Below are 115,343 nucleotides of genomic sequence, written 5' to 3' on the forward strand. Positions count from 1 at the left end.
CCGGCCCGTGCCCACCGCCGCCACCCCATGGGCGATCCGATTCTCGAACTGCGTGGTGTCCGGCACACCTACAACCGCGGCACACCGTGGGAAGCGCAGGCCCTGCACGGGATCGACCTGACCGTCCGCCGCGGGGAAGCGCTGCTGGTGGTCGGCGGAAACGGCTCCGGGAAATCGACCCTGGCCTGGATCATGGCCGGCCTCATCGCACCCAGTACCGGGCGTTGCGAACTCGCCGGGAAACCGATCAGCAAACAGATCGGCCGGGTGGAACTGGCCTTCCAGCATTCCCGGCTGCAACTGCAACGGCATACCGTCGGCGAGGAGATCGCCGACTGGGGCGGCGACGGCACCGGATCGGGCACCGTCGGCAAGGCGCTCGACGCCGTCGGCCTGGACCGCTCACTGACCACCCGCTCCATCGAAGAACTCAGCGGCGGGCAGGCGAAACGAGTGGTGCTGGCCGCCATCGTCGCCAGTCAACCCCAGGTGGTGGTGCTGGACGAACCGCTGGCGGGCCTGGACCCCGAGGGCCGCGCCGATATCGTCGACCTGCTGGCCCGGCTCCGCGATTCGGGACTCACCCTGATCGTCATCTCGCACGATGTCGAGGACGTGGCGGCCATCTGCGACCGCACCGTCCACCTGCAGGCCGGGCGTATCCCGGAAACCGAGGCCGCGCATATTCCGGTCCCGGAACCGGACGCCGACACCGTCCCCATCCCACCGGTCCCCCCACCCGGACAGGTCCACCATCCGGTGCCGGGTGCGGCCTGGCCGGTACCCGGCGACGCCCACGGAGGTGCCCGATGAGTACGGTACTGCTGCGCCAGGTTCCGGTCGCCAGCCCGATCCACCGGCTCTGGGCCGGCACCAAGATGATCGGTGTCTTCCTGATCAGCCTGCTGCTGATGTTCCTGCCCAGCTGGCCGATCCTCGGCGTAACAATCGTCTTCCTGATCGCGGTCGGGGCCCTCGCACGACTCCCCCTCGGCGTCGTCCCACGGCTTCCGTGGGTGTTCTGGCTGCTGATCGCACTAGGTGCAGTGATCAGCGCACCGGTCGGCGGGGTCGCGCTGCTGCGCTACGCGCAGGTCGTGGTCTTCGGTCTCATCCTGCTGTCGGCATCCATGCTGATCGCCTGGACCACTCCGATGAGCGAAATCGCCCCCGCCCTGGCAACCCTCGGCCGCCCACTGCGCAAACTACGGGTCCCGGTCGACGAACTCGCCGTCGTAGTGGCACTTACCCTGCGCGGACTACCACTGCTGCTGGAGGAGATCCGAATCCTGCGCGCCGCACGCCGGCTACGCCCCAAACCCGATCTACTGCACCGCACCACCGACCCACTGATCGATATCCTCACCGCGGCCATGGCGGTGTCGACTCGCCGCGCCGGCGAACTCGGTGAAGCCATCACCGCCCGCGGCGGGACGGGCCGGCTCACCGCCCGTCCCGCCGGCCCCGGCCGCAACGATGCGGTCGCCCTGGCCGCCGTGGTGGCAGTCTGCGCCGGAGCTCTCGTCCTCGACCTGCTGACCTGAATCGCCCGTAGTTCAGCTTTTCCGGGGCGACAGCGCGCCACGCCGGTATCCGAGGTACAACAGCAGCACGGTCGCCGCCGAGCAGACCAGTACCGAGACAATGCTCGCTTCCGGGCCGAAACTTCCCCCGGACAGCCAATCGGGGCCCGTCGTGACCGCAGTGACCAGAGATTCGCGCGCCTCGCTCCCCGAGACGACGGTGCCGAAGATGCCCGAAGTTGCGGCGTTCCAGCCGAAATGCAGGCCGATCGCCAGCCATAGCGAACCTGTCGCGAGGTATGCCGCGCCGAGCAGCAAACCTGCCTCGACGGCAATCGCGATCGCGCCCCACACCGAAGCTTCGGGATTGAGCAGATGCACCAGGCCGAAGACAAGAGCGGATACGACGAGCGCGACCGCGGTCCCCCAGCGACCCCAGAGGAGCCGGAAGACGACACCGCGGAAGAACACTTCTTCCGCGGTGGCAACGGCACACATGGCGCCGGCCACCGCGAGGGCACCGGAAACCGACCCCCACCCAGTGATTCGGTACACGTCGAACAGGGCAAGGATACCGATGGCGACCGCCGCAAGACCCGCCCCGGATACCACGCCGGCCACGAGCTGGAGCCCGCCACCGCGACGGGGGAACTCGGCCACGCGCCGCTTCTCGATCCGGTGCCCGGCCCAGATGTAGAGCCGGACCACCGCGCACGCCAGCACGGGACCGGCGACGAGTGCAACCACCGGATTGCCGATCGCCGAGGCAAGGGAATTCGATACCAGCATCACCACGGCGAAACCGACGACCACAACCGCCGTCCGGCCTATCCCCAGACGGTCCGGCTCGCTCGCGCCACCCCGCACCCGGAACTCGTCCCGGGCGGAGCTCACCACCTACTTCTGCTGGTCACGTACGGCTTTACGGGCGGCGTCCTGCGCCTTGTCGACCTGCGACGCGTACTTCCCGCCGGTCTTCTTGTCCACCGCATCGCCGACCTTCTCGATCAGCGGGTCGACCTTGTCGGCGTTCTTGCGCGCCAGCCCCAGCGCTTTGTTCGCCAGCCCTTTGAAATCCATGGTGTGCTCCTCGCTCCAACTCGCTTCAGCGCTAACGATACCCAGCGAGTTCACGAGGAGCGGAGGAACCGGGCCGGCGACGGCTGTCACACCTCGCCGAGCCAGGCAGGGTGCCAGAAGCGACCGTTGTCGGTCCAATCCATATAGCGAACAGTGCCTTTGATCTTCGGTGTCACCCAGATGACGTCCCGGAGTTCGTCGGCCGACATCTCGTTGCCGAACGGGGAGGTCTTACGTTCCGACCGGCGCAGCCGGGCCGCCAGATCGTTCATCCCCGCCTCGTCGAATCCGGTGCCCACCCGTCCCGCGTACACCAGGCCGTCCGCACCGGGTATCCCGACCAGCAGCGAGGCGAACGGCCGAGCCTTACTGCGGCGCATCCCCCCGATCACCACTTCCTGGGTGCGCCAGTTCCGGTGCTTCACCCACGAATGCCCGCGAGTACCCGGCAGATACACCGAATCCAGCCGTTTGGCGATCACGCCCTCCGCACCTTCGTCCTCGCTGCGCCGCAGGGCCTCGGTGCCGTCGCCTGCGTAGCGCGGCGGCACCCGGAGTTCCGTGGTCGTCGCGGCCAGCGCTTCCAGTACCTGCCGCCGATCGCGGTAGCGTTTGCGCAGCAGTGAGGTGCCATCGAGGAACAGCAGATCGAAGGCCAGGAATTCGGCGCGCCGCGGATTCGCCTTCAACAGGGCGATATTCACCGCGCCGTCGGGCCCGCGAACGATGAGTTCGCCGTCGAGGATCACTTGATGATCGGCCAGTTCCTCGGCCAGCACCGACAACTGTGGGTAGCGCGCGGTGACATCGTTACCGGCTCGGCTGCGCAACCTTAGCTCACCGGCGTCGATTTCCACGAGCAGCCGGTACCCGTCCCATTTCCGTTCGAACGCCCATTCCGAATCCGGCAGCCCGGCCACCTCACCACTGGTCGCCAGCATGGGGGTGAGTCCACGGGGCAGTTCCGCGGTCGCCGGCTGGTCCTTCATGAGATGCATCAACCACTGGTCGCCCTCCGTCCGGATCAGGGCGTACCGGCCGTTGAGTCGTTCGCCGCGGAACACCACGATCACCTCGTCGTCGCGCCATTTCTCGGCGCGGTAGGTGCCGGTGTCCCAGACCGACATCTCCCCCGCCCCGTATTCACCCGCCGGGATCGTGCCGTGGAAGTCCAGGTATTCCAGCGGATGGTCCTCGGTGTGCACGGCGAGCCGGTTCTGCCGGGTGCTTTCCGGCGGCCCCTTGGGTACCGCCCACGACACCAGCACCCCGTCGCGCTCCAACCGCACATCCCAGTGCAGGCGGCGGGCGTGGTGTTCGTGGACGACGTAGCGATTACCGGGCCCGGGGTGCGGCGGATGCGGCGGTACCGGCTCCGGTGTGCGCGCCGGATCCCGCATCGAACGGTATTTCGTCAGCGCGTCGTTCAGGGGTATGTCCAGACCGGCCAGCAGATCACCGTCGGACCGGTAACGCTCGAGAACTTCGTCGAACCGCAGTTGCCGCAGCTCGCCGGCATCCTCGAGTTCCGCCCAGTGGCGTGGCGCGGCGGCGTTCGGCTGTTCGCGCCCGCGCAGCGAGTACGGGGCGATGGTCGTCTTGGCGGGGTTGTTCTGACTCCAGTCCAGGAACACCTTCCCCGCCCGCACGCTCTTCGCCATGGTGGCGGTGACCAGGTCGGGAAGGAGTTTCTCCAGATTCGTGGCGACCTGTTTGGCCACTGTGGACGCCCCGCCGGGGCTCAATACCCGGTCCAGCGGGACGTACAGGTGGATGCCTTTGCTACCGCTGGTCAGCGGGAACGCGCGCATCCCGATTTCGGCGACCATATCGCGCACCCCGAGCGCCACCCGCGCGCATTCGGGCAGCCCCACGCCGGGGCCGGGGTCGAGGTCGAACACCAGCCGCGTCGCGGGGCCGCGCGCATCGCCGTCGAAACGCCACTGGGGTACATGGATCTCCAAGGCGGCCTGCTGACCGAGCCAGACCAGGCCGGCCTGGGACGAGATCACCGGGTAGTGCGCTGTGCGGTCGGAATGTTGCAGGGCGCGGCGCGGTAGCCACGACGGCGTGCCCGCGCCGAGGTTCTTCTCGAAGAACGATGATTCGGCGACACCGTTCGGCCAGCGCTTACGAGTGATCGGCCGGCCCGCGATATGGGGCAGCATCGCCGGTGCGATCTCGGCGTAGTACTCGATGACCTCGCCCTTTGTGGTGCCGGCCGCCGGATAGAGCACCTTGTCCAGATTGCTCAGCCGGACATCGATATCGGGCTGCCCCGGTTCACCGCCGAACGCCCGGTGCACGCCGGTTCACCGCAGGAGCAGGTCAGACCGGGGGTCAGTAGCACGGCGCGACCACGCGGGACCGCCGTGCCCGCACAACGGGCGCAGCCGCGTGCGATGTGACTCGAACGGCAGCTCCTGCCCGCGACTCACGGCCGTGGGCCCGGCCCCGGCCCCGGCCCCGGCGCGCCGGGCTGTCCGGGACCGCCCGGCTGTTCGGGCGGAACCACCTTACGAGCCGCTTCCTTACCCTTCTGGATCTTGTCCGAGTACTTGCCCTTGGTCCTCTGGTCGAGGAAATCGCCGGCCTTGTCGACCGCCTGGTTGATCTTGTCGGAGTTCTTTGCCGCCGCTTCCTGGCCTTTACCGGCCAGATTCTTCAGGTTGTCCATCAAGCTCATTGCCTAATTCCTTCCTGTCGCCGAGCGGTTGTTTTCACTCCATATCCTCCCACCAGGAACGCCCCGGCGGGAGATCACGGATATCGAGCCGTTGTCCGGGTACCGGCACCGCGATTTCGGTCCCGGCCGTGGCCGCGGCTGCCACCAGCCGGCGCACCGGCTCGTCCCAGGGGTGCGGAGCCAGGTTGAAGGTCGCCCAGTGGATCGGCAGCAGCACACCGTGGCCCGGATCGCCACCGCACAGGTCGGCGTGGGCGCGCACCGCTTCCTCGGGATTCATATGGATATCGGCCCAGCTGTGGTTGTAGGCGCCGATGGGCAGCAGGGTGAGGTCGAACGGGCCGCACTGCGCCCCTGTCTCGGCGAACGCCTTGGTGAACCCGGTATCGCCGCCGAAATACACCCGATGCGCCGGCCCGGCCAGCGCCCAGCCCGCCCACAGGGTGGTGTTGCGCACCAGCCCGCGGCCGGAGAAATGGCGAGCCTCGGCGCAGGTGATCGTCAGCTCGCTGTCCGAACCGTCGCGGGCGGACAGCGTATGCGAGCCGCCCCAATCCAATTCGACGATCCGGGATTCCGGGACCCCCCAGTGCCGCAGATGCGCGCCCACCCCCAGCGGAACGACGAAAATCGCGCGCTGGGTGTACAGCAGGGTGGTGATGGTATCGGCGTCGAGATGGTCGTAGTGATCGTGCGAGATGACCACCGCATCCACCGGCGGCAGTTCTGTCAGCGCTACCGGCACCGGATGGATCCGGCTCGGGCCCACCAGTCGCGACGGCGAAACCCGTTCGCTCCACACCGGATCGGTGAGCACCCGGAATCCGTCGACCTCGATCAGCGCGCTGGCGTGCCCGTACCAGGTGACGGCCAGTTCGGCGGCAACCGCCGGACGTTGCGGCTCGGCCAGCGGCACGGCGCCCTTGGGCCGCCCCGCCCGCATGGCCGACATCATCGCCAGCAACCCGGCGGGATTGTCGGGTACGACGATCGGCGACGCCGGCTCGGTGTTGTGGAACTGGCGATCGCGGTAGCTGCGCGCTCCGGCCGCGGTGGGCGCGATCGCGGAAACGGAGGCGCCGAGCGCCGCCGGTAACCCGTCCAGCGCACGCAGCACCCAGCCCAGTACGGTCATCCCGGCCAGCCCCGCCATCGCGGCGGGAAGAATACGGGGCCGCATCACCGGCCCACGAATTTCGGGGCGCGCTTCTCCTTGCGGGCCTGCCGGCCCTCCTCGGCGTCCTCGCTGTTCCATGCTGCCTCCAAGGCGGACTGCTGTTCCTTGGGTGACGGCCCCCGGGTGCCGTCGTCGTTGAGTTCCAGCTTCAGATGACGCAGCGACAGCGGCGCGAGTTCGGCCACCGATTTCGCCCAGGTCTGCGCGTCGGCCGGTGTACCGAGACGGTTGGCGAAGCCGAAGGTGTAAGCGTCGGCGGCCGAGATGGGTTCGGCGCCGAGCAGGACAGTACGGGCGGGGCCGCCGCCGAGCAGCGAGACCAGCCGCCGAGTGGTCCAGCGATCCACCGAAATCCCCAGTTTCGCCGCGGGAATCGCCAGATACGAATCCGGCGCCATGACCCGCAGATCCGCGGCCATGGCCAGTTGCACCCCGGCGCCGAGCGCAGGCCCGTTGAGGGCGGCGATCACCGGCACCGGCAACGCCTCGACCTCGTGCAGCATCTCCAGCAGAGCGTCGAGGAATTCGGTGGAGTACACACCGTCCAGATCCGCGCCCGCGCTGAACACCGGCCCGCGGCCGGTGACCACGATGACGCGGGCGTTGTGTGAGGCCTGCAGGAATGCTTCCCGCAGTTGCACGACCAGGTCCAGGTTCAGCGCGTTACGGCGCTCTTCACGCTGCAGTTCGATGGTGACGACGTCGCCGTCGCGGCTGACCCCGAGCATGTGTGTCCTTCCCCGCTCAACGAATACCGATCCAACAGCCAATAACGAAGCGTTACCGACCACTCTGCCACAGCGGCGGGCCGGCCCACCCGGTGCGACGCGGGGTGGCGTCCGCCGGGCGCGGGGACGATACGGGGACCGGTGCGCGACTTTCAGGTATCCAGGCCGAGCGCGAAGGTCGCGGGATCCGCTCCGGTCCGGGTGCCACTGTCCAATCCGGAGATGGCGCTCATCTGCTCGGCGGCGAGCTCGAAGCCGAAAACGTCGAAATTCTGCTCGATCCGCTCGGGTGTCACCGATTTCGGGATGACGATATTGCCGAGCTGCAGATGCCAGCGGATGATCACCTGCGCCGGCGTGCGCTGCACTTCCCCGGCGATCCGGGTGACCACCGGATCGCCGAGCAGGGTGCCCTGCCCGAGCGGGCTCCACGCCTCGGTGGCGATGGCGTGCTCGGCGTGATATTCGCGCAGTTCGCGCTGAACGAGCCTGGGATGCAGTTCGATCTGGTTCACCGACGGGGTCTCCCCCGTTTCGGCGATAACCTTTTCCAGGTCGGTCACGCGGAAGTTCGAGACACCGATGGAACGCACCCGGCCGTCCGCCTTGAGGCGCTGGAAGGCCCGGAAGGTGTCCACGAATCTGTCCGCGGCGGGGACGGGCCAGTGGATCAGGTACAGGTCCACATATTCCAGGCCCAGCCGGTCGAGACTCGCCTCGCAGGCGCGCAGGGTCGATTCGTAGCCCTGGTCGGAGTTCCAGAGTTTGGTGGTGACGAAGACCTCGTCCCGGGGCAGGCCGAAATGCCGGATGGCGCGGCCGGTGCCTTCCTCGTTCTGGTAGGCGGCCGCAGTGTCGATACTGCGGTAACCGGCGCGCAGCGCGGTGGTGACGGTATCGAAGACCTGGTCCGGCGGCACTTGGAAGACCCCGAAACCGAGCTGCGGAATCAGGCTCCCGTCGTTGAGCACGATGGGCGGGACAACACCGATCTCACGTCTAGTGGTCACCGCTTCGACGGTAGGAGTGGTTCGGCGGCAGGTCAACGAATACGAGTCCCGTGTCCGAACTTACTTGACAGATCGTTGGGTTTTTACAACACTCTGTTGTGTGAGCCCAGTAAGACGCGGGGAAACCCTTCCGATCTACAACCGCATCGCAGTCCTGCGGGCAGAACACCGGATGTCGCGGGCCGCACTGGCGGAGGCAGTGAACGTCAACCCACAGACGATCGGCGCACTCGAGCGCGGCAACCACTACCCGAGCCTCGACCTGGCCCTGCGGATCTGCGAAGTGTTCGGGCTACCGGTCGAGGCGGTGTTCTCCCGCACCGAATTCACCCCACTGTCGGCCGAGGTATATCCGCGCGAGAAAGGAAAGCTGCCATGACCGCAGCCACCGAACCGACCACCCTGATCGACCGCTACCAGGCCCACCGTGTCCGGCGCTGGCTCGCCCGGGAGAAAAAACTCGCCGGTATGCTGCCCGGCTGGCGCACCCGCGGCCGCCGCCGTGGGCTGACGATCACCGTTGCCGCGGCCCTCACCGGACTGCTCATCACCGGCGTACTGTGCGCGTTCGGCCTCGAATGGGCCGCGCTCCTGGCCGGCGTGAGCGCCCTGGTGTTCCTGTCCTCCTGGACCATGCTGCGGATCGTGTCGCACGCCCAGGACAACGCACCCGCCGAAACCCTGGACGAAATGGAGATGACCCAGCGCGAAGCCGCCCGCTCGATCGGCCTCACGATCACGCAATCACTGTGCATCGTCCCGACGATGTACCTGATCTACAGCGGCGCGCTGTTCCCGGAGGCCGACGCCTTCCGTACCGCCTACGCCGGCGGCGTCATGCTCCTGGCAACGCTACTGGCCGGCGGATGCGCACCCGCCATGATCCTCGCCTGGTCGAAACCCGACCCGGAACCGGAGAGCTGAGAACCGGGGCATCACCCTTGTCCGCCCGGAGGCGACGGCCGCCGAATTCCCGACGCCGACCCCACCGGATCCTCAATCCGGAAGCCCGAGACGCCGGTAACGAAGGTGCCGAGTCGCACGCAGCTGCTCCGGCGGCCGCGCGGACAGGGCGGTCAGTTCCTCGGCGATCGCAGTGACCATGCGGCGCGCGAAATCGTCCGGTTCCACCGCGGCGTCGGGGTATTCGGGAACTATCCGGTCCACGACCCCGTCGGCCAGCAGATCCGCCGACCGGATCCGCTGCTCCGCGGCCGATTCCGCGGCGTGCCCGGTATCGCGGTGGACGATGGCGCTTGCGCCCTCCGGCGGCAGCGGCGCAAGCCAGCCGTGGGTGGCGGCCAGTACCCGGTCGGCGGGCAGCAAGGCCAGTGCGCCGCCGCCGGTTCCCTGGCCGAGCAGCACCGAGACGGTAGGCGTATCCAAGGTCACCAGATCGGCGATGCAGCGGGCGATTTCGGGTGCCAGACCCCGTTCCTCGGCCTCCTTGGACAATGCCGCGCCGATCGTATCGATCACCAGAACCAGCGGCAGCCGCAGTTCGGCGGCGAGCTGCATACTGCGCCGCGCCGACCGCAGCGCGGCCGGGCCCATCGTGTGCTCCGGATCCTGGTTCGCGCGATCGTGCCCGAACACCACACACGGACGCCCCTGGAAACGAGCCAGCGCAAGGACCACTGTGCGATCGGATTCCCCCTGACCGGTTCCGCTGAGCGGCACCCGCTGCCTGCTCCGGCGCAGAAGTTCGCGAATACCCGGCCGCTCGGGTCGCCGCGAAATACGCACCGACTCCCACGCCACGAGCGGCCCGGTCGCCGCCCCCCGCCGATGTCCGCCTGCGGACCGCCCGGGCCCGCCGCCGAGGTCCCCGGAGTTCACGGCCGTTGTCTCCCGCCCCTCGCCGCCCGGAGTCTCTGTCCCCCGAACCGCAGCACCCGCGACTTTCGGCTCCTGAGCCTCAGCACCCGTGACCTCCGGCACCCCGGCCTCAGCGGCCGAGCTCTCGGGCCTCCGGAGCTCGGTGTCGGAGGTGGGTCGCCGCCTGATCTCGGCGACCGACGCTTCTGTCTCCCCGGTCTCAGCGACCGGGGCCTCGGCCGCCCCGGTCTCGTTGTCCGGGCCCTTCCCCCGCCGACGCTCGGCGGCCGCAGGTTCCTTCCCCCGAGCCTCGTGAACCGGAGAACTCGCGGTCAACGATATTCCACCGGCCGACTCCGGCCGCGCAACGGCCGGCCGATCCGCCGCTGCGGCGGGCAGTATCGGCTCGGCACCGGTGCGGCGCTCCCCCACTGGGCTTTCCGGCTCATCCGGGAGCCCACTGAACACGCTCAGCGCCCGGTGGGCGATCCGCCGGAAGACCGATACCTCGACGACCCCGTCGATGACCCCGCTCCGATACAGGTTCTCCGCGGTTTGCACGCCGGGCGGGAACGGCCGGCCGTACAGCGCTTCGTACACGCGTGGCCCCAGAAAGCCGATGAGCGCTCCGGGTTCGGCGAAGGTGATATGCCCCAGCGACCCCCACGACGCGAACACCCCGCCCATGGTCGGATTCCGCAGGTACACGATGTAGGGGTGACCGGCCGATTTATGCGCGGCGACCGCCCCGGCGATCTTCACCATCTGCACGAAGGCGACCGTGCCCTCCTGCATCCTGGTACCGCCCGAGGTCGGTGAGACGACCAGCGGCAGCCGCTCTGCCGTCGCCCGCTCGACAGCGCCGACGATACGTTCGGCGGCCGCGACACCCACCGAGCCCGCCAGGAACGCGAACTCACAAGCGATGACCGCGATTCGCCGGCCGCGCAACCTGCCCTCGCCGGTGCGCACGGATTCGTCGGTACCGGACCTGGCGGCCGCCTCGGCCAGCGCTGACCGGTAGGCGCCGGTCCGCGCCACCGCGATCGGTGGCGCATCCCAGCTCACGAACGTTCCCGGATCGAGTAGCGCGTCGAGTAGCTCGCGCGAGCCGATCCGGTGTTTCGCCGGCGTCATCCGAGCCGTCCCCGGCTGCCCGGCACCTCAACTGTCCACACCGGCACACCGACCAGTATGACCGGCACCGGATCAGTATCCGCGGGTGACCTTCTGCAGGGCGTACTCGGTGAGCCGCACCAGCGCTTCCTTGGCCGGTTCCCGGCGCCGGGCGTCGATCGGCATGATCGGCACATCGGCGGGGACTGCCAGCGCCTGACGAATATCTTCGATCGGGTACTGCGGGGCGTCGTCGAACTGGTTGAGCGCCACGAGGAACGGCAGGTTGCGCGCCTCGAAGTAGTCGACCGCCGCGAAGCTGTCCTCCAGTCGCCGGGTATCGATCAACACCACCGCGCCGATGGCGCCACGGATCAGGTCGTCCCACATGAACCAGAAGCGGTACTGGCCCGGGGTGCCGAACAGGTACAGCACCAGGTCGTCGGCCAGGCTGATACGGCCGAAGTCCATGGCCACCGTGGTGGTGGATTTGCTCTCGATACCCGCGAGACTGTCGATCCCGGCACTGGCATTGGTCACCAGAGCCTCGGTTCTCAACGGGACGATTTCCGAAACTGCCCCCACCAGCGTCGTTTTGCCCACGCCGAACCCGCCTGCAACCACGATCTTCGCCGAAGTCGGTTTGCTAATACGGGTATCGACCTGCGCCGTCGAATCAAATACGCCGGAGTCCACTGAGAACCCTTTCGATCAGCTCGCGACGTTCATCGTCGCTGGAATCGTCTTTCAAAGTCGCCGAAACGCGGACATGCCCGGCTTCGATGAGGTCCGCTACAAGTACTCGCGCCACCCCGATCGGTATACCCAGTCGCGCCGCTAGTTCGGCGACCGACGGCGACTCCCTGCACAACTCGACTATCGAATTCTCGATATTGCTCAGTTCGTACTGGCGTTCGAGCGGAATGGGATGAGACGCGACGAGAGCCTCGAGCGCCAGCTCCACCTTCGGTCTGGTACGACCGGCGGTCAGCGAGTACGGGCGCACGAGACTGGGCTCGGAGCCTCCCACGCGGTGATCCTCTATGTCCATCCCACCATCAGGAACCCATTGTGACGCGTGGAGTGGCCTGAACTGTCTGGCCCACGCGTTCGACCAACAAAGCCATCTCGTATCCGACCTGTCCGATATCGCAGGACGTATTGGTCAGGACAGCGAGGTATGACCCGTCGCCCACCGCCATCAGCAGCAGGTAACCGTGTTCCATTTCGACGACGGACTGCAGCACCGTGCCGCCCTCGAAAAGATTGGACACACCCACCGAGAGACTGGCCAGACCGGCCGTGACAGCCGAGAGCTGTTCGGCTCGATCGACCGGTAGCTGGGCACTCGCCGCCATCAGCAGGCCGTCGGCCGAGACCAGAACGGCATGGGCTACGCCAGGAACCTCGCCTGCGAAGTTCGAAACCAGCCAATCCAACTGACGGTTCGTACCACCTAGTTCGGGGTTCATCGGTCTCCTTTGTCTCCGGTTAGGTTCATTGCTCGCATTGCACGGCCATCCCGAACACCTTGCTGGTGCCGACTCAAACTAGACCGGATCGATTCGGGATTGCGACTCGGCGTCCGCTCCTGGGCGCCGTTGACGGCGCCGGGCACCAGCCGGCCGCCCGGATTACGTTGCGGAAGACCGGCCGCGGTGCGGGTCTCGGGCTGGGCCTCGCTGGCCCGCCGGGCAGCCACCCAACCCTCGTCACCCGGTGATTCGAAGGAGGCGGCGGCCTGGGAACGATCGGCGTTCGGATCCGACAGCCAGGCCGACATCATCTCCGCAAAAATAGGCGTGCCGCCCATCACGTTGTCGGTTTCCTCGGCCGGCTGCAGCCGGGTCTGGAAGAACGACGCGGTTTTCGCCGGGTTCGACTTGTAACTGTGCCGCCCGGGTTCGCGGGTGGGGGTGGATCCCTCGGCGGGTTCCGGCTGCCGGGGCAGCGCGACACCCGGCGGGTTGTCGAACCGCTCGGCGGTGTACCCACCCGGCTGCCGCTGCGGCAGCCCGCCCGATTCGTCGGGGCGGGGGCGCTGTGGCAGTGCGGTGTTCTCCCGCTGCGGCAGGCCGTTCCCGGCCGCACTCGGCTGGGGACGCCCGCTACCTGCCGGGCCACCGCGCTGCGGCAGGCCGCTACCGCCCGTACCGCGCTGTGGCAGGCCGGTACCGCTCGTATCCCGCTGTGGCAACCCGCCGGCCGCAGACCCGTTCGACGGCGGCCCACCGGCCGTGCCCCGCTGAGTGGGAAGTTCTCCGGACGATTCACGCGAAGGCAGATCGCGGGCCGGATCACGCTGCGCCGACTGCTCGCCGGAAGATTCCCGGTGCGGCAGACCGTTACGGGCCGGTTCACGCCGGGTGGGCAGAGCACCCGAAGCGCTATCGCCCGACCGGGGCGGCTCCTGCTCGCGTCCGCCCGGTTCGCCCGCGGGGCGACGTTGCGGCAGGCCCGGGCCGCCGGATTCGCGGGCGCCGTTCGCGCCGGGCTCCCGTTGCGGAAGACCATTGGGTCCCGGCGCGGCGGGGCCGCGGGGCGGAACCGGTCCCGAAGGACGCTGCGGCGCTGCTGTTTCCGATGCGGTTTCGGCGGGGCGCTCGGCCTCCGGGCGCGCGGGCGGCGTCGGCGGGTTGCCCGGCGCACCGTTCGCGCCGGGCCGGCGCTGCGGCAGACCGCCCGGCCCGGACTGTGCGGCATCTGCGCTACCGGGCTGACGCTGCGGCAGACCGCTCGCGGCGGACCCCCGGTTGTCCCCACCGGCCGGCTGCCGTTGCGGCAGGCCGCTGGGACCGGATTGCAGAGCCTGTCCGCTACCCGGCTGACGCTGCGGCAGACCGCTGGAGCCCGACTGCGGCGTGCCACCGGCGCCCGGCTGACGCTGCGGCAATCCACTGGGACCGGTCTCCGCGGGCCGCGCGGGCGAGCCGGCCGCGGGCGAATCGCCGGGGGTACGCGGCGGCAGAGTGGGGGTTGCACCGCCACCACCGGAGCCGAGGTTACGTTTGGGAAGGTTGGCGGCGGCGAGTTTGCCGCGCTGCGCCGTACTGCCCGCACTGGCCTGGCGCAGGCTCGTCGTGCCCTGCTCGCCGTCCCGCGGACCACCGGCCATCGCGCTACCGGGCTGCCGCTGCGGCAGACCACCCGGACCCACCGGTGCCGGGCCGCCCGGACGCTCCGCAGGTTTGGGACGTTCGACCGCCGGCAGCGGACCGCTCATCCCCGGATCGACGGTCACCATCATGTTGCCGTCGGTGGTCCGGCTGATACCGCGGGTCTGCATGGCCGGTCCGCCGGCATTGCGCAACGCGGCCGCGGCGGCCTCGTCGGCCGAGATCTCCGGCTTCTTAGCGCCGTCGCCGGGCACCTGCGGCTGCGGGCCCGAACCGGTGGCCAGCGGCAGGATCTGAGTCTCCCCCGCCACGATCAAGCTCATCGGCACATGCACGGTGACCGTCACACCGGGATCGCGGGCGGTATCGAAGGTCGGCCGCAGCCGGACGTTGAGACCGTGCCGTTCCGCGAGCCGGCCGACGACGAACAGGCCCATATGGCGGGCGGTATCCGGGCCGGGTTCGGCGGTGTTCTCCAACCGGCGGTTGATCTCGGCCATCTCGCTGGGCGGCATACCGATACCGCGGTCGGCGACCTCGATCAGCAGGCCCTGGTCGTGTGCCTGGGCGAAGGTGAACTTCACATCGGTTTCCGGCGGCGAGGCCCGCAGCGCGTTGTCCAGCAACTCGGCGAACAGATGCGCCATATCGGAGGCGGCCGGTTCGATCAGGGCGCCGCGCGGGGTGGCGCCGAGTTTCACGCGTTCGTAGTCCTCGACCTCGGAGATCGCGGCCCGCAGCACATCGGCGATTTCGACCGGCGCCGATTTCGCCCGGCGCTGTTTGGTACCGGCCAGAATCAGCAGGTTGTCGCCGTTACGGCGCATACGGGCGGCGAGATGGTCCAGCCGGAAGAGGTTCTCCAGCAGGCGCGGATCCTTCTCGTCGTACTCCATCGCCTCGATGAGGCTGAGCTGATGGTCGACAAGCGATTTACTGCGTCGCGCCAGCGTTTCGAACATATCGTTGACCTGGGAGCGCATCTGCGCCTGATCACTGGCCAGTCGCAATGCCTGACCGTGGATATCGTCGATCGCCCGGGCCAACTGGCCGATTTCCTCCTCGGACCGGATGGGCATCGGTTCGAGTGGTACTTCCTCCGGTGCGGCACCGGTCCGCAACTGGGCGACCTCATCGGGCAGATCGCTTTCGGCGACGCGCAGCGCGGCCAATCGCAGCCGATGCAGCGGCACGATCATGGAGCGGGCCACGAATACCGCGAGCAGCAGCGCCGCGAGGATGGTCAGCAGCACCACGATGGAGTAGATGACGGCGTCGGAGAGCGCATCATCGGCCATTGCCTCGACGCCGTTGTCGATTTCGCCGGTGGCTTCGCCGATGAGTTTGTCGGTGGTCGAGGTACTCGCCAGCAGCGATTCGCGGGCTTCACCCAGCGGTATCCGGCCCGCTTGCGCTTCCGGCGTGTCCAGCATCGCCTGACGGTTCACGACCCCCTCGCGCAGCGCGACGATATCGGGATCTTCGGCGTTGTAGCGCTGGCTCAGGATGTTCAGCAGCGCGAGTTCGGTGTTGGTGGCGGCGCGATAGGCCTGCTCGCCGATTTCCTGGTCACGCAGCAGTTCGGCGGCGGCGGTGATCTCGCCGACCATGGCGGATCGCAGATTGAGCGCGTCGACGAGCCGGAGTTTGTCCGGGTCGATCGACGGATCGCCGACCTCGCCCAGGATCCCCTCCACGGTGCGGACACCGGCGTTGCGGGCACTGTCCAGCACGGCGACGGCCTCGGCCGGCGAGCCCGACGGTGCCATACCACCTGTACGTACCTGCTTGGCCTGATCGATCATCTCCGACAGCGCCTGGTGCGCATCCGGAAGATCGTCGAGCTCGGCGAGCGCGCCCTCGGCCGCCACGATGGTCTTGTCCAGAGTGGTCAGGTTTTCTTCGGTGACCATGGACCGGTTCGGTGCGATCGCAATCGCCTGTGAGCCCGCGACGGTCGAGGTGGCCGAACTGAGATCGAGAACCGCCGGGACGAGGCTGACGTTCTCGGCCGCCGAGCCCAGCCGATTCGCCTCGCTCCACTGCGCCGATATCCTCGACACACCGAGTCCGACCGCGACCGCCAACGGCACAGCCAGGACGGCCGTAACCTTCCAGCGAAGGTCCCAGTTACTCAGCGCCCAGCGCTTCGTGCCGGACCTAGCGGCGTCACGCATTCCCACTCACTTTCCAACCTGGCCCCAGCCATGCACCAAAGGAGAACTCCACACTCGCATAGTGGCTCGACGGGTGGAGCTGCCCGTGGGTCGCGGCTGGCCGAGAAATTGCGTCTACGACGGACCGAATTCGTGTCATCAGATTCTAACGGATCAATAACTTCTTGGTGTACTAGGCCCGGGTTGGCGCACACTGACCAGCCGATTACAGGCATAAGCCATGGTCGCGACACCCGACAGGGGGTCGCGTGAAGTCTGCCACAATCGTGCTGATCTATCGAGGCGAGGATTGCTGCGAGGCTAGGGAGCACGGGTGAACACGAGGAACGAGTATCGACCGGTCTATCAGACCAGCCTGGTCGATCCCGCCGAGTTCTGGTCCCGGGCCGCGGCGGATATCGACTGGGACACCCCTCCCGAACAGGCTCTCGACACCGCCCGCCCGATTTCGCACTGGTTTCCCGGGGCCCGGCTCAATACCTGTTACAACGCGCTCGACCGGCATGTGGACGCCGGCCGCGGCGAGCAATCCGCATTGATCTACGAATCGGCCATGACCGGCGAAAGCCGCGTCTACACCTACACCGAACTGCTCGACCGGGTCACTCGCTTCGCGGGCGCCATGCGCGAGCTCGGCGTGCAGGCTGGCGACCGAGTCGTTATCTACCTGCCGATGATTCCCGAGGCCGTGGTCGCGATGCTGGCCTGCGCCCGGATCGGAGCCGTGCATTCGGTGGTATTCGGTGGATTCGCCGCGCCCGAACTGGCGGCGCGGATCGATGACGCCGAACCGGTGCTGATCGTGACGGCCTCGGGCGGTCTCGAACCCAACCGCACCATCGATTACCCCCCTATCGTGGCCCGGGCACTCGAACTCGCCGAAACCGCGACCCCCGCGACCGTCCTGGTCAAACAGCGCACCGGATTTCCCGAGCACGATTTCGGTGCGGTTTCCGGGCGCCCGGCACGCTGGCTCGACTGGGATACCGCGGTACGCGATGCGGCACCGGTGGATCCGGTATCGGTGGCGGCGACCGATCCCCTGTATGTGCTGTACACCTCGGGTACGACCGGTAAGCCGAAGGGCGTGGTGCGCGACAACGGCGGGCATGCCGTCGCCCTGACCTGGTCCATGCGCTATATCTACGATGTGGGGCCCGGCCAGGTTATGTGGGCCGCCTCCGATGTGGGCTGGGTGGTCGGCCACTCCTATATCGTCTACGCTCCGCTGCTGGCCGGGGCCACCACGCTGCTGTTCGAGGGAAAACCCGTGGGCACCCCGGATGCCGGCGTGTTCTGGCGGGTGGTGGCGCGGCACCGGGTGCACACACTGTTCACGGCCCCCACCGCGCTGCGGGCGATCCGCCGCGCCGATCCCGCCGCAGAACTGGCCCATGAGCACGATCTTTCGTCCTTGCGCGCGTTGTTCTGCGCGGGCGAACGGCTCGACCCCGCCACCTTCACCTGGGCCGACGAAACACTGCTCGCCGGGCGCGACGACTGCCCGGTGGTGGATCACTGGTGGCAGACCGAAACGGGCTGGCCTGTCTGCGCCAATCCGCTGGGGATACAGCGACTACCGATCAAACCGGGTTCCGCCTCGGTGCCGGTGCCGGGCTATCGCCTGCGGGTACTGGACTCCTCGGGTAACCCGGTCGCGGCGAACACCGAGGGCAATATCGTTATCGGTCTTCCGCTACCGCCCGGCGCACTGACCGGCCTGTGGCACGACGAAGAGCGGTTCGAACGCTCCTATCTGGCGGCGTATCCGGGTCATTTCCTGACCGGTGACTCCGGCTATTTCGACGAGGACGGATACCTTTTCGTGCTCGGCCGCAGCGACGATGTGATCAATATGGCCGGGCACCGCCTTTCCGCGGGCAGTATCGAAGCCGCGGTCGCGGGTCACGAAGCGGTGGCCGAATGCGCGGTGATCGGTCTTCCCGATGAACTCAAGGGGCAGCGACCGATCGCTTATGTAGTACTCAAATCCGATACCCGGATCGATATCGAAACTCTGCGCGACGAACTGAGCGAGCGGGTGCGGACTCAAATCGGCGCCGTCGCCGGACTGTACGACGCCGTCGTCGTCCCCGCACTGCCGAAAACCCGCTCCGGAAAGATCCTGCGCAAAACCATCCGGCAGATGACGGCGGGCGGAAATTACGAAATACCCTCAACCATCGAGGATCCCACCGTCCTCGACGAACTGGCCCGGATCATCCAGCCGCGACAAAGCACAAACTCCTCTTAAGAAAACTTCAGAGTCGAGCCAATACCGCCCAATACGGTCTGAGTGGTCCACGAGCCACGGCTCGACTCGACAACGTAGGAGGCAGTAGTTCCCATGGCACCCACCACGAACCGGCGGTTCGGCAAGTTCGGTCTCACCACCCTGACCCTGGGAGCGGCCGCCGCGGCCACCGCCTTCCTCAGCCCCGCCGTCGCCTCGGCAGGCCCCATGGAGATGGCCGAACCCCTGCTGACCAGCGACTGCTCCTTCGCCCAGGTCGACGCCGCACTGCACGACCAGGCCCCGGAACTCGCGGCCATGCTGGACAGCAACCCGAGCGCGAAGGCTCAACTGCAGGCAAAGTTCGATCAGCCGGTCGAAAAGCGCCGGGCCGAACTGCAGCAGTACATCGAACAGAATCCGCAGGCCGCCCAGCAGGCACAGGACGACCCGCGCGCCCAGCAGCTGCAGGTAACTCTGCAGGGTGTGGCCGACACCTGCCACAACTACTGAACGTCTGACATGGGTAGGCGTTTCGGCCCCGCGTGACGGGGCCGAAACCTCCCGGAGCCTTGCGACGGCACCGCGCACCGGAGACGCGTCAATACACTGGGCGGTGTGGTGGAGCGAGCCAAGCCGGCGGTCCTGGTCGTCGACGACGACGAGGATGTACTCGCGTCGGTCGAACGGGGGTTGCGCCTGTCCGGGTTCCAGGTAAGTATCGCGCGCGACGGCGCGGCCGCGCTGCGGGCGGTGGCCGACAAAGGGCCCGACGCGATCGTCCTGGACATGAATATGCCGGTGCTCGACGGTGCGGGGGTGGTGACGGCGCTGCGGGCCATGGGCAACGAGGTGCCGATCTGTGTGCTCAGCGCCCGCAGTTCGGTGGGCGACCGGATCGCCGGTCTGGAATCGGGGGCCGACGACTACCTGATCAAACCTTTCGTACTCGCCGAACTGGTCGCCCGGATCAAGGCGTTGCTGCGCCGGCGCACCGATACCGCGCCGGCCGGCGCCGCCGACACCATCGTCGTCGGACCGCTCCGGATCGATACGGCCGGATACCGGGCGGTGCTGGACGGCCAGGAGATCGACCTGACCAAACGCGAGTTCGAACTACTGTCCACACTGGCCCGCAATGCGGGGGTGGTACTGAGCCGGGAACGGCTGCTGGAACTGGTATGGGGCTACGATTTCGCCGCCGATACGAATGTGGTCGATGTTTTCGTCGGCTATCTGCGCCGCAAACTGGAGGCCGACGGCACCCCCCGGCTGTTGCACACGATCCGCGGTGTCGGGTTCGTGCTCCGGGACACCAAGTGAGCGACGGCGCCACCCGCCGGCGCAGCCGATCGTATTCCCTGCGCACCCGGGTCGCCGGGGCGGCGGCTGCCGGGTCGGTACTCATCGTCGCACTGGTCAGCGCTATCGCCGTACCCGCGATCGAACGCAACAACCTGCAGCAGACCGATCAGCAGTTGCGGATCGCGTCCCGGCTGGTGGTGATCGACCCGGTGATCGCGGTCGGCATCGTGAACCTGGTGGGCCCGGACCGCGATATGGCGCTGACCGTCCGTGACGACGGTGAACTGGTGGCCTCCAGCGTCACCCGGTTACCGGAACTGGACCCCGGATCGCGCACGGTCACCGTGGACGACACCCCGTACCGGGTATTGACCACCACCGAGAACCAGCCTGCGGGCCGGACGGTTTCGCTGGGTATTCCCGCCACCGACGCCGCGCGCGCGACGGCCGAACAGCGACGGTGGCTGCTGTTCGGCGGGCTGGCGGCAATCGCCGCGGCGGCGGCGCTGGGCTGGTTGTTCGGGGGCCGGGCAGTCCGGCCGATCGTGGTGCTCACCCGCCAGGTCGGCGCGCGCACCGGCTACCGCGATGCCACCCCCGAACCGGTGGACAGCTCCGGTGTGCTGGAGGCCGAGCAATTGGCGGACGCAGTCAACACCATGCTGCGCCGGGTCGATCAAGCACAGGCCGAAACGGCGGCCGCGCTGGAAACCGCACGGGATTTCGCGGCGGTCTCGGCGCACGAACTACGCACCCCGCTCACGGCGATGCGCACCGACCTCGAAGTGCTGGCCACCCTGGACCTGGACGAGGACCAACGCACCGAGATCCTCGCCGATCTGCAACGCAGCCAGGAGCGGGTGGAAACCACCCTGGCCGCACTGGAGCGCCTGGCCTCCGGCGACCTGACCTCCGAACGCGACCATATCGACACCGATATCGCCGAACTGTGCGATCTGGCCGCCCACGACGCAATGCGCCACCACCCCGGCCTCACGGTCCGGGTCGATACCGATGCCGAACTGGTCACCCGCGGTCTGCCCGCAGGTCTGCGGCTGGCGGTGGACAACGCCCTGAAGAACTCGGTCAAACACGGCCGGGCCACCGAGGTCCTGCTGGCGGCCCACCGCCGCGCCGACGGCAGCATCGTCATCTCCGTCGACGACAACGGCCGCGGGATACCGCCCGGCGAACGGGAATCGGTTTTCGCCCGCTTCGCCCGCGGTAGCGGCGCGCACAAGGGCGGCTCGGGGCTCGGCCTGGCACTGGTCGCCCAGCAGGCGCAGTTGCACGGCGGACGAGCCTACTTCGACGATGGCGCGCTCGGCGGAGTCCGGCTGGTCCTCGTCCTGCCGGACGACCGATAGGTCCAGGTGTTCCACACCGGTAACCGATGGAGGCCGGAACCCCGCGAGTACCGGCCCCGGAAAACACAGCCCCCGTAATACCTCGGCGCGCGCCTCCTGGTGGAGACGCGCGCCGAGCAAGATATCCGGGTATAGCCGGGTCTACTTCGCGTCGAGCAGATCGATCACGAAGACCAGCGTCTTGCCGGAGAGCGGGTGACCACCACCCGCGGGACCGTAGGCCAGCTCCGGCGGGATGGTGAGCTGGCGGCGGCCGCCGACCTTCATCCCCGGAATACCGTCCTGCCAGCCCTGAATCAGGCCGCGCAGCGGGAAGTTGATCGATTCGCCGCGGCTCCACGACGAATCGAATTCCTCGCCGGTATCGAATTCCACACCGACGTAGTGCACTTCTACGGTGCCGCCGGGCACCGCTTCCGGACCGTCACCGACGGTGATGTCCTTGATGACCAGTTCGGTGGGCGGCGGGCCCGCCTGGAATTCGATTTCCGGTTTGCTCATGCCTTGAATCCCCTTCGATTCAATCGGTTCAGCGGTTGGTGATCTCGGAGTAGTCCCGTGCACCGTAACCGGTGTAGATCTGCCGCGGACGGCCGATCTTGATGGCTTCGCTGTGCATTTCCCGCCAGTGCGCGATCCAGCCCGGCAGCCGGCCCATGGCGAACAGCACGGTGAACATACGGGTCGGGAAACCCATGGCCTTGTAGATGACGCCGGTGTAGAAGTCGACGTTCGGGTAGAGCTTGCGCTCGACGAAGTAGTCGTCGGTGAGCGCGGCTTCTTCTAGGGCCTGGGCGATATCGAACAGCGGATCGCTGCCGAGTTTGCTGAGGATGGTGTCGGCGTGCTTCTTGGCGATCGCGGCACGCGGGTCGTAGTTGCGGTAGACCCGGTGCCCGAAGCCCATCAGCTTCACACCGTCTTCCTTGTTCTTGACCTTGCGGATGAACTCCTTGACATCGCCGCCGGCGGCTTTGATGTCGTCGAGCATTTCCAGCACCGCCTGGTTGGCGCCGCCGTGCAGCGGGCCCCACAGCGCGTTGATACCACCGGATACCGAGGTGAACAGGTTGGCATCGGAGGAACCGACCAGCCGGACCGTGGAGGTGGAGCAGTTCTGCTCGTGGTCGGCGTGCAGGATGAGCAGCATATCCAGGGCGGCGGCGATCTCCGGGTCGACCTGGTACGGCTCGGCCGGGAAACCGAAGGTCATCCGCAGGAAGTTCTCCACCAGCGACAGCGAATTGTCCGGGTAGAGGAACGGCTGGCCGACCGATTTCTTGTACGAGTACGCGGCGATGGTCGGCAGTTTGGCCAGCAGCCGGATGGTGGACAGCTCGACCTGTTCGGGATCGCGGGGGTCCAGCGAATCCTGGTAATAGGCCGACAGCGCGTTGACCGCCGAGGAGAGCACCGGCATGGGGTGCGCATTGCGGGGGAAGCCGTCGAAGAAGCGCTTGAGATCCTCGTGCAGCAGGGTGTGCCGGCGGATCTTGTCGGTGAAATCCTCCAGCTGATCCTGGGTGGGTAGCTCGCCGTAGATGAGCAGGTAGCTGACCTCGATGAAGGTCGAATTATCGGCCAACTGTTCGATCGGATACCCGCGGTAGCGCAGAATTCCCTGTTCGCCGTCGATATAGGTGATCGCCGATTTGGTCGACGCGGTGTTGACGAACCCGGGGTCATAGGTCGTATATCCCGTGCTCGCCAGCAGCTTGCCGAGATCGATACCGTCGTTTCCTTCGGCGGCCTCGGCGATCGTCATGGGGTATTCGCCACCCGGATAGGTCAGAACCGGTTTGGCGTCATTGATGTGATTCTCCGGCACGGAAGGTTCCCTCTCAGGCTATGACCGTCGGCATCGCATGCGGTCGGCACGCGGTGCGTTATCGGTAGACGCTAGTCCTTGCTCCGACGGGACCGGCGATGAGGGTACCCGCGCCGCGATCTCACAATCGGCCCGCGCGGAGGTGAGTTTCGGCCTGCCGGATACCGGTCGGCCCACCGCTGTGACCGGCCGAATCACCGGCCTGCGCCGCCGCGCCACAGCAGCATTGCGGCGAGATGCGCCATAACAGGCGCACCACCACGGCCCCGGACAGAATTACCGTACCCACGGCAGTGGAATCGAAACCGTGCGAAATATCACCGAAAGCCCTGGACACAGGGTGTAACGGATGCGGCCGCGGGCGATCGCGGGTTCACGGCTGCAGCCGTTGCACCGACATCCCCGTCGCACCGATCCGGACGAGTATCCGGTTGTGCAGGCGACCTCGCCGCCCCTGCCAGAATTCCACCTCGTCCGGTCGCAGCAGGTAGCCGCCCCAGTGCGGCGGCACCGGGATCTCGGCGGCGGTGGCGAAGCGGGCGGTGGCCCGGACCAACCGCCGATCGAGTTCCTCCCGCGAAGCGATCGGTCGCGACTGTTCCGACGCCCACGCACCCAGTTGCGATTCGCGGGGGCGCGACCGCCAATACGCCTCGGTCGTTCCGGCCGGTACGCGCTCCACCCGGCCGCGGATATGCGCCTGACGCGCGAGTTGCGGCCACAGGAAGGTGGCCGACGCGTACGGCGCCGCGGCCAGCTGCGCGCCTTTGGCCGAGTCGTAGTTCGTATAGAACGTCACGCCGTCCGGCGAGAGCCCTTTACAGAGAACGGTGCGAGTCACCGGGCGGGCGGCGGGCCCCGCGGAATCGAGCGTGCCGAGCACCATGGCATTGGGTTCGGCGATACCGGCCGCGGTGGCCTGGTCTATCCATTGCCGCAGCAGCGGCTCCCAGCCCCCCGCCACCGAATTCTCGTCGAGTTCGGTATCGCGCACACCGAGCAGCGGCCCCTGTTCCCGCGAACGCGAATGGGCCGCATCGTATTCGGCGCGCATCGCGGCGAGATCGGCGCCGGACTCCTCCACATCGGACATGGGCCAGACGTTACTCCGGAGTAGCAAAGCGCTAGAGTTCGGTTGAAAGGAGAGTCGCGTATGACCACCAATTCCGGCGTTTCGGGGGCCGGCCAGGTCCCGGACGATTTCGTCAGCGGCCTCGAGGGGGTGGTCGCGTTCACCACCGATATCGCCGAACCCGACAAAGACGGCGGCGCGCTGCGCTACCGCGGTGTGGACATCGAAGACCTGGTCACCAACCGGGTCACCTTCGGCGATGTCTGGGCACTGCTGGTCGACGGCGAATTCGGGCACGGCCTCCCCCCGGCCGAACCGTTCCCGCTACCGGTGCACACCGGTGATGTCCGGGTGGATGTGCAGGCCGGACTGGCCATGCTCGCACCCATCTGGGGTTACCAGCCGCTGCTGGATATCGACGAGGCCACCGCCCGGGAGAACCTGGCCCGAGCATCGGTGATGGCTCTGTCCTATGTCGCGCAGTCCGCGCGCGGTATCTACCAGCCCGCGGTACCGCAGCGCCGGATCGACGAATGCACCACGGTCACCGAACGGTTCATGACGCGCTGGAAGGGTGATCCGGACCCGCGGCACACCGAGGCCATCGACGCCTATTGGGTATCGGCCGCCGAGCACGGGATGAACGCCTCCACGTTCACCGCCCGCGTCATCGCATCCACCGGTGCCGACGTCGCGGCTTCGCTCTCGGGTGCCATCGGCGCGATGTCCGGCCCGCTGCACGGCGGCGCACCGGCCCGCGTGCTGCCCATGATCGAGGAAGTCGAGCGCAGCGGTGACGCACGAGCGCTGGTCAAGGGCATCCTCGACCGCAAGGAAAAGCTCATGGGCTTCGGCCACCGCGTCTACCGTGCCGAAGACCCGCGCGCCCGGGTCCTGCGCGATACCGCCAAGCGCCTGGACGCCCCGCGCTACGAAGTGGCGGCGGCCCTCGAACAAGCGGCGCTGGCCGAACTCCGCGAACGCCGGCCCGACCGCGCCATCGAAACCAATGTCGAATTCTGGGCCGCGGTCATCCTCGACTTCGCCGAAGTACCGGCCCATATGATGCCCGCGATGTTCACCTGCGGCCGCACCGCGGGCTGGTGCGCGCACATCATGGAGCAGAAGAAACTCGGCAAACTGGTCCGTCCCGCGGCCATTTACACCGGTCCGGGCCCGCGAGCCCCGCAGGACGTGGCGGGCTGGGACAGCGTCGGCGCGTAGCCGCAGCAAGGTTCCGCAAGCCCCGGGACACCGCTGTGCCGGTCGCGCCGGAACTCCTCGGCGCGACCGGCCCGGCCACACTGCCACTGCGCCCGAATTCGGGCGAGTCGGATCACCGGCACCGGCGACACCGCAGTTCACGTTCGGGTACCCGTATTCGACACCGGGCCCCGCCGTGCCGAAAGCACTGCTGTCGATCGTCCGGATCAGGTTCCACGAGACAGAAACGTAAGTACTCGGCGGAACGCGCGCCGGGTGCCGATGCCGGGTCGATATGCGATCGCCGGGCACGGCGACTGCCCGGCGGGCACCGCCGGCAACCCGGTGACCTCGGCGGGTCGAGCAATCCGCTCAGAACCGTAGGCAAATCCGGGCTCGACCGGATTCGCCGCACGCGTCGGCACGTCCGGTCTCGGCGGGCTCGCCGCGGGCCGGAACTCGAGCACGTCGCCGGTCCGGCCTCGGCGTCGCGGAACCGGACGTCGTCTGCGGGGCATGCGTTCGAACCGGTCTACCGGCCGCCGGAGGACAGTTGACGTGCGTGAGCTGGGCGCGGGTCCGGGCGTCAGACGCAGTCCGGGTCGGCTTCCCAATCGATCGCGACCGAATCGCCGCCGTCGACGGTGAAGAATGCGACGCGGAGCTTGGCGCCCAAGTCCAGGAGTTCGATCGCGGACAGGGGCACTGGCCGGACGACCCGGACGTGCCAGGGCTCGGGTTCGTCCCAGGCCCGTAATTCCAGGTCCAGGCGCATCACCGGATCGTCGCAGCCGCAGTAGTCGACTTCGACGGGATTGACCGCCAGGACGGTCGCGGTGGCCCGGCGGCCGTCCGCCAAGATCTTCGCCGAGGCCGCACGGCCCGGATCGGCTTCACCGGGCGGGTACAGCACCATCCGGTCGCGGTCGTGCGGGTCCACCCGGCAGCACACCAGATCGCCGGGGCGCATCCGATCCAGTTCCGCGCCGGAGACGCGCTGCCGGACCTGGGCCTCGTAGGGTGCCACCCCGGGCAGCCGGACGCGGACCCGGAAGGTAAAGCCCGGTTCCCGCCGCCGGGTACCGGCCGCCAGCACCGTCGCCGATCCGGCCGTGCCGTAGGTCAGCAACTCCCGGCGATCGGCGCCGCTGGGCGCCTCACCACGATGCCGGAAACGCCGCGGCAGCAGACCGCGCAGCCACCCGCGCGGGGCCGGTGGACCCGGTTCCGCGCCGTGACCACCGCCACGGCCATCATCGGATCGATCTCCGGCAGCGCCCCTCGACGACCGCATGCTCATACCCATTCACGTTAGCCGGAGTGTGGTACGCGGCACAGCAACGGCGCGGTTACGCTGTTGGCCATGACCAGTGCGTTCCCGACCATTCCCGATGAGCTCAAGCCCACCGACGGTCGTTTCGGCTGCGGCCCGTCCAAGGTTCGCCCGGAGCAGCTGCAGTCCCTGGTGGAGGTGGGTGCCTCGGTGTTCGGCACCAGCCACCGGCAGAAACCGGTCAAGGATGTGGTCGCCCGCGTGCGGTCCGGGCTGCGGGATCTGTTCTCGCTACCCGAGGGCTACGAGGTGGTCCTCGGCAACGGCGGGACCACCGCTTTCTGGGATGCCGCCGCATTCGGTCTGGTCCGCGAGCGCTCCCTGCATCTGACCTACGGCGAATTCAGCTCGAAGTTCGCCAGTGTCACCAAGAAGAATCCGTTCCTCGGCGATCCGATCGTGATATCCGCCGATCCGGGTAGCGCACCGGAGCCGGTCGCCGATCCGGCCGCCGATCTGATCGCCTGGGCACATAACGAAACCTCCACCGGAGTATCGGTTCCGGTGCAGCGGCCGGCGGGATCGGACAACGCACTCGTCGCCATCGACGCCACCTCCGGCGCGGGCGGGTTGCCGGTGAATATCACCGATGCCGATATCTACTATTTCGCGCCGCAGAAATGCTTCGCCGCCGACGGCGGGTTGTGGATCGCGCTGATGAGCCCGGCCGCGCTGGCGCGGGTCCAGGAGATCAAGGATTCCGGTCGCTGGACTCCCGATTTCCTGTCGTTGCCGATCGCTATCGAGAACAGCCTCAAAGACCAGACCTACAACACCCCGGCGCTGGCCACTCTGCTGATGTTCGCCGATCAGATCGATTGGCTGAACCGTAACGGCGGACTGGACTGGGCGGTGAAGCGGACGCTGGATTCTTCGTCGCGGCTCTACGCCTGGGCCGACGCCAGCGAATTCGCGACGCCCTTTGTCGCCGATCCGGCCCACCGCTCCCAGGTGGTCGGCACCATCGACTTCGCCGATTCGGTGGACGCCGCCGCGGTCGCCAAGACGTTGCGGGCCAATGGGATCGTCGATACCGAGCCGTACCGGAAACTGGGTCGTAATCAGTTGCGTATCGGTATGTTCCCGGCCATCGATCCGGAGGACGTGGCACAGCTCACCCGCTGTGTCGACTGGGTGGTGGAGAAACTCTCCTGAACCGGTTCACCTGCGAATTCGGGCCCGTCGCGCGTGTTGCGCGGCGGGCCCGTTGCCTCGGCATCGGGATCACCCGGAATCGAGTTGATACACAAGGGAATAGAGCAGATTAGCCGTAGGTGACGGCCGCAGGGTACATTTCGGTGCCGCGTGTCTTGCCACACGAATCCCAGAAGTGCACTACTGTTCCAGAACGTGGGCGGTATCGCGAGCGACGCGATAAGGAGGTAACGGTGCGTGAACTTCGAGTGATCGGGGTGACGCCCGACTCCGCCCATATCGTGTGCGTCGACACGGAAAGTGGCCAGAAATTCCGGCTTCCCGCCGACGACAAACTCCGCGCCGCGGCCCGCGGCGACCTTGCCCGATTCGGCCAGATAGAGATCGAAATGGAAGCAACTATGCGTCCTCGCGATATCCAGGCTCGAATCCGCGCCGGCGCTTCCGTGGAACAGGTGACCCAGGAATCCGGGATGCCGTTGAGCCGGGTGGAACGTTTCGCGTATCCGGTACTGCTGGAACGCGCACGGGCCGCCGAACTCGCCCAGAAGGCCCATCCGATCCGGCCCGACGGCCCCGCGGTGGAAATCCTGATCGATGTGGTCACCGCGGCTTTCACCGCCCGCGGCCATACCCTCGACAATGCCGAATGGGATGCCTGGAAGGACGAGAAGGGCTTCTGGGTCGCGCAATTGCAGTGGCAGAACGGCCGTTCCGAGATCGCCGCGCACTGGCGCTACCAGCCGGACGCGCACGGCGGCACGGTATCCCCGCTCGACGACCCGGCCACCGATCTGATCGATCCGGACTTCGGCCGGGCCCTGCGCGGGCTCGCCTCGATCCTGCCGGTCGAAACCGAACCTCCGGCCGCCCCGGAACCGGTTGTGGCCGAACCTCGCCGGGAACCGGCTCGCCCCGCCGCGGTGGACAACTACTACGAACAGCGGGCCGTCGCTGCCGGCGGTAGCGCCACCCTGCCGGCCCCGGCACCGTTGTCGCCCGCTCCCGGCCGGTCCACCGGCGCGGCCGCGCTGCCCGCGGGAACGAGTCCGGCCGCTGCCGCGCCGCCGGTTCCGGCCGAAACGTATCGACCGCCGGCCGCGGAAGTCCATCGTCCGCCCGCGACGGAAGCACCGGTTGCTTCCGCGCCGGTCGAAGCTCCCGGTGCCGCCGATCCCACCCCCGCGGCCCCCCACTCCGTCGCGGACTCCGAGCCGTCCACGGCCGAATCCGCCGCGCAGGCCGAGCCGGAGCCCATCGGATCGGGCACCCCTGCGGGCCGGGACGCCGGCGGAGCCGCCGTGGACGCCGGCCGGGCTGCCACGGATACCAGCGAATCCGCCGAGGCGGCACCCGCACCTCCAGCGGTCGCGGCAATCGCAGACCCGCCGGCCGAAGCCGTGGTGGCGCCGGCCGAGCCCGCCGCAGAGCCGGCCGGCAGCGGAACCGCAGCGGCGGGCGGTTCCGAAGTCCCCGCCACGGAAACCGGCGAAGCCCGGAACACGGATACCACCGAATCCGAAGCAGCCGACGCGAACCGGCCCGAATCCGAACCGGCGGCCAAACCCGCCAAGAAGGCACCGGCGAAGACCACGAAATCCACCACACGCAGCAAACGGGGTAAAGCGCCCATGCCGTCGTGGGAGGACGTGCTGCTCGGGGTACGCAGTTCCGGTCACTGACCGGCGGCGATCCGGCGTGTTTCCCGCGACAACCGCCCGATCCACCCGGACGGGCGAGTAAGTTCCGCTGTACGGCGACGCGGTCGACCGGGGTGGTTTGCCCGATACCGGCCGAGGTGCACGCCGAGCAGTTCACGACCCGGTTCGTGCGCTATCGGAGGTGGGTGGATGCTGTCCAAGATTTCCTCGGTCTGGTATGTCGATACGCCCGACCCGCTCGCGGTTCTGGGCACCGATCCGGACCCCGACCCGGACGCGGCGTACGCGCTGGCCCGGCAGTTGCATCCCGGTCTCGGGGTCGAACCGACCGTATCGGTCACCCTCGGGGAGGCCACCGGACCGCAGCCCGATGAGCTGTTCATCGGTTGCTATCCCGGCCTGAATCTGCTGTGCAGCCCTTACGCGGCGCGGGTGCACCCCACCGAGATCCCGGACCTGCTGGTGCGGCCGCTGGCCGAGGAACATACCTATCTGGTGTCGTTCGATCTCGAGTACGGCTGGGGTTCCTTCGCGCATTGGGAACGCGGCGAACTGCGGCGGGCATTCAGTTCCACCCGCCTCAACATCCTGCAGGACCAGGGTCTGCCGCATATCTGGGAGCGGCCGCACTGGGCCGGTGAACATCCGATCCGGTGGCGGCTGGGCGAACTGCCGGATCCGCTGGTCCTGCCGTTCGATCCGCCCGGTTTCGCGGATACGGCGAACTACGAATGGCTCGGTTTCCGATATTTCCCGGCAGCCTCGGCGGCAGGGCACGCGAATGTGCGGGATTCCGATGCGGACCATCCCACGGTGACCCCCGGCGATATCCGGGTCTGCGGTTTCCGGCTCCACCCCGAGGACGATCCGACGGGTGTGCGCCACGATCCGCGGCCGCCGCGCAACCGGGTCGATCACGAACGCAAGGGACTGCTGTCCTGGCTGCGCGGCCACGATGTCGCGGTGCCCGCCGAGAATTAGCCGACGGGTTCGGTTCAGATCCCGGCGAGCAGCCCGATCCAGCCGAGCAGGACACCGATTCCGGCACCGGCCAGCACCCAGCGGGTCACCGGCCGGTACCGCTGGCGCCACGCGGTAGGCGCGATACCGATCACCGCGACCACGTTCACCGCCAGCGAGAACAGCGGGTGCACCTGGGCCAAGGCGGCGCCGAAGGCGTACACACCCACAGCGGTGAGTGCCGCGACCAGTGCGGCGACCGTGCTTCCCGCCGCCCACGGGGTCGGTTCACCGGCCGGACCGGGGTAGCCGCCGTAACCGGGACCGGCGGGGTTCACGAGGCCCGCACCCGCTCGTAGAAAGCCATTGCCGCGGCGGTCGCCACATTCAGCGAATCGGTGCCCGCGGACATCGGGATCCGGGCCCGCACGTCCGCCGCCGCCATCGCCTCCTCGGTGAGACCGGGACCTTCGGCGCCGAGCAGCAGCGCCACCCGCCGGCCGGTGAGCACGGCAGCCAGGGACCGGGCGGCCGGATCCGGGCTCAACGCGATCACCTGGAAACCCCGGCAGCGCAGCACATCCAAACCGGCCGGCCAGTCCGGCACCGGAGCGAACGGCACCCGCAGCGCATGCCCCATCGAAACCCGCACCGACCGGCGGTACAGCGGATCGGCGCAGCCGGGTCCGAACAGCACCGCGTCCACACCCAATCCCGCCGCATTGCGGAACATCGCGCCGAGATTCTCGTGATCGTTCACCCCCTCGAGCACGGCGACCGTGGCGGCCTCGGCGACCAGTTCGGTGAAATCGCGAACCGGCGGCCGGTTCGCCACCGCGAGCACACCCCGGTTCAGGTGGAAGCCCACCACCTGCGCCATCACCTCGGCCGGGGCCCGGTAGAACGGGATATCGAAATCGGCGAGGTCCGCGGCGAGTTCCTGCCACCGCTTGTCGACACCGAGCAGGGCGTGCGGCCGGAACGGCGATTCCAGCATCCGGCGCACCACCACGGTCCCTTCCGCGATGACCAGCCCCCGCCCACCGGGACGGTCGGGTCTGCGGTCTGCTGCCTTCAGATCCCGGAAATCGTCGACCCGTGGATCGGCAGCACTGTCCACATCGAGAACCACGGCCACGTGCCTATCCTGCCAAGCCGCGCCACCCGGCCTGCGCTGTGGGTGCGGATACCGTCTCGCTCGGGCATGCTTGACCTATGAAGCCGATCCAGTTGCTGCTCAATATCCTCTGGCTGATCCTCTGCGGTTTCTGGATGGCGGTCGGCTACTTCGTCGCCGCCCTGATCTGCTTCGTCCTCATCATCACGATCCCGTTCGGGGTCGCGGCAATGCGCAACGCCCTCTACATGTTGTGGCCGTTCGGCCGCACCACCGTCGAGAAGCCGGGCGCCGGCGCGGGTGCCCTGCTCGGCAACATCATCTGGTTCGTGGTCGCCGGCTGGTGGCTGGCCCTGGGCCACCTCGGCACCAGCATCGCACTCGCCGTCACCATCGTCGGAATCCCGTTCGCCTGGGCGAACCTCAAACTCATCCCGCTGGCGCTGTTCCCGCTCGGCCGGGAAATAGTCGACAGCGACCAGCCCTTCGCGACGAGCTACGGCACCGCCCGCTGACCGTGTTCCTCGGCGGCGGCCCCGTGCGCGGGCGTATCCGGGATCACTCCGAATCGGCGACTATCTGGTTGAGGATCGCCACGGCCTGTTCGAGTACGGCGAGCTGATCGGGTTCCAGATCGGCGAGCTGATCGCTCATCCACGCCTCCCGGGCACTGCGCTCCTCGGCGAGAAGGGCGTGCCCGGCCCGGGACAGCGAGACGATGATCTGCCGGCCGTCGGTCGGATGCGGGTCGCGGTCCACCAGGCCCAGATCGGTGAGCGAGGCGATCACCCGCGTCATCGACGGGGGCTGGACTCGTTCCTTGGCCGCGAGCGAACCGGGCGTCATGGCGCCCTCGCCGGCGAGCGTGGCCAGAACCGAGAGCTGGGTCAGCGATATCTGCGATTCCGCACGCCGTCCCCGCAGATGCCGCGTCAATCGCACCACTGCCAGCGAGAGGTCGCTGGCCAGCGCCCGCACATCCGAGTCCGTATTCACAGAGTGAACCATACGTGACACGCGTCGGATCGGCGCGCGTACAGCGGTTACGCTGATCGGATGAATGCGCAGCTCCCGCAGTTTCCGCCGTGGCTGACCGACCCCCGGCCGGTACTCGCGCTGGGGTCTGCGTTGTTCGCGATCGCCACCGTGGTCGTGTGGCTCGGCGGGGATCGCTGGGAGACGGCGCGGCCGGTATGCCTGATGGGTCTGGCCGTCGGCTTGCTCGGTTACACGATCTTCGTCGTACAGCGCCGCGGCGCGCGCCGCGGCGACAAGGGCGCGCAGACGGGATTGTGATCACCGGCCGCGCATAGACCGAGGCAGCGGGGCCGCACGGCTGTCGGCGCGGCAGGGCCCCGCGGGCCGCGACGGGAATTGACTGTTGGGACCCGGGCGGCCAAACTCGCTCGTGTGTCCTCCCGATTGAGCGTCGAAGAACGACGGGCCCACCTTATCGAGGCCGCGATCGGCCTTGCCGAGAAAAAGGGGGTCGCGGGTGTCACCACCCGTGATGTCGCCCAAGCGGCGGGCGTCTCGCTAGGTGTGGTGCATTACTGCTTCGAGAACAAGGACGCGCTGATGACCGAACTGGTCAAGGCGCTGTCGATGGAGCTGCGCGATTCAGTGGACACAGGCGAATCCTTCTGGCAGCAGGCCGGTACCGGTAACACGGCACTGCGCGATCTGCTGCGCGCCGGGCTGGAACTCATGTGGCTGAATATCGAGGCCACCCCGGTACGGCAGTTGCTCACCTACGAGACCACCACCTACGCGCTCCGGGAGGGCGAGCAGACGCCGGCCAAACTGGCGATCGCGCGGGAGCAGTACGACTTCAACGATTCCACGGTCGCCGATATTCTCGACCACGCCCGCGACGCCACCGGCAGCACCTGGAAGGTGCCGGTGGCGCAGCTGTCCCGGTTCACGCTGAGCATGATCGACGGTATCGTCCTGCGTTGGCTGGTCGACGACGACAGCGAAAACGTGCGGACCCAGCTCGATCTACTGGCCGGCGCGCTGGCGCAACACGCCGACTAGCAATACCGGGTCAGTGCGGCGGACCCGGCCGCAGCACATGCACCGTATCGCCGTCCTGCCACCACGGAACTCGCACCGTACGCGTTACCGCGCCCGAAAGCCGGACCCGCAGGTCGTCGTGCACCCGGAGCAGACCCGGTTGCGGCGGTAACGTGAACAACCGGCGCAGGATCACGCCGAGCGGCTCTGTTTCCCAGTCGGTTCCGTGGCCGCGGTCGAGTACTTCGGCATCCACCTGCTCCGAAACCGAGGGCAGATCCAGCAGCACCGCCAGCTCCCCGGCCGTATCGGGATCGGCCACCACCAGCCGGTCCGGCGGAACCGCCAGACCGAACCACGGCTTGTCGAGCACGAGCGCGTCCCCGGCGTCGATCACCGCGCCCGATAATGCCCGCACCCGATCGGGCGGATCCAAGGCGGTGATATCGAGCCGGTGAACCGCCGCGCCGAGCCGGGCGTGCACCCGCGCGACCACTTCCGGAGTCGGTGCCTTCGCCGGATCCGCCAATGCTTCGAGCAGTGTTGCGGCGAGCGTGAGATCGAGCGAGGCCGGGTCGGCCAGGCAGCCACCGAGCGCGTCGAGGTCCGGCCCGGACAGTCCGGTGATGGGCAGTTCCGGCAGCAGTCCGGCGAATTCGGTATCGGCCGGGTGCCGGTAGCCGCCCAGCGGGATTCCGTCGATCCGGGCATAGCGGCGCAACCACCATGCGGTGTATCCGCCGGCGTCACCGAGCAGTGGCCGGGTCCGCTCGTCGGACAGCAACCGCCACAGCGCTTCCGGCCAGGCCGCATCGTCGACCAGGTCCAGATCGCGGACCGCGACCAGCTCCGGCGGGTCCGCGGAAAGCCCGGCCCACCAGGTTTCCTCATCGTCGAGATGATGGTCGGGGCCGGTGGGATCGGTTTCGGTGACGATCCCGAATTCCCAGCCGACTCCGATCGTCCGCAGCGCGTCGGCGCCGTATTCGTCGACAATTTCGGTGGCTACGACCCCGAACGGCGAATCGGGTACCAGTAGTTCGATCAACGGGGCATCAGGAAGCAGCAGCTCGTCGGCCGGCCTGGTACTGCCCTCGCTGTCCGGTAGTTCGAGCAATCCCAACCAGGGCGGCAGGGCCGTCGGATCGGCCACCGCCGCCAGCCGCAAAACCGACTCCACCGTGTCCGGATCGTCGGGGTGCTCGGTCAAGACTGCCTGCAGCGCGGGATCCGACAGCAGATCTGCCACTGTCGCTCGCTGTGCGCCGAGCCGGCCCAGCAGCGGATGCACCGCCGCGGGATGCACCAGACGCGCCCAATGCACGGGTACCGGCTCCACGAGCGCGCCCAGTTCGTCGTCCAGTAGTACAGTGCGCGGGCCGGTGACCGTTCGGCCGTCGGCCAGCGGTACCGCCAGCGCGCCGAGTTCCTCGACCGTCAACTGGTCGGTGACGAACGGCTCCAGCGCGGTGTACAGGGCGAACCACCACGACGGCGACCGATCCAGGCCCGCGGACAGTTCCGCTACATGCGCCGCTCCGATCCGGTGTACCCCGACCGCCGCCAACACGTCCGCGTAGCGCGCACCGGACAGGTCCGGGATCAACAGTGGATCGAGCACACCACCGAGCAGCTCGGCCAATTCGGCGGTGAGATCGGGGAAAACACTGGTCCTAGTGGGTATTGCCACCCGCTCGCCGGAGCCGTCGGCCGCATCGGACTCCGCCGCGAGCACCGGAAGCCAAGCGCTGCCACGCAACTCCTCGAGGATCGCCTCCCGCAACAGCCCGTCGGTCTCGCTGCGGGCGAAACCCGGTGCCGGAATCAGCACCGGACGCGATACGGGCGGTAGCGCGCGGGCGAAATCGGTGTAGCCGGACGCCAGTTCACGCAGCCGGGAGCCGGGCAGCAGCCGGCGGCGGTCGGGTTGCATGGGGATATCGGCGATCAGCAGTGCCGGCAGGGTCAGTTCCTCGTCCGAGCGGGTGGGTGCGCGCAGCACATCGGGTCGCGCGGCGACGGGCCGGCCGTCGCGTACCGGTACCAGCCAGCGCGCCCGCGCCGTCCGGTACTCCCACCAGGTCGTTTCGGTCCCGGCCGCGTCGATCCGTACCTCGCGCAGATCTGTCCCGGCCATATCCCGGACCGTGGACCGGACCGGGAAATCCTCGATCCGGATCTCGTTCAGGGCGGGCAGTTCCAACAGCAGTTCCATCGCCTCGGCGCGCATGGATTCCAGCAGGGCCGCCGGATCGATATCCGGTCGCAGCCGCAGCACGATTTCACTGTCCGCGCCGGCGCACGGTGGTTCGGCGTGCGGCCAGGCCAGCCGGAGCACCGGTGGCACGAACCCGCCCTCCGCCGCCGGCACGGTCACCCCCGCGGCCGTGAGTTCGGCGCGGGTATCCGCCCGGGAGAACCGCAGCGATCCGCTGATAGACCGGAACTCGATCTCCTCGCTCACCGTGAGCACGGCGGTGAAACCGACCCCGAACCGCCCGACTTCGCCGCTATCTCCGGTTTTCCCGGAGGAACGCAGTGCGGTCAGGGCATGTACGCCCGCCACGTCCAGCGGGGCACCGGTATTGGCAATCGAGAGGGTCCGATCACTGCACCGCACGATGACCCGGCCCGGTACCCCCGCCGCGGCAGCGGCATCCGCGGCGTTCTGCGCCAGCTCGGTGAGCAGCCGGTCGCGGTAACCGGCACGCACCAGATCCGCTTCGACCGCCGCGTCCTCCCGCAAACGGGTCGGGGAATCCCGCCAGGCCGCCAGTACTCCGGCGCGCAATCGCGCGGTGCCGAAGGGATCGGCGGCATCGTGCTCCGCGGACGAATGTGCCGGTCCGCTCGTATCACCCACCGCACCGGTCTCGCTCACCGCCACAGCGTACGTCGCCGCGACCACAGGCCGAACACGCCTCGGTCCCCGCCGCCCCCCGCATAACCCGCACCCGCGCGGATCGAACGCGCCAGCGTTGCGTGCCAGGTGTGTTCATGCTCTACAGAATCGCCGACAGGTCGATGAGCCGACAGCGTCGGGTGCCCCGTGCAGTCGGCTGACGATGCCGACGGGTTCGCGTCATGAATACAGGCACAGCGCATCGGCTGGGCGGTTGTCATTTGCGTGCTTCCTGGTGAATGCACCACATGTCGAACCAGCGTCCGCCCGCACAGTGCGTAGTCCGGTTGGTGCGTGCAGAACGGGGGCGGTATCCGGGTCGCGCCCGATCCGTCGAGCACTCCGATGCAGGCCGCGTGCGCGGCGGCAGCGCCTTCTCGTGTCCACCGGTCACTGCCGAGTCGGCTGGGCCTGCACCGCCGTAGCCGAGATGGGAAGCGCTCGTCTTGTGTCGTCGAAACGCCGGCGGCGGCCTCCGACTGTGGCCGGCCTGCACTTTCGCGGTGTTACCGGGTTCGAACCAGCGATCGGCTTCCTTCGGGCACGTTTCGCAGCCGAGTATCCGGAGGCATTCGAATCAGGATTCCGATGTCTACTCGCTGGATTCGGTGTTCGGGACTGTCGATGGTTGCGTGGCGGCTTCTTCCGATTCCGCAGCGGCGGCGGCAGTGGACGCCGAAGCTGTGCCGGTTTCCGAAACCGCGGTGTCGGTCGAGTTGTCCGGCTGCTCCGGTGCGTGGCCGACCGGATCCGCCGGTCGGGTGTCCGGTTCAACGGCGGCCCGCGCCTCGGCAACGGGGGCGGATCCGGCCTCCGCCGGCTTCGGCGATTCGGCCGGGAAGACCTCTACGGCGGCATCGTCGTAGGCCTCGTACAGCGGCGACCCGGCACCGGCCGGCAGCGGCGTATCCGAGTGGGCTCCACAGCCGTAACCCATGTGCACGACGTGACCGTCGGCGCCCATGGCGTTGGCGCAGACACCGAAAGCGGCGCGTAGCGCCCCGGCGAGCGGCAGGTAGAAACCGCAGCTCTCGCACGATGCCGGTGCGGCCTTCGCCATATCGCTGTCGGGGCCGTATTCCTCGTACCAGCGTTGCGCGGCGTCCACGCGGCCCTCCAGGCTGAGAACCTGTTTACGCCCCAGCCCGACCTGGTAGGCCACCTCGTCGATCTCCGGATCACCGGTCGCGGTGTAGCCGGGCACCAGCCGCGGATCGTCCGCCGGTGGTGCGAGCAGATCACCCGGGGCGAGATCGCCGGGTCGGACCCGCTGATCCCAGGGCACGAACTCCGGCGCGATCAACGCGTCGGGGCCGGGCAGCAGCGCGGATTCGCTCACCGTCACCCGGTCGGTGTCCGGGGCGGCGGCGACCACCACCGCCCATTGCCAGCCGTGGTAGCCGGGCAGCGTCGCCTCGAAGCAGTGCGTGGCGGCACATTCGTCTTCGGCGCGGACGCCGACATGCGCTCCGACCCCGGAGGGTTCCAGCTCCAGGAGCGCACTACGAGCCAGGTCGACGGCCCCGGCCAGGATCGACCGTACCTCGGTGTCCGATACAGATACTGCGCTCACGGTCTACATTTTGCCGTATGAAGCACACTCGGCGTACCTGGGTCGTCACCGCACTGGTCTGCCTGCTCGTGCCGGGCGCCTGCGCAAACGCCGACGACGGCGCCGAACGCCGTGCTGTGGAGGTGCTCGCCACCCATCCACACGATCCGGGGGCCTTCACCCAGGGCCTGGAAATCGACGGTGCGGTGCGGTACGAGGGCACCGGCATGGTCGGACAGTCCGATGTGCGCAGTATCGATCGGGACAGCGGTGCGGAGCTGGCCCGTGTCGAGTTACCGCCACCGTTCTTCGGGGAGGGCATAACGCTCGCCGGCGACATCCTGTGGCAGCTCACCTGGCAGGAAGGGGTCGCCTTCGCCCGCGACCCACAGACCCTGGCCGAAAAACGGCGGGTGCCGTATCAGGGGGAGGGCTGGGGTCTGTGTCACCAGGAGGGGCGGCTGGTGATGAGCGACGGGTCGGCGGCCCTCACCTTTCGCGATCCGGTGACCTTCGCCGTCACCGGATCGGTCGCACTGACCAGTCGTACCGATACCCGCCTGAACGAACTGGAATGCGCCGAGGACGGTTCGGTCTACGCCAACGCCTGGCCCACCGATCAGATCCTGCGGATCGATCCGGACACCGGGCGTGTCCTGTCGGTGATCGATGCGGCCGGGCTGCTGCCGGCGGAGCAGCGCGCGGGCACCGACGTTCTCAACGGCATCGCGCAGATACCCGGTACCGATCGATTCCTGATCACCGGAAAGTACTGGCCGACCGTTTTCGAGGTCCGGTTCGTACCGGCCTGATACCGCCCGGCACGGAAGAGATAGAGCTCACGTTCGGCCCGCCTCGAGCAGGGCGGGGTTTCGCCGCGGTCGCCGTGGGCCAGAATTGAGGAGTGCCCACTTCCCGCGAACCCTCCGGTTCCGATCGCGGTCGGTGGCCCGCCGGCGAGTCTGCGCCACCCCAGCGGCACCCAGGTTTCGACCGCTACCCCCCGCCGAACGTGCCACACCGCAATCGCGAACCGGACCCCGGCAACACCCGTCCGACCCCGCCGCCGACCCGGCCGCTTCCGTTCGACGATTCCGATCCCGCCTGTGATCGCGACGTATCGCATGAGGCGGGCCCGGTCCCCCCGGTGTCCGGCGGACCTTCCGCGCCGGGGCGAGTAAGCCGTTTCGCCCGCGTGTTCGGCGCGCTGGGCGGGTCGCGGGGTTCGGTGCAACGGCCCAGCGGGCACGAGACTGCTGCGTCCGGGAGGGACGAACGGACCGGGTCCGCGCAGGAGAACGCCGCAGCGCAGCGAGACAGCCACCGTGATTCCGCCGGCCCACGCCGGGCACCGCGTGACGGCGGCCCCGGTTACCCCGCTCGGGATCGGCCCGGTGCCGGCGCATCCGAGCGAGAGGCGCGCCGATACGCCGATACGCCGGGCGCGTGGGCCGGGGATTCAACGGACCGCGCCGGTTATCGACGGCACTCCGGATCCGGCGCGGAGGCCGGCCGGATCGAGCGCCCCGGCGCCACGCCGTCCGCGCCGAGCAGATTCGGCACCGGAGGCGAGCCCGGCCCGTTCGATGCGCTGGATCGTGATCGCCGGGCGCCGGGCGACTACCGCACCACTCGTCCGGCCGATCCCGGGTACCGCCCCGGAGAAAAGATCCGCCCGGACGAATCCCGCCGGTCCGCTGCCGAATCCGGCGGCCCGCCCGGTACCGCGGGGCCGGCGGGCCCCCGCAGCGCAGCCGGGCCCGACCGCCCGTCCCGTGACGCGGGCCGGGCCGCTTTCGGCGCGAACCGGGCCGAGCCGGCCGGCCGGGACGAATACCGGCCGGGCGGCGCCCGCGATTCCGGCTCTCGCGCACCTCGCAGCGGAGGCTCGGCCGAACCCCCGGCCGAACCCCGTTACCGGTCCGCGAGCGAACCGCACGAGCCCGGCCCCGGCGATCCGGAGGAGCGTTTCGCGGCCACAAAGGAATACCGCAGCGCGGATCTCGACCCCGAATACGACGCCGACGACCGGCGACTCCCCCGGAAACTCACCGTCACCCGGGTGGCCGCGATGCGCGGCCGGGAACTCACCGAGAAAGGCATCGCCACCTTCCGACGGGCCGCCGAAGCCGACGGCGCGGACAAATCGGGGCTCACCGCCCTCACCTACGCCACCATGGCCAATTTCGCGCTGGACGCGGCGATCGCGGTGGCGCTGGCGAATACGCTGTTCTTCGCCAGCGCCACCGCGGAGAGCAAGTCGAAGGTCGCGCTGTATCTGCTGATCACCATCGCGCCGTTCGCGATCATCGCGCCGCTCATCGGACCGGCGCTGGACCGGTTGCAGACCGGCCGCCGATTGGCGCTGGCGGCGTCCTTCGCTGCCCGCGCGGTTGTGGCGGTGGTGCTGGTCTTCAGTTTCGACAGCTGGGTGCTGTATCCGCTGGCGCTGTGCATGATGGTGCTCAGCAAATCGTTCGCCGTGTTGAAGAGCGCGGTGACGCCGCGGGTCCTGCCACCCGATATAGATCTGGTCCGCACCAATTCCCGGCTGACCGTATTCGGTCTGGTCGGCGGCACTCTCGGGGCGGGCGGGATAGCCGGGGTCACCGCCGCGCTCACCGGTTCGACCGGAGCCTTGCTCCTGGCCACCGGTATCGCGGTGGGCGGCGCCTATCTGAGCTGGAAGATCCCCCGCTGGGTGGAGATCACCGAGGGCGAGGTCCCCGCGACCCTGAGCTACCGCGGCGACGATCCCCAGACCGAAGTGCTGGCACCCGGCCGCGAATCCGCCGTACCACCCCGCAAACGCCGGCAACCGCTGGGGCGCGCGGTGGTCACCGGGTTATGGGGCAACGGCAGTATCCGGATACTCACCGGGTTCCTGACCTTCTATGTCGCCTTCGTGGCCAAGGCCACCGAACACCGGCCGGTACAGCAGGCGGCGATGCTCGGTCTGGTCGGCGCGGCGGCGGCAGTCGGCAACTTCGCCGGTAACGCCACGGGTGCCCGGCTGCGACTGGGGCGGCCCTCGCTGATCGTGGTGAACTGCACCCTCGCCTGCACGGCCGTCGTGGCGGTGGCGCTGATTCTGGACAACCTCTTCGGGGCGGCGCTGGCCGCGCTGGTCGCGGCGGGCGCCAGCGCGCTGGCCAAGGTCTCGCTCGACGCCTCCATCCAGGACGATCTGCCGCCGGAATCGGTTGCGTCCGGGTTCGGGCGTTCCGAAACCGTGCTGCAGTTGAGCTGGGTGATCGGCGGTGCCGGCGGGGTCCTGCTGCCGACCGACTACTGGAAGGGTTTCGCTGTGGTCGGTGCCGTTCTCGTCGCGGGCCTGGTCCAGACTGTGCTGAGTTCACGCGGGCACAGCCTGCTGCCCGGTTTCGGCGGCCGGCGCCCGCTGCACGCCGAACAAGAAATACCGCACCACGACCCCCCACGAGGAGACTCCGCCCGGTGAGTACGAACAGATTCCGAACGACTCTCGCGCTGGCCCTGGCCGGGATCCTGGTGCTGGCGGCCGGGACCGCCGGCGTGGTCTGGCTGCTGGCGCGCGATGCCGAGCCGCACAAACCGGAACTCACGGCGTATGCGCACGGCGAAGCCGTCACCGTGCCGCCGTTCTACTTCTGCACGGTGCGGATGGAGAACTGCGAACAGGGCGACACCGTGTTCTTGGAGGTCCCGGCGGGTAGCCCGCTGCAGATCTCGCTGCCGTCGGAGGTCGTGGGCACGCCGTGGGAGTTGCTACCGCTGTATGCCGACGAGAACGGCGCAGTGGTCGAGAAGCCCAGCAGCTACCGCGATCATCCGGACGATATCCGGGCGCTGACCATCGACTCGAATCCCGAACCGGGGCTCGAGCTGATCGGTGTCGAGTTGCAGGTGATGATCATCGCGATCGACGAGACCGGCCGGGAGTTCTCGATTCCGCACGCGATCTGGTCGATCAAAACCGCCTGATATACGAACGGGCCGGCCCGATCGTCTCGGGCCGGCCCGTAACCGGTACCTGTTGTGCGCCGATCAGCGATCGAGTTCCCGCGCGACCGCGCGCACCACCTCGGAGATCCGCTGTGCCGTCTTGCGGTCCGGGTAGCGGCCCTTGCGCAGATCCGGCTGCACCTTGGCCTCCAGGAGCGTGATCATGTCCTCGACCATGCCGTGCAGTTCGTCCGGGCTGTGCTTGCGGGCCACGGGCTCCTTGCGGGCGTTGCGTTCCTGGTTCTGCCGGACCGACGGGGGCGCTTCGACCAGTTTCAGGCTCAGCGCCTGCGGACCGCGGCGTCCGGCGGCCATCCCGAACTCCACCCGTTGACCGGGCTTCAGCGTTTCCACGCCCTGGGGCAGCGCGGACGAGCGGACGTAGACGTCCTCACCCTCGTCCTGGGAAAGGAAGCCGAAGCCCTTTTCCACGTCGTACCACTTCACCTTGCCGGTCGGCACTGCGCTCACCCGTTCGTCTGTTCGGCGTCCGGCCCGCGGGCCCGGCGCACACGTCTCCTGAAACCCGCTGGTGGGCGGGCCCCCTGCTTTCTCTAGAAAGCTCTGCCTGCACTCGAAAAACGCGCCCGGCAAGCATGCAGGACGCGAGATCGTCCCCGAGTCTACCCCGGTGGGCAGGACACCAGCACATCAGTTTTACCGTCGACAGGTGACCAACCCCGCTGATCCCCGGCCGTCCACCCCACCGTCCGGGCGTGCGCCCGGCGACTGGCTCCTGCGGCTGGCGCTGGCCCTGTTCGCCCTCGGACTGCTCGCGATCGTGGGGATCTTCCTCACCCCGATCGTCACCGACGGTAAGCCCGGATTGTGGTTGTACCTGGGCGCCATACTGCTGACCCCGCTGGGCTTCGTGCTGGCGCTGGTGTTCGCGCTGCGCTCCGGCCGACGAGCCAAGTGACTCCTGTTCGGTACCCGGGCGACTCGCGGCCCGAAACCAATGTGTGATGATAATCACATCACGGAATAATAACGCCTATTGCGGGGAGTTGGCGTTGCTCGGCGCGAGCCCACTAGCTGCACAGAGTCCGCGAGAGCCAGTTGTGACCACTCCGCAACCCCGCCGCACACGCCGGTTACCAAAAAGTGATTTTTCGCCGGATCCGTCGTACCGTCTACCCCAGCCGGGCACACCGGCCCACCGGCCCGCCGCACCGAACCTCGCCCCGCGGGTACCGGACCCCAAGGAAACGACAGGGGCGAGGGCGGGACGGGCACCCTCTCAGCCTGGACCCGAGCGAATCCCTCGCAGGTGCGTACGAGAGGAAGACGAACCCGAATGAGTGGACGCCATCGCAAGCCCACCAATACCGGTCGCACTGTCGCCAAGGTTGCCGTCACCGGCGCCATGATGAGCGGTGCGGGTGCAGCCCTCGCCGGTAACGCCAGCGCGGCACCCGACTCCGACTGGGATCGACTCGCGCAGTGCGAAGCCGGTGGCAACTGGGCCATCAACACCGGCAACGGCTACCACGGCGGACTGCAGTTCTCGCAGAGCACCTGGCAGGCACACGGCGGCGGAGATTACGCGCCGACCGCCAACCAGGCCAGCCGCGAGCAGCAGATCGCCGTCGCCGAAAAGGTCCTCGCCTCCCAAGGCTGGGGCGCCTGGCCTTCCTGCTCCTCCTCGCTGGGCCTGAGCAGCGGCTCGACCCCGCGTGAGGTCCCCTCCGACACTCCGGCCGTGCAGACGCAGAACCAGAGCACGCCGGCCGCTCCCGCTGCCCCGCAGCAGACACAGAACCAGGCCCAGACGCAGACCCAAGAGGTCTACACCGCGGTGGACCGCGCCCTCGCCGCCGTCCAGGCGCAGGGTGTCCAGGTTCCGCAGCCCGCACTGGATCTGTTCGAGGCGGTCAAGGCCGGTACCCCGCAGCTGGATCCCGCGCTGCTGGGCTTCTACGAGACCAACAAGGGCCTGCTGCCGAACTGAGCGGCACCACCCCTACTACGAAAGAACCCCGTATCCGAATCTTCGGATACGGGGTTCTTTCGTCCGCCCGCTCAGCGGTTGATCACCGTATGCGGGTGCACGTACGGCAGCTGCTCGGCAGCCACCGGGAACTCGGTGTCCTCGCCGAACGGCGAGAGGTTACCGGCGCGAGTCGACGACAGTTCGGTAACGGCGTGCTCACCGTCGGCCACTTCGGGCCAGCCGTTGTCGACGTAGGGTTTCTTCGATTTGTTCACCACGTACTCATTCTGGCATGAGCCCCTCAGGCGACCTCGCAGGACAACCGCTGCCGGCCGGCCGGGCGGATCGATACGTTCTCGCCGCGAGACCCGGGCGCGGCGCGACGCAGCCACCGTGGAATGGCCGACGGCAGAGGTCTCCTACGCGCACGGCCGACGCGGCGGTATACGCGCAGTTCGAGCGCACCCCCGGTCCGCCGGGCCCACGGCCCCGCACCGGTTCCGTAACCAGGTCGGCGCCGAACGCCGAGGTAGGCATAATCTGGACCGGATGACCGGCCCAGACTCGTATACCGCCTGGCTCGGCGGCCGCTCCGACGCCCAACTGGTGGCACTACTGGAACGGCGACCCGATCTCGCGGTACCGCTGCCCGCTTCGATGGCGGTGCTCGCTGCCCGTGCCGAACAGCGGGCCTCGGTGCTGCGGGCCGCCGACGATCTGGACACCGCGGCTTTCGGCACAGTGGAGGCAATGGCCGTACATACCGCGGCCGGTAACGAATCGCCGACACGTGCGGAGTTGAAACGCGCGCTGCGCGGCCGCGCCAAGGCCGCCACGGTGGACGCGGCGCTCGCCGAACTCGCCGACCGCGCCCTGATCTGGTTCGACGGCGACCGCGTCCGGCTCGTCCCCGCCACCGCCGAGGCATTGCCGTGGCCGCTGGGAAGCGGCACCGACGCCGATACCCCCGGCGAACCGGAAATTGCCGCGATCCTCGCCGAGCTACCGGCCGCCGAACGGGCCCTGCTGGACAAGCTGGCCGAAACCGGCCCGCGGGGGCGGACCCGAGACGCGGCGCCCGACGCCCCGTCCGACCGCCCGGTCCCCCGGCTGCTGGCCCGGCACCTGCTGCGCCGGGTCGACGACGAGACGGTGGAGCTGCCGCCCGCGGTCGGACAGTTGCTACGGGGCGAGCCGGTGACCGACCCGCGCCACCTCACTCCTCCCGAACCGGCGGCCACCGCGCACCCCGTCGCCGAGGTGGACGGGGTGGGCGCCGGTGAGGTCGGCGAGCTCCTACGGCACTGCGCCGCGGTCCTGGAGGTCCTGGGCCAGGTGCCCGCCCCCGCACTACGCGCCGGCGGGCTCGGGGTGCGAGAGATCCGCCGGATCGCCCGCACCGCCGGGATCGAGGAAACCCGCGCCGGGCTACTGGTCGAGTTACTGGCCGCGGCAAAACTGATCGAGAAGGGATTCCCCGATCCGCCGCCGGAGGCCGACGCCGACGAATTCTGGGCACCCACCCCCGCCGCCGATTCGTGGCTGGAGGCTCCACCCGCCCGCCGCTGGGTGCCGCTGGCCCACAGCTGGCTCGAACTGGACCGTTACCCCTGGATGATCGGCCTGCGGGACGCCGCCGACAAGCCGCTGGCCGCGCTCGCCCACGAACTGCGGGTGCCCTACGCGGTCCGGGAACGCCGCACCGTTCTCGAGGCCCTCGCCGAACGAGCGCCGGGGACAGCCCTGCCGCCCGGCGATATCGGCCGGCTGCTGGCCTGGCGCGCACCCCGGCGGCGACGGTTCTACCGCGGGCAGGTCGTGGAGAGCACCCTGCGCGAAGCCGCCGCGCTCGGTCTCGTGGGCCGCGGCGCGCTCACCACTGCCGGCCGGGCCCTGCTCACCGAGACCTCGTCGGCAGCCGAAGCCGCACTCGACGCGGCGCTACCCGACCCCGTCGACCATGTGCTGGTCCAGGCGGACCTCACGGTGGTAGCACCCGGACCGCTCACCGCCGAGCTACAGCAGCGCATCGCCCTGGTCGCCGATGTGGAATCGGCAGGGGCCGCGACGGTCTACCGGCTCTCGGAACCCTCACTGCGCCGGGCGCTCGACGCCGGGCTGACCGCCGCGGAGCTTCACCATCTGTTCGAACGGCATTCCCGCACACCCGTCCCACAGACGCTGACCTATCTCATCGACGATGTGGCGCGCCGGCACGGCCGGTTACGCGCCGGGATGGCGCAATCGTTCGTCCGCAGCGAAGACCCCGCGCTCCTGGCCCAGGTACTCGCCTCGCCGGTGGCGGAGACGCTCGCACTGCGCGGGATCGCACCGACGGTCGCGATCTCGCAGGCACCGCTGGGTGAACTGTTCGAGGAACTTCGTGCGGCGGGTTTCGCGCCCGCCGGTGAGGATTCCTCCGGCGCGATAGTCGACCTGCGGCAGCGCGGGGCGCGGATCAACGTACGGCCCTTGGCCCGCCAGCCGTATCGGCCCGCACCACCCACCACCGAACAGCTCGAACTCCTGGTTACCGAGCTCCGGGCAGGTGAGCGCGCGGCCGGGGCGACATCCCGGCAAACGGTGCGCAGCGACGGCAGCCGCACCAGCACGGCCGCCGCACTGGCCCTGCTGCAGTTGGCCGCGCGGGTGCATCGGCAAGTGCATATCGGCTACGTCGACGCGAAGGGGACCGCGATTCAGCGGGTGGTCGAACCGGTGCGGGTGGGAAACGGGCAGCTCGAGGCGCTGGACGCCGTCACCGGGGCGGTCCGGCAGTTCACCCTGCACCGGATCTCCTCGGTCGCGCTGCTGGAGTAGGCGGCGCGGTCAGCCGCGCAGGTCGCCGGGATAGAGGTACTGGTCCGGCGGTGGCGTGGTGCCGTGCAACCAGGCGTCGAAGAATCCGGTCAGATCGACCGGCGATTTCGACTGCACGAAGGCACGGAATTCCGGCATCGACGCGTGGCCGTAGGCGTGAGTAGTCACGAATTCGCGGAGAGCGCCGAAGAACACGTCGTCCCCCAGCTGTTTACGCAGGGCGTGCAGGAACAACGGGCCGCGGTAGTACACCGAGGTGAACATCTTCTCCGGTCCGGGATCCTGTAGCGGCACAGCCCAGAACTTCGGCTTGTCCAGCGCCTTCCGGATCGTATTCCGGTATTCGGCGTCCACATCGACGCCCTCCATCCGCTCCGGCCACAGATAGTCGGCGGTATAGCTGGCGAGGCATTCGTTCAGGCAGATATCGGACCAGCTGTACACCGAGACCGAATCACCCCACCATTGATGGGCCACCTCGTGCACCACCGTGTTGAGATCGGCCCAGTCGGCATAGACCGGCCGGGTCTGGGTCTCCAGCGAGAACGGCAGCGGGGCGGACAGGTAGATACCACCGGCGTTGTCGAACGGGTAGGGGCCATAGAGGCTTTCGGTGAAATCGAGGACCTCCGGCAACCGCTGCTCATGTGCGCGCAACTCCTCGGCGCCGGGAGCGAACGCACTCAGCAGCGGTGTTCCGTTCGCCCGCCGCTGTTCCAGATATTCGAACTTGTCGATGGCGACGGTGGTCAGGTAACCGATCACGGGATGCCGCTGTTCCCAGCTCACCGTGCGGAATCCGTCGTGTACCTCGTCGCGTGTCCGGGCGCCGCCCGACATCACCTCCCATTCGGCCGGAACGGTGGCGTGCAGGGTGAAGGTGGCCTTGTCGCGCGGAGAATCGTTGAGCGGATACCAGGTCGCGGCCGAATGCGGTTGTCCCGCGGCGAAAGCGCCGCCGGTCGGGGCGTAGGTCCAGCCTTCGCCGGCGGTATCGGCGGCGACACCCGCATATTCGACGGTGACGGTGAAGGGCAGGCCCGGCAGCAGCGGCAGAGCCGGAGTGACGACCAGTTCGTGCGGTTCCTGCCGGACGAAACCGGCAGGCATATTGTTCACCCGGACCGCGTGCACCGGTGGCCCGCTGAAATCGAGGTTGAAAGCGGTGAGCGGCTGGGTGGCGTGCGCGTCGATACGCGTGGACCCGGTGAGCCGGTGACCGGCCGGGTCGTATCCCAGCGTGACCTCGTAGTGCCCGACGTCGTACCCACCGTTGCCGTCCTGCGGAAAGTAGGGATCGCCCAGCCCGTCGGCACCGGCCAGGTTCGCGGATTGAGCGTGCCCCACCGCGGGCGCCGGCGACAGACCTGTCAGCACAACCACCCCGGCGATCAGCCAGCGGGTGAGTTTCATGCGGTTTCCACCTTCCGTGGTTCGACGTGCGATCACAGCGACAGTCCCGCTCGACGACGTTAGTCGCAGCCGCCACCCGATGGGTGCATGCGGCGCCCGGCGCGCTGCCGGCGCGCCGAATACGGCGTGCGCCAGCGTAACCCGCGACAGGTCAGGCGCCGAGGCCCTCCGGTAACTGCCCCGGATCGAGCAGCAGGCGTTTGGTGGAACTGCGCTGCACCTGATCGGCCAGCGCGAGATTGTCGGCGAGCAGCCGCCATTCGGCGTCGTCGATGGCCGCGCGGGCACGCTCGATCACGGTGCCGTCCGAAGTCCCCCAGGCGATCGGCATGGCATCGACGGGCAGCCAGCGTTCCCCGATCGTGCGGGCGGTCCGGTCGCCGCGCACCGCTATCGCCGGCACTCGCTCCCCCGGCGTGAACCGGTGCCCGGGTAGGCTCCGCACTCTCTTGGTGACCAGCGCGTACCGCGACTCGCCGGTATCCCGCCGTGCCACATTGACCAGCGCGAGCAGTACCGCACCCCGGGAATGTAATCCGGAAACGACCGCCGGCACCAGTTCACCGTCGGCGTAGAGCCGCGCGATACCGCTGCGGCGCGGAGCCCACAACGCCACCCACAGCGCGGTCGCGGCGCCCAGCGCACAGGCCAGGGCCAAGGGATAGGACCAGGCGTGGCCCAACCGCACCAGATACGCGGTGGCGGCCGCGCAGACCAGTGTCGCGGCAACTGCCGCCAAGCGCAGCCGACGGCGTCCCGCGACCACTTCGTTGACCGCCTGCGCATGCCGGCGGTCCACCGCGAAGTCGAAGTGTCGCACTACGCCACCCCTTACACAGTCGGCCGAACCCGCGGGACCCTACTGGTCGTTCGCCCCGAACGCGGGACCTAGCAGATCATCGGCATCGGTTATCCGGTAGGCGTATCCCTGTTCGGCGAGGAAACGTTGCCGATGCGCGGCGTAATCCGCGTCCAGGGTGTCGCGCGCCACCACCGAGTAGAAATGCGCCTGGCCGCCGTCCTGTTTGGGCCGCAGCAGCCGGCCCAGCCGCTGGGCCTCCTCCTGGCGGGAACCGAACGTTCCCGAAACCTGCACCGCCACCGAGGCTTCCGGGAGGTCGATGGAGAAGTTCGCGACCTTGCTCACCACCAGGACGGGAATCTCGCCGCGGCGGAACGCCTCGAACAGCGCTTCGCGTTCCTTGTTCTTGGTGGAGCCCTGGATCACCGGGGCATCGAGTGCGGCGCCCAGTTCGTCGAGCTGGTCCAGGTAGGCGCCGATCACGAGGGTGGGTGCGTCGCGATGCCGGTCGAGGATAGATTTCACCACCGCGATCTTGGTGTGCGCGGTGGAGCACAGTTTGTAGCGCTCCTCCGGTTCGGCGGTGGCGTAGGACATCCGCTCGGCATCGGTCAGGGTGACCCGCACCTCGATACATTCGGCCGGCGCGATCCAGCCCTGGGCCTCGATATCCTTCCACGGCGCGTCGTAGCGTTTCGGCCCGATCAGCGAGAACACATCACCTTCCCGGCCGTCCTCACGGACGAGGGTCGCGGTGAGACCGAGCCGGCGTCGCGACTGCAGATCGGCCGTCATCCGGAACACCGGGGCGGGCAGCAGGTGTACCTCGTCGTAGATCACCAGCCCCCAATCGCGACTGTCGAAGAGTTCGAGATGCTTGTACTCGCCCTTCGATTTACGGGTGATCACCTGGTAGGTGGCGATGGTGACGGGCCGGATCTCCTTGCGTTCGCCCGAGTATTCGCCGATCTCCTCGTCGGTGAGCGAAGTCCGGGCGAGCAGTTCGCGCCGCCACTGCCGGCCGGCGACGGTGTTGGTCACCAGGATCAGGGTGGTGGCCTTGGCTCGGGCCATAGCGGCCGCACCGACCATGGTCTTGCCGGCACCGCAGGGCAGCACCACCACACCGGACCCGCCGGCCCAGAACGAATCGGCGGCCATCTCCTGGTAGTCGCGTAGCTGCCAGCCGCCGCTGTGGTAGTCGAGATCGATCGGGTGGGCCTCACCGTCGACGTAGCCGGCCAGGTCCTCCGCGGGCCATCCGATCTTGAGCAACTGCTGTTTTATATGGCCGCGTTCGGACGGATGCACGATCACCGTGTCGTCGTCGAGGCGTTCCCCGAGCATCGGGGCGATCTTCTTGTGCCGGAGCACCTCGGCCAGCACGGCCGGATCCAAGCTCACCAGGGTGAGCCCATGCGCGGGATGTTTCACCAGCTGCAACCGCCCGTAGCGGGCCATCGTATCGACGATATCGACCAGCAACGGCTGCGGAACCGGGAACCGGGAATGGCTGACCAGCGCATCCACCACCTGCTCCGCATCGTGCCCCGCGGCACGCGCGTTCCACAGGGCCAGCGGGGTGATCCGATAGGTGTGCACATGCTCGGGCGCCCGCTCCAGCTCGGCGAACGGGGCGATCGCCTGCCGGGCCACGTCCGCGAGCTCGTGATCGACCTCCAGCAGCACTGTTTTATCGCTTTGTACGATCAGCGGCCCATCCGCCACGGGGCCCTCCTCACCTCGACTTCTGCCCATTGTCCCCGAAGCCACCGACAACGCCGGGTGACCTGGCAGACACCGCGCTGGGACCGGGCACGACCGGCATTCCCACGGCTCCGCTCCTGCCCGGCAGGCTCACCCGAGAGAGCCGTGTTCGGCCCGGTGGGCGACGGACACGATCGACCCGCACCCGCACCGGTCCGGCGGAGACTCTCCGGCAAGCACGGCACCCGCGTAGCCGCCGGTCGGGCCCGCGCCTGACTGGAAGTGGGACCGGTCCTGCATCCTGACGATGCCCACGCGACCGGACGCGTGCGCTGCCACCGGTACCGCCGCGCCGCTCCGTGTCCGGGCATCCGGGGCCGAATCGGCCGCGGCATCGGTACCGTGATCGGACGCGGTGGCCGGACCTGGGCCTCGATCGGTACAACGCATCCGGGTCTCCGCTCGGAGCAGAGGCAACGCCGCGCGGCCAGTGGATGCCGACTGGACCGCGACACGACCGCCGATCCTCGCGATCATCGTCGAATGATCGAAATCTCGGCGGCGGCCGGTGTCGCGGTGGCGGCGCTCGGGTTGGTGCTCACGCCCGGCCCGAACATGATGTACCTGGTATCGCGCACGATATCGCAGGGCCGCGGCGCCGGACTGATCTCGCTGGCCGGGGTAGCCGCAGGGTTCGCGGTGTATCTCACTGCGGCAGCCACCGGGATCACGGCGGTGTTCGCGCTGGTCCCCGAGCTGTACACGGCCTTGAAGATCGCCGGCGCCGGTTATCTGCTGTGGTTGGCGTGGCAGACGCTGCGACCGGGCGGGACCTCGGTGTTCGCGCCCGCAGACCTCCCTCGTGACCGGGCGGGACGGCTGTTCACCATGGGCTTGGTGACCAATCTGCTCAACCCGAAGATCGCGGTGATGTACCTGGCATTGATCCCGCAGTTCGTCGCCCCGGCAGCGGGCCCGGTGTGGTTGCAGAGCCTGTGCCTGGGCGGGGTGCAGATCGCAGTGGCGCTGACGGTGAATGCGGTGATCGTGTGTGCAGCCGGTACGGTCGCCGGTTTCCTGGCGGGCCGGCGGCTGTGGCTGCGGGTGCAGCGACTGCTGATGGGTACGGTGCTGGGCGGTATGGCGGCGTTGCTGCTCACCGACCGGGCCCGGCCGGTGCCGGTCTGAGGCGGCCGCGCCGCCGAGCCGTTCCGGGCAGGTACGCCCCCAGCGCGCGGGCGGATCCCACTCATGGACGAACTGGCCGTTATCGTTGGGAGTACGGCCCCGGCGTGCGTGGACGGGTCTTCGCGGAACCGGTCGAGCAGTTCACCGGGCGGTCAGCGCAGCCGGATACCGCCGAGCTTCGCCGGGTTGGCGATATCGTAGGCACCCTGGATGAGACCGTCCACCACGGTGAATCCCATTACCCGCTCCGGGAAACCCGGATGGGTCTCGTCTCCCGGGTGGGCTCGGACGAGCGCCCCCAGCTGACCGTTGACCCGGACGAATTCCACGCCGGTCGCGAGGAAATCGTGGTCCGGCCCCTCCAGCCCGTAGCGGCGGATGAGACCGAAGAACAGGCGGGCCACCTTGTCCGGGCCGGCGATCACATTGCGCGCGGTCGGCGTGGTGCCGCCGGAATCGCCGATCATCACCGCGTCCGGATGCAGGACGGCCGCCACCGCCTGGGCATCGCCGGTATTGAGTGCGACCAGCAGCTTCTGCACCGCCGCCTCGTGTTCACCGTCGGCGACGGGCTGCGGGGTCTGTTCCCGGACCGCCTTACGCGCCCGCGCCGCCAGCTGCCGCGCCGCCTCGGCGGTGACGTCCAGGATCGTGGCGATTTCGCCGTAGGGCACTCCCAGTCCTTCGTGCAGGACGAACGCGACGCGTTGCGGCGGCGTGAGCTGATCCAGTACCACCAGTGCCGCCAGCCGGAACTCCTGGCGCAACACCACCGCGGCCAGCGGATCGGAATCGCCGGAGCCGGTCACCGGTGTCACCACCGGTTCCGGAAGCCACTGCCCCACATAGCTTTCCCGGCGGACCGCGGCGCTGCGCAACCGGTCCAGGCAGAGCCTGGAGACCACCGTGGTGAGCCAGGCCCGCAGATCCTCGATCTGGGATTGCGACGCCCCGGCCAGGCGCAGCCAGCTCTCCTGCACCGCGTCCTCGGCGTCGGAGACGCTGCCGGTCATCCGGTAGGCCACTGCCAGCAGATGCCCGCGATGCGATTCGAACTGGTCGGCGAGAAGCGCGGCTACCACCGCCCGGATTCTACGGAGAGCGGAAATCCCGTTCGCGCGGCACCCGGAAATCCGGATGCCGCGGGCGCCGCCGCGATGGGAGCATCAGAGGGTGGAGGAACAGACGCTGACCGACGGCACGGTATGGCTCGACCGGCCGGGCACCGACGATATCGACGCCGTCGTCGAGGCGTGTCAGGATCCGGCAATCGCCGAATGGGTCACGATCCCGTGGCCCTACGTCCGCGCCGACGCCGAGGAATTCATCGGAACCACTGTGGCCGAAGGCTGGGCCGGCAGTAGTCCGGTCTGGGCGATCCGCACGGCGGAACGGGGCCGGCTGATCGGGACGATAGGTCTCGGGACCCGACCGCACGACCAGACCGCCGCCGAAATCGGCTTCTGGCTGGCCCCTGAGCACCGCGCACGCGGAATCATCTCGCGTTCCGTGGCGCTGACATGCGATTTCGGTTTCGATCCGGCCGGTATGGGCTTGGTCCGTATCCAATGGCGTGCCTTCGTCGGGAACCGTGCGTCCGCGGCCGTCGCCCGCAAGAGCGGTTTCCGGTACGAGGGCCTGGCCCGGCTCGGCGGTGTACAGCGCGGAATCAGGCGCGACTTCTGGGTGGCCGCCCGCCTGAATACCGATCGGCCCGGTCCGGCTGATGGATGGCCTGCCGAAGTGTGAACGGTGCCGCGGCGGCACCGGAAACACCGGGGTAGCCGCCGAGAAGCGCCGCACCCACCCCGGGAATCGGCGACGATTGGGATCCGGTCCGCAACTCGGGCAGCCAGGGGGCGGTTCCGCCGGTTCCGCCGCCATAGGCCGACGACCGTTTACCAGCGACGCGCCAGGGACCGTCCGGCTTCGCCCCGGACCGCAACCGGTTCGACGCGCCCTCGCTCGCCCACGAATGACCGCGATACCGCCCTGAAGGTGAAAGCGGGCTACCGCCGACCGGGATCTCGCCGTACACCCCACCGCGGATACCGAGCGCGCCACGGATCCGGACCGAACGGTCGGCTACGAGTTTCTACTACGCAGGGACGGGCCCGGCTCGGCGGCGATCAGCGCCGCATCGGTCGCGGACAACCGCGCTGATGCGGCCCCGTGCCGGACCCGGCCGCGCGCAGTCTCCGGTTACGTCCGGCGACGCCGACCGCGATCGCGCGGTGAATCCGGCGAATACGCCCGGCGGACCGACGTGCTCATCGCATGGCTCGCCGTCGGCGACTGCTGGTTCGCGGCTGGGCCGGCCCGGAACTATCGGCGCGGCACTGCTCGCCGTTCCGGCCGCTCAGAGCTCGCGGCGCCGGCGGATGGCTTCGGCGAGCCGGTCCAGCTGGGCGGCGGTGGTGTCCCAGTCCATGCAGGCGTCGGTGATCGACTGGCCGTAGGTGAGGTCGGCGGCGCGGCCGAGGGTGAGGTCCTGGCGGCCTGCGACGAGGAAGCTCTCCAGCATCACCCCGACCACACTCCGCTCGCCCGCGGCGATCCGGTCGGCGATATCGGCGACCACGATCGGCTGGCGTTTGTGGTCCTTGTTGCTGTTGCCGTGGCTGGCGTCGACCACGATCCGCTGCGGCAACTTGGACTTCTCCAGCCGCGCGCACGCGTCGGCGACCGAGGCGGCGTCGTAGTTGGTGCCGTTGGAGCCGCCGCGCAGGATCACATGGCAGTCCTCGTTCCCGGCGGTCTGGATGAGCGCGGACCGGCCGTCGAGGTCGGTTCCGGGGAAGACATGGCTGGCCGCGGCCGCCCGGACCCCGTCCACCGCGACCTGCACGTCACCGTCGGTGCCGTTCTTGATACCGACCGGCATGGACAGCGCACTGCTGAGCTGCCGGTGCACCTGGCTGGCCGCGGTACGCGCGCCGATGGCACCGTAGGACACCAGGTCGGAGATGTACTGCGGGGTGATGGGGTCGAGGAATTCGCAGGCCACCGGTAGGCCCAGGGCGGTGATGTCGAGCAGTAGCTGTCGGCCGATTCCCAATCCGGTGTTGACGTCGAAGCTGCCGTTGAGATGGGGATCGTTGATGAGGCCCTTCCAGCCCAGGGTCGTCCGCGGTTTCTCGAAGTACACCCGCATGACCAGGTGCAACCGGTCGGACAGGGTTTCCTGCACGGCGGCGAGCCGGCGGGCGTAGTCCAGGGCGGCGGCGGGGTCGTGCACCGAGCAAGGGCCCACGATCACCATGAGACGGTCGTCGGCGTCGTTGAGCACATCGACAGTGCCCCGGCGGCCGGCGCGCACGGTGGCGGCGTGTTCATCGGTGATCGCGTGGACGCGGCGTACTTCCGCGGGAGAACGCAGCGGGCTCACGCTGAGGGTGCGTTGGTCGTCCAGATCGCTGTGGTCGGCATCGATATCGACTGCGATGGTCATCGTGGGTGGTGTCCTTCTCGTTCGGGCCGACCCACGGAAAAGAAGATCCCCGTCGAGCCGGTCGTCATCCGGCTCGGGGTGTACTGGTCAGCGCGCGTGGTTGCCGCAGACCGACCCGCCCCGGGCCGGCTTGCTAAACCAGAAATACACGCGCTGCACGATCGGCCACGCTACCAGGCGGCGGACCGCGCAGGTGAGCCCGGGGCGGAAAACGGGTGAAAGAAAGTGACGGTTTACACAATCCCGCCCCGGGATCGGTTCAGAACTGTCCCGGTTCGTAGCTACCGGCCGGAGTGTGGGCGATGGCGTTCATCCGGTTCCACGCGTTGATCGTGGCGATCGCGGCGATCAGCCCGCCGATCTGCTCGTCGTCGTAGTGTTTGCGCACCTGCTGCCAGATGTCCGCGCCGATCCCGCTGCCGTCGGCGAGCCGGGTGGCCGCCTCGGTGAGTTCGAGTGCGGCCCGTTCGGGCTCGGTGAACACCGTCGCTTCCCGCCAGGCCGCGACCAGATTGATCCGGACCTGCGATTCACCGGCATGAGCGGCGTCCTTGGTGTGCATATCGACACAGAACGAGCAGCCGTTGATCTGGCTCGCCCGGATTTTCACCAGTTCGTGGACAGCCTTGGGCAGACCGGAATCGTCCACCACTTTCCCGGCGGTGATCAGGCGTTTGCTGTAGCTCGCGGTGACTTTGTTGGCGAAGAGGTCGATGCGGGGTTCCATATCGGGTTCCTTTCGTGTTGCGGTCTCGTGGTGTCGACGACGCACGCACTCCAGGTGTGACATCCCGCGTGGACTTTTTCTCCGATGGCCGGGCGAGCACGGCAACGGGCCCGCTCAGCCGGTGAAGTCGAACGTCACCCCGGTCAGCCGTTCCGACAGGTCCCACAGGGAACGGGCGGCGAGCTCGTCCCTGGCCCGCGGGGAGCACCCGGACGGGCCCGGATGGCCACGCGTGCCGCCCAGGCTGGTGGGCCCGTAGTACGCACCGGCTTCGACGGTGGGTGCGGTGGCGGCGAAAAGCTCCGGCAACGCGCCCATTTCGGCGCTCTGAGCGGCCAGTCTGTTCCCGACGGCCATAACCTTGTCCAGGATGGATTCGGTGTGCGATTGCAGACCGGTGGCCGCGTAACCGGGATGCGCCGCCACGGAAAGTTTCGCCGAACCGGCCGCGGCGAGCCGGCGCCGTAGTTCGAAGGTGAACAGCAGATTGGCCAGTTTCGACTGACCGTAGGCGGACCAGCGTTTGTAGGGGCGGCGCTCCCAGTTGAGATCATCGAGGTCGATGGCGCCGATGGCGTGGGCGCCGCTGGAGACGGTGACGATCCGTTCGCTGATCTTGCCCAGCAGCAGCCCGGTCAGCGCGAAATGGCCGAGATGGTTGGTGCCGATCTGCATTTCGAATCCGTCGGCGGTGCGGCGCAGCGGTACCGCCATCACCCCCGCATTGTTGATCAGGACGTGTGCGGCGTCGACCCCGGCCGCGAACTCGCGGATCGAGGACAGATCGGCCAGATCCAGCCGCCGCACCTGCGCGCGGTCGCCGATCTCACCGGCGACGGCCCGGCCCTTGTCCACATCGCGGCAGGCCAGGATCACCTGGGCTCCGGCGCCGGCCAGCGCTCGGGCGGCGACCGCACCCAGACCACTGTTCGCACCGGTGACGATCACGGTCCGGCCCTGCTGATCGGGGATATCCCCGACGCCCCAACCACTCATGTGGCGAGCTTAATCCGCGCGGCCGCCACTCACCCGGCGTGGCGGCGCACCGACCCGGCACGTCCGTGGCGGGTATCGCGCACGCCCACCCGTGAGGACGCCAACCCCTTCCCAAATTGAATAGGGTTACCTAACCTAACAAGGGACCAGAACGCGCCGCACACAACTTCGAGTCCCCGTCCCCGACGAGATGTACCGCAACTTTCCCGCCGCCGGCCCCCAGTGCACCGGCCGGTTTCCGTCCACACCGCGCCTCGCCGAGGGTTATCACACCGGAAACCGGATCGGCAGGCCGGTCCGACGCCGCGTCATACCGCGGCCCCACCGCCCGACGACGCGTACCCGAATCCGGTCGGCTCCCGGACCGTCGTCCACCCGAGGTCCACGGTAGCGGCGCAGCAACGGAACACCGATGCACGCGGCGTGCGACAAGTCCGGCAAATCGCTCCGTACGGCGCGCAAGCCGTACATAGTGGTCACATGGAGTAATTTCGAAATCCATCCCGCCGGCGACCGGCTCCCGGCGAACGAGCCGCGCACCGACCACCGCGGACAGCACAGTCGCGAGCCCCTCCGATCGGACGCAGAGGATCCCACACCATGATCGAGAACCTCAGCGGCGCACCGGCGCCGGCCGACGATCCACCGGAATCGGTGGTCGCGCTGGTGGATTCGAGCTCGGGAACCGAACGCGAACTGGTCGGCCGGTGGATCGCCGAGGGCGGTCTCACCGCGGAACTCGGTATCCGGTCCCCGGTCACCCAGCTCGATCTCGATGCCGCCGCCTTGGCCGACCGGCTCACCGGCCGGACCGACGATCCACTGGTGGTACCCGTTCGGGTGCTGTGGCTGCCACCCGAACGCGACGGTGTGCGCCGGGTGACCTTCGGCGATCTCGCGCTGCTCACCAACCCGCGCCGCCCCAACCGGCTCGCCCAGCGCCGGCTGGTCGGCCGGTCCCCCGACCGGCATCTGGTGCTCACCGGCGCACCCGCCCGGCTCACCCAATTACGCGCCAACCACCCGGAAGCGGCGGCCCTGCACGACACCGGTAGCGCCGAGCCCTTCGCGCGTGCGGTGGTCCGGGCCGCGGTGGTCGCGCTGGAACGCGCGGAACGCACCGTGATCGGTGACCGCTACAAGGTGCCGCGGCTCGTGGCCGAGGAAATCATGGACTCGCCGGATTTCCTGCGGCGACTGGAACGAATCGCCGACGAGACCGGCACCGATCCACAGGAGGTGGGGCGCCGCGCCGAGAAGGCCCTGAACGAGCTGGTCGCCGCGCAGAGCCGCACCGTTTCGGACCTTTTCACCCAGGCCATGCGCCCGGTGCACGCGTCGACCTGGAAGGTGGACTGCGACGAGTCCGGCCTTGCCGCGCTCCGCGATCTCAACCGCAGGTATCCGCTGGTGTTCCTGCCGTCGCACCGGTCGTATGTGGATGCGTTCGTACTGGGCGATGTACTGGCGCGCAATGATTTCCCGCCCAATCACGTCGTCGGCGGGGCGAATCTGCGGTTCTGGCCGATGGGTCCGATCGCGCGGCGCACCGGCACCGTTTTCATCCGCCGCAGTTTCGCCGGCGATACCGTCTACCAGGCCGTTGTCGAGGAATACTTCGGCTATCTACTCGCCCGTCGCTTCAATCTCGAGTGGTATTTCGAGGGCGGGCGCACCCGCACCGGAAAGCTGCGCCCGCCCCGCTACGGCCTGCTGAACTACCTGGCCGCGGCGGTGCGCCGCGACCGGGTCGCCGACGCGCTGCTGGTACCGGTATCGATCACCTACGAGCGGCTCAACGAACTCGGCGCCATCGCCGACGAACAGGTGGGCGGCCGGAAGAAACCCGAGGGCCTGGCCTGGCTCGCCCGGTACGTGCGCAACCAGCAGCATTCGGCCGGTCATGTGTATGTCCGCTTCGGCGATCCGATCTCGGCGCGCGACCGGCTGGCCACGCACGGCGATCCGCTCACCGAGCCGCCGGTCACGATTCCGCTGCACCGTATCGATATCGGCGGCCGCCCGGCCCGCGCGGAACCGGATGCCCTCGGCGAACATCTCGGCGAACGAGAACGCGCCGCGGTGCAGCGGCTGGCTTTCGATGTGGCCGTCGGAATCAATGCGGTCACCCCGATCACCGCCAACGCGCTGGTCACGCTGGCGCTGCTCGGCGTGCACGACCGCGCGCTGACTCTGGCCGAGGTCTGCGAAGTGCTCAATCCGGTCATGGACTACATCGGCACACGGGATCTGCCCCGCGGCGAGGTCGCGAAACTGCGCGACGAACAGAGCCTGGTCGTCGTGCTGGAGCAGCTGTCGCTGGCCAAGGTGGTCACGATCTATCGCGGCGGGGTCGAGCCCGTGTATGCGATCGAGCCGGGCGCTCATCTCGAGGCCGCGTTCTACCGCAACAGCGCGGTCCATTGGTTCGTCGACCGGGCCATCCTGGAACTGGCGATCCTGGCCGCGGTCGAAGCGGCCCCCGACGATCCGGTGGCCGGCGCCGTCGGACCGGACGCCGACGCCCTGGATATCGGCTGGGCGGAGGCGTATCGGCTGCGGGATCTGCTGAAGTTCGAATTCTTCTTTCCCGACCGGGCCGAATTCGCCGAGCGGATCACCGCGGAAATGCTGCTGGTGGACCCCGGCTGGCGGGCACGCCCGCGAAACACTCTGGGCAGTGAAATCCTGGCGGCGCTCACCGGAAGCGGTTTCATGATGGCCCACCGCGTACTGCGTTCCTTTTTCGATGCGCAATTGGTTGTGGCCGAGCGACTGGCCGACCGGGAACCGACCGTGGAAATCGACCGCAAGGAGTTCATCGCCGAATGCGTATCGGTCGGCAAACAGATGCTGCTGCAAAAACGCCTGCACAGCACGGAATCGGTATCCACCGAACTTTTCGGGAGTGCATTGAAATTGGCCGCGAATCACGGGCTCGTCGAGGCCGCCGATCCGGATTCGGAGAAATCCGTGACAGCGCTGGTGGCGGCGCGGCGCGATTTCGCCGACCGGCTGCGCACCATCGGCATCCGGATATCACAGGCCGCCGCACTCGACCCGTCGAACCGCACCGCGGGACGGACCCGATGAGTACCGGCAGGTCCACCACCGCGGAAACCGGCGGTTCCGGGCCGCTCGATGCGCTGATCGCGGCGATTCGTTCCGGTCCGCAGGGCGCGGATATCGGCGCGTTTTTCGATCTGTCGGCAGTTGCGGACCTGCACACCATGACGGGCCGCCGGTTCCGCGACCCCGGTTCCGCGACGGCTGGCCTCCTCTTCGAACAGTTACGCCACAGCGCTGACAGTTCGGGTCCGGACCTGCTCGAACGTCTCGCCGGACACGCCGCCGGGCGGTCACCCGACGAACTGGCCGCGCAGGGCGAGCGGGTGTTCAAACGCGCCTGGTACGACCGGGTGTACCCGGAGACCTGGCAATTGGTGCGGGAACACCTGAGCGCCGGGCACACCGTGGTGCTGACCGGTACGGTCACCGAGTACCAGCTGTGCCCGGCGGCCGCGGCGCTCGGAATCGACCAGGTACTCGGCGCCCGGCCCGCGGTGATCGCGGGCCGCTGCACCGGCGGATTCGACGGTCCCCTGCCCTACGGCCGGGACAAGGCCGCGATGGTGGCCGATTTCGCGGGCACTCGCGATATCGATCTGCGGCGTTCCTACGTCTACACCGGCAGCGCCACCGACCTCCCGCTGCTGTCGGTGGCAGGAACACCGGTACCGATCGCGGCGGACAGCACTCTCGCGGCCGCCGCGGCCGACCACGGCTGGGCCCGGCCGGTCGTCGCCGCCCGCACCGCTCCCACCGCCGCCGACTATCTACGTACCCTTCTCGGCTTCGCGGCACTGCTCGGCGGTGCCCTGTTCGGGGTACTGAGCAAGGCGTATACCCGCGACCGCCGCGCGATGGCCGACGCACTGATGCGCTACGGCGCCGGCTGGCCGCTACGGGTGTGCGGCATCCGGCTGCGCGTCACCGGCGCCGAATACGCCCGGAGCCCACGACCGGCGGTGTTCCTGTTCAACCATCAGAGCCAATTCGATGTCCTCATCGTTCCGGCGGTGCTCGGTGCGGGCGTGACCGGGGTCGGAAAGAAGGAACTGATCCGCCATCCGGTTTTCGGCCCGCTCATGCGGTTCGTGGGTGTGACATTCATCGACCGCTCGAACACCGACCGTGCCAAAGCCTCGCTGGCGCCCGTGGTGCACACGCTGCGGGACGGGCTGTCGATCGCGATCGCCCCGGAGGGCACCCGCTCCTACACACCGCAACCGGGCATGTTCAAGAAGGGCGCATTCCATATCGCCGCGCAGGCGGGCGTGCCGGTGATCCCGGTGGTGATCCGCAATGCCGCCGATATCGGCCGCCGCGACTCCATGATCGCTCGACCCGGCACGGTCGATATCGCGATCCTGCCGCCCATCGACAGCACCGGCTGGGATCCCGCGGAGCTGGGTCGTGAGGTCGCCGCGGTCCGCCGGCGCTATCTCGACACCCTCCGCGACTGGCCCACCACGGCCGGCTAGAGCGAACGCCCCAGCAGCAGCTTCCACGGCATGAGCGCGGATTCCAGCTGAACCGCCAGGCTCATCTTCGAGGCGCCCAGCGTCCGCTCCTCGAAGCGGATCGGCACCTCGGCGATACCGATGCCCTGCTTCTTGGTCCGGTAGTTCATCTCCACCTGGAACGAATAGCCGTTGCTACGGATGGATTCGATATCGATCGCCCGCAGGGTATCGGCCTGCCACGCCTTGAAACCGGCCGTGGCGTCCTTGATACCGAGCCGCAGGATGGCATTGACGTAGAAGTTCGCCCAGGCGGAGAGCGCCTTGCGATACCACTTCCATTCCGAGGCGGTCGAGCCGCCGGGCACGTAGCGCGAACCCAGCACCACTCCGACAGCAGGCCGCCGGAGCTCTTCCAGCATGGCCGGGATCACCTCGGCGGGGTGGGACAGGTCCGCATCCATCTGGATCACCACATCGGCGCCCTCGTCGAGCGCGCGGGTGATTCCCGCGATGTAGGCGCGCCCGAGACCGTCCTTCTCGGTGCGGTGCAGCACCGAGACCACGTTCGGCAGGTCCACGGCCAGTTTGTCGGCCACCTCGCCGGTACCGTCCGGGGAGTTGTCGTCGACTACCAGTACGTGCAGGTCGGGCACGGGTAGCGCAGTCAGCCGTTCCACCGCAACCGGCAGATTGTCCCGCTCGTTGTAGGTCGGCACAACAACGGTAACCCTCAAGGGTCGCCCTCCTGGTCTCGCCCGTCAGCCGAACCATGAGCCGCGAGCGTCGCTACGTATTACCTGTGAACGGTAGCCCAACCGCGGACCCGCAGCTGCAGCGCACCGGTCATACCGGCCGCTCACCCGGGCGGACCCCGGTCGCGACCCGGTACGTCATTGCCCGTCGCGCCACTCCCGGTCCGCCGCATCCTGTGCGGCATTGCGCTGCCGCACGATCTCCAGCGCGCGCTCAGCGGTGGGGCGATCGGGATATGGACCCATCCGGTCGCGGAACCAGCACTGGCGCCCGCGTTCGGCCCGCTGATGCTTCAAACAGTAGTACCACCGTTCGGCCATGACTCCAGCATTCCATCCATCCGGAGCCAGGACGAACAAAACCCCCGGACCGATTCGGTCAGGGGGTGGATTGTGGCCAGGGCCGGGATCGAACCGGCGACCTTTCGCTTTTCAGGCGAACGCTCGTACCAACTGAGCTACCTGGCCGCAGGCACCCGGAACGAATGCCATCCGATGGATGGCGGATTGCTCCGGCATCCACTGGCGACCCTGACGGGACTCGAACCCGCGACCTCCGCCGTGACAGGGCGGCGCGCTAACCAACTGCGCCACAGGGCCTTGCTCTGTGCGACCTACTTTCATAGGTCGTACCCCCTACGGGATTCGAACCCGCGCTACCGCCTTGAAAGGGCGGCGTCCTAGGCCGCTAGACGAAGGGGGCTCGTCCCGGATTTCTCCGGACCGGCTTTTCAACGGCTGTCCGTTGGGAGCTCGCATAGCTTATGTCAGGGTGCGCGTAAATCCCAAATCGGCTGGTCAGGACGGGGAAGCGAGTTCTTCGAGCTGCGCCTGCGCCCGCCAGCCGCGCTCCCCGAACTGCGTGGCCCATTCGGCCGTGCAGTTGGCCCGCACCACCACCTCCAGCGCTTCCCGGAACCGGGTGCGCAGATCCGGGCCACCGCGGTGGGCGTCGACGATATAGCGCTGGCCGATCAACGCGCCGGCGAGTGTGCGCGTGAAACGGTCGAGATCGGTGTCCGGTCGCAACTGCCCCTGATCGACAGCGCCGACGGCCAAGTTGCGGATGGCCGAACTGAGCATCCGGCAGCCGCCACCGTTCTGCTGACCGAAACCCGGATCGATGACCAGACGGAATTCGGCCTGCACGATGATGTCGTGTTCCAGGCGCAGGGCCACCTCGTCGAAGATCCCGTGCAAAATATCGAGCGGGCCCAGTTCCACGCGAACGAGCCAGCGATCGACGGTGCGGTTGTATCGCTCTACGGCCGATTCGAGTACGGCCCGCGCCAGATCCTCTTTCGAGTCGAAATGGAAGTACATGGCGCCCTTGGTGGCTCGCGATCCTTCCAAAATACGGTTGAGCGAAGCCGCGGCATAGCCGCTCTTCCCGAACTCAACGGCGGCGGACCGGATAATTGCCGCCCTTGTCCGACGGGCCCGCTCTTGCTGCCGTGCCATGCTCGAAACGCCTCCGAAGCCTTGTGCATCCGCCGGAATTTCCACCTGCGGAATGACCGCGACCGATCAGCTGCTTTCGACGAGCGGGCCGACGTCGCGAACGTATCCTGTTGTATCCGACCTTCGGTCGGTTTTATGACGTGTATAGAACTTTTGGTACGGAACCCAGCCCGAAGGAGAAACACACCGGCTGGTATAATTTGAACGCCCGGGTGCGCCGCAGGGGGTGCGCATCCGGGCAACTCCGCCGCGCTCTGCTTCGTCCCCGATCCGCCTCCCGCAGCGTCGATCCAAGTGACACCCCGAATTCGCCGAATCGCCACCGTACTCGGAATCGGGTACCGACACGCGGTAAACCGATAGAGCCGTCTACGATTTCGCGAAAGGGATTTCGCGAACACGACATGGCTCGCCGGATCCCGAATGACCGATCGAATCGAAACGGGGAACACCGGATGTTCGCCCGGCGGGACGGGTTTCGGACCGGAGTTCAGCCGGCCGCTCCCATCCCTCGGTGCATACCACCTCGCCCAGGGGCGATCACGGACCGCCGACACCCCGGGAAATCCGCCCCGAGACCCGACATTCGCGAGAATTCCGCCTTTACCGATCCAAAGGCATTGGTATCCAACATATTTGGATCGTATCGTGCCACCCGTTGTATCAACAATGCCAGAGGTACCGTTTTTCAATACCCGGTGGTACGGTTTTGGATCGCCGAACGGCCCGGAACCGGCCACACAACCGTGCTACCTCGCCCGACGCCACACCCGCGGACGCCCGCCGCCGAAGCCGGCACACCGGAAGCAACCGCAACGAGTGACACAAAGCACCAGCTTAACCACCCGATTACGTGCTGGAGCCGTCTTCCCATTACACTATCGCCCGCGCCCCTATAGCTCAGTTGGTAGAGCTACGGACTTTTAATCCGCAGGTCCCAGGTTCGAGCCCTGGTGGGGGCACCACACGGGTTCCCGGTCCACGACCGGGAACCCGCTCTCGTCCCGGGCACCGGCCCGTTGTGACTTCGCCCAGGTTCCCGACCCGGGACACTGTGACCGAAATCGGCCACGGACCTGCCACAATTCGGGATGTGCTGTTTCCCACGCCCGCTAACGCAAATGGGAAGGCCATCGATATGCCCATAACCGAGCTTCGGGTCATACACTCGCTGTGACAGCCGATGGCAGAAGCCGTACACCACCGTGCACTCTCTGTCCGCTGGATGCGTTTCGCATCACACCTACGGTGCCGTAAGGTATGGCCGCATCGGCAACGGTCTACATCAGGTGACCCGCACCAACGCAACATATGAAGGGCTTGATCACATGGCAAGGGATCTGACTCAACTCGAGCTGCTCACAGAGTTGGAGCCGGTTGCCGAGCAGAACGTCAACCGGCACCTCTCCTTGGCTAAAGAGTGGCATCCGCACGACTACGTCCCGTGGGACGAGGGGCGTAACTTCGCCGCGCTCGGCGGCGTGGACTATGACCCCGAACAGTCCAAGCTCAGCGAGGTCGCCAAAGCGGCCATGATCACCAACCTCCTCACCGAGGACAACCTGCCTTCCTATCACCGGGAAATCGCCGAGAACTTCTCTCAGGACGGCGCCTGGGGAACCTGGGTCGGACGCTGGACCGCCGAGGAGAACCGCCACGGCATTGTCATGCGTGACTATCTGGTGGTCACCCGTGGCGTGGACCCGGTGGCACTGGAACAGGCCCGGATGATCCATATGACCAACGGTTTCGCCTCCCCCGCCGAGGCCGACGCCGGATTCCTGCACTCGGTCGCCTATGTGACGTTCCAGGAACTCGCCACCCGCGTCTCGCACCGCAACACCGGCAAGGTCTGCGACGACGCCATCGCCGACCGGATGCTGCAGCGAATCGCGGCCGACGAGAACCTGCACATGATCTTCTACCGCAATATGTGCGGCGCGGCTCTGGACCTCTGCCCCGACCAGGCGCTCGACGCGATCACCCTGATCCTGGAGAACTTCCAGATGCCCGGTGCGGGAATGCCCAATTTCCGCCGCAACGGCGTCCTGATGGCCAAGCACGGAATCTACGATCTGCGTCAGCACCTGGAAGAAGTCGTTCAGCCGGTTCTCAAGAAATGGAATATCTTCGGTCGTACCGATTTCACTGCCCGCGGTGAGGAAACCCGGGAGCGACTGGGCAACTTCCTGGACAAGTTGTCCAAGGACGTAGTCAAATTCGAGGAACAGCGCGACCGGATGCTCGCCCGCGAGGCCGCCAAGCGCGAGAAGGCCCTCGCCTCCGCGACCAGCTGACGACAGCAACACTCATGCCACGAATGAGACCGCCGGGATGGTCCCGGCGGTCTCATTCGCGTCCACCCCCGCACCGCATTGCGCGGACCCCCACCTGACGCATCAGCACACAGCAAACCGAACGCGCCAGCGGCGGAGCCGAGTCCAGCGAGGCCCCGCGCCGCCGCAGGCGGCGCAAAATAAACACAGCTCAGTTCATGGGTAGAGCGCCGTCCACTCCGCCCACGTCGGTGATCTGCCAGCCGGCGTTCTCGTCCAGGGTGACGGTGTAGGTCACCGTCGTCTGGGTGCCGTCCGGGTTCTGCGCGTTGGTCGAGGTCACGTTGACGAAAACGTTCACCTTGAACACACCGTCCTGCTCCGACATGACCTTCGCGGTGATGGGGGTCGCCGTGGAGGTCCATTGCAGCGGAACCAGGATCTGCTCGAGTTTCGGCGCGGTTTCGTCGAATTTGCCGGCCAGCTGGGGAGTGGTGTTCTGTTTCAGTGCGGTGATCCAGGCGTCGAGGGCCTGGAAGTTAACCGTGGCCGCGCCCACCGCGTATTCCGTGGCGAGTTGTTCGGCGTGCCGGTCATCGGCCGCGCGTTGGTCGCGGTCGGCCAGGTCACCACGGGCTGTGAAGTACAGGACAGCGAAGGCGATCGCCACCACGGCGAGTACGGCGATGAGCGCGCCGCGGACCAGGCTGGATACCTGGATCGATACCGTGCCCGGCGATCGGCTGTCGGCGTCCGCCTTGGCGGGGGCGTCCGTTTTCCCGGAACCATCCGGGGGCGTGGTTGCGTCGGCCGGCTTTCTGCCGGGGTCTTCGGTCTGGTCGGCCATGGTGTTGTGGTCCTCTTTTCTCAGCTCCCGGTCGGTCTGTTTTCCGGGGCGCACCGGCGGAAACGGCCGGTTGTCGGTTGTCCTGCCACCGGGGGCGTTGTCCGGTACTGCCCGCCGGATTCGCTCGCGTCGGGCGTCGCTGTGTTCTGTCGCGCGGATCGCGCACTGCGGGGCTCGGTTGCGTCGCCGCCGGCGGTGCGATCCGCTGCCGGCGGGTGACGTCGGCGCAACGTATTCACCGTGGTCGCGAGCCCGGGTGGGGCCGTGAACACGGGGCGATTCACTTTCCAGCAGGCTAGCGGTGGCCATGGCGCCGTCCACCGGCGCCCACCTCGGTACGCATCGGCGGACCTGTCCGACCGACCTGTTCGGCACAGACGTCACCCCGGTGAGACACCCGATAGTGACGCCGGACCCCGCAGCAGGGAAAATGGATCCTCGTGCAGGCAGAGTTGGAACAGGAGACAGGTTTGCGGATCGGCCCCTACCCGGTCGACCCGCCGGTGGTACTCGCTCCGATGGCGGGGATCACGAACCTGGCATTCCGGAAACTCTGCCGCGAGTTCGGCAGCCCTACGGCGATCTACGTCTGCGAGATGATCACCGCGCGCGCCGTGGTGGAGCGCAATGAGAAAACCCTGCACATGATGTCGTTCGACGAGGGCGAATCGCCACGGTCCATGCAGTTGTACGGGGTGGATCCGGCCACGCTCGGCGAGGCCGTGCGCATCATCGTCGGCGAGGGCTGGGCCGACCATATCGATATGAACCTCGGCTGCCCTGTCCCGAAGGTGACGCGACTGGGCGGCGGCGCCGCCCTGCCGTACAAACGGAATCTGTTCGCCGCGATCGTCCGCGAGATGGTCCGGGCGGCCGAACCGGCCGGTGTCCCGGTGACCATGAAATTCCGGATCGGCATCGATGACGACCACCGCACCTATCTCGATACCGGGCGTATCGCCGAGGCCGAAGGCGCCGCGGCGGTCGCACTGCATGCGCGTACCGCCGCCCAGCGCTATTCCGGTACCGCGGACTGGTCGGCCATCGCGCGGCTCAAGGAAGCGGTGACCACCATCCCCGTGCTGGGCAACGGAGATATTTTCAGTGCCGGTGACGCCGTCGCGATGATGGCGCAGACCGGCTGCGACGGAGTTGTGGTCGGCCGCGGCTGCCTGGGCCGGCCCTGGCTGTTCGGGGAACTCAGCGCCGCCCTGCGCGGCGAACCCGCCCCCGTCCCGCCGAACCTGGGCGAAGTGGGCAGGATACTGACGCGTCACGCCGGGCTGCTCGCCGAACATCACGGCGAAGACAAGGGCATGCGCGATCTGCGCAAACATATGGCCTGGTATTTCATGGGCTTTCCGCTGGGGGCCGACCTGCGCCGCAGTTTCGCCACGGTTTCCTCGCTCACCGAACTCGACGGTCTGGTCGCGCAGCTCGACCCCGCTGTCCCATTCCCCAAGGACGCCGAAGGCCCCCGGGGCCGGCAGGGCTCCCCGGGCAAGGTCGCGCTGCCGCACGGCTGGCTCGACGATCCGGACGACAGAACCGTCCCGGCCGCGGCAGATGTGATGCACAGCGGCGGCTGACCGGTTCGAGCCATTCGACACGCCGAACCGCGGAAGCCGAATCCACCGGTCGGCGCGTGAAAACATAGCCCCAGGCAACTTTCCAGCATTACCTTCGCCGCCGTCCGCTCGAGATGCGTTCGAGATGTCCGAGTGGCCCTCAGTGGCGAAATCGTTATCATTGCGGAATCCCGCCACAGCCTTTGGAGCACAGCTGTGGTGGCAGCGAGTTGCGAAAGAGCGAGGTTCATTGGTGGGTGACGATCGGAACGGGCGTTCACCACGGCCCGGAGGTCGCGCACCGTGGGAGCGCTATCCCACGGCAGAGCCCCCCGAAATGGACGACGCACGAGGGGCGCGGCGGCAACGGCAACCCGAGCCGCCGGCAGACCAGGCACCGCTGACGGTGCAGGACCTGGTCGATCGGGTGGACAGCGAACGCACGGCCCGGCGCCGCCCGGGTGAAACGGGTCGGCACGCTTCACCCGAACCGGCACAACCGCCGCCGGACCGTCCGGCTCGGCCCGCAGGCCCGCCGCCGCGCCAGGGCGCCGATCCGCGACCGAGGCCGGAATCTTCCGGCCCCGCCGCCCCGCCGACCGGCCGGACCGCACGGCCGCCGGTCGCGCCCGGCGGCCGGCCTCCCGGCCCGCCATCCGGAAACGTGCCCGGACCGCATGCCACCGGCGGAACCCCGGCGCAGCCCGGCCCACCGCAGCGCCCTGCACCACCGGGCAGCCCGGCGCAGCGCCGCCCCGATCGTGCACAGCCCCCGGCGACGCGGTCTCAGCCACCGGGTCCACCCACTCAGCGGGCCACCGGCGACCACCCGGCACCCACCCGCCCGCCCGGCCCGCGCTCCGGCGGGGACCAGGCCGGGCCGCTTCGTCCGCCGGGGCGGCCCACGGATCCCGCGCCCCGGGGCGACAGCGACCCCCCGCCCGGCCGGGTCCCGGCCCGGCCGCCCACGGAAGGCCGTGCGGCCGTACCCCCGCCGCCCGTCGAGCCGGCCCGCGACGCTCCCCGCAAGCCGCCGCCGAACAACCGGCGTTCCGCACCGGCCGCGGAGCCCGAGCCGACGACAGCGCTTTCCCAGCCGCCCGATGCGGAGCACGGTGCCCCGCAACCGGATACCGGCCGGGCCGCGAAACGCTCCCGGCAATCACGCAGCACACTCGGCCGTCGCAACAAGGGCGCAGCGGCCGCGGTCGACGAGAACGCCACCGATGTGCTGCCGCCCCTCGACGACGACGACGCAACACGTATCGGCGGTCGAACCGATACCGGTGGCTGGCCTACCTCGGGGCCGGCCGAACCCGCAGCCATCGGCAAACCGAAACCGCGGGCGGCGCCCCGGACGCGGCGCGAGAAACGGCTACGCCTGGCGGCACGCGCCGGTGTCGCGTTTCTCTCCGTGCTGGCGCTGCTGATCACCGGGGGCGGCTGGAGCTATCTGCGCGCCACCGGCAACAGCTTCACGCAGGTTTCGGCGCTCGCCGAAAACGAAGACGATGTCATCGACTCGCAGGCTCAGCTCGGTGACGAGAACTATCTGATCGTCGGCACCGATACCCGCGCCGGGGACAACGCCGAGGTCGGGGCCGGCACCGTGGCGGACGCCGAGGGCGCTCGGGCCGACACCACGATGCTGGTGCATATCCCGAAGAACCGGCAGCGGGTCGTGATCGTGTCCTTTCCCCGCGATCTGGACGTCACCCGTCCCGAATGCGTCATGTGGGACAACGAAAAGCCGGGCTACACCGACGAGATCATCCCCGCCGCCACAAGCGACAAACTCAATGCCGTCTACGCGCGTGGCGGACCGGAATGCCTGGTCAAGACGATCCAGCGGCTGACGGGTAGCACCATCAACCACTTCATCGGTATCGATTTCGCCGGCTTCGAACAGATGGTCGACAAGGTCGACGGCGTCGAGGTGTGCGTCTCCAAACCGCTCGAGGACGAACTCCTCGGCACGATCTTGCCCACGGCAGGCCGCCACAGAATCAACGGCGCCACCGCGTTGGCCTATGTTCGAGCCCGCCACGTGTACGGGGAAGAGCGCAGCGACTACGACCGGATCAACCGGCAGCAGAAATTCCTCGCCTCGCTGCTGCGCGGTGCGCTGTCGAGCAAAATGCTGCTGGATCCCGGCCGGTTGAACGGGTTCATCCAGGCGTTCTCCAAGGCAACCTTCGTCGACCGGGTCGAGCCCAACGACCTGCTGATGCTGGGCAAATCGCTACAGGACCTGGAATCCGGAGCGGTGACCTTCCTGACCGTTCCCACCGCGGGCACGACCTCCTACGGCAACGAGATTCCCCGCACCTCCGATATCCAGGCGATCTTCCAGGCGATCCGCGACGACCAGCCCCTCCCCGGAGAGAAGACGGCGCCCGCTCCGCCCCCCACCTCGGAGGCACCGGTCCCGCCGTCGCTCACTGCAGTCGATCCGAGCACCCTCTCGTTGCTGGTCTCCAACGGCTCGGGTCTCTCGGGCCTGGCCAGTTCCACGGCCAGCGAGCTGGCCGGTGTGGGATTCAGCATCTACAATGTCGGCAACTACACGGAGGGCAACGCGGCCGAGACCAAGGTCCGCTATTCGACCGGGCACGAAGCCGAGGCGGCCACGGTTGCTAGCGCGATCCCGGGCGCGACGATGGAGGTCGACGATTCGCTGAACAGCATTGTCGAACTGGTCCTCGGTGAGGACTACCAGCAGATCGTGAACGAGCCCACCCCGGTCGGCAGCCTCATCACCGATGTGCCGCCCGCCAGCACCGAGCCGGTGGAACTGCCCAGCGATCTGGAGCATGTCAACGCGGCAGACGATCCCTGCGCCGCTCCGTGACCACCGGAACAACCTGCTCACCGGGTTGTTCACCCGGTGTTGGTGACGTGGACAGTGCAGCGAACTAGTCTTCTGTTTCATGCGTGTCATCTACAACGAGCAAATGGCCGATCTCGCCCACCTGCTGGGCGAGATGGCCGGTCTTGCCGGTTCGGCCATGGATCGCGCCACGCAGGCTCTGCTCCAGGCCGACCTGCCCCTGGCCGAGCAGGTCATCGGCGAAGGTGATCGGATCGCGGAGATGATCGCCGACGCCGAAGAGAAGTCGTTCGCGCTGCTCGCCCTGCAGGCTCCGGTCGCCGGCGATCTCCGGCAGGTGGTCAGTGCGATCCAGATCGTCAATGACGTCAACCGGATGGGTACGCTCGCCCTGCATGTGGCCAAAGTGGCCCGCCGCCGGCATCCCAACCACGCCCTGCCCGAGGCAGTGAACGGCTATTTCGCCGAGATGGGCCGCATCGCGGTCAGCATGGGCCAGGGTGCCAAGGAAGTGCTGGAATCCCGCGACCCCGAACGCGCGGCGCAGCTGAACCAGGACGACGAGGCGATGGACGATCTGCATCGCCACCTGTTCACCCTGCTCATGGACCGGGAATGGAAGTACGGGGTGGCGCCCGCCGTCGATGTCACCCTGCTCGGCCGCTACTACGAGCGGTTCGCCGACCACGCGGTGGAAATCGGCCGCCGGGTGATCTTCCTGGTAACAGGCGAACTGCCCCCCGATACCGACAGCGAAAGCTGATCCGGCCGGAATCGGACGAGATATGAGTGTGGCCCGGGAATGAACTCGGACCACACTCACATCTGCAGGTTGAGCACCGACCTCCTCCTCGTTCCGTTCACGGGCGGGACCCGCCCGGGTTCTGGAGCGAACAAGGAGAGGGAGCGCAGCGACCGACCGGCGGGCCTCACACCGCCGGACCGCAGCACCTGGGTGCTAGCGGTGCATCCCGACGTTGTTCATCGGCCGGTCATCGCTAATCGACCACGATCCATCCGTACCGGCCCTGGCCATACGAGTAGCACAGCCACTTCGTCGTGCCCTCGTGGCGAGTGCTGCCGACCGTATGCTCATTGCACGGATCTGTCGGTGCTGCCGCAGCCTGCGGGGCCAGCAACGTCGTAGCCAAGATCGTCGCCACACCGAGCAATCCACTGGTGAACAGTCGTACTGCCATCACGAATCCTCCTTCGCTCGAACAAATTGCGCGGAGGTCGTCGTGTAATTTTCCCCCCCGGCCTACACAGCGTATCGAAACATGCTGGCGGTTACAATGATTCGTCCCGACCCACACGAGGCGGGCAGCGCAGAGGCGGCTGCGGGCTCGGTGGCGAAACGGTCGGATCGCGGCTGTGTGGCAAAGACAGGGAAGCCCGCGGGATCCGTTCCCGCGGGCCCTTCCTCGATGCCGGTGGCTCAGCCGAAACGGCCGGAGATGTAATCCTCGGTGGCCTTTTCACCGGGATTGGAGAAGATCTTCTCGGTATCGTCGATCTCCACCAGCCGGCCCGGTTTGCCCTGGGCCTCGAGGTTGAAGAAACCGGTCTTATCGCTCACCCGCGCCGCCTGCTGCATGTTGTGGGTGACGATGACGATCGTGTATTCCTTCTTCAGCTCGGTGATCAGGTCCTCGATCGCGAGGGTGGAGATCGGGTCCAGCGCCGAACAGGGCTCGTCCATCAGCAGCACATCCGGAGACACCGCGATCGCCCGGGCGATGCACAGCCGCTGCTGCTGACCGCCGGAGAGTCCGCCGCCCGGTTTGTCCAGGCGATCCTTGACCTCGTTCCACAGATTCGCGCCCCGCAGCGAGCGTTCCGCGACCTCGTCCAGTTCGGTCTTGTTGCGCACACCCTGGAGTTTGAGACCGGCCACCACATTGTCGCGAATGGACATGGTCGGGAACGGGTTCGGGCGCTGGAACACCATGCCGATGGTGCGGCGCACGCCGACCGGGTCCACCTGAGAGCCGTAGATGTCCTCGCCGTCGAGCATGACGGCACCCGATACGCTGGCGTTCGGGGTCACCTCGTGCATCCGGTTCAGCGACCGCAGCACGGTGGATTTACCACAGCCGGAGGGGCCGATGAAGGCGGTCACGCTGCGCGGCAAGACGTTCAGCGAGACATCCGCGACGGCGTGGAATTTGCCGTAGAAGATGTTCAGGTCTTTGATATCGATGCGCTTGGCCATCTGTTTTTCCGTTTCCGCCTTATCGGTTCCGCATCAGGAACTTGTTGACACCCGCGGCCGCCAGGTAGAGCAGTGCGATCAGCAGGATGAGCGTGAGCGCCGCACCCCATACGCGCTGGCGTCCCGCGTCTTCCGCGTTCGCCAGTTCCTGGTAGATCAGCAGCGGCAGCGATGCCATATTGCCGTCGAAGATATTCATATTGATCGACTTGCTGTAGCCGACCAGTACCAGCACCGGCGCCGTCTCGCCCATGACGCGGGCCAGCGCGAGCAGGATGCCGGATATCATGCCCGGCAGGGCGGTCGGGATGACGATCTTGACGATCGTCTTCCATTTCGGGATACCGAGCGCGTAGGAGGCTTCACGCAGCTCGTCGGGGACGAGTTTGAGCATTTCCTCGGTGTTGCGCACCACCACCGGAAGCATCAGCAGCACCAGCGCCAAGGCGACCGCCAAGGAACTCTGCGGGAAGCCCAGAGTCGCGATCCACAGCGCGAAGACGAACAAAGCCGCGACGATCGACGGGATACCGGCCAGGATGTCGACCATGAAGGTGGTCACCTTGGCGAAGCGGCCGGTGCCGTATTCGATCAGGTAGATCGCGGCCATGATGCCCAGCGGCACCGCGATCGCGGCGGCCACCGCAGATTGGACGATGGTGCCGTAAATCGCGTGGTAGACGCCACCGCCGGTCTGGTCGGGCAGGATGCCCTTCTGCGAGTTCTGCCACCAGTCCAGCGAGACGATCGCCTCGAACCCGTTGGCGACCACCATGCCCAGCACCCAGCCGAGTGGGATGAGCGCGATGAGGAAGCACAGGGTGAACAGCCCGGTGGCGATATTGTTCTTGACCTTCCGCGCGGTGCTCACATCGCGAAAAGTCGGCGCCTTGATCGGCTGATCGAATTTGGTCATGGTGGCCATCAGCCGTTCACCTTTCCGCCGGCCACGAACCGGGCCAGCGCGTTGACCACGAACGTCAGCACGAAGAGCACGAAACCCGCCGCGATATAGGCGCCGGTCGGCAGCGGCGCGCTGAACTCGGCAGCGGCCGATGCGATCTTGGATGCGAAGGTGAAGCCACCGTCGAACAGCGACCAGCCGCCCGCATCCGCGGATGTCTTGAGAATGATGAGCACCGCGATGGTCTCACCGAGCGCCCGGCCCAGACCGAGCATGGAACCGGCGATGACGCCGCTGCGCCCGTAGGGCAGCACGGTCATCCGCACGACTTCCCATTTGGTCGCGCCGAGCGCCTGTGCCGCCTCGATATGCGCGGTCGGGGTGAGCGCGAAGACTTCCCGGGCGACCGAGGTGATGATCGGCAGGATCATCACCGCCAGCACCACACCGGCGGTGAAGATCGTGCCGCCGCCGGCGATGGAGACATTGCCGTCGGCGAAGAGGAAGAACCAGCCCAGGTTGTCGTTGAGGAAATGCTGGACCGGTTTCAGGTAGGGCGCCAGCACCAGCAGACCCCATAGGCCGTACACGATCGAGGGCACCGCGGCCAGCAGATCGGTCAGCATCGAGAAGGGGCGGGCCAGTTGTTTCGGTGCATAGCGGGTGAGGAACAGCGCGATACCGACACCGATCGGCACCGCGATGAGGAGCGCGAACGCGGAGCTCAACACCGTCACCATGAGCAGGTCACGGATACCGAAGCGGAGGTTGTCCGCGTCGCCGGTGTTGAACTCCGTGCTGGTGAAGAAGTTCACCTGGTCAGCCCCGAGCGAAGGCACCGCGCGGATGAGCAGGAACAACGCGATCAACGCGATCGAACCCACGATGATCGCGGCGGCGGCTACGGCCAGCGATTTGAAAACCAGTTCGGCCCGCCGGCCGTGCCCGCCGCCCTTCGGGCGTAACGGCGGTTTGTTCGGTTCGCTCGACATGGATGCGGTGTCTCCGGCCTTACGCGGGCTCGCCCCGGTGGACGAGCCCGCGGAGGCTACCTCTGGGTTGACTGTCATATTCGCACTATCAGGAGATGGCGTTGATCGCCGTGGTCAGCTTGGTCTTGAACTTCTCCGGGATCGGGACGTAGCCGTTGTCCTCCAGGCCTTCCTGACCGTTGGTGACCGCAGAGGTCAGGAATGCCTTGACCGCGGTCGCGACCTCACCGTCGGCGTACTTCGAGCACACGATCTCATAGGTCGGCAGGATGATCGGGTAGGAACCGGTCTCGGTGGGCTTGTAGAACGACGAAGTGTCGAGCACCAGGTCGTTGCCCTCGCCCTTGATCTTCACACCGTCGATGGCCTTACCCGCGGTTTCCGAGGTCAGCTCGACGGGTTCGGGGCCGGCGGAGGTGATGACCCGGACCTGGGAGAGGTTCTGCGCCTTGGCGAAGGACCACTCGTTGTAGGAGATCGAGTTCGGGGTGGACTTCACCGCGGCCGAGGTGCCCTCGTTGCCCTTGGCGCCTTCGCCGACACCGCCGTTGAAGACCTTGCCGGCTTCCTTGCCCCAGGCGCCTTCGGAGGCCGCATCGAGGTAGAGCTGGAAGTTGTCGGTGGTGCCGGACTCGTCCGACCGGTAGATGACCTTGATGGACTCGGCGGGGAGCTGCGCGTCCGGGTTGAGCGCCTTGATCTCCGGCGCATCCCAGGTCTTGACGGTGCCGTTGAAGATCTTGGCCATGGTCGGGCCGTCGAGGGCCAGGTCGGTGACACCGGCGACGTTGTAGGTGATGGCGATCGGACCGAACACGGTCGGCAGGTTCCAGGCCGGCGAAGCGCAGCGCTCGGCGGCCTTCGCCACCTCGCCCTTGGATTCGCTCAGCGGCGAATCGGACCCGGCGAAATCGGTCTGGCCGCCGAGGAATTCCTTCACACCGGCGCCCGAACCGCTCGAGGTGTAGTTGAGAGTCTGGCCGTCGCAGTTGGTTTCGTAGGCGGCGGTGAAACGCTCGACGGCGTTCTTCTGCGCCGACGAACCGCTGGCCTTGAGAGCTTCCGTGCCGCCGCACTGGACGTCGGCGTTGGCTTCGACCCCGGTCGCGCCGGTGTTGTCGTCGCTGCCACAGGCAGCCAACGGCAGGATCGCGGCGGCGAGAACGCCGACGATGGCGCTGCTGCGCTTGAACTTCACTCCAGTCCTCCGGATACGTCCTACGCGCCCGGTCCCTCACCGGCCCGGGCGGGTGTGTCGGTGCGGCCGTTCGCGGGGAACTTGCACACCAGGCGGCCTACGACCGCCCAGAATCAACCTAGGTCCCGTCGGTAGACAGCCGGACCAGGGTGAGTGAACGGAAAGTGAACACCGGCGGCGGTACTGCGCCCGATATGTGTGATATTTGCCGCGCTGTTACTCGCCGCACTCCCGAATGCCGCCGAGCGGACGCAATCAGAGGTTGGCCGGCCACCGGCCGGTCGGTGCCTGCCGACAGCGCGAACCGCGCTCCTCGGCCCTATCCGTTCCCGGCCGGCGCCGCGTAGGCGATATCGATATGTGCCGGGCCGAAACCGAGACGGCTGTAGGTGCGCACGGCCGCGGTGTTGTCGGCCTCGGTGTAGAGCAGTACCTCATCCAGTCCCGCATCCCGCAGATGGTGCAAGCCGATCAACGTGAGCAGCCGGCCGAGCCCACGGCCCTGCGCGGCAGGGTCGATACCCACCACGTAGACCTCACCGGCCGGGGGGTTCTCGTCGTGATGGACCTTGGTCCAGTGGAAACCCAGCAACCGCCCTGGAGCGTCCGCCGCGAAGGCCAGGAACAGGCCGGCCGGATCGAACCATGACTCGGCCCGGCGTTGCGCCAGTTCCGCCTCGGTCCATCCACCCTGCTCAGGGTGCCAGTCGAAGGCCGCGTTGTTGACGCGCAGCAGTTCGGCGTCATCGGCCGGGCCGGCGTAGTGACGCACCACGATATCGGGCGCAACCTCCACCGCGGGCAGCTGCGGAGTCGCCAGCGATCGCCGCATCTGCCACAGCTCACGCGCGGCGACCAGCCCCAGCCGATCGGCGACCGCCTCCGCCGCGGGCAGTTTCCCGTGCGCCCAGACCCGGGCCCCGCCGCCACCGGCGGCGAGCGCGGCGGCCACCAGTTCGCGGCCGATACCCAGGCCGCGCTGCGCGGGCGCCACCGCGGCCTCCGCCATGGCGGGATGTTCGTCGTGCGCCGGGGTGAGGCCCGCGTACCCGGCCACCGCACCATCGCGTACCGCGAGCAGGTGCCGGACCGGTGAATCGCCGCGCAGCGCGAGCAATCCCTGCTCGGAAACCGGTGCGACACCGTCGGCCGCCGCGGCGGCGGCCAGCAGGGCACTCACCGCGCCGGACAGCTCCGAGCCACCACCCGCGAACTCGTGGCCGCCACCGTCGAGTGCACCGTCTATCCAGCGCAATTCGATATCGGACACAGCTGCCTCGCTCACTGGGCGGTACCGTTGACCGGCGCCATCGAATCCTGCTCGGCGACTTCACGATCGCCGTTACCTGTACGGGGTTCGGTATCCCCCTTGTTCGCCGACCGGGCCGGGCGCACCGCCTTGTAACCCACGTTACGGACCGTACCGATCAGCGATTCGTATTCGCTGCCCAGCTTCGCCCGCAGCCTACGTACATGCACATCGACCGTGCGGGTACCGCCGAAGAAGTCGTACCCCCACACCTCCTGCAGCAGTTGCGCGCGGGTGAAAACCCGGCCGGCATGCTGCGCGAGGTACTTCAACAGCTCGAACTCCTTGTAGGTGAGGTCGAGCGGGCGGCCACGCAACCGCGCGGTGTAAGTGCCCTCGTCGATCACCAGCTCGCCCAGGGTGATCTTGCCGGTGTTCTCCGGGCCGGCCGACCCACCGGTCCGGCCGACCAGCAACCGCAGCCGGGCGTCGAGCTCGGCGGGCCCGGTACCGGGCAGCAGAATATCGTCGAGACCCCAATCGGCGTTCACCGCGACCAGACCGCCCTCGGTGAGCACGGCCACCACTGGAACGGACGAACCCGTACTGCCGAGCAGGCGGCACAGCCCGCGCGCGGCGGCCAGATCGGTCCGGGCATCCACCAGCGCGATATCGGCGGTACCCGCCTCCAGCAACGAAGCCACCTCGGTCGGCGCGGGTCGCACGCTGTGTGCGAGCAGCGACAGCGAAGGCAGAACCGAATCGGGGTCCGGGTCGGAAGTCAGCAGGAGCAGCTCCACGGCACTCCTCCCATCTCGTAGCTACGCGAAAGCCAGCTTCGTCGCCGTCGCCACGTTGCTCATCCACAAGTGTTGGCTGCAAGATTAGCGCGCTGTAACACTGCGCCGCCTCCGGCGGCGCGGGTTCGGGTGAACCGCACACTGCGGACGATGTTCGGCCGGCTGCCCCCTATCGAAAACGGAGGCGCAGTCTCGGGCGCCGGTTCGGTCGCCGCAACCGCTGTCAGACCTGACACGGAACCGGACGCCGATCGCGCCGGCGCGGCGGGACTCCGCTGTCCTGGGCCGGACCCCGGGCGGGCGGTACGGGGCGTCCATTAGGGTGCATGACATGCGGAAGCTGATCATCGGACTGCTGTGCCTGGCCGGCCTGGCAGTGGTCGCCGATTTCGGCGCGGCCGCATATTCGGAATACCGCGTATCCCGATCGCTGCGAGTCGGCGCCGAACTGAGTGCCGACCCGGAAGTCACCTTCCACGGGTTCCCGTTCCTGCGGCAGGCACTCGGCGGCCGCTACGACAATATCGAGATCAACGCCGACAGTGTGCGCGCCGATATCCCTGGGGAAATCGCCCTCGAGGCCACCCTGCTGGGGATGCGGTTGCCGTTCGGCGACCTCGTCGACGGCCGGGTACGCAGCCTGCCGGTGGACCAGGTGGACGTCCGGATGCGGGTCGCACCCACCGAACTCGGCCGGTTGTTCGGCATCCCCGACCTCGAAGTGCATTCGCGGCCCGCGGACAAATCCGACGGAACCGGCGGCTCGGGCGGGTCGGGGATGACCACCGCGGGCGCGCTCGTGCTCACCGGGACACTGCCGAAGGCCCCGAGCGGACAGCTCGGCGCGAGTTTCACCGGCGAACGGGTCAGCGTCGCGGCCGACCTGCTGCTCGACGGTGACCAGGTACGCATCGTGGCCACGGGCCTGTACTCCGAGGAACTCTCTCCCGTCCCGTCGGAACCGGTCGTCGACGAAGCGGATATCCCGGCGGTGCTGGCGATGTTCACCCGTACCATCGATACCAAGGAACTCCCCTTCGGGATCCGGCCCACCGAGGTCACCGCACTGGGCGGCCATATCGTGGTGGAAGGCCGGGGCGAAGATGTGACGATCGACCTGAACAGATTGCGGCGACCATGATCGAGATCACCATCCTGGTGGTAATGCTGTTGGCGGGGCTGGCAGTGGGGCTCTACCTGCGCCACCGCGAGGGATCGGTACGGACGGCTCCGGCCACCCTGGATCGCGATACCGCCGCCCGCGACGAACTGCTGGTAGCCGCCGGTGTCACCGGGGCAGGGCCGGCTGTTCTGCATTTCTCGGCCGATTGGTGCGGGCCGTGCGCCGCGGTCCGCCGGGTCGTCGCCGACGCCACCGCGGACCTGGCCGATTCGCCGCAACCGCCACGGGATGTCGAAATCGATATCGATGCGGATCCGGCGCTGGCCCGGGCGTTGAACGTGCTCTCGTTGCCCACCACGTTCGTCTTCGACGCCGAGGGGCGGGAGCGGTTCCGGATCTCCGGGGTGCCCAAGACCAGTGATCTGCGCAGTGCTTTGAGTCCGCTGACGGCCGGGGTGTAGTTCGGAGCGGGTCGGGACCTGTCGCCGACCGACGGCGCGACCGGCCCGTCGTCAACCGACCGCGCGGCAGCGTGACGTCGGATGCCCGTTGAACGGGCTGCTGGGAGGCATGGTGATCGGGGGTCGGGTGGGACTCATCAACGGATGGCGACCGAGCTGGTGTGGCGAAGTGTGGGGTCGGCTCGACGGCGGTTGCTGTAAGGGGCCCTGACCAGGGCATTGCCCCCTGCCCATTGGCTCCTCGGCGGGATTGGGTAGACTGCGCGTTGTGCAACACCACCGCGAGCTGATGCTCACCCGTCGCCGCACAGTCGATCTGTGCCGCCTCGGTGGTTGTTGCTGCCTGTGCCGCTGAGCGGTCGGCTCATTTCCTGACGCCGACCACGGTTCGTCCGCGCGAGCGATTCATTCCCCCGGCGAACCGGCCGAATTCCGCCGAACAGTTCGAGCGCAGGAGTTTCGTTCATGCCCCCCATCACTACAGCCGGCGGCCCGGCGACAGCCGCCGGGCAGGTCGATATCCGTGGTCCCCGCTTCGTTGCCTGGGTCACCACTGCCGTCCTGGTGGTCACGCTGCTGCTGGCCGCCGTCGCCACGCCGGCGGCCACGGTGGCGATCGCGTTCCAGGCCGTCGTTTTCGCGCTGGGTGCGGTGTCGGGGCCGCGCCGGCATCCGTACGGCCTGCTCTACGCTCGTTTCGTCGTGCCACGCCTGGCGCCGGCCACCGAGACCGAACCTGCCGCGCCGCTGCGGTTCGCCCAGCTGCTCGGTTTCGTGTTCGCCGCGGTGAGCCTGCTGGGTTTCCTGCTCGGCGTCTCGGTGGTGGGCGCGCTCTTCGCCGGGTTCGCCCTGTTCGCGGCCTTTCTCAATGCCGCGTTCGGTATCTGCCTCGGCTGCAAGCTGTACCCGCTGGTCACCCGGCTGGCCCTCCGTTCCCTGTCCGAATCCCCCGCACCGAACCGAATCGCTAGTCACCACTGAAAGGAAACAAATGGCTCGCTCCGATGTCCTGGTCTCCGTCGACTGGGCCGAAGAGAATCTCAAGACCCCCGGCGTCGTCTTCGTCGAGGTCGACGAGGACACCTCCGCCTACGAGGGCGGGCACATCGAGGGCGCCGTCCGGCTCGATTGGAAGACCGACCTGCAGGATCAGGTTCGTCGTGACTTCGTGAACCAGGAGCAGTTCTCCGCGCTGCTCTCCGAACGCGGAATCGCCAACGACGACGAGGTCGTGCTCTACGGCGGCAACAACAACTGGTTCGCCGCGTACGCGTACTGGTACTTCAAGCTGTACGGGCACAACAACGTCAAGCTGCTCGACGGCGGTCGCAAGAAGTGGGAACTCGACGGGCGTCCGCTCTCCCGTGACGCGGTTTCCCGCCCGGCCACCCAGTACAAGGCCGCCGCGCCGGACAACTCGATCCGTGCGTTCCGCGACGAGGTCATCGCCGCTATCGGCACCAAGAACCTGGTCGACGTGCGCTCCCCCGACGAGTTCACCGGCAAGATCCTGGCGCCCGCGCACCTGCCGCAGGAGCAGAGCCAGCGGCCCGGCCATATCCCGAGCGCGATCAACGTGCCGTGGAGCAAGGCCGCGAACGAAGACGGCACCTTCAAATCGGACGAAGACCTCGCCGAGCTCTACAAAGCGGCCGGGCTGGACGGCAACAAGGAAACCATCGCCTACTGCCGTATCGGCGAGCGTTCCTCGCACACCTGGTTCGTGCTGCAGGAGCTGCTCGGACATCAGAACGTCAAGAACTACGACGGCAGCTGGACCGAATACGGTTCGCTGGTCGGCGCACCGATCGAGTTGGGAGAGTAACCACTATGTGCGCAGCACCCACCCAAGGCCAGGCCATCCCGGCCGGCGTCGATGTGGAGAAGGAAACGGTGATCACCGGCCGTGTCCTCGGCACCGACGGCGAGCCCGTAGCGGGCGCTTTCGTCCGCCTGCTCGACGGCAACGGTGATTTCACCGCCGAGGTCGTCGCCTCCGGGACCGGCGATTTCCGCTTCTTCGCGGCCCCCGGCACCTGGACCCTGCGGGCATTGTCGTCCGCGGGTAACGGCACCTCCGAGCTGAAGCCCGAAGGCCCCGGCATCCACAACGTGGACGTCACCGTCTCGAAGTAGCAGCTGAACCGAACGGCCCAGGACCGCCTCATAAGAGCCGGTCCTGGGCCGTTCCGCACTCTGTGGCCGATCCGGGATGCTGTTCGGTGCTCTTGCGCGTGACCGCACACCACTGCGGCGCCCCGTCCCTGCTGCCAGGGACCAAGGGGGTCGACCCCGCGGCGCCGAAGGCGGCGCATAAACTGACCTAGTGGTCCTCTTCTTCGAGATTCTGCTGATCGCCGTATCGATCCTCATCGGATGGTTCGGCCTGTACGTCTTCTACCGGCTGTTCACCGAGTCATGAGTGGTCTCGCGAGCGAGGGTCCCGATCCGGCCGAGCGAGCGAGCGATACCAGCAACGGCGAGCCGGCGACCGAGCCGTCCGACCGCAATGGGAACGGCCGGTCGGCCGGCGATCAAACATCTCTGAGCGGCGACCGGGCGGTGGCCGATGCGGCCGAGCGCGCCAAGGCGACCGCTGGACGAAATATCCCCGCTCTCCCCGACCTTCCGCTGCCCGACGATACGGCCAATCTGCGACTCGGCCCGGACCTGAATCCGGCCATGCTGGCGCTGTTGCCGATGGTCGGTGTGTGGCGTGGTGAGGGTGAGGGCAATAATCCCGAGCGCGGTGATTACCGTTTCGGGCAGCAGATCGTGGTGTCCCATGACGGTGGGGACTATCTGAGCTGGGATTCGCGGTCTTGGTTCGTCGAGTCCGATGGCAGTTACGGTGGCCCGGATCTGCGGGAGCGTGGTTTCTGGCGGGTCGGGGTCGAGGGGAACGACGAGGTGCTGGAGCTGCTGCTCACGCACAGCACGGGCATCGTCGAACTTTTCTACGGTACGGCGCTCACCCAGGCGTCCTGGGAGCTGGCCACCGATGTGGTCATCCGCAGCCAGACCGGTGCGGTGGTGGGCGGCGCCAAACGCTTGTACGGGATCGTCGAGGGCGGCGACCTGGCGTATGTGGAGGAGCGTGTCGTGGCCGATGGGCCGCTGGAGCCCCGGCTCTCGGCGCGTCTACAGCGCTATATCGGCTGATCTCCCCCAGCGCGGGTCTGCCCCGACGGCCGGGCCGACGGTCCGAGATCGGCTCGATGATGGTCGGCAGACCTCCGACAACGCGGGCTGCCGGGCGCACTGGCAGCCGCCGTCGCGTATCGGCCCCACCGTTGTCCGGATATGGAACGACCCCCGAGCCGTATCGGATGCGATCCCCTGGCGGATGCCGGTGGATCGGCGACCGATCCCGATCGGACCGACCGGGGACTCGGGGGCCGGGTGGCTGCCTGGAATTCGCTCAGCGCACAGGGGTGAACGGAATCCGTGCACAGCCGGCTACAGCGCTCAGCTGACAGCCACCTCACGCGTCCTATGAATTTCCATTCGTCGGATCACCTCCTTCCTTGTGTACCCACGAACCTAGCCGCGGGTGGCGGGGTCGGCAACGGAATTTCGTCGACGGCGTAATGAGTACCGTCATCATCCGGAAAAGCCGCTCGGACCTGGCCTGATTCGTCCACGGTGAGGACCAGTCCGGCACGATGGCCGGCCGGGAGCTGATGTGTGACGACCACTACATCACGGCCCGGCTCGACCAGCCCGCTGCCGGTATCGAGCAGATCGCGGAGCAGCCGGTCGCCGGCTACGGCGTCCAGATGCTCGGTCGGCTCGTCGAGGAGAAGTACCCGGGCGGGTGAGACCAGCGCCCGGGCGAGCAGGATCCGTCGGCGCTGCCCACCCGATACGGCGGCCGCACCGCCGACGAGATCGGTGTGCACGCCGTCCGGCAGGCCGTCGAGCCACTCCCCCAGCCCGACCGTGCGCAATGCGTGCTCGGCCGCTTCGGCGTCCAGATCTCCCCGAGCCACCCGCAGGTTCTCCAGCACGCTGGTGCCGAAAAGGTGGGCGTCCTCGGCGAAGAACCGCACCTCTTCGTCGGGGTGGTCGAAGAGTCCGGCCCAGGCCATCAGCAGCGTCGTCTTCCCCGCACCACTGGGACCGACCACCGCTACCCGTGCAGCCTGCGGACGCTGCGGAATCTGCCACTGGCCGTCACCGACCCAGCCGATCACCACCCCGTCGGCCCGACTGTCGGCATACGGGAAGGGGTGCGGGTTGCCGCCGGTACCGAAGCGTTTACGGGTATCGGCGGGCGCCGCCGCCGCGTCGCCGGAGGACGGCGGTTCGACCGGTTCGGGCCGGTGGTCCGGTGAGACCGCACGCAGCCGGTGCAGCGCGGCCCGCGCCACGGTGAGAGCCTGAGCCGCGGCGGGCAGGGTGCCGGTCGCTTCGAAGGACGACAGCGGCAGCAACACCAGCACGGCCAGCGCCATCGGTGTCATAGCCCCCGGTGCGCCTCCGTCCGGACCGTAGAGGGAGATCCCGATCAGGAGAGCCGCGAGCACGCTGACCCCGGTCGCCAGCGGGGTCGCGGCGGCCGACCACGCGGTGCGGGCGGCGGCAGTGTCCTCGGCCGCGAGGACCCGGTCGTCGGCCGCGGCGGCGGCCGCGAGGGCGGTATCCAGTTTCCCGGCGACCCGGAGCTCGGCAGCGTGGTCGAGGACCGTGAGCGCGTGCGCGGTGAATTCCGCGCGGTCGGCGCGGGCCGCTCGTTCGGCCCCCGACGCCGCCCGCGCCGACAGCCACGGCGCGACGACGCCGGAGAAGACCAGTGCGCCCGCCAGGATCGCCGCGGCCGCCGGGGAGATGAAGGCCAGCAGCGCGACCGCGGCCATCGACAGCACCGCGGCCACCGCGATGGGCACGAAGGTGCGGACCACCACGGCCCCGAGATCGTCGATATCGGTGCCCACCCGGACCAGCACATCACCGCGACGCAGCCGGCCGGGCGCGCCCGGCGTGGTGGGCAGGGTGCGTCCAGCGGCGCCTGCCGCGGTGGGGGTGCCGGCGGTTGCGGTGCACCCGGTTCCCGAACGGCGGGTCAACCACAGCGGCGCCCGCGCGAGCGCCCGATACACCGAGGTGCGGGCGGCAGTCATCGAGCGCAAGGCCACATCGTGGGTGGCGAGCCGCTCCAGATATCGGCACAGTCCCCGCGAGATACCGAGCGCCCGGACCGCGACCACCGCGACGGTGAGATCCAGCACCGGCGGCATCTGCCAGGCCCGAGCGATGAGCCAGGCGGCGAGCGCGGCCAGGCCGAGACCGCTGCCCAGGGCCAGAACGCCCCACGCGACCGCGGCCACCAACCGCCATCGGGGGATCTCCAGCAACTCCCACATCTGGCGGACGTCGCGGAACAACAACCGCATCCGGACCCAGCGGCGCAGCGGCCGCCCGCCTCCTACCGTTGCGGCAGGGCGCGGTCGCCGGGTGTTCGAGATCTGGTTGTTCATGGGGCCACCCGCTGAGCGGTCGACGGCACCGTGACGATTTCGTCCGCGGCGGACAGCAGTGCGGGGCGGTGAGCGACCACCACGACGGTCGTACCGGTACGCGCCAGGGTGGTCAGTGCCGCCGCCACCGCGGCCTCGCTGTCGGAGTCCAGATGGGCGGTCGGTTCGTCCAGCAGCACGATCGGCCGGCCGGCGGCGAATACCCGGGTCAGAGCCAAACGCTGACGTTGTCCGAGGGAGAGACCGACTCCGCCGGATCCGACGACGGTATCCCACCCGGCAGGTAGCGAGTCGAGTACCGCATCGAAACCGGTCGTAGCGCAGGCGGCATCGAGTTCGCTGAGTACCCGCGCGGCGCCGCGGCGCGAGGACCCGGACACGGTGGCGCCGAGCAGTTCGAGGTTTTCCCGCAGCGTGCCCGGCACCAAGACCGGCCGCTGCGGCAGCCACGCGAGCCGCTGCCACCACTGCTCCGCGGGCAGCCGACGGATATCCACACCGCCGGCGAGTACCGCGCCGCGGGTGGGTTCGATCAGTCCCAGAATCGCCTGCAACACGGTGGATTTACCGCTGCCGTTGGGGCCGGTGAGCGCGGTGACTGCCCCCGGGCGCAGCCGAGCCCACAAGCCGTCGGGCGCAGCGCCGTCCCTGGATTCGATGGTGAGGTCGCGTAATTCGATCACGCTGTCATCGCCACCCGCGGCAGGGCCGGCGGCGCTCACTTTCGCCGATGCCCGCTCGTGTCCACCACTTGCCTGGTCGGGGTCTGCACCGCTCTCCGGGGTGCCGGCTGTCCCGGCGACGCCGCGCACGGGCGGATCGTCGGCCTGGATACCGTCGCGGCCTTCGGCAGCGGTCATCGAGTGTTCCCGGTCGGGAATCACCTCGACCGGGCGATTCCCGGCCGCCGCGCCCGCGGGGTCGAGGACCGCGAAAGCTTTTTCGGCGGCCGCAATCCCGTCCTGCGCCGCATGGAATCGTTCACCCACGGTGCGCAGCGGCAGATAGACCTCCGGCGCGAGAACCAGCGCGACCACCCCGGCGTACAGGTTCATATCGCCGTGCACCAGCCGCATACCGATCGCCACCGCGATCAGCGCGACCGACAGGGTCGCCAGGAGTTCGAGCACCATCGAGGAGAGAAATGCGATCCGCAGCGCGCTCATGGTGCGCCGGTGCAACGATTCACCCAGCTCCCGGACCTGGCGGCTCATGGTGCGGCCGGGCGTTTCGGCGGCGGTGCCGGTTTCCCGGCCGAGGGCGCGCAGGGTGGGCATACCGGCGAACAGGTCGAGCAGTTGATCGGACAGCCGGGTAGTGGCGTCCAGGGTGGCGCGGGCGCGGCCCTCGGTGAGCAGGCCGATGAGCACCATGAAGATCGGGATCAGCGGCAGGGTGATGAGCACGATGACGGCCGAGGTGAGGTCGTGCGCAGCGATCACCACCAGCACCACCGGCGGTACCAGCACCGCCAGCAGCAGGGCGGGAACGTAACCGGTGAGATAAGGCCGTAAACCGCTGAGCCCGCTGCTCACCACCACGGCGAGTTCCGTGCGGCGGGATTCCAGTTCGCGCGGTGGTAGGCCGGCGCCCGCGGCGAGGACCGATTGTTCGAGTTCGGCGACAACCCGGGTGCCGGCCCGGTGCGCGATCCGCGCCTGCCACCAGGCGGCCAGTGCCCGGACCGCGACCGCCACCGCGAGCAACACCAGTTCGGTCTGCCAGGCGGCCACAGTCCGCTGGCCCGGGTCGGTGATGACACCGGCCAGTACCCGCCCCAGCAGGACCGCCGCGGCCACGATGGCGACCGTGGTCAGCAGTGAGAGACCGACGCTGAGCACCAGATAGTTCCGGGCCGAGCGTGCGTACCGCCACAGACGCGGGTCCACGGGCGGGCGGGCCATCAGAAGTCACTCCTCGTTTGCTACGCGTGGGGAAAGTCCGATACCGGCTGGGATGTGCTCGACACTAATCCGCTTGCGGAACACCCAGTACGTCCAGGCCTGGTAACCGAGGACCACCGGCGTAACGGCCAGTGCCGCCCAGCTCATCACCTTCAACGTGTACGGCGTGGACGAGGCGTTGTCGACCGTGAGGTTGAACGCGGGGTCGATGGTCGAGGGCAGCACATCTGGGAACAGCGCGCCGAAAAGCAGCGCGGAGGCGGCGAGCACGGTGAGTGCCGTGCCGGTGAAAGCCCAGCCGTCGCGGCCGGCGAACAACGCCACGGCCCCGCCGAGCAGCCCGAATACCGCCGCCGCCACCAGGATCCAGGTCCAGTCGGACCCGTAGGCGAGCTGGGTCCAGAGGCCGAAACCGCCGACCACGACTGTCGTGGGCACGAGCAGCAGCCGGGCGGTCCGCACGGCGTCCGCGCGCACCTCGCCCGCGGTCTTGAGCGCCAGGAACACCGCACCGTGCAGGGCGAACAGCAGTCCGGTGGTGAGTGCGCCCAGCAGCGCGTACGGGCTGAACAAGCCCGCGATCGCGCCGGTGAACTGTTTATCGGCGTCCAGCGGTACGCCGCGCACGATATTGGCGAAGACCCAGCCCCACGCCAGCGCGGGCACCCAGGAACCGATGCCGATGCCGAGGTCGCAGCGCGCCCGCCAGCGCGGATCGTCGATCTTGCCGCGGTATTCGATCGCACAGATCCGCAGGATCAACGCCACCAGTAACAGCAGCAGGGGAAAGTAGAAACCGGAGAACATACTCGCGTACCACTCCGGGAACGCCGCGAACAGTGCGCCACCGGCGGTGATCAGCCAGACCTCGTTACCGTCCCAGACCGGCCCGATGGTGTTGAGCACCACCCGCCGCCGCGTATCGGATCCCTTGCCGAGTACCGGCATGAGCATCCCGACTCCGAAGTCGAAACCCTCCAGCACGAAGTACCCGGTGAAGAGCACCCCGATCAGTACGAACCAGAATTCTTGCAGTTCCATCCCCGGCTCCTAGTAGGCGAACGAAAGCTGCTCGGTGGCAGGTTTTTCCGCATCGGGCGTCCCGTCGGACGCCGCCTCGGACGGCCGTTGCGGGCCTTCCCGCACGTAGCGGCGCATGAGGTAGAACCACACGATGGCGAGCAGTCCGTAGACCACCGTGAAGGTGATGAGCGAGATCCACACCGTAGCGGCCGCGTGATCGGAGACCCCGTCCTGGACCATGAGCCGCAGATTCGGGTCGCCTGTCGGGTTGGGCACCACGACCCAGGGTTGCCGCCCCATCTCGGTGAACACCCACCCGGCCGCATTGGCCAGGAACGGGGTCGGGATGGCGAGCAGGCTCAACCACGAGTACCAGCGCTGATCGGGGACCCGGCCACGCCGGGTCATCCAGAAGCCGGCGAACACCAGCAGGGCGGAACCGGCGGCGAGGCCGATCATGGCGCGGAACGACCAGTAGGTGACGAACAGGTTGGGCCGGTAGTCGCCGGGGCCGAATTTCTCGTTGTAGGCCTGTTGCAGATCGACGACGCCCTCGAGTTCTACGCCGGTGAAATGACCTTCGGCCAGCCAGGGCAAGACGAACGGCACGTCGAGCACGTGGATGACACTGTCGCAGTTGTTGTGGGTGCCGACGGTGAGGATCGAGAAATCCGGGTCGAGCGCGGTATGGCACAGCGATTCCGCCGACGCCATCTTCATGGGCTGTTGTTCGAACATCAGCTTGCCCTGGACATCGCCGGTGTAGACCAGGGCGATCCCGGAGATCACCGCGATCAGCAGCGATACCCGCGCCGCCGGGCGCCACATGGTGCGCGCTTCGGCCAGTTTGCCGGTATCTCCGCTACGCGCGTTGCGCACCATCCACCAGCCGGCGATCCCGGCCACGAAGGTGGCGGCGGTGAGGAACGATCCGGCGACCACATGCGGGAACGCGGCCAGCGCGGTGTTGTTGGTGAGCAACTCGACGATGCTGGTCAGTTCGGCCCGGCCGGTTTCCGGGTTGTATCTGGCGCCGACCGGATGCTGCATGAACGAGTTGGCGGCGACGATGAAGAACGCGGAGGCGTTCACGCCGATCGCCACCATCCAGATGGTGGCCAGGTGCACGAGTTTCGGTAACCGGGACCAGCCGAATATCCACAGACCGATGAAGGTGGATTCCATGAAGAATGCCACCAGGCCTTCGAGTGCCAGGGGCGCGCCGAATACATCGCCGACGAAGCGGGAGTATTCGCTCCAGTTCATCCCGAACTGGAATTCCTGCACGATCCCGGTGGCGACGCCGAGCGCGAAGTTGATCAGGAACAGTTTCCCGAAGAATTTGGTCAGCCGGTACCAGTGATCCTTACCGGTGATCACCCAGGCGGTCTGCATTCCGGCGACCAGTGGCGCCAGACCGATCGTCAGGGGTACGAACAAGAAGTGGTAGACGGTCGTGATGCCGAACTGCCATCGCGAGACATCCAGGGCGTCCACACGAGCCTCCTGTACTACAACGTGTCGTAGTACAAGGTTACGTGCCGGTGCGGCCGGATCAATGTGTCAACCGACACCTCGTCGACCGGGCGCAACAGTGACGGCTACCAGTCCGCGATCGTCCCGGCCCGCTCGATGCCCCGGTCCACCATCTCGACGATCTCAGACGCCGAATCCGTCGCCGACATCCGCACCCCGTCCAGCGAATTCACCCGTGCGGCCAGCGTCACACTGCTGAGCATCCAGATGCTGTCGCAGTCGAACAGATCGGCGCTGAACAACGGTTCGTAGCGGCAGTCGTAACCGTTGCGCTCCGCCTCCGCGTACAGCGCCCGCTGCGTTACCCCCGGCAGGATGCCGTGTTTCGCCGGCGGCGTGATCAGCTGTTTGCCTCGGACGATCACCACAGTAGAACGCGGCCCCTCGAGGACCCGGTGCTCGGTGCTGGTGAAGATGACATCATCGGCGCCCATCCGGGCGGCGAACCGGAGTGCGGCCATATTCGTCGCATAGGAAAGGGTTTTCGCGCCGAGCAGCTGCCAGGGCGCGGCCTGCGCGAGGTCGATCGAGATACCGCGGGTCAGGGTCACCACCGCGACGCCCTCGGATCTGGCCGCGGCGACCCGCTCCGGCACGGCCGTGACCATGACGTAGGTCGTCGGAACCGGAACGGCCTCGGACAACTCCCCCGAACGCACCGCCGATTTGGGGCCGCCCAGCTCGCTCTCCCGGCCCCGGGTCAGCACCAGCCGCATAACCCCTTCCGTATCGGCTCCCCATTCCTTGGCGGCGGTCTCCATCGCTTCCCGCCAGCGGGCGAGATCGGGCTCGGGTAGATCGAGCGCTTGGGCGGAACGACGCAATCTGGCGAGATGGAAATCGAGCGCGCATACCGTGCCACCGCGGACCAGCGCCGTCTCGAAAATCCCGTCACCGCGCAATGCGCCGAGATCGTCGGCATACAACAACGGCTGATCCGCGTTACGAACTTCACCGTCGAGTGTTACAAGTACTCGATCCACCATGCGCATGAGCGTAGGCGAGAATTATGTGCGCCGCCTGCGGCAGCGCGGGTTTTGACCCCCTTCGGCCACTGCTTTCGGCGCCCGGCACTCACTCCGGGGACACATCACATCGACAGCTGAAAGCAGGGGCGGCCAAAACGTTCGAGGGCCTCACCGACCTCCGCGCGGGAGTCGCTATCGCACCACCGCACGGGTCGGTGGTGCGACCCCGGATAGCGGCGCTCGCTAAAGTCGGCCAATGGCTCGACGGACGGAAATCGACCCCGCGGCGGTGCGTTCGGCGGTGACCGCGGTGCGCGCATGGCTGCTCGACGAAAACGCCCCGGCCCCGGCGCGGGCCGAGCTGGCCGCCGCAGTCCGCGGGACCGCCCGCGCGCTGGCCGTCGCGGCGCCGGGACATTCGGTGGAGGTCCGGGTGCCGCCGTTCGTCGCGGTCCAATGCGTGGAAGGCCCGCGGCATACCCGGGGCAACCCGCCCAATGTCGTGGAAACCGATCCGCGCACCTGGCTGCTGCTGGCGACCGGACTCCAGGATTTCGCCGCCGCCGTGGCCGCGGGCCGGGTCGACGCCTCCGGCGGCCGCGCCCCCGAAATCGCCCGCTGGCTGCCACTGGTACCGGTGCCCCCGGGGCGGGACCGGCCCGAAACCGCTGGTTGACACCCCGGCCGTGCGAACCGGCCCGGTGAGCTCTTAGAGTGGAAGCTGTGTCCGTGGTCGCCGTACCCAGCCCTGTCCTCGCTGTACCGGGAGCCGTAGCCGCCGTGCCCGGATCCCCGGACGCGGCGGTCCCCTGGCATTACGGCGATCCACTCGGTGAACAACGCGCCGCGAACGAGCGGCTCGCGATCGTGGACCGGTCGCATCGTTTCGTCCTGTCCATCACCGGCGCCGAGCGGCTGACCTGGCTGCATACCGTCACCAGTCAGCACATTGCCGAATTGGCCGACGGGCGCAGCGCGGAAAACCTCGACCTCGACCTCAACGGCCGGGTGCAGCATCATTTCGTCCTCACCGAACTCGCCGGCACGGTATGGATCGACACCGAAGCCGATCGCGGGCCGGCGCTGCTGGACTTCCTCACCAAAATGGTCTTCTGGGCCGATGCCCAACCGCGGGAACAGCCCGATCATGCCGTGCTGAGCCTGCTCGGCCCGCTCGCGCACACGGCGGCGGCCGCCCTGGGCGTGGACCGGTTACCCGAGACCTACGAGGCGCTACCCCTCCCCCGTGGCGGTTTCCTGCGCCGGATGCCCTGGCCCACCGCGGACTCCTTCGACCTCGTCATCCCCCGGGATCAGTTGATGTCGTACTGGACCGAACTCACCGCCGCCGGTGCGCAACCGGCCGGCTCCTGGGCCTACGAAGCGCTGCGGGTGGCCGCCGCACGCCCCAGGATCGGCCTGGACACCGACGACCGCACCATCCCGCACGAGGTGAACTGGATCGGCGCGCCCGGCGAGTACGGTGCCGTCCACTTGGACAAGGGCTGCTACCGCGGCCAGGAAACCGTGGCTCGCGTCCACAACCTCGGTAAACCGCCGCGGCGGCTGGTCCTGCTGCATCTCGACGGCTCCGCCGACGAGCGCCCCGCACCCGGTGACCCGGTCACCGCGGGCGGCCGGTCGGTCGGTGTTCTCGGCACGGTGATCGACCACTACGAACTCGGACCGATCGCGCTCGCGCTGATCAAACGGAACATCCCGGTGGACGCCCAGCTCACCGTGGGCGATACCGCCGCGGCGATCGACCCCGATTCGGTGGTCGCCGACGACAGCCCGCAGCCCGGCCGCCAGGCCATCGAACGGCTCCGCGGGCGCTGACCCGCCGCATATCGAGCACAACGATCCGAGAGGAGTGCGGATGCGGGTTGGCGATATCGGCCGGGTACTGGCTGTCTGCGTCGTCCACGCCGAACTGACCGTACCGGGCCGGGTCGGGCGCAGCGCGATCGACAAACGCCCTGTCACCGAGCGGGTCCGGGCACAACGCCTCGGCCTCGACGGCGACCACGTCTGCAATACGCGAGATCACGGCGGCGTCCACCAGGCCGTCTACGGCTACGCCGACGACGACGCGGCGAACTGGTCCGCCGAACTGGGCCGGGAACTGCCGGTCGGCTGGTTCGGGGAGAACTTGCGCATCGCCGGACTCCCGCTCAGCGATGCCGTAGTCGGCGCGCGTTGCACCGTCGGCGATGCGGTGTTGGAGGTCAGCGGACCGCGCGTACCGTGCGCCACCTTCGGTCATTGGGCCGGTGAGCCGCAGTGGGTGCGCCGCTTCACGCACCGCGCGAATACCGGTTGCTATTTCCGGGTGGTCACCGAAGGCAGCGTCGGAGCCGGGGACGCGGTCGAGGTGGTGCATGTGCCCGATCACGGCGTCACTGTCCGCGATGTCTTCACCGGCGCGGATCCGCGGCGACTGGAACTGCTGCTCGACGCCGAACCCACGGTCTCCGATGTGCTGCGCGCACAGATCGCCCGCCACGCGAAATGGCGGGCCGCCGGGCCCGGGACGGCGGCGGTGACAAGTGGATCGGCAATGCCCGCGGCCGCCACCGCTGCGGAGTCCGCGAGCACCATCACCCTGCCGTCCGGAGAAATCGAGGCAACCGCATGACCGGACCGCAAGCAGCGGCGCGGGTGCCCCTCGAACGGAGTGGCCGTCCCCTCTCGGAGGACAACGTATGAGCATCGATCTGGTGGAAGTGGTGCGCTCGGGTTTCCGCGAATGTGTGCACCGCGGTTCGGTGGTGATCGTGGGACCGGACGGTGAGCCGACCTTCGAGGCCGGTTCGGTGCACGTTCCCATCTATCCGCGGTCCACCAACAAACCGTTGCAGGCGCTGACCCTGCTGAAACTCGGCTTCGAGCCGGTCGACGAGGACGAACTCGCCATCGCCGGCGCCTCGCACACCGGCGAACCGGACCATATCCGGCTGGTCGAACGCCTGCTGGACCGCTACGGCTTCGCCGAGGACGATCTGGCCTGCCCGCCCGATCTGCCGATGGACGACAAGGCCCGCGCCGGCGTGATCCACCGGGGTGAAGGACCCGCCAAACGATATATGAACTGTTCCGGCAAACATGCCGCCATGCTGGCCACCTGTGTAGTGAACGGCTGGCCGACCACCGGCTACACCGACGCCGGCCATCCGCTGCAGCGGGCCGTCACCGCGCAGGTGATCGCGGCGACCGGCGAACCGGAAACCGACCTCGGGATCGACGGGTGCGGCCTGCCCATCGTCCCGGTCGCGCTGGTCAACCTTGCCCGCGCTTTCGCGACGCTGGCAACCTCGGCGCCGGGTACGCCGGAACGCCGGATCGCCGACGTCCTACGCGCCCGGCCGTGGGTGATTTCGGGCACGAACGGGCCCGACTTACTGGCGATGCGCGCGGTACCCGGACTGCTCTGCAAGATCGGCGCCGACGGTGTGCACGCGGGCGCACTGCCGGACGGCAGCGCCTTCGCCTACAAGATCGACGATGGAGCCGACCGGGCGAGGATTCCGCTGACCATGGCAATTCTGCAGCGTATGGGGGTCGCCTGGTCGGCGGAGCTGGCTGAGCTCGCGGCCCCCGCCGTACTCGGCGGGGGCGGTCGCGTGGGTGTGATACGTGCCATACCCGAGGCGATTCCGACTAGCGGTTGAGCAGCGAAACATCGGCAAACCGGACGGTCGATACACCCGTTGGCCGACTCGTGGAGGCACAACCGCCGGACACGCGCTAAAGTGTCTGTCAGGAAGATATTAATTCGAACGGGGCCGCCACCAATCCCCAGGCCGCCCCGCTGTGACGCGAGGGGGTCAGCCATGGGCCGTGGCCGGGCTAAGGCAAAGCAGACCAAGGTCGCTCGCGAGCTGAAGTACAGCTCGCCGACGACTGACTTCGCGAGCCTTCAGCGCGAGCTTTCCGGTAGTGACAACGCCCGGCGTGGCGGCGTCCTGTCGGACGAGCACGACGCGGACGACTCCTTGTCCAAATGGGACGAGGACGACAACTACGACGACTGGCGCCGCTGATCAGGTAAACCGCTCGGGGGGAGGCCGATAGGCCTCCCCTTCGGTTGTTTACGCCGGTTCGCGCCGTTTCCCGCCGAGTTCCCCGGGCGGTGAACGACGTGAACCGGCGAATCGGCCCCGAACGGAACCTGTCGGCGGCGCCGGATCGGAACAATATGAGCGGGCGGTCCACGCAACGGGCCGCCCGGTCATATATCCTCCGTCGTTCGTCCAATGGCTCGCAGACGAAGTATCACTTCGTCCAAACACCGCCGGCCGTATCGCTGGGACGGCATGTGACCCATCCGGGCTCACGTGTCGATCGAGCGGTACGGCCTACGCGGTTGTTCGACCATCGTTTTTCCGGATGCACTCGTCCCGATACCGACCCGGTCCAGCAGCGGACTCGGTGGACTCCGTGCAGGCCGACAGCCGGAAGGCTCCGGTCCCACGATCATCGGCTCGCCTGGCTGACAGCTCCGGTGCTGTTCAGCCGAGCTCGGGTACTTCTGCGATTCACCGACCGGGATTGCCGACACGGCAAATCCTGTGCCGCGCGCTCTTCGGATAACCGGCTACGCAAAGCCGTAAGGCCCCACGAGCGCAGCCGACCGGCGATTTCTGTCGCCGGTCGGCGAGCGTTCGGCGGGCGCGCAGCCTCGGTCCGCAGCTATAAGGCCGGCTCAGAAACGAGGGTGATCGCCCAGCATGACCGTACGCGGGGAATCGGCGTCCTTGGCCTTCTTCACCGTGCCCAGCGTCCAGCATTCGATATGGCGGGCGGTGAGCACGGCCAGCGCCCGGTCCACATCCTCGGGGGCCACCACGGCCACCATTCCGACGCCCATGTTGAACGTCTTCTCCATCTCGGCACGGTCCACCCGGCCCCGCTGCGCGATCATCTTGAACACCGGTGCGGGGCTCCACGATCCACGATCCAGTTCGGCCACCAGCCCGGCCGGCAGTACCCGCGCCAGGTTCGCCGCCAGACCTCCGCCGGTGATATGCGCGAACGTGCGGACATCGGTCTCGGCGATCAGCGCCAGGCAGTCCTTGGCGTAGATCCGGGTCGGTTCGAGCAGTTCCTCACCGAGGGTGCGGCCGAACTCCTCCACATGCCCGCTCAGCGACATCCGGTCGATCTCCAGCAGCACCTTGCGCGCCAGGCTGTAGCCGTTGGAATGCAGACCGGACGACCCCATGGCGATCACCACATCGCCGGGGCGCACGCGATCCGGGCCGAGCAGTTCATCGGCCTCCACCACACCGACACCGGTGGCCGACAGATCGTAATCCTGGGCGCCCATCATTCCCGGATGCTCGGCGGTCTCACCGCCCAGCAACGCGCACCCGGCACGCACACAGCCTTCGGCGATACCGGATACCAGTTCGGCGACACGTTCCGGCACCACCTTGCCGACAGCGATGTAATCCTGCAGGAACAGCGGTTCGGCGCCGCACACCACCAGATCGTCGACGACCATCGCCACCAGGTCCAGGCCCACGGTGTCGTGCTTGTCCACCGCCTGCGCCACCGCGATCTTGGTGCCGACGCCGTCGGTGGAGGACGCGAGCAGCGGCTCCCGGTAGTTCTTCTTCAGAGCGAACAGCCCGGCGAAACCACCGAGCCCGCCCTGCACCTCGGGGCGGGTGGCCTTACGCGCCAGCGGCGCGAACAACTCGACGGCCCGATCACCGGCCTCGATATCCACGCCTGCGTCGGCATAGGAGGCACCGGCACCGGTAGCGTTCTGCTCAGTCATTGTCGGGGGAAGCTCCAAACCGAATCCGCGGATAATTGCCTGGTCTGAGTCTATGGCGCGGCTCCGGCGCGCGGGGTGCTACCCCTATGTTTCCTGAGGCGCAGCACTCTACGGGCGGCTGAGTGCGCTGGCGTTGGCGTTCTCGGTGAGCAGGTTCGGGGAACGGCTGCCGAATTCGAGGAGGTTCTTGCCGATGGATGCCTCGGTGGGCAACGGGATCGGGTAGTGGCCGTCGAAACACGCGGCACACAGCCGGGAACTGGGCTGTTCGGTGGCCGCGATCATACCGTCGAGCGATATGTAGCCGAGGGTATCGGCGCCGATGGACCGGCGTACGCCTTCGACCATTTCGCGCAGCGCCGCCGGGTCGGCGGGCATCCCGGCGGGAACGTCCGGGTCGGTACCGGCGTTGTTGGCGATCAGTTCGGCGCGGGAAGCGAAATCGATACCGTAGAAACACGGCCACTTCACCGGAGGCGAAGCGATCCGGACGTGGATTTCCAGGGCCCCCGCCTCGCGCAGCATCCGGATCAGGGCACGCTGAGTGTTACCGCGGACGATGGAATCGTCGACCACGATCAGCCGCTTACCGCGGATGACCTCACGCAGAGGATTGAGTTTCAGCCGGATTCCGAGCTGCCGGATGGTCTGGCTGGGCTGGATGAAAGTGCGGCCCACGTAGGCGTTCTTCATCAGGCCCTGCCCGTAGGGCACACCGGAGCCCTGGGCGTAGCCCACCGCGGCGGGGGTACCGGATTCCGGTACCGGGATCACCAGATCGGCATCGGCGGGGTGCTCGTCGGCCAGGCGGCGGCCGATCTCGACCCGGGTCGCGTGGACCGAGCGGCCGGCGATGGTGCTGTCCGGGCGGGCCAGATACACGTACTCGAATACGCAACCCTTGGGTTCGGGGTTGGCGAAACGCAGCGACCGCACACCGTCGGCGTCGATGGCGAGCAGTTCGCCCGGTTCGATCTCGCGGACGAAGGAGGCGCCCACGATATCGAGGGCGGCGGTTTCGCTGGCGACCACCCAGCCACGATCCAGCCGGCCGAGCACCAGTGGGCGCACGCCGTGCGGGTCGCGGGCCGCGTACAGCGTGTGCTCGTCCATAAAAGTCAGGCAGAAGGCGCCCTGCACGGTGGGCAGCAGCGCCATGGCCGCCTGTTCGATACTCGAATCGGCGGCGGCATGGGCCAGCAGGGCTGTCATCACATCGGAATCGGAGGTGGCCGATACCGCACCCGGGCGGCCGGGGCCACCGACCAGACCGAGGTCACGCGCCCGGTCGGCCAGTTCGGCGGTGTTGACGAGATTGCCGTTGTGGCCGAGTGCGAGCCCGGAGCCGACGGCGGTGGTCCGGAAGATCGGCTGCGCGTTCTCCCAGGTGGTGGCACCGGTGGTCGAGTACCGGCAGTGCCCGATGGCCACATGGCCGGGCATGGCGGCGAGCGTCTGCTCGTCGAAGACCTGGCTCACCAGGCCGAGATCTTTGAAAACCAGCACCTGCGAGCCGTCGGAGACCGCGATACCCGCCGCCTCCTGACCGCGGTGCTGCAATGCATATAGGCCGTAATAGGTGAGTTTGGCCACGTCTTCCCCCGGAGCCCAGACTCCGAAGACTCCGCATTCCTCACGAGGCGGGTTCTCCGTCTCCTCGGTTGCGGTGGGATTGCTGAGGGCCGATCGGTCGGCGAGGGTCACCGTGCGCTCCCTGGTCGGGCGGGTGTGGGGGCAACCGACATTCTACGGGTGCACGGCCCGGGAGCGGCAGCGGATCAGCACCTCGGCAGCAAGCGCGGCCGGACCGGTCGAATCGCGATCGCAGCAACCCGGCACACGTGCCGGCAACCACCGGCCGGCAAACCGACCCACCCAGTTAACCCGCCTTTCACCTGCGCATAAGCCGGCATACGGCCGCCTGATCCGGTGGGACGGACTCGCCGGATCAGCCCACCGGCGGCAGTTGCCAGAGCCGGCGTCCATAAGCCTCGTGGAAGGTCCGGCGCAACGTGGGCGATATCACCCGTCACAGCACTCCCGGCGCAACCCGGGGCCGCGGGTCAGCGGACGCGTCCGAGCAGACGGCCACCGGGCGGCAGATAACTGCCCACTTCGGCATCGAGCGCCGCGGCCGCTGTCATGAGCTCCCCCGCGCCGAGCCGCGCCGGCACCACGGTGGGCTCGCCTGCGGTCACCCGCCGGTTCCAGGGCGGCGAGAATTCGAGGTCCAGCCCGATCCGCAACTCCACCGCGCCGGCCACGGACGTCGCGGTGAAGCTCAGGTTCGGTTCGGTGAACCCGAGCCGCGCGGGCTCCGGTAGCGGGTCCCCGCCGGGTTCGGCCGCGGCGGCGATACGCCGTAGCCATTCGGCCAGCTCGACCGCATCGTCGAGGGTCAATGCCTGCCAGCGGAAGGTCCACGCCCCTTCGGCGCAGTGCGCGGTACCGGCGATTATCAACCAGCTGTACCTGATTCGCGGATCGATATGGTCCGGAAACTGATATCCGGCAACAGAGAGCTCCACACCGTATCCGTCGCTGTCGATCAACCTCACCGGCGAAGTGTGTCACTTTTGCGACGTCCACGCCCACTGCAAGCAGCACCCGGACGCCCGGCGATCGCCGTATCGACCGGCGTCCGAACCGGGATCGCCGGCAGCATCACCAAGACCAGGAAACCCCTCGGAGTTCCGGCCCGACCGAGGCAACCGGCAGTAGGGCCGAGTCCGCAGAGATCCCCGAAACTCCGGCCCGACCTACACAACCGGCAGCAGGCATCGCCTCCACACAACCGGCGGTGGTGCCCAGCTCAGCGGTTGGGACCCGCGGGCTCACCGTGCGCGGCCGAGGCCGAGCGCGTGAGCAGCGCCCCGCCCGCATTGACCGACCAATGCAGCAGAGCGGGCGCGGTAGCGCTGCCCGTCCACCGCCTCAGCGTGCCGAACACGAGCCCGGCGGCGCCGGTGAAAACTACCGTGCCGAGCACGCTGTCACCCGCGACCCGGGCGGAACGGATATGCCACAGGCCGAAGGCCGCACTACCGAGAGCGGTGCCGGCGCGCACACCGAATTGCTTGTCCAGCAGCGGGTCCAGGGTGGCCCGGAAAATCAGTTCCTCGGTGTAGACGGTGCCCAGCGGGATATGCAAAGCGACCCACTCCAGTGTGCTCACATCCGCCGCGCGATCCCCCGCCCCGGACAGCGAACGACGCACCGCCGGTATCGCGGACGCCACCGTGTACCCGGCCACGACCAGCGCCACGCAGCCCATTCCCGCGGCTGTTCCGCGAGCGGAGAACCAGTTCGGCCGGCCGCGGAACGCCAGCGCGTAGCCGGTCGCCGCGAGGGCGCCGGCGGCGGTGCGACCGCGCCGGTCCAGCGCGAGCCGGGGCAGCAGCCAGTTGTTCCACAGCAGCGGCGCGGCCAGCGCGGCGACAATCCGGGTTCTCATTTCACCTCGCGTTCATAGGCCTCGTACGCCTCGATCTCGAGCCGGACCCGTTCGGCCAGTTCGGGGCTCCAGCCCGGCGGCCGGGTGACCGCCGCCCAGGCGTCCATGACCAGGCTCCCGTATCGGTGCCCGTGCCCGTCCCGGACACCTTGCGCATTCGTGAGATCCGCGGTGACCTGCCAGAACGTGACCAACGGCGCCCAGCGCATCCGCGGGGAGACATCCGCGCCGCGTGGTTCGGACAGCCAGTCCGGCCGGCTCAGGATCAGATCCGGCGACCACCAGACGATCGGGTCGGACGCGTGCTGCAGGTAGGCGATGCGTGGGGCGCGCCATTCGGGGCCGGGGCGGCTCAGATCCGCGGCATCGGCTGCGAACCGGATCACCAGTCCGTCGGCGTACACGGGCAGCGTCTCCGGCGAGCCCGGGTCGCGGCGGCTGACGAATTGCTCCCACAGCCGGTTGGAGTTGGGCGGGCCCACCCAGAGCGCGCCATCGACTTTCGCGCGCAGATCGGCGAGGCCGTCGAACGCGGCCTCCGACCCTTGCGAACCGAGGCTCTCTCCGTACACCAGCAGTTTCGGCCGGTCGTCGGGCGCGCGGGTGCGGGTCCGTTCGTACACCGCGTCGAACAGTTCCCGGCCGGCGGCGGCGGCCTTGCCGCGGTCGGCCAGGAAGGACAGGGCGCTGGGCAGATACGAGTACTGGGTGGCCACGATGGCGGTATCGCCGCCGTACATGTACTCGATCGCATTGGCCGCCATGGAATTGACCCAGCCGGTGCCGGTGGTGGTGACCACGACCAGCGCCTCGCGATCGAAGGCGCCGGTTCGTTCCAGTTCCGCAACGGCGAGTTCGGCCTGGGTCTGCTCGGTGTCGGCGACCGATTCGAGTCCGATATAGGCCCGGATCGGTTCCCGGGCCGGGCGGCCGGTGACCCAGGAGATCCGTTCCGCGCTCGGACCGTGCGATACGAACCAGCGGCCCTCGAAACCCAAGGTGTCCCATGCCGCCAGCGAATCCGGGCTGCCGGACCGTTCCGGTAGCCGCGGCTGGATCGCGTACTCGGAGGTGGTGTCGTTGCGGACGCTGAAGGCCGAATTGGCGACGGCGAAGAAAGCGCGGGTTGCCACACCGTTGAACAGGGTCACGACCAGCAGAACCAGCACCAGGGCGCCGGCCGATGGCGCCAGTTCCCGCGGGATCCGCACCCAGCGGTTCAACTGCCGGGCGAGAAACAGGATGAGTTCGCGCACGGTGCGGTATCCGGCGACGACGAGAATTCCGATGGTCAGGCTCAATCCGCCGGTCCGCAGGTATGCCGGGGTGGTGGTGCCCTCCATTCCCATCAAGGCGGCGATTTCCCGCTGCCAGTGCGCGGACTGGACGAGCATGTAGGCGGCGCCCAGCGCGGCGCTGAGTATCACCGCGGTTTTCAGCGCGTACCGAGTCCAGCGGGGCGGTGCGGGAATCCGGGTGAGGCGAGGCCGGATCCACAATCGGAACAGCCATTCCAGCACACAGCCCACGCCGTAGCCGATGGCCGCGTTGATCCCGCTGATGAGGCCCTGGAACATCCAGTCGCGCGGCAGCAGTGAGGGAGTTACCGAAACCGCGAAGAACAGCGTCGCGACCACCAGACCCACATAGTTCAGGTCGATGATCCGCTCGGCCCGCTCGACCACCGCGATACAGCGCGACCGCAATCGGGTCACTGTGTCCGCGGTCTCCAGCACCTATCCAGTATGGCGGGCCGAACCCGCACCGGCGGGTGGCTCGGGTCACTCCCGGCGTGGCAGGCCCGCCCCGGAATCAGGCGTGACCGCCGAAAAGAGCCGGCAGGGTGCCCTCGTGCGCGGCGCGCAGTTCGGTCATCGGCACCGAGAACTGGCCCTGGACCTCGATCGAATCCGACCCCTGGTCCACCACGCCGATCCGTACCCACGGCAGTTCGCGGGCCGTGCACATCCGGGTGAACCGGGTTTCCTCCGAGCGCGGCACCGCGACCAGCACCCGCCCCGCCGATTCGGAGAACAGCATGACGAACGGGTCGGCGTCCTCCGGCAGCAGGATGCGGCAGCCGGTTTCGCCGGCCAGCGCGGCCTCGACCACGGCCTGGGCCAGACCGCCCTCGGACAGATCGTGGGCGGCGCTGATCATGCCGTCGCGGGAGCCGGCGGTGAGCACCTCCGCCAGCAGTTTCTCCCGGGCGAGGTCCACCTGCGGCGGCAGCCCGCCCAGATGACCGTGCGCGACCTGCGCCCAGACCGAACCGCCGAACTCGTCGCGGGTATCGCCGAGCAGGATGAGGGTCTCCCCCGGCTCCAGGCCGAGACCGGTCGGAATACGCCGGTGCACATCGTCGATCACGCCGAGCACGCCCACCACGGGGGTCGGCAGGATAGCGTTCTCGCCGGTCTGGTTGTAGAAGCTGACATTGCCGCCGGTGACCGGGATGCCGAGTTCGACACAGCCGTCGGCGAGACCGCGGACGGCCTGCTGGAACTGCCACATCACGCCCGGATCCTCCGGCGACCCGAAGTTCAGGCAGTTGGTGACGGCCTTCGGGGTGGCGCCGGTGGTGGCGACATTGCGGTACGCCTCGGCCAGCGCGAGCCGCGCGCCGGTGTAGGGATCGAGTTTGGTGTAGTGGCCGTTGGCGTCGGTGGCCAGCGCGATACCGCGCCCGGTTTCCTCGTCCACCCGGATCACGCCGGCGTCGGCGTGCTCGGCGAGGACGGTGTTACCGCGGACGTAGCGGTCGTACTGTTCGGTGATCCAGCTACGGCTGCACAGCTGCGGACTGGACACCATCTTCAGCAGGGTCTCGCGCAGTTCCTCGGCGGTTTTCGGCCGGGGCAGAGTGTCCGGGGTGTCGGCGTTGAGGGCGTCCTGGGCGCCGGGGCGCTCGACGGGACGCTCGTACACCGGCCCCTGATGCGCCACGGTGCGCGGCGGAACATCCAGCACGGTTTCCCCGTGCCAGGTGATTTCCAGCCGTTCGCCGTCGGTGACCTCACCGATCACGGTGGCGAGCACATCCCATTTGGCGCAGACCGCCATGAACGCGTCGACGTTCTCCGGCGTGACGACCGCGCACATCCGTTCCTGCGATTCACTGGACAGGATTTCGGCCGGGGTCATATCGGCGGCGCGCAGCGGCACCCGGTCGAGCTCGATCCGCATTCCGCCGTCACCGGCCGCGGCCAGCTCGGAGGTCGCGCAGGCCAGTCCGGCACCGCCGAGGTCCTGGATTCCCACGACCAGGCCGGCGTGGTACAGCTCGAGACAGCATTCGATGAGGACCTTCTCGGTGAACGGGTCACCCACCTGCACACTCGGCAGCTTCTTGCGACCGGTGCCGGATTCGTCGCCGGAGAAGGTATCCGAGGCGAGCACCGAGACGCCGCCGATCCCGTCGAGACCCGTCCGCGCACCGAACAGGATGATCTTGTTACCGGCACCCGACGCGAACGCCAGATGCAGATCCTCCACCCGCATCACGCCCGCGCACAGCGCGTTCACCAGTGGGTTGCCCTGGTAAGAGGCGTCGAACACGGTCTCCCCGCCGATATTCGGCAGCCCCAGCGAATTGCCGTACCCGCCGATACCGCGCACCACACCGTCGACCACCCGGCGGGTATCCGCGGCATCCGCGGCACCGAACCGCAGCTGATCCATGACCGCGATCGGCCGCGCACCCATCGCCATGATGTCGCGGACGATCCCGCCGACTCCCGTGGCTGCGCCCTGATACGGCTCGACATAAGACGGGTGGTTGTGGCTTTCCACCTTGAACGTGACCGCCCACCCGTCACCGATATCGACCACACCCGCGTTCTCGCCGATACCCGCGAGCATCGAGGCACGCATCTCGTCGGTGGTGGTCTCCCCGAAATAGCGCAGATGCACCTTCGAGGACTTGTAGGAGCAGTGCTCACTCCACATCACCGAGTACATGGCCAGTTCGGCATCGGTGGGCCGGCGACCCAGGATGTCCCGGATCCGGGCGTATTCGTCGTCCTTGAGGCCGAGCTCGGCGTACGGCTGCGGCGTATCCGGGTTTGCGGCGGCGGTGGCGACCGTATCGACCTGCGCAGTCACGGGATTACCAGGATCCTTTCGTAGGTGGGCGCGCCGGCGCGCGCGGGCTCCGGTCCGGGTCGCGTATCCGGGCATCCCACGACCGACTGTTCGCGTCGATGCCGTGGGATATCGGGAACACGAGTGGGCCGGAACACAGGGCCTCGACGGCGGGGCCCCGACAGGTTTGATCCAGCACGAATCTTACGTTCACCTGCGGCGCGCACGTTCCCGACCCCATCGCCGGCCGCCGGTCAGTCGCCGGGCGTGAGGAAAGCGGCCAGTGCCGCGGCATACGCGGTGATATCGGCGGCGCCCATCATTTCCCGCGCCGAATGCATCGCCAGCTGCGGTGCGCCGATATCCACGGTCGGCATACCGGTGCGGGCGGCTGTCATCGGGCCGATCGTGGAACCGCACGGCAGATCGGCCCGATGCACATAGCGCTGCATGGGGACACCCGCCTGCGCGCAGGCCAGCGCGAACGCGCCTGCGCCGACCGCATCGGTCGCATAGCGCAGATTCTGGTTGACCTTGAGCACCGGTCCGCCGTTGACGGCGATCCCGTGCGAGGGTTCGTGCCGCTCCGGATAGTTCGGGTGGGTGGCGTGGGCCATATCACCGGACGCGCAAACCGAACCTGCCATCGCGGCCAGGAAATCGGCACGGCCGCCGCCCCGCGCCAGCACGATCCGCTCCAGCACCGTGGGCAGCAACTCGGACTGGGCCCCGCGATCGGATTGACTGCCGACCTCTTCATGATCGAACGCCGCGAATACCGGAACAGCCGCGCCCGGATGCTCCACCGCCGTCCGGAACGCCTGCAGGCCGGCGTAGCAGGTGCCCTGGTTGTCCAGCCGCGGCGCGCTGATCAGATCCTGCCCGGCGCCGATCACCCGGCTCGGCGCCAGATCGTGGGTCATCAGTTCCCATCCGAGCACCGCCGCCGGATCCACGCCCGCAGCCGCGGCCACGAAGTCCAGGAAGGAGGCAGGTTCACTGCCCACGCCCCAGATCGCGTTCACATGACGCTGCGGATCGAGCGTGACCCCGCGCCGGTCCTCGGAGAGATGGATGGCCAGCTGCGGAACTCGCAGGATCGGCTCGTCGATCCGCACCAGCCGCTCGGCCAGCCCATTGCCCGCCCGGACACTGAGCCGCCCGGAAATCCCGAGCTCCCGGTCCAGCCACGAGTTCAGCCAAGCACCGCCGTACGGCTCCAACCGCACGAGCTGCCACCCGGCCACGCTCAGATCGGGATGTTGTTTGACCCGTAGGTTGGGGCTGTCGGTATGCGCGCCCACCACGCGGAACGGCCCCGCTTGCGCCGGATCCGCCCAGGCGACCAGCGATCCGCCCCGCACGATGTAATAGCGTCCCCCCGCCTCGGGCCACGGTTGCGTTTCGTCGAGCCGGACGAACCCGTCGGCGTCCAGTTGCTCCGCGATGGTCCGGCAAACGTGGAACGGGGACGGCGAAGCGTCGATGAAGGCACACAACCCGGCGGGCGAAGCCGCGGTAGCAGAACTCGGCATGGGAAAGACCTTAGGCGCGAGAAACGACTTCCGGTCGGAGGACCGTCAGACCACCACCAACCGCACAGCCGGATCGATCGCGGTCAGATCGTCCGGGTCGGAGGTGACGATACGGTCGGCGCGCAGGGCTCGGGCGACCACGATAACGTGAGCATCCACCACATCGGCGGTACCGGTCGCGGCGAGTATCGCGCCGACAGCGACAGCAGCGGTCTCGTCGAGCGTGATGGTGGTCACCGTATCCGTTTTCAGCAAACGCCGAATCGGATGCTGCCGGGGATCATTGCGCCATGCCTGCGCCAGCACCGTTGCCGGAACAGCGATCCGGGTTTTCCGGCGCGCGGCTTCCCCGAGTAGTCCGACAGCGCGTGGCTTGCCCTTCTCGAGGCCGATCAATGCGCCCGTATCGAGCACGATCACGCCGCGCCGCCGAGGGCGTCGGTGTGCTCGGCGGCGATTTCGTCGAACACGCCGGCGGCCCACTCGCGATCGGCGTCGGTTACTCCGGCCTCGGCCGCGAGTTCGGTGAGGATTTCGGTGGCGGCGCCCCAATCAGGTTCGCGGCGGGCGAGATCAGCGAACCATGCGGATACCGAGGACGCCGTACCGGATGCGACGGCACGGGCCGCCTTATCGGCGATCTCGTCCGGGATGCTGATCGTGATCTTCTTCATACAGCCAATCTACCAGGCCGGTATTACCGAGTCATACCACTCGATGGCCTGGCGAAGGTCCGTCCGGGAAGACCGCGATCCAACCGGCCCCGGCGCCTTCCTGATCAGGGAAGGCTGCACCGGGTCCGGCACGGAATCGCCACCGCGTCGATTCAGGAAGCGACCAGCACGTCCAGAACCGACAGGAACAGCCCCAGCCCGTCATCGCTGGGCCCGGTGAGCGGCTCGGTGGCGTGTTCGGGATGGGGCATGAGTCCGACGACCCGTTTGTTCGCCGAGGCGATACCCGCGATGGAACGCTGCGACCCGTTGGGGTTGTCGCCCGCGTAGCGGAAGACCACCCGGCCCTCCCCTTCGAGTTCGTCGAGTACCGACTGCGAAGCCTGGTAGCGGCCCTCCCCCGATTTCAGCGGGACCAGGATCTGCGCACCGGGTTCGTAGCGGGAGGTCCAGGCGGTATCGGTGGCCTCGACCCGCAGCCACTGATCGCGGCAGATGAAATGCAGGCCCTCGTTGCGGGTGAGCGCACCCGGCAGCAGCCCGGCCTCGCACAGCACCTGGAAGCCGTTGCAGATGCCGAGCACCGGCATCCCCTTGCCGGCGGCTTCGATCACCGAGCCCATAACGGGCGCGAAACGGGCGATGGCACCGCAGCGCAGATAGTCGCCGTAGGAGAAACCGCCGGGGACCACGACCGCGTCCACGCCTTTGAGATCGGCGTCGGCGTGCCAGAGGTTCACCGCGTCGGCGCCGGCCAGCCGGACCGCGCGGACCGCGTCCACATCGTCGAGAGTGCCCGGGAAGGTGATGACCCCGATACGGGCGGTCATGAGACGCGCACCACCTTCCAGTCCTCGATCACGGTGTTGGCCAGCAGCGATTCCGCGATCGCCGCGAGCTGGTCATCACTGATATCGTCGCCGACCTCGAGTTCGAACCGTTTGCCCTGCCGGACATCGGTGACGCCTTCGAATCCCATGCGCGGTAGTGCGCCGGCTATGGCCTGCCCCTGCGGATCCAGGATCTCGGCCTTCGGCATCACCTCGACCACGACACGTGCCACGGGTTGCTCCTCACGAAAAGGGGTGAGCTGCGCCCGGCGCTGCAGCGGGCCGGAACGCTGATGGGGTTACCTGAGCAGCCTAATTGCCGCGGTTACCGGCGGTCGCGGCGGGTGAGGCGAACCGGTTCCGCGGTACTAGCCTGGGTTCATGCATGTAGCCCATTTCGGTCATTCCTGCGTACTCGTCGAACTGCACGGGAAGAAGGTTCTCTTCGACCCCGGCGCGTTCTCGCACGGTTTCGAGGGCCTCACCGGATTGGACGCCATCGCCGTCACCCACCAGCACGCCGACCATATCGATCCGAACCGGATCGAGGCGCTCATCGCCGCCAATCCCGGCGCCCGCCTGCTGTCGGATCCGCAGACCGCCGAGTTGCAGGAGGGTCCGTGGGAGGCTGTGCACGCCGGCAATGTGATCGAGCTCGGTGAGCTGCGGATCACCGGCGGCGGCGGCCGGCACGCGGTGATCCATCCCGAACTACCGGTCGTCGACAACACCGTGTTCCAGCTCGGCAGCACCGACAACCCCACCCGGTTCGTCCACCCGGGCGATTCGCTCTGGGTCCCCTCCACTCCGGTGGATGTGCTGGCAGTCCCCGCCGCGGCACCGTGGATGAAGATCAGCGAAGCTGTCGACTACCTGCGTTCGGCCGCGCCGCGCGTCGCGTTCCCCATCCACTACGGAATCATCGCCGAACCCGCCTGGGGCGTGTACTTCAGCCGTCTGGACGAAATGCGCAAGGCCGAAACAGAGTTCAAAACCCTACGCCCCGAAAACACCACCACCTTCTGACCCGCCAACATCGCACCCCCGGCCCCTCTCTCGGCGCGGCCCGGACCATCCCGAGACGGCTTCGACCAGGTTCCGGTCGGCGGCGCGGAGACACAACAGGCCGACACCCCAACCGAAAACCGCCGCCCCCGTTATCGCCGTTCAGGGGCGGCGGAGTCTCAGGCCGCCCGCATCGCGGCGAGCGTTTCCCAGCGGTACACCTCGCTGCGCGCCCCGTGGTACAGCGCGAGATCGACCGCATCCAGCATCGCCTGCCGCGGACCGGGCCGCCCCAACTGCGCAGCCGAGACCGCCAGCCGCAACACTCCGCCGCGCCGAGCTGTCCGGGCCGCGCCGAGTACCAGGGCCCGGCACCACCACGGTTCGGCCCGGAAACCTTCGCCGATGCCGTAGACCCGCGCCTTCTGCACGGTATTGCGTTGCAGATCGTGAATACCGGTCAGCCCCAGCGATACCCGGAACCCCAGTTCGGGCAGCGCCGCGACGGCGCCCGCCGAGACATCCCAGCGCGGAGCCGCGAACAGCCGGGTACGCAACCCCACCTGTTCCATCGCCCGGTCGGCCGCGGTCAGCCGCAGCAGCGCCTCGTGCCGGGGCAGGGTCGCGAATTCGGCGCGACGCCGTTTGGTGGCGGCCTGGTCGTAACCGTGCAGTACGACGGCGTCCCCGCGCTCCCGGCGGCCGCGCAGCCAGATCTGTGTGGTGGAGTCGTCGGCCAGCCGGTATTTGCCCTTCAGCCGGGGCGCCACCAGCAGCGACAACCGCACACCGCGCTGATCCATCTCCTCGGCGAACCCGATCGCCGCGTCTCGGGTGGACTCCCGGATCCCGGACACCGATACGAGTAGCTCAGCGTTCATGTACCGACGGTGGCAGTCACAGGTGACGGCCGTATGCAATACCGATGACCTGTACATGCAGGTCCGGTGACCAACCCGTGCAGCAGATATGACCGCCGGGCGAACATCCGGACACGGTCCGGCCCACGCGACAGACGAACACATACGGGGCCGCACGGCCCCTCGTTCCCGGCGGCTACCGGTCCCCGGCACCTACGGTGTCGAGTACCCAGGCGTACTCGAACGCGATCTCACGCCATTTCTCGTACCGTCCGCTGACCCCGCCGTGCCCCGCGCTCATCTCGGTTTTGAGCAGCAGCGGCGCATCACCGGTTTTGGTGGCGCGGAGTTTCGCGACCCATTTCGCCGGTTCCACGTACAGCACCCGGGTATCGTTGATGCTGGTGATCGCGAGAATCGCCGGATAGTCCTGGGCCACTACGTTCTCGTAGGGCGAATACGATTTCATGTAATCGTAGACGTCCTTGTCCGCCAACGGGTTTCCCCATTCATCCCATTCGATCACGGTGAGCGGCAGCGAGGGGTCGAGGATGGAGGTCAGCGGGTCGACGAACGGTACGTTGGCCAGCACGCCGGCGAAGAGTTCCGGCGCCATATTCGCCACCGCGCCCACCAGGAGGCCGCCCGCGCTGCCCCCGTCGGCGATCATCCGGTCCGCCGCTGTGGTCCCGTTGTCCACGAGATGCCGTCCGCAGGCGACGAAATCGGTGAAGGTGTTCTTCTTGGTGAGGGTTTTTCCGTTCTCGTACCACAGTCGGCCCATCTCACCGCCGCCGCGCACGTGGGCGATGGCGAAAACCATTCCGCGGTCGAGCAGCGACAGCCGTGATACCGAGAATCCGGGGTCCATACTGGCCTCGTAGGAGCCGTACCCGTAGAGCAGCAGCGGTTTCGGCCCAGTCGTCAGGTCCGTATCGCGCCGCGCGACGATCGAGATCGGTATCCGGGTCCCGTCCGCGGCCTCGGCCCAATCCCGGTGCTGCACATAGTCTGCCGCGTTGTAGCCGCCGAGCACGGGCTGTTCCTTGCGCAGCAGCAGCTCCCCGGTGCCGACCACGTAATCGAAAATCTGGGTCGGCGTGATGAACGAGGTGAGCCCGACCCGCAGGGTGGGCTGGCTCCATTCGGGGCAGGCCCCGAGTCCGGCACTGTAGAGCTCGAGATCGAATTCGATTTCGCGCAGCTCGCCGTATCCGTCGGGTCCGAGCGGCCAGACCGCCACCCGCGGCAGCGCTTCCCGGCGGTAGCTGAGTACCAGCTGTCCGGCGAACGCGTCGATATCTTCGAGCCGCACATCGTCGCGGTGGCCGATCAGCGTGCGCAGCCGCGCGGGATCGTCGGCCGGGGCCTCGGCCAGCACGAAGTTCTCTGCTTTCGCCCCGTCCACCACGTCGTTGTGCAGGATCAGGAACCGGTCCTGTCCCGCGACGACGGCGTGTTCGGCGGCGTACTCCACGCCCTCGCGCCGGGGCAGCAGCACCCGGAACTCACCGGTCGGGTTGTCCGATTCCAGTACCCAGCCCTCGGTGGTGATCTTGGAACCGACCCAGATCATCAGGTACTTCTCCGACCGGGTGCCGCCGATACTCACCCAGTACCGCTCGTCGGGTTCGTGGAAGACCTTGACATCGGTTTCGGTGCCGGCGCCGAGGCGGTGCCGCCATACGGTATCGGGACGCCACGATTCGTCGACGGTCTGATAGAAGACATGGCTGCCGTCCAGCGACCAGGTGGCGCCGGGCGCGGTTCGCGCGATCTCGTCGCCGAGCAGTTCACCGGTGCGCAGATCCTTGAACCGCAGCGTGTAGCGCTCGTCGCCGGCGGTATCCACCGAGAAGGCCAGCAGGTTCCCGTCGTGGCTCACCGAGAATGCGCCGAGGGCGAAGAAATCGTGTCCTTCGGCCAGTTCGTTGCTGTCCAGCAGCACCTGCTCACCGGGGATCTCGGTATCGGCCGCCAGTTCGGGCGGGGTCCAGGCGTCGATACCGGCCGCGGCGGCGTCGATCGGGCAGCGGCACTGCACGCCGTATTGTTTCCCCTCGAAGCTGCGCGAGTAGTACCAGTACTCGCCCAGCCGGGTGGGTACCGACAGATCGGTTTCCCGAGTGCGCGATTTGATCTCGTCGAAGATTTTTTCGCGCAGCGGGGCCAGATGCGCGGTCTGCGCCTCGGTATAGGCGTTCTCGGCCTCCAGGTAGGCGATGACCTCCGGGTTGTCCTTGTCCCGCAGCCACTCGTATTCGTCGACGAAACGATCGCCGTGATGTACTCGCTCCTGCGGCACCGTCTTCGCCGTCGGCGCCGTCACCGCCTCGGTCGTCGGACCACCAGTGTCAGCCATGGCCACCACCGTAGCCGCCCGGCTCTAGGCCCCGAGCGCGCGGCCGACGACCGGCCAGGACGCCTTCAAGTGGTCATTCCAGTACGACCAGGAATGGGTGCCGACCGGGCTGTAGTCCACCCGGATCGGCAGACCGGCCGCACGCGCCCGCCGCTCGAAGGCGATCACACACGTATCGACCGCGAACTCGATCGGACCGCCGAGCACGATGTTCTCCGGCAGCTGCGGTTTGAGCTCGAGTTCGTGCGGCCCCGGCAGCCCCGTACCGGTGGACAGGTACAGGGTCTTACCCCGCAACCGGTCCAGCATGAGCGCCGGATCGTGGGCCGCCCATGCCGGGCTACCGCCCGGACCCCACATATTGTCGGGATTCCCGCCGCGGGTGATGATCGAGAACTGCACCGCACCGGTTGCCAGCCCGGTATCGGGGCAGGCGCTGTAGCCGGCGACCGTCGTATACAGCGCCGGATGCCGGGCCGCGAGGATATAGGCCGCATGCCCGCCCATGGACAACCCGCCGATGGCGTTCACCCCGTTACCCGAGAAATGGCTGTCGATCAGCGGCGGCAGCTCCTGGGTGAGGAACGTTTCCCACTGGTAGTGGCCCAGGACCGGGTCTTCCCGCTGCCAGTTCGTGTAATAGCTGGCCTTACCGCCGACGGGCAGCACCACGTTCACGTTCTTGCCCCGGAAGAAGGCTTCCGCGTCGGTGGCGTTGGTCCAGGTACTCTGTCCGACCCCGGGATCCAGCCCGTCGAGCAGGTAATAGCTGGGCCGTGAACCGTCACCGGCCGGATGCAGCACCTGCACCTGCACGACCTGTTTCATCGCGGGTGAGGCGATGAACACCGCGGATCGGGTGGGGCTCAGCGCGTCGATATCCACGATTTCGGCCGCGGCCGCGGGAGCGGGCCGGAGAACAGGGAAGCCGACCGATCCGACCACCGTCAGCATCAGTACAGCAAATCGGAACAACCGCACGTCCACACCTCCGTATCCCCACCCAGAATTCGGCGTAGGCCAACTCACACCATCATGCCCCGGCGATGTTGTCGGCATTCGGCATTCGAACAGCAAACGTACAAAAGTTATTGAGACACGATCTTACGTGTCCCCGGCCGGTCGGCCCGCGAAACCGATCCGGTAGTGGGAATCCCGCTCCGAAGCCCGTTCCCCGGCCGACGGGCCGGGTGTGCGGAGTTCAGTCCCCTCCAGACCGCGGAGTTCAGGTGGCCCACGCCAGCCCACCTCGAGCAAAACAGCCTCACCGACTCGGTCAAGGTGGCACTGAGGCCGAAGGGTCTCAGGCGCGAGCCGAGGCACTGCATTTCCCGGTCGGCTTGCACGCACATCCCAGTGAGCGCCGCGAACCGGCCGCCCAGCCGGTGGACGCATAGGTTCCCAGCAGCTGCCGAACCGCCGTCCTGCTGACGTGAACGCGCCCCAGCGCAACTCCCTAGCGGATTTCCCGCTCCAGAGCGCCCTTGATGGAACCGGCGAGATAGTCCAGGTCGGCCCGCGGCGGCGTCCGCGGACGCGCCCGCAACCCGAATCCGTCTCCGGGAGTCCGCGGGATGACATGCAGGTGGACGTGGAAAACCTCCTGCCCTGCGGTGACCCCGTCGGCCAGGAAGAAGTTCACGCCGTCACACGCCACTTCGCTCGCCCGCAGTGCCGCCGCCAGCCGCTGCCCCACCTTGAACAACTTCCCACCGATCTCCGGATCCAGCTCGCCCAGATCCCGAGCCGGGATCTTCGGAACGACCAGCAGATGGCCCGGTGTCAGCGGCCGGATATCCATGAAGGCGAGCACATCGTCGTCCTCGTACACCCGGCTGGCCGGAGCCCGCCCGGCGACGATGTCGGCGAATATCGAATACGGATCCATTACCCCACTATGTGCCTTGATCCGCGGGCACGAGCACCGGCCCCGGCAGTTCAGTAGCTGATCCGGCACCGACCCCGAATCCATCGGCCGCGCCGGGCGCGTAGACCGTCTGCGGGGCACGCCGGCGCCCGGCCATCGCACTCGCCTCGCCCCGGTGCGGACCGGATACCCGGCAACGGCTCGGCATCGACCGGTGCCACCGCGGGGAACTCCGGCGGTGGGCAGGCGTGCGACCGCCTCGCGCGAGCGCACCCGGATCGCTGTCCGGCGATGCAGCGGCCCGGCCGGACGCCCGGCGCCCGGTCACGATCGCGCAGCCGGCGAGCCCTTTCGCGAACGTCTGGATATCACCGCCGCAAAAGCGCTGGTGCCGGACTGCTGATTCGCCTGTAGCTCACGGTCATGTGCCCGGGGCGGCAGGCCCCTCAGAGGATGGGTGCGGGCGTGTAACGGGCGGCCTCGGGGTAGGCGTCGGTCAACTTCCCGACCTGGGCGACCACCTCGGCGACCTGGGCATCCGCCGCGCCGATGAACGCCGACTTGTCCGCCAGCGCCGTGTCCAGGGCGGCGCGGTCCAGGGGCAACCGGTCGTCGGCCGCGAGCCGGTCCAGCAGATCGGGTTCGCGCCCCTGTTCGCGCATCACCAGCGCCACCGCGACCGCGTGTTCCTTGATGACCTCGTGGGCAGCTTCCCGCCCGACCCCGGCGCGTACCGCGGCCATCAGGATGCGCGTGGTGGCCAGGAACGGCAGGTAGCGGTCCAGTTCGCGGGCCACCACCGCCGGGTAGGCGCCGAATTCGGCGAGCACGGTGAGGAAGGTTTCGGTCATCCCGTCGAGGGCGAAGAACGCGTCCGGCAGCGCGACCCGGCGCACCACCGAACAGAACACATCGCCTTCGTTCCACTGCGCACCCGCCAGCTCGGCCGCCATCGACCCGTACCCGCGCAGCACCACCTGCAACCCGTTGACCCGTTCACAGGACCGGGTGTTCATCTTGTGCGGCATGGCCGAACTGCCGACCTGCCCGGGCTGGAAGCCTTCGGTCACCAGCTCGTGTCCGGCCATCAGCCGGATGGTGTGCGCCAGCGAGGACTGCGCGGCGCCGATCTGCACCAGCGCGGAGAGCACATCGTGGTCCAGCGAACGCGGATAGATCTGCCCCACGCTGGTGAACACACTGGTGAAGCCGAGATGGCGGGCTACCTGCTGCTCCAGGGCCGCCAGTTTCGCGGCGTCGCCGCCGAGCAGGTCCAGCATGTCCTGGGCCGTACCCATCGGGCCTTTGATCCCGCGCAGCGGATAGCGGTCGATCAGTTCCCGCAACCGGGTGAGGCCGATGAGCAGTTCGTCGGCTGCCGAAGCGAAACGCTTCCCCAGGGTGGTGGCCTGTGCCGCCACATTGTGCGAGCGACCGGCCATGACGAGGGCCTGGTATTCGGCGGCGCGTTCGGCCAGCCGGGCGGCCACCGCGACCCCGTGCGCGTGGATATGTTCCAGCGACAGCCGAATCTGGAGCTGTTCGACGTTTTCGGTGAGATCGCGGCTGGTCATTCCCTTGTGCACGTGTTCGTGGCCGGCCAGGGCATTGAATTCCTC

103 protein-coding genes and 4 tRNA genes (2 of these 107 cut by a window edge) are annotated in these 115,343 nt (G+C 68.1%); 42 read left to right on the forward strand and 65 right to left on the reverse strand.

Annotated elements, in window-relative coordinates:
- On the forward strand, positions 1-813 hold the final stretch of the coding sequence (locus IU448_RS10960; RefSeq protein WP_416382982.1) for an ABC transporter ATP-binding protein. The gene continues 1,359 nt to the left of window position 1, outside the view; 813 of the gene's 2,172 nt are visible here — the last part of the coding sequence; the start codon falls outside the window, past its left edge; the stop codon is at positions 811-813.
- Positions 810-1,544, forward strand: a complete 735-nt coding sequence (locus IU448_RS10965) for an energy-coupling factor transporter transmembrane component T family protein (RefSeq protein ID WP_195055473.1) — start codon at positions 810-812, stop codon at positions 1,542-1,544. The genes IU448_RS10960 and IU448_RS10965 overlap by 4 nt, the downstream gene beginning before the upstream one ends.
- A 12-nt stretch (positions 1,545-1,556) precedes the next feature.
- Here IU448_RS10965 and IU448_RS29375 read toward each other — a convergent pair whose 3' ends face one another.
- The 7 genes from IU448_RS29375 to IU448_RS11000 all read right to left on the reverse strand — a co-directional run bounded on the left by IU448_RS29375 (position 1,557) and on the right by IU448_RS11000 (position 8,204).
- Positions 1,557-2,417 carry a type II CAAX prenyl endopeptidase Rce1 family protein gene (locus IU448_RS29375; protein ID WP_324188567.1) on the reverse strand — a complete coding sequence of 287 codons (861 nt, stop codon included), beginning with the start codon at positions 2,415-2,417 and terminating at the stop codon, positions 1,557-1,559.
- 3 nt (positions 2,418-2,420) lie between these two features.
- Complete coding sequence (locus IU448_RS10975) at positions 2,421-2,603, reverse strand: antitoxin (protein ID WP_195055474.1); 183 nt, start codon at positions 2,601-2,603, stop codon at positions 2,421-2,423.
- 86 nt (positions 2,604-2,689) lie between these two features.
- Positions 2,690-4,909 (reverse strand): ATP-dependent DNA ligase, encoded by a 2,220-nt coding sequence (locus tag IU448_RS10980; protein ID WP_195055475.1) that lies wholly within the window; start codon positions 4,907-4,909, stop codon positions 2,690-2,692.
- Positions 4,910-5,037: 128 nt separating this feature from the next.
- The gene (locus IU448_RS10985) at positions 5,038-5,289 is read right to left on the reverse strand and encodes an antitoxin (RefSeq protein WP_195055476.1); all 252 of its coding nucleotides are present in this window, start codon (positions 5,287-5,289) and stop codon (positions 5,038-5,040) included.
- Positions 5,290-5,323: 34 nt separating this feature from the next.
- A complete protein-coding gene (locus IU448_RS10990) occupies positions 5,324-6,442 on the reverse strand; it encodes an MBL fold metallo-hydrolase (RefSeq protein ID WP_228812608.1) in 1,119 nt (372 codons plus the stop codon).
- Positions 6,443-6,468: 26 nt separating this feature from the next.
- The gene (locus tag IU448_RS10995) at positions 6,469-7,194 is read right to left on the reverse strand and encodes an enoyl-CoA hydratase (protein ID WP_195055478.1); all 726 of its coding nucleotides are present in this window, start codon (positions 7,192-7,194) and stop codon (positions 6,469-6,471) included.
- A gap of 152 nt (positions 7,195-7,346) precedes the next feature.
- Complete coding sequence (locus tag IU448_RS11000) at positions 7,347-8,204, reverse strand: aldo/keto reductase (protein ID WP_195055479.1); 858 nt, start codon at positions 8,202-8,204, stop codon at positions 7,347-7,349.
- 100 nt (positions 8,205-8,304) lie between these two features.
- Between IU448_RS11000 and IU448_RS11005 the strand changes: the two genes are divergently transcribed.
- Positions 8,305-8,583 carry a helix-turn-helix transcriptional regulator gene (locus IU448_RS11005; protein WP_195055480.1) on the forward strand — a complete coding sequence of 93 codons (279 nt, stop codon included), beginning with the start codon at positions 8,305-8,307 and terminating at the stop codon, positions 8,581-8,583.
- Complete coding sequence (locus IU448_RS11010; RefSeq protein ID WP_195055481.1) at positions 8,580-9,128, forward strand: hypothetical protein; 549 nt, start codon at positions 8,580-8,582, stop codon at positions 9,126-9,128. Before IU448_RS11005 ends, IU448_RS11010 begins: the two co-directional genes overlap by 4 nt.
- A gap of 72 nt (positions 9,129-9,200) precedes the next feature.
- Here IU448_RS11010 and IU448_RS28880 read toward each other — a convergent pair whose 3' ends face one another.
- From IU448_RS28880 to IU448_RS11040, 5 genes are all read right to left on the reverse strand, one after another.
- The gene (locus tag IU448_RS28880; protein ID WP_228812612.1) at positions 9,201-11,159 is read right to left on the reverse strand and encodes an acetyl-CoA carboxylase carboxyltransferase subunit alpha/beta; all 1,959 of its coding nucleotides are present in this window, start codon (positions 11,157-11,159) and stop codon (positions 9,201-9,203) included.
- A gap of 72 nt (positions 11,160-11,231) precedes the next feature.
- Complete coding sequence (locus tag IU448_RS11025) at positions 11,232-11,834, reverse strand: GTP-binding protein (RefSeq protein WP_195055482.1); 603 nt, start codon at positions 11,832-11,834, stop codon at positions 11,232-11,234.
- Positions 11,815-12,189, reverse strand: coding sequence for a DUF742 domain-containing protein (locus IU448_RS11030; RefSeq protein WP_033244145.1), 375 nt, complete (start codon positions 12,187-12,189; stop codon positions 11,815-11,817). Before IU448_RS11030 ends, IU448_RS11025 begins: the two co-directional genes overlap by 20 nt.
- Positions 12,190-12,196: 7 nt before the next feature.
- Entirely contained in the window at positions 12,197-12,610 is a 414-nt protein-coding gene (locus IU448_RS11035; protein WP_030522784.1) for a roadblock/LC7 domain-containing protein, read from the reverse strand.
- Entirely contained in the window at positions 12,607-16,431 is a 3,825-nt protein-coding gene (locus tag IU448_RS11040) for an ATP-binding protein (protein WP_195055483.1), read from the reverse strand. Before IU448_RS11040 ends, IU448_RS11035 begins: the two co-directional genes overlap by 4 nt.
- A 313-nt stretch (positions 16,432-16,744) precedes the next feature.
- Between IU448_RS11040 and IU448_RS11045 the strand changes: the two genes are divergently transcribed.
- From IU448_RS11045 to IU448_RS11060, 4 genes are all read left to right on the forward strand, one after another.
- Complete coding sequence (locus tag IU448_RS11045) at positions 16,745-18,685, forward strand: acetate--CoA ligase (protein WP_195055484.1); 1,941 nt, start codon at positions 16,745-16,747, stop codon at positions 18,683-18,685.
- A gap of 93 nt (positions 18,686-18,778) precedes the next feature.
- Positions 18,779-19,177 (forward strand): hemophore-related protein, encoded by a 399-nt coding sequence (locus IU448_RS11050; protein WP_195055485.1) that lies wholly within the window; start codon positions 18,779-18,781, stop codon positions 19,175-19,177.
- A 105-nt stretch (positions 19,178-19,282) separates the two neighbouring features.
- Positions 19,283-19,987 carry a response regulator transcription factor gene (locus tag IU448_RS11055; protein ID WP_195055486.1) on the forward strand — a complete coding sequence of 235 codons (705 nt, stop codon included), beginning with the start codon at positions 19,283-19,285 and terminating at the stop codon, positions 19,985-19,987.
- Positions 19,984-21,336, forward strand: coding sequence for a sensor histidine kinase (locus tag IU448_RS11060; protein ID WP_195055487.1), 1,353 nt, complete (start codon positions 19,984-19,986; stop codon positions 21,334-21,336). Before IU448_RS11055 ends, IU448_RS11060 begins: the two co-directional genes overlap by 4 nt.
- A gap of 141 nt (positions 21,337-21,477) precedes the next feature.
- On the opposite strand, the gene IU448_RS11065 is transcribed toward IU448_RS11060, so the two are convergent.
- From IU448_RS11065 to pdxH, 3 genes are all read right to left on the reverse strand, one after another.
- Complete coding sequence (locus IU448_RS11065; protein WP_195055488.1) at positions 21,478-21,837, reverse strand: FKBP-type peptidyl-prolyl cis-trans isomerase; 360 nt, start codon at positions 21,835-21,837, stop codon at positions 21,478-21,480.
- 28 nt (positions 21,838-21,865) lie between these two features.
- Positions 21,866-23,164, reverse strand: coding sequence for a citrate synthase (locus IU448_RS11070; RefSeq protein WP_195055489.1), 1,299 nt, complete (start codon positions 23,162-23,164; stop codon positions 21,866-21,868).
- 373 nt (positions 23,165-23,537) lie between these two features.
- Positions 23,538-24,257, reverse strand: coding sequence for a pyridoxamine 5'-phosphate oxidase (gene pdxH / locus IU448_RS11075; protein ID WP_195055490.1), 720 nt, complete (start codon positions 24,255-24,257; stop codon positions 23,538-23,540).
- Positions 24,258-24,317: 60 nt separating this feature from the next.
- Between pdxH and IU448_RS11080 the strand changes: the two genes are divergently transcribed.
- Positions 24,318-25,460, forward strand: a complete 1,143-nt coding sequence (locus IU448_RS11080) for a citrate synthase 2 (RefSeq protein WP_195055491.1) — start codon at positions 24,318-24,320, stop codon at positions 25,458-25,460.
- A 565-nt stretch (positions 25,461-26,025) separates the two neighbouring features.
- On the opposite strand, the gene IU448_RS11085 is transcribed toward IU448_RS11080, so the two are convergent.
- The gene (locus IU448_RS11085) at positions 26,026-26,739 is read right to left on the reverse strand and encodes a hypothetical protein (protein WP_228812614.1); all 714 of its coding nucleotides are present in this window, start codon (positions 26,737-26,739) and stop codon (positions 26,026-26,028) included.
- A 63-nt stretch (positions 26,740-26,802) separates the two neighbouring features.
- Here IU448_RS11085 and serC point away from each other — a divergent pair, with 63 nt between their 5' ends.
- The 3 genes from serC (at position 26,803) to IU448_RS11100 (ending at position 30,569) form a co-directional block, all read left to right on the forward strand.
- Entirely contained in the window at positions 26,803-27,927 is a 1,125-nt protein-coding gene (gene serC, locus IU448_RS11090) for a phosphoserine transaminase (protein WP_195055492.1), read from the forward strand.
- Positions 27,928-28,160: 233 nt separating this feature from the next.
- Positions 28,161-29,609, forward strand: a complete 1,449-nt coding sequence (gene sepH / locus IU448_RS29380; protein WP_280459125.1) for a septation protein SepH — start codon at positions 28,161-28,163, stop codon at positions 29,607-29,609.
- Positions 29,610-29,777: 168 nt separating this feature from the next.
- Entirely contained in the window at positions 29,778-30,569 is a 792-nt protein-coding gene (locus tag IU448_RS11100) for a DUF6928 family protein (protein ID WP_195055493.1), read from the forward strand.
- 14 nt (positions 30,570-30,583) lie between these two features.
- Here the strand turns inward: IU448_RS11100 and IU448_RS11105 are convergent, their stop codons facing one another.
- Both IU448_RS11105 and IU448_RS11110 read right to left on the reverse strand, forming a co-directional pair.
- Positions 30,584-30,886 carry a DUF2537 domain-containing protein gene (locus IU448_RS11105; RefSeq protein ID WP_195055494.1) on the reverse strand — a complete coding sequence of 101 codons (303 nt, stop codon included), beginning with the start codon at positions 30,884-30,886 and terminating at the stop codon, positions 30,584-30,586.
- Positions 30,883-31,686, reverse strand: a complete 804-nt coding sequence (locus tag IU448_RS11110) for a TrmH family RNA methyltransferase (RefSeq protein ID WP_195055495.1) — start codon at positions 31,684-31,686, stop codon at positions 30,883-30,885. The genes IU448_RS11105 and IU448_RS11110 overlap by 4 nt, the downstream gene beginning before the upstream one ends.
- 77 nt (positions 31,687-31,763) lie before the next feature.
- Between IU448_RS11110 and IU448_RS11115 the strand changes: the two genes are divergently transcribed.
- A complete protein-coding gene (locus IU448_RS11115) occupies positions 31,764-32,180 on the forward strand; it encodes a YccF domain-containing protein (protein ID WP_195055496.1) in 417 nt (138 codons plus the stop codon).
- Positions 32,181-32,223: 43 nt separating this feature from the next.
- On the opposite strand, the gene IU448_RS11120 is transcribed toward IU448_RS11115, so the two are convergent.
- Complete coding sequence (locus tag IU448_RS11120) at positions 32,224-32,661, reverse strand: MarR family winged helix-turn-helix transcriptional regulator (RefSeq protein WP_416382983.1); 438 nt, start codon at positions 32,659-32,661, stop codon at positions 32,224-32,226.
- Between the two features lie 60 nt (positions 32,662-32,721).
- On the opposite strand from IU448_RS11120, the gene IU448_RS11125 reads away from it, so the two are divergent.
- Together IU448_RS11125 and IU448_RS11130 are read left to right on the forward strand one after the other, a co-directional pair.
- Positions 32,722-32,961: a DUF2530 domain-containing protein gene (locus tag IU448_RS11125; RefSeq protein WP_195055498.1), complete on the forward strand. Its 240-nt coding sequence runs from the start codon at positions 32,722-32,724 to the stop codon at positions 32,959-32,961.
- A gap of 114 nt (positions 32,962-33,075) precedes the next feature.
- Positions 33,076-33,702: a TetR/AcrR family transcriptional regulator gene (locus tag IU448_RS11130; protein WP_195055499.1), complete on the forward strand. Its 627-nt coding sequence runs from the start codon at positions 33,076-33,078 to the stop codon at positions 33,700-33,702.
- Positions 33,703-33,712: 10 nt separating this feature from the next.
- On the opposite strand, the gene IU448_RS11135 is transcribed toward IU448_RS11130, so the two are convergent.
- Both IU448_RS11135 and IU448_RS11140 read right to left on the reverse strand, forming a co-directional pair.
- Complete coding sequence (locus tag IU448_RS11135) at positions 33,713-36,472, reverse strand: sacsin N-terminal ATP-binding-like domain-containing protein (RefSeq protein ID WP_195056222.1); 2,760 nt, start codon at positions 36,470-36,472, stop codon at positions 33,713-33,715.
- A 703-nt stretch (positions 36,473-37,175) separates the two neighbouring features.
- Complete coding sequence (locus IU448_RS11140; protein WP_195055500.1) at positions 37,176-38,156, reverse strand: DUF3027 domain-containing protein; 981 nt, start codon at positions 38,154-38,156, stop codon at positions 37,176-37,178.
- A 17-nt stretch (positions 38,157-38,173) separates the two neighbouring features.
- On the opposite strand from IU448_RS11140, the gene IU448_RS11145 reads away from it, so the two are divergent.
- From IU448_RS11145 to IU448_RS11155, 3 genes are all read left to right on the forward strand, one after another.
- The gene (locus IU448_RS11145; RefSeq protein WP_195055501.1) at positions 38,174-38,947 is read left to right on the forward strand and encodes a glutaminyl-peptide cyclotransferase; all 774 of its coding nucleotides are present in this window, start codon (positions 38,174-38,176) and stop codon (positions 38,945-38,947) included.
- Between the two features lie 704 nt (positions 38,948-39,651).
- Positions 39,652-41,595 (forward strand): MFS transporter, encoded by a 1,944-nt coding sequence (locus IU448_RS11150; protein ID WP_416383003.1) that lies wholly within the window; start codon positions 39,652-39,654, stop codon positions 41,593-41,595.
- On the forward strand, positions 41,592-42,098 hold the full coding sequence (locus IU448_RS11155) for a DUF2771 domain-containing protein (RefSeq protein ID WP_195055502.1): 507 nt from the start codon (positions 41,592-41,594) through the stop codon (positions 42,096-42,098). Before IU448_RS11150 ends, IU448_RS11155 begins: the two co-directional genes overlap by 4 nt.
- A gap of 63 nt (positions 42,099-42,161) precedes the next feature.
- Here IU448_RS11155 and IU448_RS11160 read toward each other — a convergent pair whose 3' ends face one another.
- The gene (locus tag IU448_RS11160; RefSeq protein ID WP_039822144.1) at positions 42,162-42,581 is read right to left on the reverse strand and encodes a cold-shock protein; all 420 of its coding nucleotides are present in this window, start codon (positions 42,579-42,581) and stop codon (positions 42,162-42,164) included.
- A 208-nt stretch (positions 42,582-42,789) separates the two neighbouring features.
- On the opposite strand from IU448_RS11160, the gene IU448_RS11165 reads away from it, so the two are divergent.
- Entirely contained in the window at positions 42,790-43,038 is a 249-nt protein-coding gene (locus IU448_RS11165) for a hypothetical protein (protein ID WP_280456529.1), read from the forward strand.
- Between the two features lie 378 nt (positions 43,039-43,416).
- A complete protein-coding gene (locus IU448_RS11170; RefSeq protein ID WP_195055503.1) occupies positions 43,417-44,070 on the forward strand; it encodes a transglycosylase family protein in 654 nt (217 codons plus the stop codon).
- 71 nt (positions 44,071-44,141) lie between these two features.
- Here the strand turns inward: IU448_RS11170 and IU448_RS11175 are convergent, their stop codons facing one another.
- Positions 44,142-44,330, reverse strand: a complete 189-nt coding sequence (locus tag IU448_RS11175) for a hypothetical protein (protein ID WP_195055504.1) — start codon at positions 44,328-44,330, stop codon at positions 44,142-44,144.
- A 271-nt stretch (positions 44,331-44,601) separates the two neighbouring features.
- Here IU448_RS11175 and IU448_RS11180 point away from each other — a divergent pair, with 271 nt between their 5' ends.
- Positions 44,602-46,872 carry a helicase-associated domain-containing protein gene (locus IU448_RS11180; RefSeq protein WP_195055505.1) on the forward strand — a complete coding sequence of 757 codons (2,271 nt, stop codon included), beginning with the start codon at positions 44,602-44,604 and terminating at the stop codon, positions 46,870-46,872.
- 9 nt (positions 46,873-46,881) lie between these two features.
- On the opposite strand, the gene IU448_RS11185 is transcribed toward IU448_RS11180, so the two are convergent.
- From IU448_RS11185 to IU448_RS11195, 3 genes are all read right to left on the reverse strand, one after another.
- Positions 46,882-48,285, reverse strand: coding sequence for a M1 family metallopeptidase (locus tag IU448_RS11185; RefSeq protein ID WP_195055506.1), 1,404 nt, complete (start codon positions 48,283-48,285; stop codon positions 46,882-46,884).
- 151 nt (positions 48,286-48,436) lie between these two features.
- Complete coding sequence (locus IU448_RS11190; protein WP_195055507.1) at positions 48,437-49,105, reverse strand: DUF3239 domain-containing protein; 669 nt, start codon at positions 49,103-49,105, stop codon at positions 48,437-48,439.
- 39 nt (positions 49,106-49,144) lie between these two features.
- A complete protein-coding gene (locus IU448_RS11195) occupies positions 49,145-50,815 on the reverse strand; it encodes a DNA repair helicase XPB (protein ID WP_195055508.1) in 1,671 nt (556 codons plus the stop codon).
- A 522-nt stretch (positions 50,816-51,337) separates the two neighbouring features.
- On the opposite strand from IU448_RS11195, the gene IU448_RS11200 reads away from it, so the two are divergent.
- Positions 51,338-51,982 carry a LysE family translocator gene (locus tag IU448_RS11200; RefSeq protein WP_195055509.1) on the forward strand — a complete coding sequence of 215 codons (645 nt, stop codon included), beginning with the start codon at positions 51,338-51,340 and terminating at the stop codon, positions 51,980-51,982.
- Between the two features lie 152 nt (positions 51,983-52,134).
- Here the strand turns inward: IU448_RS11200 and IU448_RS11205 are convergent, their stop codons facing one another.
- Positions 52,135-53,064, reverse strand: a complete 930-nt coding sequence (locus IU448_RS11205; protein WP_195055510.1) for a sigma-70 family RNA polymerase sigma factor — start codon at positions 53,062-53,064, stop codon at positions 52,135-52,137.
- A gap of 91 nt (positions 53,065-53,155) precedes the next feature.
- Here IU448_RS11205 and IU448_RS11210 point away from each other — a divergent pair, with 91 nt between their 5' ends.
- Entirely contained in the window at positions 53,156-53,731 is a 576-nt protein-coding gene (locus IU448_RS11210) for a GNAT family N-acetyltransferase (RefSeq protein WP_280456523.1), read from the forward strand.
- Between the two features lie 610 nt (positions 53,732-54,341).
- On the opposite strand, the gene IU448_RS11215 is transcribed toward IU448_RS11210, so the two are convergent.
- The 3 genes from IU448_RS11215 to IU448_RS11225 form a co-directional block, all read right to left on the reverse strand.
- On the reverse strand, positions 54,342-55,433 hold the full coding sequence (locus IU448_RS11215) for a 3-deoxy-7-phosphoheptulonate synthase (protein WP_195055512.1): 1,092 nt from the start codon (positions 55,431-55,433) through the stop codon (positions 54,342-54,344).
- A 259-nt stretch (positions 55,434-55,692) separates the two neighbouring features.
- Positions 55,693-56,160, reverse strand: a complete 468-nt coding sequence (locus IU448_RS11220) for a carboxymuconolactone decarboxylase family protein (protein WP_195055513.1) — start codon at positions 56,158-56,160, stop codon at positions 55,693-55,695.
- A gap of 114 nt (positions 56,161-56,274) precedes the next feature.
- Entirely contained in the window at positions 56,275-57,156 is an 882-nt protein-coding gene (locus tag IU448_RS11225; RefSeq protein WP_195055514.1) for an oxidoreductase, read from the reverse strand.
- Positions 57,157-57,756: 600 nt separating this feature from the next.
- Here IU448_RS11225 and IU448_RS11230 point away from each other — a divergent pair.
- Positions 57,757-60,249 carry a glycerol-3-phosphate 1-O-acyltransferase gene (locus tag IU448_RS11230; protein WP_195055515.1) on the forward strand — a complete coding sequence of 831 codons (2,493 nt, stop codon included), beginning with the start codon at positions 57,757-57,759 and terminating at the stop codon, positions 60,247-60,249.
- Positions 60,246-61,700, forward strand: coding sequence for a 1-acylglycerol-3-phosphate O-acyltransferase (locus IU448_RS11235; RefSeq protein ID WP_195055516.1), 1,455 nt, complete (start codon positions 60,246-60,248; stop codon positions 61,698-61,700). Before IU448_RS11230 ends, IU448_RS11235 begins: the two co-directional genes overlap by 4 nt.
- Here IU448_RS11235 and IU448_RS11240 read toward each other — a convergent pair.
- From IU448_RS11240 to IU448_RS11265, 6 genes are all read right to left on the reverse strand, one after another.
- Entirely contained in the window at positions 61,697-62,416 is a 720-nt protein-coding gene (locus IU448_RS11240; RefSeq protein ID WP_228812616.1) for a polyprenol monophosphomannose synthase, read from the reverse strand. The genes IU448_RS11235 and IU448_RS11240 overlap by 4 nt on opposite strands.
- 156 nt (positions 62,417-62,572) lie before the next feature.
- Complete coding sequence (locus IU448_RS11245) at positions 62,573-62,755, reverse strand: hypothetical protein (protein WP_195055517.1); 183 nt, start codon at positions 62,753-62,755, stop codon at positions 62,573-62,575.
- A 73-nt stretch (positions 62,756-62,828) separates the two neighbouring features.
- Positions 62,829-62,902, reverse strand: a tRNA-Phe gene (locus IU448_RS11250).
- A 55-nt stretch (positions 62,903-62,957) separates the two neighbouring features.
- Positions 62,958-63,034: transfer RNA gene (locus tag IU448_RS11255), tRNA-Asp, on the reverse strand.
- Between the two features lie 30 nt (positions 63,035-63,064).
- Positions 63,065-63,137: transfer RNA gene (locus IU448_RS11260), tRNA-Glu, on the reverse strand.
- A 95-nt stretch (positions 63,138-63,232) separates the two neighbouring features.
- Positions 63,233-63,895, reverse strand: a complete 663-nt coding sequence (locus IU448_RS11265) for a TetR/AcrR family transcriptional regulator (protein ID WP_195055518.1) — start codon at positions 63,893-63,895, stop codon at positions 63,233-63,235.
- An 889-nt stretch (positions 63,896-64,784) separates the two neighbouring features.
- On the opposite strand from IU448_RS11265, the gene IU448_RS11270 reads away from it, so the two are divergent.
- Together IU448_RS11270 and IU448_RS11275 are read left to right on the forward strand one after the other, a co-directional pair.
- A tRNA-Lys gene (locus IU448_RS11270) sits at positions 64,785-64,860 on the forward strand.
- Positions 64,861-65,223: 363 nt separating this feature from the next.
- Positions 65,224-66,192, forward strand: a complete 969-nt coding sequence (locus tag IU448_RS11275; RefSeq protein ID WP_195055519.1) for an acyl-ACP desaturase — start codon at positions 65,224-65,226, stop codon at positions 66,190-66,192.
- Positions 66,193-66,382: 190 nt separating this feature from the next.
- On the opposite strand, the gene IU448_RS11280 is transcribed toward IU448_RS11275, so the two are convergent.
- A complete protein-coding gene (locus IU448_RS11280) occupies positions 66,383-67,018 on the reverse strand; it encodes a hypothetical protein (protein ID WP_228812618.1) in 636 nt (211 codons plus the stop codon).
- Between the two features lie 440 nt (positions 67,019-67,458).
- On the opposite strand from IU448_RS11280, the gene dusB reads away from it, so the two are divergent.
- The 3 genes from dusB (at position 67,459) to phoU (ending at position 72,179) form a co-directional block, all read left to right on the forward strand.
- Positions 67,459-68,607, forward strand: coding sequence for a tRNA dihydrouridine synthase DusB (dusB, locus tag IU448_RS11285; protein WP_195055520.1), 1,149 nt, complete (start codon positions 67,459-67,461; stop codon positions 68,605-68,607).
- A gap of 643 nt (positions 68,608-69,250) precedes the next feature.
- A complete protein-coding gene (locus tag IU448_RS29565; RefSeq protein WP_324188569.1) occupies positions 69,251-71,437 on the forward strand; it encodes an LCP family protein in 2,187 nt (728 codons plus the stop codon).
- Between the two features lie 79 nt (positions 71,438-71,516).
- Complete coding sequence (gene phoU / locus IU448_RS11295) at positions 71,517-72,179, forward strand: phosphate signaling complex protein PhoU (protein ID WP_195055522.1); 663 nt, start codon at positions 71,517-71,519, stop codon at positions 72,177-72,179.
- Positions 72,180-72,414: 235 nt separating this feature from the next.
- Here phoU and IU448_RS11300 read toward each other — a convergent pair whose 3' ends face one another.
- The 7 genes from IU448_RS11300 to IU448_RS11330 form a co-directional block, all read right to left on the reverse strand.
- A complete protein-coding gene (locus IU448_RS11300) occupies positions 72,415-72,615 on the reverse strand; it encodes a hypothetical protein (protein ID WP_195055523.1) in 201 nt (66 codons plus the stop codon).
- A gap of 239 nt (positions 72,616-72,854) precedes the next feature.
- Positions 72,855-73,631: a phosphate ABC transporter ATP-binding protein PstB gene (gene pstB, locus IU448_RS11305; protein ID WP_195055524.1), complete on the reverse strand. Its 777-nt coding sequence runs from the start codon at positions 73,629-73,631 to the stop codon at positions 72,855-72,857.
- A 19-nt stretch (positions 73,632-73,650) separates the two neighbouring features.
- Positions 73,651-74,556, reverse strand: coding sequence for a phosphate ABC transporter permease PstA (gene pstA / locus IU448_RS11310; RefSeq protein WP_195055525.1), 906 nt, complete (start codon positions 74,554-74,556; stop codon positions 73,651-73,653).
- Entirely contained in the window at positions 74,556-75,527 is a 972-nt protein-coding gene (pstC, locus tag IU448_RS11315) for a phosphate ABC transporter permease subunit PstC (protein ID WP_228812922.1), read from the reverse strand. Before pstC ends, pstA begins: the two co-directional genes overlap by 1 nt.
- A gap of 88 nt (positions 75,528-75,615) precedes the next feature.
- Complete coding sequence (pstS, locus tag IU448_RS11320) at positions 75,616-76,725, reverse strand: phosphate ABC transporter substrate-binding protein PstS (RefSeq protein WP_195055527.1); 1,110 nt, start codon at positions 76,723-76,725, stop codon at positions 75,616-75,618.
- Positions 76,726-77,044: 319 nt separating this feature from the next.
- The gene (mshD, locus tag IU448_RS11325) at positions 77,045-77,917 is read right to left on the reverse strand and encodes a mycothiol synthase (protein WP_228812926.1); all 873 of its coding nucleotides are present in this window, start codon (positions 77,915-77,917) and stop codon (positions 77,045-77,047) included.
- 89 nt (positions 77,918-78,006) lie between these two features.
- Positions 78,007-78,774 (reverse strand): winged helix-turn-helix transcriptional regulator, encoded by a 768-nt coding sequence (locus IU448_RS11330; RefSeq protein WP_195055528.1) that lies wholly within the window; start codon positions 78,772-78,774, stop codon positions 78,007-78,009.
- Positions 78,775-79,105: 331 nt separating this feature from the next.
- Here IU448_RS11330 and IU448_RS11335 point away from each other — a divergent pair, with 331 nt between their 5' ends.
- The 6 genes from IU448_RS11335 (at position 79,106) to IU448_RS11360 (ending at position 83,520) form a co-directional block, all read left to right on the forward strand.
- Positions 79,106-79,915 carry an LmeA family phospholipid-binding protein gene (locus IU448_RS11335; RefSeq protein WP_195055529.1) on the forward strand — a complete coding sequence of 270 codons (810 nt, stop codon included), beginning with the start codon at positions 79,106-79,108 and terminating at the stop codon, positions 79,913-79,915.
- A complete protein-coding gene (locus IU448_RS11340) occupies positions 79,912-80,358 on the forward strand; it encodes a thioredoxin family protein (protein WP_195055530.1) in 447 nt (148 codons plus the stop codon). Before IU448_RS11335 ends, IU448_RS11340 begins: the two co-directional genes overlap by 4 nt.
- Before the next feature lie 465 nt (positions 80,359-80,823).
- Positions 80,824-81,339 carry a DUF4395 domain-containing protein gene (locus tag IU448_RS11345; protein WP_195055531.1) on the forward strand — a complete coding sequence of 172 codons (516 nt, stop codon included), beginning with the start codon at positions 80,824-80,826 and terminating at the stop codon, positions 81,337-81,339.
- Between the two features lie 10 nt (positions 81,340-81,349).
- Positions 81,350-82,183: a sulfurtransferase gene (locus IU448_RS11350; RefSeq protein ID WP_195055532.1), complete on the forward strand. Its 834-nt coding sequence runs from the start codon at positions 81,350-81,352 to the stop codon at positions 82,181-82,183.
- Positions 82,184-82,188: 5 nt separating this feature from the next.
- Positions 82,189-82,494: a DUF1416 domain-containing protein gene (locus IU448_RS11355; protein WP_195055533.1), complete on the forward strand. Its 306-nt coding sequence runs from the start codon at positions 82,189-82,191 to the stop codon at positions 82,492-82,494.
- A gap of 282 nt (positions 82,495-82,776) precedes the next feature.
- Positions 82,777-83,520 (forward strand): FABP family protein, encoded by a 744-nt coding sequence (locus IU448_RS11360; protein ID WP_195055534.1) that lies wholly within the window; start codon positions 82,777-82,779, stop codon positions 83,518-83,520.
- Between the two features lie 353 nt (positions 83,521-83,873).
- Here the strand turns inward: IU448_RS11360 and cydC are convergent, their stop codons facing one another.
- The 5 genes from cydC to IU448_RS11385 form a co-directional block, all read right to left on the reverse strand.
- Complete coding sequence (gene cydC, locus IU448_RS11365; RefSeq protein WP_195056228.1) at positions 83,874-85,754, reverse strand: thiol reductant ABC exporter subunit CydC; 1,881 nt, start codon at positions 85,752-85,754, stop codon at positions 83,874-83,876.
- 80 nt (positions 85,755-85,834) lie between these two features.
- Positions 85,835-87,742 carry a thiol reductant ABC exporter subunit CydD gene (gene cydD, locus IU448_RS11370; RefSeq protein ID WP_195055535.1) on the reverse strand — a complete coding sequence of 636 codons (1,908 nt, stop codon included), beginning with the start codon at positions 87,740-87,742 and terminating at the stop codon, positions 85,835-85,837.
- 6 nt (positions 87,743-87,748) lie between these two features.
- The gene (gene cydB / locus IU448_RS11375) at positions 87,749-88,783 is read right to left on the reverse strand and encodes a cytochrome d ubiquinol oxidase subunit II (protein ID WP_195055536.1); all 1,035 of its coding nucleotides are present in this window, start codon (positions 88,781-88,783) and stop codon (positions 87,749-87,751) included.
- 9 nt (positions 88,784-88,792) lie between these two features.
- Complete coding sequence (locus IU448_RS11380) at positions 88,793-90,262, reverse strand: cytochrome ubiquinol oxidase subunit I (RefSeq protein WP_195055537.1); 1,470 nt, start codon at positions 90,260-90,262, stop codon at positions 88,793-88,795.
- A 104-nt stretch (positions 90,263-90,366) separates the two neighbouring features.
- A complete protein-coding gene (locus IU448_RS11385; RefSeq protein ID WP_195055538.1) occupies positions 90,367-91,287 on the reverse strand; it encodes an aminodeoxychorismate lyase in 921 nt (306 codons plus the stop codon).
- A gap of 238 nt (positions 91,288-91,525) precedes the next feature.
- Here IU448_RS11385 and IU448_RS11390 point away from each other — a divergent pair, with 238 nt between their 5' ends.
- The 5 genes from IU448_RS11390 to IU448_RS11410 all read left to right on the forward strand — a co-directional run bounded on the left by IU448_RS11390 (position 91,526) and on the right by IU448_RS11410 (position 95,312).
- On the forward strand, positions 91,526-91,945 hold the full coding sequence (locus IU448_RS11390) for a sterol carrier family protein (RefSeq protein ID WP_195055539.1): 420 nt from the start codon (positions 91,526-91,528) through the stop codon (positions 91,943-91,945).
- Positions 91,946-91,992: 47 nt separating this feature from the next.
- A complete protein-coding gene (locus IU448_RS11395; RefSeq protein WP_195055540.1) occupies positions 91,993-93,108 on the forward strand; it encodes a YgfZ/GcvT domain-containing protein in 1,116 nt (371 codons plus the stop codon).
- Positions 93,109-93,148: 40 nt separating this feature from the next.
- Positions 93,149-93,907, forward strand: a complete 759-nt coding sequence (locus IU448_RS11400; RefSeq protein WP_195055541.1) for an MOSC domain-containing protein — start codon at positions 93,149-93,151, stop codon at positions 93,905-93,907.
- A gap of 67 nt (positions 93,908-93,974) precedes the next feature.
- Positions 93,975-94,940, forward strand: a complete 966-nt coding sequence (locus IU448_RS11405; protein ID WP_195055542.1) for an asparaginase — start codon at positions 93,975-93,977, stop codon at positions 94,938-94,940.
- A gap of 162 nt (positions 94,941-95,102) precedes the next feature.
- Complete coding sequence (locus IU448_RS11410; protein ID WP_195055543.1) at positions 95,103-95,312, forward strand: DUF3073 domain-containing protein; 210 nt, start codon at positions 95,103-95,105, stop codon at positions 95,310-95,312.
- Positions 95,313-95,974: 662 nt separating this feature from the next.
- Here IU448_RS11410 and purM read toward each other — a convergent pair.
- The 11 genes from purM to purS all read right to left on the reverse strand — a co-directional run bounded on the left by purM (position 95,975) and on the right by purS (position 107,863).
- Complete coding sequence (gene purM, locus IU448_RS11415; protein ID WP_195055544.1) at positions 95,975-97,054, reverse strand: phosphoribosylformylglycinamidine cyclo-ligase; 1,080 nt, start codon at positions 97,052-97,054, stop codon at positions 95,975-95,977.
- Positions 97,055-97,162: 108 nt separating this feature from the next.
- Positions 97,163-98,758: an amidophosphoribosyltransferase gene (purF, locus tag IU448_RS11420; RefSeq protein WP_195055545.1), complete on the reverse strand. Its 1,596-nt coding sequence runs from the start codon at positions 98,756-98,758 to the stop codon at positions 97,163-97,165.
- Positions 98,759-99,117: 359 nt separating this feature from the next.
- Positions 99,118-99,612: a hypothetical protein gene (locus IU448_RS11425; RefSeq protein WP_195055546.1), complete on the reverse strand. Its 495-nt coding sequence runs from the start codon at positions 99,610-99,612 to the stop codon at positions 99,118-99,120.
- Positions 99,613-99,866: 254 nt separating this feature from the next.
- Positions 99,867-100,508, reverse strand: coding sequence for a CPBP family intramembrane glutamic endopeptidase (locus IU448_RS11430; RefSeq protein WP_195055547.1), 642 nt, complete (start codon positions 100,506-100,508; stop codon positions 99,867-99,869).
- Positions 100,505-102,244: an alpha/beta hydrolase gene (locus IU448_RS11435; RefSeq protein WP_195055548.1), complete on the reverse strand. Its 1,740-nt coding sequence runs from the start codon at positions 102,242-102,244 to the stop codon at positions 100,505-100,507. Before IU448_RS11435 ends, IU448_RS11430 begins: the two co-directional genes overlap by 4 nt.
- 76 nt (positions 102,245-102,320) lie before the next feature.
- Positions 102,321-104,612, reverse strand: a complete 2,292-nt coding sequence (purL, locus tag IU448_RS11440; RefSeq protein WP_195055549.1) for a phosphoribosylformylglycinamidine synthase subunit PurL — start codon at positions 104,610-104,612, stop codon at positions 102,321-102,323.
- 233 nt (positions 104,613-104,845) lie between these two features.
- A complete protein-coding gene (locus IU448_RS11445) occupies positions 104,846-106,126 on the reverse strand; it encodes a M18 family aminopeptidase (protein WP_195055550.1) in 1,281 nt (426 codons plus the stop codon).
- A gap of 45 nt (positions 106,127-106,171) precedes the next feature.
- Positions 106,172-106,540: a PIN domain-containing protein gene (locus tag IU448_RS11450; RefSeq protein WP_195055551.1), complete on the reverse strand. Its 369-nt coding sequence runs from the start codon at positions 106,538-106,540 to the stop codon at positions 106,172-106,174.
- A 2-nt stretch (positions 106,541-106,542) separates the two neighbouring features.
- Positions 106,543-106,800, reverse strand: a complete 258-nt coding sequence (locus IU448_RS11455; RefSeq protein WP_195055552.1) for a hypothetical protein — start codon at positions 106,798-106,800, stop codon at positions 106,543-106,545.
- 152 nt (positions 106,801-106,952) lie between these two features.
- Positions 106,953-107,630: a phosphoribosylformylglycinamidine synthase subunit PurQ gene (gene purQ, locus IU448_RS11460; RefSeq protein WP_195055553.1), complete on the reverse strand. Its 678-nt coding sequence runs from the start codon at positions 107,628-107,630 to the stop codon at positions 106,953-106,955.
- Positions 107,627-107,863, reverse strand: coding sequence for a phosphoribosylformylglycinamidine synthase subunit PurS (gene purS / locus IU448_RS11465; protein ID WP_195055554.1), 237 nt, complete (start codon positions 107,861-107,863; stop codon positions 107,627-107,629). Before purS ends, purQ begins: the two co-directional genes overlap by 4 nt.
- 148 nt (positions 107,864-108,011) lie before the next feature.
- Here purS and IU448_RS11470 point away from each other — a divergent pair, with 148 nt between their 5' ends.
- Entirely contained in the window at positions 108,012-108,656 is a 645-nt protein-coding gene (locus IU448_RS11470; protein WP_195055555.1) for an MBL fold metallo-hydrolase, read from the forward strand.
- Positions 108,657-108,814: 158 nt separating this feature from the next.
- Here the strand turns inward: IU448_RS11470 and IU448_RS11475 are convergent, their stop codons facing one another.
- The 5 genes from IU448_RS11475 to purB form a co-directional block, all read right to left on the reverse strand.
- A complete protein-coding gene (locus tag IU448_RS11475; RefSeq protein WP_195055556.1) occupies positions 108,815-109,516 on the reverse strand; it encodes a DUF2334 domain-containing protein in 702 nt (233 codons plus the stop codon).
- A 175-nt stretch (positions 109,517-109,691) separates the two neighbouring features.
- Positions 109,692-111,857, reverse strand: a complete 2,166-nt coding sequence (locus tag IU448_RS11480) for a S9 family peptidase (protein ID WP_195055557.1) — start codon at positions 111,855-111,857, stop codon at positions 109,692-109,694.
- Positions 111,858-111,881: 24 nt separating this feature from the next.
- Positions 111,882-112,811, reverse strand: coding sequence for an alpha/beta hydrolase (locus tag IU448_RS11485; RefSeq protein WP_195056229.1), 930 nt, complete (start codon positions 112,809-112,811; stop codon positions 111,882-111,884).
- 502 nt (positions 112,812-113,313) lie between these two features.
- Positions 113,314-113,745, reverse strand: coding sequence for an HIT family protein (locus IU448_RS11490; RefSeq protein ID WP_195055558.1), 432 nt, complete (start codon positions 113,743-113,745; stop codon positions 113,314-113,316).
- 425 nt (positions 113,746-114,170) lie between these two features.
- Positions 114,171-115,343: the 3' portion of an adenylosuccinate lyase gene (purB, locus tag IU448_RS11495; protein WP_195055559.1), read on the reverse strand. Its footprint extends 255 nt past the window's final position; the window shows 1,173 of its 1,428 coding nt (coding positions 256-1,428); the start codon falls outside the window, past its right edge — the gene reads right to left on this strand; it ends in the stop codon at positions 114,171-114,173.

It is taken from the genome of Nocardia flavorosea, from assembly GCF_015477805.1.
Taxonomy (GTDB): Bacteria; Actinomycetota; Actinomycetes; order Mycobacteriales; family Mycobacteriaceae; genus Nocardia; species Nocardia flavorosea_A.

Coding starts and splice junctions, on each gene's coding strand:
- IU448_RS10965 (WP_195055473.1), top strand. CDS start 810: ATGAGTACGGTACTGCTGCGCCAGGTTCCGGTCGCCAGCCCGATCCAC.
- IU448_RS10975 (WP_195055474.1), bottom strand. CDS start 2,603: ATGGATTTCAAAGGGCTGGCGAACAAAGCGCTGGGGCTGGCGCGCAAG.
- IU448_RS10985 (WP_195055476.1), bottom strand. CDS start 5,289: ATGAGCTTGATGGACAACCTGAAGAATCTGGCCGGTAAAGGCCAGGAA.
- IU448_RS10990 (WP_228812608.1), bottom strand. CDS start 6,442: ATGGCGGGGCTGGCCGGGATGACCGTACTGGGCTGGGTGCTGCGTGCG.
- IU448_RS10995 (WP_195055478.1), bottom strand. CDS start 7,194: ATGCTCGGGGTCAGCCGCGACGGCGACGTCGTCACCATCGAACTGCAG.
- IU448_RS11010 (WP_195055481.1), top strand. CDS start 8,580: ATGACCGCAGCCACCGAACCGACCACCCTGATCGACCGCTACCAGGCC.
- IU448_RS28880 (WP_228812612.1), bottom strand. CDS start 11,159: ATGACGCCGGCGAAACACCGGATCGGCTCGCGCGAGCTACTCGACGCG.
- IU448_RS11030 (WP_033244145.1), bottom strand. CDS start 12,189: ATGGACATAGAGGATCACCGCGTGGGAGGCTCCGAGCCCAGTCTCGTG.
- IU448_RS11035 (WP_030522784.1), bottom strand. CDS start 12,610: ATGAACCCCGAACTAGGTGGTACGAACCGTCAGTTGGATTGGCTGGTT.
- IU448_RS11040 (WP_195055483.1), bottom strand. CDS start 16,431: ATGCGTGACGCCGCTAGGTCCGGCACGAAGCGCTGGGCGCTGAGTAAC.
- IU448_RS11050 (WP_195055485.1), top strand. CDS start 18,779: ATGGCACCCACCACGAACCGGCGGTTCGGCAAGTTCGGTCTCACCACC.
- IU448_RS11065 (WP_195055488.1), bottom strand. CDS start 21,837: ATGAGCAAACCGGAAATCGAATTCCAGGCGGGCCCGCCGCCCACCGAA.
- pdxH (WP_195055490.1), bottom strand. CDS start 24,257: ATGTCCGATGTGGAGGAGTCCGGCGCCGATCTCGCCGCGATGCGCGCC.
- IU448_RS11080 (WP_195055491.1), top strand. CDS start 24,318: ATGACCACCAATTCCGGCGTTTCGGGGGCCGGCCAGGTCCCGGACGAT.
- IU448_RS11085 (WP_228812614.1), bottom strand. CDS start 26,739: ATGAGCATGCGGTCGTCGAGGGGCGCTGCCGGAGATCGATCCGATGAT.
- serC (WP_195055492.1), top strand. CDS start 26,803: ATGACCAGTGCGTTCCCGACCATTCCCGATGAGCTCAAGCCCACCGAC.
- IU448_RS11100 (WP_195055493.1), top strand. CDS start 29,778: ATGCTGTCCAAGATTTCCTCGGTCTGGTATGTCGATACGCCCGACCCG.
- IU448_RS11115 (WP_195055496.1), top strand. CDS start 31,764: ATGAAGCCGATCCAGTTGCTGCTCAATATCCTCTGGCTGATCCTCTGC.
- IU448_RS11125 (WP_195055498.1), top strand. CDS start 32,722: ATGAATGCGCAGCTCCCGCAGTTTCCGCCGTGGCTGACCGACCCCCGG.
- IU448_RS11145 (WP_195055501.1), top strand. CDS start 38,174: ATGAAGCACACTCGGCGTACCTGGGTCGTCACCGCACTGGTCTGCCTG.
- IU448_RS11170 (WP_195055503.1), top strand. CDS start 43,417: ATGAGTGGACGCCATCGCAAGCCCACCAATACCGGTCGCACTGTCGCC.
- IU448_RS11180 (WP_195055505.1), top strand. CDS start 44,602: ATGACCGGCCCAGACTCGTATACCGCCTGGCTCGGCGGCCGCTCCGAC.
- IU448_RS11185 (WP_195055506.1), bottom strand. CDS start 48,285: ATGAAACTCACCCGCTGGCTGATCGCCGGGGTGGTTGTGCTGACAGGT.
- IU448_RS11200 (WP_195055509.1), top strand. CDS start 51,338: ATGATCGAAATCTCGGCGGCGGCCGGTGTCGCGGTGGCGGCGCTCGGG.
- IU448_RS11215 (WP_195055512.1), bottom strand. CDS start 55,433: ATGACCATCGCAGTCGATATCGATGCCGACCACAGCGATCTGGACGAC.
- IU448_RS11220 (WP_195055513.1), bottom strand. CDS start 56,160: ATGGAACCCCGCATCGACCTCTTCGCCAACAAAGTCACCGCGAGCTAC.
- IU448_RS11225 (WP_195055514.1), bottom strand. CDS start 57,156: ATGAGTGGTTGGGGCGTCGGGGATATCCCCGATCAGCAGGGCCGGACC.
- IU448_RS11230 (WP_195055515.1), top strand. CDS start 57,757: ATGATCGAGAACCTCAGCGGCGCACCGGCGCCGGCCGACGATCCACCG.
- IU448_RS11235 (WP_195055516.1), top strand. CDS start 60,246: ATGAGTACCGGCAGGTCCACCACCGCGGAAACCGGCGGTTCCGGGCCG.
- IU448_RS11245 (WP_195055517.1), bottom strand. CDS start 62,755: ATGGCCGAACGGTGGTACTACTGTTTGAAGCATCAGCGGGCCGAACGC.
- IU448_RS11265 (WP_195055518.1), bottom strand. CDS start 63,895: ATGGCACGGCAGCAAGAGCGGGCCCGTCGGACAAGGGCGGCAATTATC.
- IU448_RS11275 (WP_195055519.1), top strand. CDS start 65,224: ATGGCAAGGGATCTGACTCAACTCGAGCTGCTCACAGAGTTGGAGCCG.
- IU448_RS11280 (WP_228812618.1), bottom strand. CDS start 67,018: ATGGCCGACCAGACCGAAGACCCCGGCAGAAAGCCGGCCGACGCAACC.
- phoU (WP_195055522.1), top strand. CDS start 71,517: ATGCGTGTCATCTACAACGAGCAAATGGCCGATCTCGCCCACCTGCTG.
- IU448_RS11300 (WP_195055523.1), bottom strand. CDS start 72,615: ATGGCAGTACGACTGTTCACCAGTGGATTGCTCGGTGTGGCGACGATC.
- pstB (WP_195055524.1), bottom strand. CDS start 73,631: ATGGCCAAGCGCATCGATATCAAAGACCTGAACATCTTCTACGGCAAA.
- pstA (WP_195055525.1), bottom strand. CDS start 74,556: ATGGCCACCATGACCAAATTCGATCAGCCGATCAAGGCGCCGACTTTT.
- pstC (WP_228812922.1), bottom strand. CDS start 75,527: ATGTCGAGCGAACCGAACAAACCGCCGTTACGCCCGAAGGGCGGCGGG.
- IU448_RS11335 (WP_195055529.1), top strand. CDS start 79,106: ATGCGGAAGCTGATCATCGGACTGCTGTGCCTGGCCGGCCTGGCAGTG.
- IU448_RS11340 (WP_195055530.1), top strand. CDS start 79,912: ATGATCGAGATCACCATCCTGGTGGTAATGCTGTTGGCGGGGCTGGCA.
- IU448_RS11345 (WP_195055531.1), top strand. CDS start 80,824: ATGCCCCCCATCACTACAGCCGGCGGCCCGGCGACAGCCGCCGGGCAG.
- IU448_RS11350 (WP_195055532.1), top strand. CDS start 81,350: ATGGCTCGCTCCGATGTCCTGGTCTCCGTCGACTGGGCCGAAGAGAAT.
- IU448_RS11355 (WP_195055533.1), top strand. CDS start 82,189: ATGTGCGCAGCACCCACCCAAGGCCAGGCCATCCCGGCCGGCGTCGAT.
- IU448_RS11360 (WP_195055534.1), top strand. CDS start 82,777: ATGAGTGGTCTCGCGAGCGAGGGTCCCGATCCGGCCGAGCGAGCGAGC.
- cydC (WP_195056228.1), bottom strand. CDS start 85,754: ATGCGGTTGTTGTTCCGCGACGTCCGCCAGATGTGGGAGTTGCTGGAG.
- cydD (WP_195055535.1), bottom strand. CDS start 87,742: ATGGCCCGCCCGCCCGTGGACCCGCGTCTGTGGCGGTACGCACGCTCG.
- cydB (WP_195055536.1), bottom strand. CDS start 88,783: ATGGAACTGCAAGAATTCTGGTTCGTACTGATCGGGGTGCTCTTCACC.
- IU448_RS11385 (WP_195055538.1), bottom strand. CDS start 91,287: ATGGTGGATCGAGTACTTGTAACACTCGACGGTGAAGTTCGTAACGCG.
- IU448_RS11390 (WP_195055539.1), top strand. CDS start 91,526: ATGGCTCGACGGACGGAAATCGACCCCGCGGCGGTGCGTTCGGCGGTG.
- IU448_RS11400 (WP_195055541.1), top strand. CDS start 93,149: ATGCGGGTTGGCGATATCGGCCGGGTACTGGCTGTCTGCGTCGTCCAC.
- IU448_RS11405 (WP_195055542.1), top strand. CDS start 93,975: ATGAGCATCGATCTGGTGGAAGTGGTGCGCTCGGGTTTCCGCGAATGT.
- IU448_RS11410 (WP_195055543.1), top strand. CDS start 95,103: ATGGGCCGTGGCCGGGCTAAGGCAAAGCAGACCAAGGTCGCTCGCGAG.
- purM (WP_195055544.1), bottom strand. CDS start 97,054: ATGACTGAGCAGAACGCTACCGGTGCCGGTGCCTCCTATGCCGACGCA.
- IU448_RS11430 (WP_195055547.1), bottom strand. CDS start 100,508: ATGAGAACCCGGATTGTCGCCGCGCTGGCCGCGCCGCTGCTGTGGAAC.
- IU448_RS11445 (WP_195055550.1), bottom strand. CDS start 106,126: ATGCCGAGTTCTGCTACCGCGGCTTCGCCCGCCGGGTTGTGTGCCTTC.
- IU448_RS11455 (WP_195055552.1), bottom strand. CDS start 106,800: ATGAAGAAGATCACGATCAGCATCCCGGACGAGATCGCCGATAAGGCG.
- purQ (WP_195055553.1), bottom strand. CDS start 107,630: ATGACCGCCCGTATCGGGGTCATCACCTTCCCGGGCACTCTCGACGAT.
- IU448_RS11470 (WP_195055555.1), top strand. CDS start 108,012: ATGCATGTAGCCCATTTCGGTCATTCCTGCGTACTCGTCGAACTGCAC.
- IU448_RS11475 (WP_195055556.1), bottom strand. CDS start 109,516: ATGAACGCTGAGCTACTCGTATCGGTGTCCGGGATCCGGGAGTCCACC.
- IU448_RS11480 (WP_195055557.1), bottom strand. CDS start 111,857: ATGGCTGACACTGGTGGTCCGACGACCGAGGCGGTGACGGCGCCGACG.
- IU448_RS11485 (WP_195056229.1), bottom strand. CDS start 112,811: ATGCTGACGGTGGTCGGATCGGTCGGCTTCCCTGTTCTCCGGCCCGCT.
- IU448_RS11490 (WP_195055558.1), bottom strand. CDS start 113,745: ATGGATCCGTATTCGATATTCGCCGACATCGTCGCCGGGCGGGCTCCG.